Below are 115,343 nucleotides of genomic sequence, written 5' to 3'. Positions count from 1 at the left end.
CCGGCTACTTGGGGCAATGTATCGGCTAATGCCTTTTCCTTTGTACAGTGCTCGGCATTGAATTGGGAAGTCCGGGTAAAACCGTCAGCGTGTCCAGGTTCATTGTGGATCTGCGATTTTTCCCAGAATTTTTGGTGAAGCGGCGTCGCGGGCCGGGCCGGCGCCGGGCGGCGCGCAGCAGGTCAGACGCCTCGTCAGGGTGTGGGGGCGGCGTCCGGAAGAATGTGTGGGGCATCATGTTACCTGTGAGTAGCTAGGTTTCTACCCGCGTAGAAATTTTGTCCGGGTAGTCTGAAGGCGTTGCCTGCTCAGCCCCACACACCCGGGAGTGCCAGTGGCACGCGTCGTAGTCGACGTCATGCTCAAGCCCGAGATCCTCGACCCTCAGGGACAGGCCGTCCAGCGTGCGCTGCCGCGTCTCGGCTTCGAGGGCATCTCCGATGTCCGCCAGGGAAAGCGCTTCGAACTCGAAGTCGACGGCCCCGTCGACGACGCCGCGCTCGCCCGCATCCGGGAACTCGCGGAATCGTTCCTCGCCAACACCGTGATCGAGAACTTCGACGTCAAGGTCGAGGACGCGCCCGGCGCCGCCGCGAGCGCGGAGAGCGCACCGGCGGCCGCCGTGACCGCGGGGGCGGAGAAGTGACCGTGCGCCCGTCCGCCGCCGCCACCCCGGGCGACGGCCCCGGAGCCGCCCAGGACGAAGGCCTCGGCCGGAACGTCCGGATCGGCGTCGTCACCTTCCCCGGCAGCCTCGACGACCGGGACACCCAGCGCGCGGTCCGGCTCGCCGGTGCCGAGCCGGTGCCGCTCTGGCACAAGGACAGGAACCTGGGGCAGGTCGACGCGGTGGTCCTCCCGGGCGGCTTCTCCTACGGCGACTACCTCCGCGCCGGCTCGATCTCACGGTTCTCGCCGGTGATGGAGACGGTCGTCGAGCGGGCCAGGGAGGGCATGCCCGTCCTCGGCATCTGCAACGGCTTCCAGGTGCTCACCGAGGCCCACCTGCTGCCCGGCGCCATGCTCGGCAACGACCACCTGCACTTCATCTGCCGCGACCAGAAGCTGCGCGTGGAGAACGCCGGGACGGCCTGGACGACCGACTACGAGGCGGGCCAGGAGATCCACATCCCGCTGAAGAACATGGACGGGCGCTACGTCGCCGACGAGCGCACCCTCGACATGCTGGAGGCCGAGGGACGCGTCGTCTTCCGCTACGCCGGCCGTACCGGCGCCCCGAGCACCGGGCACACCGCCTACCCGCCCACCGCACAGGCCAGCCCGAACGGATCGCTGCGCCGCATCGCCGGCATCTGCAACGCCCAGGGCAACGTCGTCGGCCTGATGCCGCACCCGGAGCACGCCACGGACCCGCTCGTCGGCACCGGCCGCACCGACGGCCTCCCGTTCTTCACCTCGATCCTCAGGTCCGTCATGGAAGGCGCCCTCGCATGAGTCGCACCCCCTCAGGGGCGGGGTCCCCCGGCGCGGCCCCGTCGAAGCTGGACACCGTCGAGCACGCGGCGGCCACCCCCGACGTCGAGCAGCCCTGGGCCGAACTCGGCCTGAAGAAGGACGAGTACGAGCGCGTGCGCGAGGTGCTCGGCCGCCGGCCCACCGGCGCGGAGCTGGCCATGTACTCGGTGATGTGGTCCGAGCACTGCAGCTACAAGTCCTCCAAGAAGCACCTGCGCCAGTTCGGGGAGAAGGCCCCCCAGAGCGACGCCCTGCTGGTCGGCATAGGCGAGAACGCCGGTGTCGTCGACATCGGCCAGGGCTATGCCGTCACCTTCAAGGTGGAGTCCCACAACCACCCCTCCTATGTGGAGCCCTACCAGGGCGCGGCCACCGGTGTCGGCGGCATCGTCCGGGACATCATCGCGATGGGCGCCCGCCCGGTCGCCGTCGTCGACCCGCTGCGGTTCGGCGCCGCCGACCACCCCGACACCAAGCGGGTGCTGCCCGGCGTGGTCGCCGGCATCGGCGGGTACGGCAACTGCCTGGGCCTGCCCAACATCGGCGGCGAGACCGTCTTCGACGCCTGCTACCAGGGCAACCCGCTGGTGAACGCCGGGGCGATCGGCGTGATGCGGCACGAGGACATCCACCTCGCCAAGGCCTCCGGCGCCGGCAACAAGGTCATCCTCTACGGGGCCAGGACCGGCGGCGACGGCATCGGCGGCGCGTCGATCCTCGCCTCGGAGACGTTTGACGACGCAAAGCCCTCCAAGAGGCCCGCCGTCCAGGTCGGGGACCCCTTCCAGGAGAAGCTGCTCATCGAGTGCACCCTGGAGGCGTTCGCCGAGAAGCTGGTCGTCGGCATGCAGGACCTGGGGGCCGCGGGCCTGTCCTGCGCCACCAGCGAGCTCGCGTCCAACGGCTCCGGCGGCATGCGCGTCACCCTGGACGACGTTCCGCTGCGCGACTCCACGCTCTCGCCCGAGGAGATCCTCATGAGCGAGTCGCAGGAGCGGATGTGCGCGGTCGTGGAGCCCGACAAGGTGGACCGCTTCCTGGAGATCTGCGACAAGTGGGACGTGATCGCCACCGTCATCGGCGAGGTCACCGACGGTGACCGGCTGGAGATCTACTGGCACGGCGAGAAGATCGTCGACGTCGATGCCCGCACCGTCGCCCACGAGGGCCCGGTCTACGACCGCCCCTACCGCCGCCCCCAGTGGCAGGACGCCCTCCAGGCGGACGACGCGAACGCGCTCCCCAGGCCGGCCGACTCCGCGGAGCTGCGCGCCCAGGTCCTGAAGCTGGTCGGCTCGCCGAACCAGGCCTCCAAGGCGTGGATCACCTCCCAGTACGACCGTTTCGTGCAGGGCAACACCGTGCTGGCGCAGCCCGAGGACTCCGGGATGCTTCGGGTCGACGAGGAGACCGGTCTGGGCATCGCCCTCGCCACCGACGGGAACGGCCGGTACACCAAGCTCGACCCGTACACCGGTGCGCAGCTCGCGCTCGCCGAGGCGTACCGCAATGTGGCGACGACCGGTGCCCGGCCGCTGGCCGTCTCCGACTGCCTGAACTTCGGCTCGCCGGAGGACCCCGCTGTCATGTGGCAGTTCACGGAGGCGATCCGCGGCCTCGCGGACGGCTGCCAGGTGCTGGGCACGCCGGTCACCGGCGGCAATGTCTCGCTCTACAACCAGACGGGTGAGGCGGCCATCCACCCGACGCCCGTGATCGCCGTCCTCGGTGTCATCGACGACGTCGCGTGCAGGACGCCGTCCGCGTTCGCCACGGAGGGGCAGCAGCTGTACCTGCTCGGCGACACCGCCGAGGAGTTCGGCGGCTCCGCGTGGTCCCAGGTCGTCCACGACCACCTCGGCGGGCTGCCGCCGAAGGTGGACCTGGAGAGGGAGCGGCTGCTCGCCGAGGTCCTGATCGCCGCCTCCAGGGACGGCATGATCGACGCGGCGCACGACCTCTCCGACGGCGGCCTGATCCAGGCGGTCACCGAGTCCTGCCTGCGGGGTGGCCACGGGGCGCGCCTGGTGGTGCCGGACGGGCTCTCCGCGTTCACGTTCCTGTTCTCGGAGTCTGCGGGCCGTGCGGTGGTCGCCGTGCCGCGCTCCGAGGAGGTCAGGTTCACCGACATGTGCGGCGCGCGCGGGTTGCCCGCCACGCGGATCGGGGTCGTGGACGGGGACGCGGTCGAGGTGCAGGGCGAGTTCAGCGTGCCGCTCGGTGAGCTGCGGGACGTGTACGAGGGCACGATTCCGGCGCTCCTCGCCTAGGCCTGGGCGGGGGCTCTGCGGGCTCCCGCGGGGCTCTGCGGGCTCCCGCCCGGTTGTGCCGGGGCCGCGGTCCGGGGCGGTTTTCCGCTGGCCCCGGGCCCCGGGCCCCGGGCTCTGCGGGTGGTTTCCGCGCCCCTGTGGCGGAGCACGCATCGACACGGCCCCGCGCCCCTGTCGGAGGTCCTGCCCCTTGCTGTCGTGGATCGACTGCTGGTGCGTCGTGGTTGTTCGCGCAGTTCCCCGCGCCCCTTTTCGTCCTGCCCCTTGCCGTCGTGGATCGACCGCCGGCTCGTTGTGGTTGCGCGCGCAGTTCCCCGCGCCCCTGAGGGGGCATCCTGACCGCTCCGGCAGGGGTGGCCCCGGAAGGGGCGCGGGGAACTGCGCGACCGGCCCGGACGATGCCCGCACATCGCCACCGGCCCGGAGGGGCAGCCCCTGCCGTACCGGGGCCACCGAGCCGAAGAGGTGCGGGGCGCGGCCCCGAGAGGTGCGGGGCGCGGCCCCAAGATGCGCAGGACGGCGGCCCAGAGGCGCGGGCCGGCTGTCGCGTCGAGGGCACCGGGGCCGGTCTCGATATTCGGTGCCGGGCCCCACCCCGGCACCGTAAGCTCGGCGGCATGACGGCAACGGGGAAACGGCGGCGCCAGTACGATCCCGCGAAGGCGCGGGCGGCCGTGCGCGCCCAGTTCGGGCTGGTGCACGAGGCCGTGCGGGGCCTCACGGAGGAGCAGCTGGCGGGCCCGACGGCGCTCGGCGAGTGGACCGTACGTGATCTCGTCGCCCACCTGACCCTCGCGCCGAACGCGATCGTGCGCGGCCTGGACGCCCCGGAGCCCGCCAAGCAGGAGACGAACGTCACAGACTGGGCGCTCGGCACGTCGGCCAGGGCCGCCGCCGTCGACGAGGGCACCCGCGCCCACGCCGCCGCCCACCCCGACCTGCTCGCGCTCTACGAGGAGACGGCGGCCCGGTTCGCCGACCGGATGGAGGCCGCCGGAGCCGAGCGCCTCGTCACCACCAACGCCGGCGCCATGAACCTCACGGACTACCTGGTCACCAGGGCCGTCGAGCTGGTGGTGCACACCGACGACCTGAACCGCGCCGCCGGCCTCGGCATCCCGCTCGACCGCCGGGCACTGGCCGCCACCACCCGGCTGCTGGCCGACGCGCTCGCCGCCAAGGCCCCGGGCGGCGCCACGGAGGTGCGGATCCCGCCGTTCGCCGTCGTCCAGTGCGTCGCGGGACCCCGGCACACCCGTGGCACCCCGCCCAGCGTCGTCGAGACCGACCCGCTCACCTGGATACGCCTCGCCACCGGCCGCGCGCAGTGGCGCACGGAGCTCGCCGAGGCCAGGATCAGCGCCAGCGGCGAACGCTCCGACCTCGCGGATCTGCTTCCGGTGATGAGCTGAACGAGGCCCACGACCGGGAAACCGGACCCCGCCGAGACGGACGCCGGACCGGGGAGGTCACGACCCTCGCCGGGCCGGCCGGCGAGGCGGGCGCCGGACCAAGGCACCGCCGGGAGTGAGGCACCGCCGGGAGTGAGGCACGACCGGACCGTGGCCCTCGAGGCCCACGACGGCCCACGACGGCCCACGACGGCCCACGACGGCCCACGACGGCCCACGACGGCCCACGACGGCCCCCGCGTCACCCGCTCGTCACCCTCCGTATAGCATGGGGGCCCCTCCCGCATCCCCAATTCGGACCAGTGGTCGATCTCGCCTACACTCGGTTGCGTGCCACGTGGTGACGGACGACTCAGCCACGACCTGCTCCCCGGTGAGAAGGGCCCCCAGGACGCGTGTGGCGTCTTCGGTGTCTGGGCCCCGGGCGAAGAGGTCGCCAAGCTCACGTACTTCGGGCTCTACGCCCTCCAGCATCGGGGCCAGGAATCCGCGGGTATCGCGGTCAGCAACGGCTCCCAGATCCTCGTCTTCAAGGACATGGGCCTGGTCTCCCAGGTCTTCGACGAGACCTCCCTCAGCTCCCTTCAGGGCCATATCGCGGTCGGACACACCCGGTACTCCACCACCGGCGCCTCGGTGTGGGAGAACTCACAGCCGACGTTCCGGGCCACCGGCTACGGTTCCATCGCCCTCGGCCACAACGGCAACCTGGTCAACACGGCCGAGCTCGCCGGGATGGTCGCCGACCTCCCCAAGGAGAACGGCCACACCCCCCGGGTCTCCGCGACCAACGACACGGACCTGATCACCTCCCTGCTCGCCAACCAGGTGGACGACGAGGAGCAGCCGCTCACCGTCGAGGCCGCGGCCGTGAAGGTGCTGCCGGCGGTCAAGGGCGCCTTCTCCCTCGCCTTCATGGACGAGCACACGCTGTACGCGGCGCGGGACCCGCAGGGCATGCGCCCGCTCGTGCTCGGCCGCCTGGAGCGCGGCTGGGTGGTCGCCTCGGAGACCGCCGCGCTGGACATCTGCGGCGCCAGCTTCGTCCGCGAGATCGAGCCGGGCGAGTTCGTCGCCATCGACGAGAACGGCCTGCGCTCCACCCGCTTCGCGGAAGCGAAGCCCAAGGGCTGTGTCTTCGAGTACGTCTACCTGGCCCGCCCGGACACCGACATCGCCGGCCGGAACGTCTACCTCAGCCGGGTCGAGATGGGCCGCACGCTCGCCCGCGAGGCCCCGGCGGAGGCCGACCTCGTCATAGCCACCCCCGAGTCCGGCACCCCGGCCGCCATCGGGTACGCCGAGGAGTCCGGCATCCCGTTCGGCAGCGGTCTGGTGAAGAACGCCTACGTCGGCCGCACCTTCATCCAGCCGTCCCAGACCATCCGGCAGCTCGGCATCCGGCTGAAGCTGAACCCGCTGCGCGAGGTCATCAAGGGCAAGCGGCTGGTCGTCGTGGACGACTCCATCGTGCGCGGCAACACCCAGCGCGCGCTGGTGAAGATGCTGCGCGAGGCGGGCGCCGCCGAGGTGCACGTCAGGATCTCCTCGCCGCCGGTGAAGTGGCCGTGCTTCTTCGGCATCGACTTCGCCACCCGCGCCGAGCTGATCGCCAACGGCATGTCGATCGACGAGATCGGCAAGTCGCTGGGCGCCGACTCCCTCTCGTACATCTCCATCGACGGCATGATCGCGGCCACCACCATCCCCAAGGGGAACCTCTGCCGGGCCTGCTTCGACGGCGAGTACCCGATGGACCTGCCCGACCCGGAGCTGCTCGGCAAGCAGCTGCTGGAGACCGAGCTGGCCGCGGGCCCCGCGGCCACCGCGGCCACGGAGGCGCTGCGCCGCCCGTAGCGCCCCGCCCGCCGGCGGCCCCGCACGGCCCACCGTGCCACCTGGGCCATCCGCCGCCCCTGGCGGCCGCCCCGGCCTCCAGACGCCTCCCAGTCGCCCCCAGTCGCCCATTCAGCCGTCCAGAAACCGACCCGAAGGCCTTCCGTCATGTCCGAGTCACCAGCGACTCCCGGTGCCAGCTACGCACGTGCGGGCGTCGACATCGAAGCGGGCGACCGCGCCGTCGAGCTGATGAAGGAGTGGGTGAAGAAGACCCGCCGCCCCGAGGTGCTGGGCGGCCTCGGCGGCTTCGCGGGCCTCTTCGACGCCTCCGCGCTCACCCGCTACGAGCGGCCCCTGCTGGCCTCCGCCACCGACGGCGTCGGTACCAAGGTCGACCTGGCCCGCCGGCTCGGCGTGTACGACACCATCGGGCACGACCTGGTGGCGATGGTCATGGACGACATCGTGGTGTGCGGGGCCGAGCCGCTGTTCATGACGGACTACATCTGCGTGGGCAAGCTGCACCCGGAGCGGGTCGCCGCCATCGTCAAGGGCATCGCCGAGGGCTGTGTGCTCGCCGGGTGCGCCCTGGTCGGCGGGGAGACGGCCGAGCACCCGGGGCTGCTCGGGCCCGACGACTTCGATGTGGCCGGCGCCGGCACGGGCGTCGTCGAGGCCGCGGAGCTGCTGGGGCCCGACCGGGTCCGCGCCGGCGATGTGATCGTCGCCATGGCGTCCTCCGGTCTTCACTCGAACGGGTACTCGCTCGTTCGGCATGTGCTGCTCGACGGGGCCGGCATGCCGCTGGACGGGACGGTGGCGGAACTCGGCAGGACCCTCGGGGAGGAGCTGCTGGAGCCGACGAAGATCTACTCGCTGGACTGTCTGGCACTGGCCCGGGAGACCGGGGTACACGCCTTCAGCCATGTCACCGGCGGCGGCCTCGCGGCCAATCTGGCCCGCGTCGTCCCCGAGGGGCTGCACGCCGTGGTGGACCGCGCCACCTGGGCGCCCGCCCCCGTCTTCGAGCTGGTCGGCAGGGTGGGCCGGGTCGAGCAGCTGGAGCTGGAGCGGACCCTGAACATGGGCGTCGGCATGTTCGCCGTGCTCCCGGAGGCCGCCGCCAACCCCGCCCTGACCCTCCTCGCCGAGCGGGGCGTCACGGCCTGGGTCGCCGGCGAGGTCGTCCCGCGCGAGGCCGGCCACGCGACCGGCGCCGCGCTGACGGGCGACTACGCGAGCTGAGGCGGGGCGGGAGACGTGGTGGGCGACGCCTGGCCCGAGGCCCCGGTTGGCTTCCGCCGCCCGGGTTGGCGGCACCGACCGGTCGGGCCCGGATGGGCCGATGCCGATGCCGATGCCGTCGCCCCCGGCCCCCTGGCCGAGGCAGCACTAAACCCGGCCCGGCGCTGTGGCCCGGACCGGGAGAGGTGCGGTGGCTACGAGTCCCTGGCGGAGGGCCCGCGACCGGACGGTGACGTGCGCTGCCCGGCAGTCAAGCGCCGCGGCGGCCTGACGAGGGACCGGAGTCTTCTTCCTCGTCGTCGTCATTGTCGTTGTAGAGATCCGCGTACTGTGCGTACGGGTCGTCGTCCTCATCGTCCTCGAACGGCTCGCCGTTCGGCGGCTGGCTCGAAGTCGATGCGCCCAGCTCGCTAGCCAGGCGTGCGAGGTCGGTCCCACCGCTGTTGTACTTCAGCTGACGGGCGACCTTCGTCTGCTTGGCCTTGGCCCGGCCGCGCCCCATGGCTCGACCCCCTCGGTGACGGGGCTCGACGGCCCCAGAGTCTTGACACGCGTTCATGATCTGGAACGGGCTCTCCGCAGAGAGACCCGGTCCGTAGGGCTTCAACCGTACCTGCTTCCGCGCCCGTACGGTACGTCGCCCACAGGACGTGCCCCTGTACGAAACCCGCAAGGCGCCCTGTCCTTGCTGGTCAACTCCAATTTTAGCCTCTTATGGGGTACGACCCGCCGACGGGGGTGAGTCATCTCTCCCGTCCGTCGCGAATCCGTCTCCCCCTCGCCTGCGTGCGGAGGACATATCGGGTCCGCCCCGCGCCCCCGGGGCACGGGGCGGACCCGAGAGGGGCAACGGTCCCCGGGGCTCAGTGGCGAGTGGCGGTGCGGGACGCGGCGTCGGCGATGCGCTGCTCCGCGAGGCGGTCGGCCGCCGCGGCGGGCGGAATGCCGTCAGCCTTCGCACGAGCGAATATATCGAGCGTGGTGTCGTAGATCCGTGCGGCCTTCGCCCGGCACCGTTCGAAGTCGAAGCCGTTGAGCTCTTCGGCCACCTGGATGACGCCGCCGGCGTTCACGACGTAGTCGGGCGCGTACAGGATCCCCCGGTCGGCGAGGTCCTTCTCGACGCCCGGATGGGCGAGCTGGTTGTTGGCCGCGCCGCACACCGCGCGCGCGGTGAGCACCGGCACGGTGTCGTCGTTCAGGGCGCTGCCCAGTGCGCAGGGGGCGTAGACGTCGAGGCCCGGGGTGCGGATCAGCTCGTCGGTGTCCCGCACGACCGTGACCTCGGGGTGCGCACCCGTCACCCGGCGCACCGACTCCTCGCGGACGTCCGTGACGACGACCCGCGCGCCGTCCTGGAGCAGGTGCTCCACGAGGTGGTGCCCGACCTTGCCGACGCCCGCGACGCCGACCGTGCGCCCGCGCAGCGACGGCTCGCCCCACAGGTGCTGCGCCGAGGCCCGCATGCCCTGGAACACGCCGAAGGCGGTCAGCACGGATGAGTCGCCCGCGCCGCCGTGCTCGGGCGACCGGCCGGTCGTCCAGCGGCACTCGCGCGCCACCACGTCCATGTCCGCGACATAGGTGCCCACGTCACAGGCCGTGACGTACCGGCCGCCCAGGGAGGCCACGAACCGGCCGTAGGCGAGCAGCAGCTCCTCCGTCTTGATCTGCTCCGGATCCCCGATGATCACCGCTTTGCCGCCGCCGTGGTCGAGCCCGGCCATGGCGTTCTTGTACGACATGCCGCGCGCGAGGTTCAGCGCGTCGGTGAAGGCCTCGTCCTCGGTGGCGTACGGGTAGAACCGGGTGCCGCCGAGGGCGGGGCCCAGTGCGGTCGAGTGGATGGCGATGATGGCCTTGAGGCCACTGGCACGGTCCTGGCAGAGGACGACCTGCTCGTGTCCCCCTTGGTCCGGATGCTGGTCAGAGCCGAACAGGGTGTGCAGGACGCCGTCGGTCGCGTCGGTCACTGTGGTGACTCCCGGGTGGTTGCGGCGGAGTGGGGAGGAGCCCTGGGGGTCCCCCGCTTGTGGCAGGGGAAGCGCTGCGGACGCCTGTTGAGCACGAGACTAGAGCCTCGGCGCACCCGGCGATCGTCCAGTGCCGGGGATCACCCTCTCGCGGAGTACGGGCATGGGACGATTTGCTGGGTTGTCGCAGAGCTTTCCAGCTCCGCCCGGCGTTTTGCAGGCTTCGACAGGGGAGGCAGCAGGAGTGCCCAAGGTGTCCTCGCTGATCGTGCCGTACGCGTCCTACCTGCGCGTGTACGAGCCGCTGGCCGCCTTCCCCGAGCCGGAGCGGACCCACTGGGCGCGCTATGCCGAGCGCCGGGACCGCCCCTCGTACCAGGACGAGCTGCGCCGCTCGCTCACCGACCTGCTGCCCACCCCGCCGGTGCCCGTGCCGGTGCACGAGAGCGACGACGCGTTCGTCACGGAGGTCGACGGGGTGCTCTGCGTCTGCCCGTGGCGCACCCGGCTGCGCGGCTGGCAGGCGCTGGACGCGCTGGACGGCCAGCTCGCCCCGCCGGTGCTCGACGCCGTGCTGCCGCCGGTGGTGCGCCGCCAGACGGCCGCCGACTACGAGCGCTGGCGCGCCCTCAACCCGGACGCGCGCCCCTGGATCCGCACGGCGACGTGGCACGTCCCGCTGAACTGGTTCGTGCTGGTCTCGGACGAGGAGCGGGTCTACGAGAAGCGGTCCGGGCAGACACCCCCGATGCTGCGCTACCGCACCCCGATGGTGCAGGCCCGGCGGCGGGTGGCGCGCGGGCTGCGCGCGCTCAAGGAGACACTGGACGAAGGGCCGCTCATCGAGGGGCTCTTCGACGTCGGCCGCTGGCTGGAGGAGTTCCACCCGCGCTCGCTGGTCGAACTGGACTACGGCGGCCTGGTGCACGCGCTCCCCGAGGAGCACCTGGCCGCCGACCACTCGGCCGCGGACGTCGCGGAGGGCATCGACGCGCTGCGCAAGGGCGACGGGGAGACGGCGGGTGAGGCGTACGCCCGTCTGGTGGAGCGCTGGCGGACGGTGCGGGACCGGCAGTCGGCGAACTGACGGGGGCCGGCGGTCGGCGTACGACGCGACCGCCAGCGGGCGAACCGGCTCGGGAGTTGGCTGCCCGGCCGTCTCAAGCGGGCCTGTCAGGGGTCTGTCGGGACGGCTGTCCGGGCGCTGATGAGCGGGGGTGTGAGGGACAGACGTGAGTATCCGGGCCTTTGTGTCAAGCGTGACGGACCGCACTTTCAGGGCTCTTGCGTCCATCGCCCCTCCTCGTGCCAAAATAGGACAAGGAGTCCGGGGAAGGCTCCCTCCATCCATCTATGGGTGGGATGCCCAGCATTGCACGCTTTGGGGGGCGCTGCTGTCTCTGGTGATCGCTCAGTGACTGATCGTCACAGTGGCGTGACTGTCCGCTATGGCCCGGTCCATCGGCTTCCGTCGCTGATGAACACCTGGGAGGGCAATTCCATCGGTTTGGCCGACGCGGCTGGACAGATGGTGTAGTTGTAGTGCCGAGGACAAGCCGTTCGTCCTATAACCGACTCGACTCGCGTCCGCCATTTCGGGCAACGCGGGTCAAGGTGCAGAATTTAGAGGAAAGAACCGAGAAGGTTCGGTTCTCCCGAGGAGGCCGCTCATGACCGCTCGCACCCCTGATGCCGAGCCGCTGCTGACCCCCGCTGAGGTTGCCACCATGTTCCGCGTCGACCCGAAGACGGTGACGCGCTGGGCGAAGGCAGGCAAGCTCACGTCGATCCGCACGCTCGGCGGGCACCGCCGCTACCGCGAGGCGGAGGTCCGCGCACTGCTCGCGGGCATCCCGCAGCAGCGCAGCGAGGCCTGAAAACCGCATAACCCGGGCATCTCACGGGTTCCCCCAACCCGAGGCAGGCCCGGACCTCAGCTCCACACGACGAGGGTCCTGCCCCAACAGGGCCCGTACCCGGGTACATGACAGGGTGCGTCGTCGGTCGCGCTGGACTCCGCCGGGTCCAGCGCGATCTTTTTGTGTCCGGCCGCGGTGGGGCGCACGGGCCGGGGGCGTGCGCCGGGGGCGGACGGGAGTGCGGCGGGGCGCGTTCGAGGCCGCGCGATCACATCGTGAGACGTGCGGGCGCATGCGCCGGAGTGGGGGTCTTGCGGGACGAGCGAAGGTGCTCGGCGGGTAGTGCAATTGCACATATTAAATTGACCAGTTGTAGGGCACGGGTAAGTGAGGCGGGCTCCGAAAAACCTTGGGTGACACCCGTCACAGTGCAGGATGCTTGTTGTTCGGGTGGCTCCTGCGCTAATGGGGCGCGCTGGGACGTTGTTCGGCGCATCGGGGTGTGTCGGGTGTGCGGGGGGTGTGCGGACCGGGGCCCGTACCAAGGATCGGGGTCCGGGCGCCGTAATGCAGCACGGCGCGCCGTCCGGCGCGCGAGGAGTGCGTCCGGTGGGGCGTGCCGGCGCGCGCGGCGCGCCGTCCGGGGATTGTGGCCGACGGGCGCCTGGCTGACGGCGCCTCAGGCCTCCGGGAAGCTCTCCTCGCCCGGCTGGAGCGCCTGCAGGACGGGGGTGGGCTCTTGGGCGCCGGGGGCCGTCCCGGGGGCCTGAGAGGGCTCCATGGCGAGGCGCTGGAGCTGGTGGCATATGGGGCAGCGGCGGGTCAGGTGGCGGTAGCCGGTCGCGGCTGACAGGTGGGCGCGCAGAAGAGCGCGCGTCTCGTGCCTCGCGGATGCCGGCATTCCCCACCTCCATGGCCGCTGGCAACGGGCAGCGGTCCCACATGTCTGAGTACCGACGGAATGTGAGGCGGTCAAGACGCACCGCGATGATCCTGTGGGCCTTGGCCGGGAGAACATGTGCATCCGGACAGCCGGGGCGGCCCGTCTTCCCGTCGTTGTAGGGCGATGAAATCAGGGGGTATTATCCGGTTTGCCGCCCCTGAATTGGCCTGGCATATGCCTGATGCCGGGTGACATGGTGCTGAGCGGGGTGCACATGTAGTAGGCCGAAATACTTTGGTTGCGCGGGGAGCGGAGTGCGCCGGGGGCGGCGGCATGGGGAGCACGGGAAAGCCCGCGAGCCGGGGTAGCCGCGGGCCGGGGGCATGAGAAAGCCCGCAACCACCGGGGCTGCGGGCTTGGGTGAGGTTGTTCGACTGTGCGGTCCTGACGGGATGTGCTGTGTTGGTTTGCGGCTCCGCCGCGGGCGCGGCCTCTGGTGGGTCGCGCAGGGGCATGAGAAAGCCCGCAACCACCGGGGCTGCGGGCTCGGATGAGATTCTTCCACTCTGCGGTCCTGACGGGATTTGAACCCGCGGCCTCCACCTTGACAGGGTGGCGAGCACTCCTAACTGCTCCACAGGACCTTGCTTCGCAGCACCGAAGCTGCGTTGGGCTGCGGAAAGAGACTGTACAGCAGTGCGGGACCCCAGGTCGAACCGGATCCTTCGGGGGGTCGCTCGTCGTCGCACGTCATGTGAGCGCGGCGTCGATCGCCTTGATGATGCGCTTGTCGGAGACCGGGTACGCCGTGCCCAGCGCGTGGGCGAAGTAGCTGACCCGCAGTTCCTCGATCATCCACCGGATGTCCCGCACCTCCTGCGGCACCGGGCGTCCCTTCGGGAGCTGCTCCAGCAGCCAGGCGTACTCGTCCTGCATCTCGTGGATCTTCGCCATCCGTGAGGTGTCCCGCTGGGCGTTCGCCGGCATCTGCGTCAGGCGCCGGTCGGCGGCGACCAGATAGCGCATCAGGTCCGGCAGCCTGGCCAGGCCCGTCGCCGTGACGAAGCCGGGCCCGACGAGCGCCGCGAGCTGGTCGCGCACGTCCGCCAGGTTGGCCGTCAGCGCCGGGCTGCGCATCGACTTCAGACGCCGTTCGCAGGACTGCCAGGCGGCAAGAACCTGCTGCACCTGGCCGACCGTGCGCACGGTGGTGTCGACGATGTCGGCGCGCACCTTGTCGTAGAGCTTGCGGTATGACTCCTCGTCCCAGACGGGGCCGCCCGCGTCCGCGATGAGCCGGTCGGCGGCGGCCGTGGCGCAGTCCTCGAAGAGGGCCTGCACGGAGCCGTGCGGGTTCGCCGACAGGGCGAGCTTCTGGGCGTTGGTCAGCCGGTCCGCGGCGAACTTCGCCGGGTTCACCGGGATGTTCCGCACGATCAGGCGGCGGGTGCCGCGGCGCATCGCCTCCTGCTGCTCCGCCTCGGTGTCGAAGAGCCGTACGGAGACGGTGCCGGCGGCACCGTCGTCCACGAGTGCCGGGTACGCCTTGACGGGCTGGCCGGCGCGCCTGGTCTCGAAGACCCGCGGCAGGGAGCCGATCGTCCAGTCCGTCAGGCCGCTGCGCTCGATCGCCTCGCCGCCGGTGCGCTCGGCGGTGGCCGCGGCGGCTCGGGAGAGCGCCTTGCGGGCCTTGGGGCGCAGCCGTAGCCGCAGCGCCTCCAGGTCCTTGTCCTCGGTGGCCCCGTCGCGATCGTCCAGCTTCCGGCGGCGCTCGTCGGTGATGCGGAACGTGATGCGGAGGTGGTCCGGGACCTTCGACCAGTCGAAGTCGTCCGCGCTCAGCGGGACGCCCACCATCCGCTGCAACTCCCTGGCGAGGGTGACCGTCAGCGGCTCCTGGCGGGGCTCGGCGCGCTCCAGGAACTTCCTGGCGTAGTCCGGTGCCGGTACGTAGTGCCTGCGGATCTGCTTGGGCAGGGAGCGGATCAGCTCGGTGACGACCTCTTCGCGCAGGCCCGGGATCTGCCAGTCGAAGCCCTCGTGGGTGACCTGGTTGAGCACCTGGAGGGGGATGTGCACGGTGACCCCGTCCGCGTCCGCGCCCGGCTCGAACTGGTAGGTCACCCGGAACCTCAGGCGGCCCTGCTGCCAGACGTCCGGGTAGTCGTCCTTGGTGACCCGGCCGGCCTTCTCGTTGATGAGCATCGAGCGCTCGAAGTCCAGCAGCTCGGCGGCCTCGCCGCCCTTGCGGAGCTGCTGCTTCCACCAGGCGTCGAAGTGCGCGCCGGAGACGACGTCCTCGGGCACCCGCTGGTCGTAGAAGTCGAAGAGCGCCTCGTCGTCGACGAGGATGTCCCTGCGGCGGGCGCGGTGCTCCAGGTCCTCGACCTCGGTGAGGAGCCTGCGGTTGGCGGCGAAGAACTTGTGGTGGGTGCGCCAGTCGCCCTCCACCAGCGCGTGCCGGATGAACAGCTCCCTGGAGAGCTCCGGGTCGATCCGGCCGTAGTTCACCTTGCGGTGCGCCACGATGGGGACGCCGTACAGGGTGACCTTCTCGTACGCCATCACGGCCGCCTGGTCCTTCTCCCAGTGCGGCTCGGAGTACGTCCGTTTGACGAGGTGCTGGGCCAGTGGTTCGACCCACTCGGGCTCGATACGGGCGTTGACGCGGGCCCACAGCCGGGAGGTCTCGACCAGCTCCGCCGACATCACGAACCGGGGCGGCTTCCTGAACAGCGCGGAGCCCGGGAAGATGGCGAACTTGGCGTTCCGGGCGCCCAGGTACTCGTTCCGCTGGGAGCGCCTGGCGCCGTCGGACCCCCGCCTGGCGGCGTCCGCCGCCTTGCCGTCCTGGGTGTCCTTCATGCCGATGTGGGAGAGCAGGCCGGCCAGCAGCGAGACGTGGATCTGCTGGTCGGGGGCGTCGTCCTCGTTGACGTGGATGCCCATCTGCTTCGCGACCGTGCGCAGCTGCGTGTAGATGTCCTGCCACTCGCGCACCCGCAGGAAGTTCAGGTACTCGGCCTTGCACATCCTGCGGAACGAGGAGGAACCGCGCTCCTTCTGCTGCTCGCGCAGGTACCGCCAGAGATTGAGGTACGCCAGGAAGTCGCTGCTCTCGTCCTTGAAGCGGGCGTGCTGCTGGTCGGCCTGGGCCTGCTTGTCGGACGGGCGCTCGCGGGGGTCCTGGATCGACAGCGCGGCGGCGATCACCATGACCTCCCGGACGCAGCCGTTCCGCTCGGCCTCGACGACCATGCGGGCGAGCCGCGGGTCCACCGGGAGCTGGGCCAGCTTGCGGCCCATGGGGGTGAGGCGCTTACGGACGTCCTTCTGCTCGGGGTCGAGCGCGCCGAGCTCTTGGAGGAGCTGGATGCCGTCGCGGATGTTGCGGTGGTCCGGCGGGTCGATGAAGGGGAACTTCTCGATGTCGCCGAGGCCGGCCGCGGTCATCTGGAGGATCACGGAGGCCAGGTTGGTGCGGAGGATCTCCGCGTCCGTGAACTCGGGGCGGGAGAGGAAGTCGTCCTCGGAGTACAGGCGGATGCAGATGCCGTCCGAGGTGCGGCCGCAGCGGCCCTTGCGCTGGTTGGCGCTGGCCTGGCTGATCGCCTCGATGGGCAGCCGCTGCACCTTGGTGCGGTGGCTGTAGCGGGAGATGCGGGCCGTGCCGGGGTCGATGACGTACTTGATGCCGGGGACCGTCAGGGACGTTTCGGCGACGTTGGTGGCGAGGACGATCCGGCGGCCCGTGTGGCCCTGGAAGACGCGGTGCTGCTCGGTGTGTGACAGGCGCGCGTAGAGCGGCAGGATCTCCGTGAATCTGTACTTCTTCTTCTCCAGGGCCTCCGCGGTGTCGCGGATCTCACGTTCACCGGAGAGGAAGACCAGGATGTCCCCCTGGCCCTCGGCCATCAGCTCCTCGACGGCGTCGGTGATCGCGGTGATCTGGTCGCGGTCGGGATCCGCGGCGGTGCCTTCCGCGGCTTCTTCGAGGAGCGGCCTGTAGCGGACCTCCACCGGGTAGGTGCGGCCGCTGACCTCCACGATCGGGGCGTCGCCGAAGTGCCGGGAGAAGCGCTCCGGGTCGATCGTCGCCGAGGTGATCACCAGCTTGAGGTCCGGGCGCCTCGGCAGCAGCTGGGCCAGGTAGCCGAGCAGGAAGTCGATGTTCAGGGAACGCTCGTGGGCCTCGTCGATGATGATCGTGTCGTAGGCGCGCAGCTCGCGGTCGGTCTGGATCTCGGCGAGCAGGATGCCGTCGGTCATCAGCTTGACGAACGTGGCGTCCTGGTCGACCTGGTCGGTGAAGCGGACCTTCCAGCCGACGGCCTGGCCCAGGGGGGTGGACAGCTCCTCGGCCACGCGCTCGGCGACCGTGCGGGCCGCGATCCTGCGGGGCTGGGTGTGGCCGATCATGCCGCGTACGCCACGGCCCAGCTCCAGGCAGATCTTCGGGATCTGGGTGGTCTTTCCGGAGCCGGTCTCGCCCGCGACGATCACCACCTGGTGGTCGCGGATCGCCGCCAGGATCTCGTCCCTCTTCTGGCTGACCGGGAGCTGCTCGGGGTACGTGACGGCGGGCAGGCGGGCCGCGCGCGCGGCGAGGCGGGCCTCGGCCCGCTCGATCTCGGCCGCTATCTCGGCGAGTACGGCGGACCTGGCCTCGGGCTTACGGATCCTGCGTGCGCCTTCCAGCCTGCGGCCCAGGTGGTGGGCGTCGCGGAGGGAGAGCTGGGGGAGGCGGGGGGCGAGGGTGCCGAAGGCCGGGGGCTCGGGTGTGGGGCCAGGGTGCGTGGACATACGGGCTCCAGGATCTCACCTCCGGGAAATACGTGGCGAACGGTTTTGGGGGGTGGGGGTTCGGGGGGCTCGGGACTGGTGGGGCGGGCTGGGGATCGGGGGTGGGATGGGCGCCATGCGTGTGCGGGTTTCGTTGTGGCCGGGGCGCCTTCTGTTTCGTTGTGGGGCGGGGCCGCGGGGGGATCTCCTCCCCCACTGCCTTAAAGGCGTGGGAGGTGCCCCCACGGTCCGGCGCCCTCCGCCCACTGGAGGGTTCTCTGGTCGTGGCGCCGGCCTCCCCCACTGCCTTAAAGGCCTGGGAGGTACCCCCAGGGCAGACATCCCCCCACGTCCCCTCACGCTCGTACGCGACCGCGGCCCGGTGGGGCTCGGCCTCCTGCTTCCCACTACCGCTGTGGGCAGTCGTTCCGCAGGGCTGGGGGCACCTCCCAAGCCCTTGAGGCGTGGGCACAAGCCCACGGCGTACGGCGCCCGTACGGTGCCGGCCCGCACCGCCAGGGCAGGCGGGGAAGGGGGAGGAGCCGCCTCCGCCCCGGCCGGCGGCTTGCGGTGGCGTGCGCTCGGGCAGGCGCCGTTAGGTATAAGCGCCGTATAAAAGTTGAGTCCGCTCGACTCAGGTCTGTTGACTCACCCTTCTCGGTGAGGCATCCTTGAGTCCGATCCGCTCAATAAAGCTGGAGGAATCGAAATGGCACGTGCGGTCGGCATCGACCTGGGCACGACTAACTCCGTCGTCAGCGTTCTGGAGGGCGGTGAGCCCACCGTCATCACCAACGCCGAGGGCGCCAGGACCACGCCGTCCGTCGTCGCCTTCGCCAAGAACGGCGAGGTGCTCGTCGGCGAGGTCGCGAAGCGTCAGGCGGTCACCAACGTCGATAGGACGGTTCGGTCGGTCAAGCGCCACATGGGCACCGGCTGGAAGATCGACATCGACGACAAGGGCTTCAACCCCCAGCAGATCTCCGCCTTCATTCTGCAGAAGCTGAAGCGGGACGCGGAGGCCTACCTGGGCGAGAAGGTCACGGACGCCGTGATCACCGTCCCCGCGTACTTCAACGACTCCGAGCGCCAGGCCACCAAGGAGGCCGGCGAGATCGCGGGCCTGAACGTCCTGCGCATCGTCAACGAGCCCACGGCCGCCGCCCTGGCCTACGGCCTCGACAAGGACGACCAGACCATCCTGGTCTTCGACCTCGGTGGCGGTACCTTCGACGTCTCGCTGCTGGAGATCGGCGACGGCGTCGTCGAGGTGAAGGCCACCAACGGTGACAACCACCTGGGTGGTGACGACTGGGACCAGCGCATCGTCGACTACCTGGTCAAGCAGTTCTCGAACGGCCACGGCGTCGACCTGTCCAAGGACAAGATGGCGCTGCAGCGGCTCCGTGAGGCCGCGGAGAAGGCGAAGATCGAGCTGTCCTCGTCCACCGAGACGACCATCAACCTGCCGTACATCACGGCCTCCGCCGAGGGCCCGCTGCACCTGGACGAGCGCCTGACCCGCGCGCAGTTCCAGCAGCTCACGTCCGACCTCCTGGAGCGCTGCAAGACGCCGTTCCACAACGTCATCAAGGACGCGGGCATCCAGCTCGGCGAGATCGACCACGTCGTCCTGGTGGGTGGCTCCACCCGTATGCCGGCCGTCGCCGAGCTCGTCAAGGAGCTGACCGGCGGCAAGGAGGCCAACAAGGGCGTGAACCCGGACGAGGTCGTCGCCATCGGCGCCTCGCTCCAGGCCGGCGTCCTCAAGGGCGAGGTCAAGGACGTCCTGCTGCTCGACGTCACCCCGCTGTCCCTGGGTATCGAGACCAAGGGCGGCATCATGACGAAGCTGATCGAGCGGAACACCACGATCCCGACCAAGCGCTCGGAGATCTTCACCACCGCCGAGGACAACCAGCCGTCGGTGCAGATCCAGGTCTACCAGGGCGAGCGCGAGATCGCCGCGTACAACAAGAAGCTCGGCATGTTCGAGCTGACGGGCCTGCCGCCGGCGCCGCGCGGCGTGCCGCAGATCGAGGTCTCCTTCGACATCGACGCGAACGGCATCATGCACGTCACCGCGAAGGACCTCGGCACCGGCAAGGAGCAGAAGATGACCGTCACCGGCGGCTCCTCGCTGCCGAAGGACGAGGTCGACCGGATGCGCGAGGAGGCCGAGCGGTACGCGGAGGAGGACCACAAGCGCCGCGAGGCCGCCGAGACCCGTAACCAGGGCGAGCAGCTCGTGTACCAGACGGAGAAGTTCCTCAAGGACAACGAGGACAAGGTCCCCGGCGAGATCAAGACCGAGGTCGAGACCGCCGTCGGTGACCTCAAGGAGAAGCTGAAGGGCGACGACACGGCCGAGATCCGCACGGCCACCGAGAAGGTCGCCGCGGTCTCCCAGAAGCTGGGCCAGGCGATGTACGCCGACGCCCAGGCGGCCGGCGAGGGCGCGGGTGCCGCGGGTGGTGCCGGTGCCGGGCAGGCGAAGTCCGGTGATGGCGCTGACGCCGACGACGTCGTCGACGCCGAGATCGTCGACGAGGAGCGGAAGGACGGTGCCGCGTGACGGAGGAGACCCCGGGCTTCGACGAGCAGCACGAGCCCGCCGACGTCTCCTCCGGCGCCACCCCTGACGACGCCGAGCAGAAGGCCGCCGAGTCCTCCCAGGAGGGCGCGGCGGCCCCGGCCGGGGACGAGACGGCGGGGCTGCGGGCCCAGCTCGACCAGGTGCGCAGCGCGCTCGGCGAGCGCACCGGCGACCTCCAGAGGCTGCAGGCCGAGTTCCAGAACTACCGCCGCCGGGTCGAGCGGGACCGGGTGGCCGTCAAGGAGATCGCGATCGCGAACCTCCTGACGGAGCTGCTCCCGGTGCTGGACGACATCGGCCGCGCGCGGGAGCACGGCGAGCTGGTCGGCGGCTTCAAGTCGGTGGCCGAGTCGCTGGAGACGGTCGCCGCCAAGATGGGCCTCCAGCAGTTCGGCAAGGAGGGCGAGCCCTTCGACCCGACGGTCCACGAGGCCCTGATGCACAGTTACGCGCCGGACGTCACCGAGACCACGTGCGTGGCGATTCTGCAGCCTGGGTATCGGTTCGGCGAGCGCACCATCCGCCCCGCGCGGGTGGCGGTGGCCGAGCCCCAGCCCGGCGCGCAGAACGTCAAGCAGGAGAAGTCCGGCAAGCCGGGCAGGAGCGAGACGTCCGGTGAGCCGGGAGAGGCCTCGGCGGACGGCTCCACGGAAGGTTCGGAGGGGCAGAACGCCGACAGTAGGGACAGCGGTGGCCCGGACGAGGGCTGACATCGCCTACCGGCACACTGCTGCGCATCGGGCAGCAGACGAGAGGAAGGAGGGACGCCGGGGATGAGCACCAAGGACTTCATTGAGAAGGACTACTACAAGGTCCTCGGCGTCCCCAAGGACGCCACCGAAGCAGAGATCAAGAAGGCGTACCGCAAGCTCGCCCGGGAGAACCACCCGGACGCCAACAAGGGCAACGCCAGGGCGGAGGAGCGCTTCAAGGAGATCTCCGAGGCCAATGACGTGCTCGGCGACCCGAAGAAGCGCAAGGAGTACGACGAGGCCCGCACCCTGTTCGGGAACGGCGGCTTCCGCCCCGGCCCCGGCGGGACCGGCGGCAACTTCAACTTCGACCTGGGCGACCTCTTCGGCGGTGGCCCGGGCGGTGGCGCCGGCGGCTTCGGCGGCGGCCTGGGCGACGTCTTCGGCGGGCTCTTCAACCGCGGCGGCACCGGCACCGCGGGCGGCAGGGTGCAGCCCCGGCGCGGCCAGGACGTCGAGTCCGAGGTCACCCTGAGCTTCACGGAGGCCATCAACGGCGCGACGGTCCCGCTCAGGATGTCGTCCCAGGCCCCCTGCAAGGCCTGCTCCGGCACCGGCGACAAGAACGGCACACCGCGCGTCTGCCCGACCTGTGTCGGCACCGGCCAGGTCTCCCGCGGCGGCGGTGGCGGCTTCTCGCTCACCGACCCGTGCGTGGACTGCAAGGGCCGCGGCCTCATCGCCGAGGACCCCTGCGACGTCTGCAAGGGCTCGGGCCGCGCGAAGTCGTCGCGGACGATGCAGGTCCGCATCCCGGCGGGCGTCCTGGACGGGCAGCGGATCCGGCTGCGCGGCAAGGGCACGCCGGGCGAGCGGGGCGGCCCCGCCGGCGACCTGTACGTCGTGGTGCACGTCGACGCCCACCCGGTCTTCGGCCGCAGGGGCGACAACCTCACCGTCACCGTCCCGGTCACCTTCTCGGAGGCGGCGCTGGGCGGCGAGGTGAAGGTCCCCACCCTGGGCGGTCCCCCGGTCACCCTGAAGCTTCCCGAAGGCACCCCCAACGGGCGTACGATGCGCGCCCGCGGCAAGGGCGCGGTCCGCAAGGACGGCACCCGCGGCGACCTGCTCGTCACGGTGGAGGTCGTGGTACCGAAGGATGTGACAGGCAAGGCGCGGGACGCGCTGGAGGCGTATCGCAAGGCCACCGCGGGAGAGGATCCGCGGGCGGAGCTTTTCCAGGCCGCGAAGGGAGCTTGACGCATGGACGGCCGTCGCCGAAACCCGTACGAGCTGACCGAAGAGACGCCGGTGTACGTCATCTCGGTGGCGGCCCAGCTCAGTGGGCTGCACCCGCAGACCCTGCGGCAGTACGACCGCCTCGGGCTGGTGTCGCCGGACCGCACCGCGGGCCGCGGCCGCCGGTACTCGGCCCGTGACATCGAGTTGCTCCGCCAGGTGCAGCAGCTGTCGCAGGACGAGGGCATCAACCTCGCCGGCATCAAGCGGATCATCGAACTGGAGAACCAGGTCGCCGCTCTCCAGGCGCGCGTCGCGGAGCTTCAGGACGCGCTCGACGGTGCGGCGGCGGCCATGCGGCAGCGGGAGGCGGCGGTGCACGCCTCGTACCGGCGGGACCTCGTGCCGTACCAGGAGGTCCAGCAGACCAGTGCGCTGGTCGTGTGGCGGCCGAAGAAGTCCGAGTAGCGCCGGTGCCGGGGCGCGGTCGTCCGGATCACCACGCCGGTGGCCCGGGCGACCGGGCCGCCTCCTCCGGGGGCCGGGTGCGCCGTTCGCCGTGGCGGGTCGCGCCGTTCCCCGCGCCCCTCGGTGGGCGCCCTGGCCGTCGGGGTGCAGGGATGCGCCCCTCCGGGGGCGCGGGGAACGGCCTCAACCGTGCGGCGTGCCGCTCTTGATGTCCGCCAGGAGCGCGGCCAGTCCGTGCGGCGTGGCGATGAGCACAGTCCGCGGAGCGTCGCTTTCGCGAAGGCGTATCGTTCCGTCAGGGGCGACGGCGACATTCAGGCACTCGCCCTGGGGGCCACTGCTGAACGTCGACTTCTGCCAATGGAGTTCGGGCATCTGAGCCTTCCTACAACGTGTAGAGCAGGTGTTGGATAAGAGCGAGCGAATCCTTCACCGAATGCGCCTCGGGCGCGGACGATACGTTGATAGGAGCAAGGGCGTTCTCGGTTAGCAAGTCGAACAACGCGCTGTACCGTTCGAGATGGAAACTCTCGCCGAGGTACTGGTAGCCGATGGGCTGCTCCAGAGCCACGGTGCTCAGCCGGGGATTGCTGGGGATGATGTGCAGGAAATTCCCGCTGATGGCGGCGTACGCCTGGGCGCTGAACGGATAGACCTGGATCGTCACGTTGGGCAACTTGGAGAGCTCGACCAGCCGCAGCAGTTGCTCCCGCACCACTTGGGCGCCGCCGAAGCGTATCCGCAGCGCCGCCTCGTGGATGACGGCCCGTACCCGCGGCGGATTCTCGCCGGTGAGAATCCGCTGCCGTTCCATACGGAACCGCAAAGGCGCCTCGAAATTGTCGAAACCAAGGCCCGGGCTGTTGAAAATGGCCCGGGCGTACCCGGCGGTCTGGAAGAGTCCGGGAATGAAGAGCGACTGGTGCATTCGCACTTCCACAGCGTTCGCCTCCAGTTCGGCGAGGCTGAGGGCGTCCGTCACCATGGACCGCTTGTACGCGCTCCACCAGCCCTTACCCGAAGCTTCCGACATGGCCACCAGCGCATCCACGTAGGCCTTATCTGTGCATCCGTAAAGGTCGCAGAGGGCCCTGAGCCGCTCGGTCAGGATCGTCGTCTTCGCGGTTTCGATCTGGCTGAGCTGGGCGCGGCCCATCCCGATCCGTTCTGAGGCCTCGGCGGCGCTCAACCCGGCCTGTTCACGTAGATGTTTCAGCTCGAAACCAAGACGTCGCTGACGCTCGCTGATGGTGCTGCGCAATCCCACGGGGTACTCCTTGTCCGTCGATCAGAGTTTTCCCGGGGGTGGGGGAGTTCGTCCACCGATCCGTGTGAATGGCGTGCACAAAATAAACGCCGCCGGATGCGCGTCGGTGCGCCGAAGAAATCCGCCCCCGGGCGCGGGCGGCGGGACGGGCGCCGCTCCGTGCGGGGCGCCACCCTGCCACGTCGCCGTTTCCGCTTCAGCACGACGGGCCGGGGCACTGAAGGTGTGCACGGCAGTGGAGGCGTGCCCTCCCGCGGCGCACATCTCGTTGACTCCCGCGGCACAACCGGAACACCGCCCTCCCGCCTCCGCCGCATTGCCCGGGCACTTCGCCCGTTGCCACTGCATCCGGCGTCCCCGCGTCCGCGGCTCCGTGTCCCGTGTGCGTGCGTGCCCGTCTGTGTGTCCCGTGTCCCGTGTGCGTGCCCCGTACCCGTGCCCCGTGCCCGTGGCTAGACGTCCTGCTCCAGGATCCCCGACTGCCCGATGCGGTAGCCGAGCTGGGCGCGGCTGCTGGTGCCGAGGATGCCGGCGAGTTTGGCGATGTGCACGCGCACCGTGCGGACGTTCATCGCCAGGCGCAGGGCGATCTTGTCGTCCGTGAGGCCCTCGATCAGCAGTGCGGCGATGGCGCGCTGCCGGGCGGTGACGCCCCCCACGGCGGGTGTCCGCGGGGCGGTGCTCGGCCACATGGGGGTGGCGAGGTCCCATAACCGGTCGAAGGTGGTGGCCAGGTAGGTGACCAGCGCCGGGTGGCGGACCACCAGGGCGGCGCTGCGGTCGGAGTTGGCCGGCACGAAGGCCACCCGGCGGTCGAAGATCACCAGGCGCTCCGTGACCTCGTTCAGGGTGCGCACCTGCACGTCGCCGTGCAGTTGCTCGTAGTGGGCGAGGACTTCGGGCGAGTGCCGGGAGGTGTGCTGGTAGAGGGCGCGCATCCGGGCGCCGCGGTCCAGCAGCGCCTGCTCGCCGGGCCGCACCCGGCTCAGCAGGGTGGGCGGGCGCCGGCCACCGGGCTGCACGGTGAGGGCCTCCTCGGACGACTCGTACGTGGCCTGCCTGATGGCCGCGTTGATCGGCTGGAGGCCCCGCAGCACGGTGATCGCGGCCTGGTCCTGCACCAGGGCCTGCTCGGCGGCGATCGCCATGAGCGGCTGGAACGCCTCGGCGAGCGCCATCTCGCTGCGCCGCCGGCGCTCGATGTCGGCCTCGAAGGTGTGCAGCAGCCGGGGCAGCGCGAGTGAGGGGGCGGTGGGGCGCAGCCAGCGCATGCCCTCGCCGTCCGGGTAGAGCAGGCCCAGCTCGACGGCGCAGGGGGCGGTGCCGGCGTCCGCCAGGGGCACGCGGCCCTCCCGGAGGGCGCGTGTGTACAGGTCCATACCCGCCGCGCACACCGGCTCGCCGGGAGTGTGCGGATGGCTCTGCTCGGTCACGGACCGCTCTCCTGCCGGGACGTGCACGGGCCGGTCACCGGCCCGCGGAGGGCCGCCTCTCCGGTCCTCGTGGGCCGCTGGTCGTCATGGCCGGCCGTGGGCCACCGGCGGTCGTGAACGGCAGCGGGGCGCCCGCCGTCGCGGCCGGGCGGGGGTCACTGGTCGTTCTCCAGGATCCCCGATCGTGCGATGAGGTAGCCGAGCTGTGCTCTGCTGCCGCTGCCGAGGGCGGCGGCGAGCTTCGCTATGTGCGCCCGGCACGTGCGTACGTTCATGCCGAGACGCCGGGCGATGGCCTCGTCGACATGCCCCTCGACGAGGAGCTTGGCGATCGTCCGCTGGACGCCGGTGATGCCGTCCGGCGTGGGATCGTACGGCACTTCCTCCAGCAGGGGGACGCCGCGTCGCCACAGTTGCTCGAAGACCTTGATCAGGTAGCTGACGAGGCCGGGGTGGCGGAGCTCCAGCGCGAAGTCGGGCTGGTCGCCCGCGGGGATGAAGGCCACGGTGTCGTCGCAGATGATCAGGCGCTCTATGAGCTCCTCCAGGGTGCGTATCTGCACCCGGCCGTCGGCCATCTGGTCGACGTAGGCCAGCGTGCCCTGGCTGTGCCGGACGGTGTGCTGGTAGAGGGTGCGGATACGGACGCCGCGGGCCGTCAACGGGCGGTCGCGCTCCAAGGCCTGATTCAGTATGTGCTCACTGCGCCGGCCGCCCGGCTGGACCGTCAGCATCTCCGTTCTGCACTCGGCCGTGGCCAGGTTCAGAGCTGCGTTGATGCGGTCCAGGCCCTCCAGGACGGTGATCGAGTGGGTGGGCGCGGGGGTCTGGGCGCTCAGAGCCATGAAAGGCTCGAATGATTCGGTCAGTTCGATGGACAGCCGGCGCTTGTCCAGGATCTCCCGTTCCAGGGGGTGGAGCCGTTGGGCGAGGGCCACGGAGGGCGGCACGGGGCGCAGCCAGTTCGGATCGTCCGGATCCGGGTGCAGCAGGGCGAAGTCGAGGAGGCAGGGTGCCGCCTCCACCTCCGCCCGGGCGATGCGACCGGCGCTGAGTGCGCTCGCGTAGAGCTGCGCCCCCTCGTCGCACAGTTCGGCCAGCGAGTGGGGATGTGTCGGCTTTGTGGAAGTAATAGGCATTTCTCCACCCCCCAGGGTCCTGAACGTGCAAGAACATGATGCATCGCTCCTGTGGCATTGACGTGCCTGAATGAGCCATCGTCTTGTTGCACCGGGGGAGATGACTTCACCAAGTGAGGACGAAGCCGACTATGTACACGAGATTGCTTCGCGGGGTACTTGCGACCGCTTTCTCCACGGTCGTGGCTTTTGGGGCACTCAGTGTCGTGGGTGATTCCCAGGCCAAGGCTCCGGCGCGCCAGGTCGGCGCCGGTTCGGTACAGGCGGCTCCTGCTGACAGCGGCTGGGGTCTCCACGTTCTCCCCGCCGACAGCGGCTGGGGTGCCACGCCCGCGGACAGTGGGTGGGGCAACGTTGTCCGGGCGCTCCCCGCGGACAGCGGCTGGGGCATGCGCGTCGAGACGACCCCGGCCGACAGCGGCTGGGGTGTCGCACCCGCGGACAGCGGCTGGGGCAGCACGGACGCCGTGGCCTACGACAGCGGCTGGGGCAACTCCACCGGTTCGGTGAACGCATGACCACCCCTCCCGACGATCGTTCCTTCCGGCGCGAGATGGCCACCGCCTACCGCTCCGGGTGGCACTTCATCGACCTCGTCACGGCGATCCCGCATCCCGGCGACTCGCTGATGGTCACGCTGTTCGGTGAGCCGGTCGTCGTGGCCCGGGACGGGGACGACGACATCCGGGCCTACCGGTGCCTGCGCCGCCCGCGCGGCGCGCCCCGGCCCGTGCGGTGTGCCGTGCGGTACGGAATGATCTTCGTCAACCTCGACCAGCGCGACACCCATGGGGTGGAGCACGAAGTAACCGGAGCGACACAGACTATTTCCGCCACCCCCCGCAGTGCCTGACGCGATTCCCCCGTCGTTGTAGATCGCGCAGGCACTTCCCCCCCGCAGCGGCGTCACCGTGGACCTGAGACACGGTGGCGCCGCTGCAGTTTTCAGTACTCCCGGTGGCCCCGCCTCGCGGTGGGCGGCACACCGGAAGGGGCGCGGGGAACCGTGCGGGCAGCCCCCACCGGCCGGTGGTCCGGAGGCGACAGGAACTGCCCCTCCGGCACGGTGGCGACCTGGCGGTTCCGTCGTGGCCGGGCACGCGGTTCCCCGCGCCCCTGAGGTGGGCCGGGGCGCCGCCCCCGCCGCCAGGTCCGCCCGCCGGGTCGGCTAGCAGTTGCCGAGGGCCGCCGTGAGGGCGATCTCGATGACGACGCGCCGTGGGTTCGGGCGCGGCGCGCGCCCGTACCGCTCCTCGTACCGCCGCTCCGCGTCCGCGATCAGCCCCGGCTCCGTACGGACCACAGCCAGCCCCTCCAGCGTGGCCCACAGCCGCCCCTGGAACTGGCACACCGCGACCGGTGCGCCACCGCGCCCGCCGGCCCCGGAACCGTCGCCACCGCGCCCGCGGGGACCGGACCCGCCGGCACCGGGCCCGCCCGCACCGGCGGCGTCCCCACCGGAGGCGCCCCCACCGGCGGCGCCCGTACCGCCCCGCGCGCCGTCCACGCGCGCCGCCGCCGCGCGCACATGCCGCACCTTCGCGCTCGTCCCGGAGGCGATCACCCGGGCGAGCCCCGCCTCGGGGTCGTACGTCGCCCCGACCGGCACCACATGGGGCGTGCCGTCCGGGCGGAGGGTCGTCAGGGTGCACAGATGACGTTCGCGCCAGAAGGCGAGGTACGACGCGGAGGGGGCACACGGGTCGTGCCGGTGGGAGGCCATGGCCCGGAACCTATCCACAGATGTGCACGGTTCGGCGGCCGCCCCCTCCCGTCCCGTCCTTGAGTGGAATAGACTCAACTTTGTGTACGCTATGCGAGTCAGAATGATGGCCGGGGGTGGCCCGGACCCGGGGGCCCGCGGACGGCAGAGCGACAAGAGCGAGCCAGACGAGACAGCCGAGCCAGAAGCGAGGAAGGAACAGCAGACGTGGACGCCGAGCTGACGAACAGAAGCCGGGACGCGATCAGTGCGGCCACCCAGCGCGCCGTCACCGACGGGCACCCGGACCTGACTCCCGTACATCTGCTGCTGGCCCTCCTGGAGGGCCAGGACAACGAGAACGTCACCGATCTGCTCGCCGCCGTGGAGGCGGACCGGGCGGCGGTGCGGGCCGCCACCGAGCGCGCCCTCGCCACGCTGCCCAGCGTCACGGGCTCCACCGTCGCACCCCCGCAGCCGAACCGCGAGATGCTGGCCGTGCTCGCCGACGCCGCGGAGCGCGCGAAGGAACTGGGCGACGACTACCTGTCGACCGAGCACCTGCTGATCGGCATCGCCGCCAAGGGCGGCCAGGCGGGCGAGGTGCTGCGGCAGCACGGCGGCAGCGCGGAGAAGCTGCTGGACGCGTTCCAGAGGAACAGGGGAGGACGCCGGGTGACCACACCGGACCCGGAGGGCCAGTACAAGGCCCTGGAGAAGTTCGGCACCGACTTCACGGCCGCGGCCCGGGAGGGCAAGCTCGATCCGGTCATCGGCCGCGACCAGGAGATCCGCCGCGTGGTGCAGGTCCTGTCGCGCCGCACCAAGAACAACCCGGTGCTCATCGGCGAGCCCGGCGTCGGCAAGACCGCCGTCGTCGAGGGCCTCGCCCAGCGCATCGTCAAGGGCGACGTTCCGGAGTCGCTCAAGGACAAGCGGCTGGTCGCGCTGGACCTGGGCGCGATGGTCGCGGGCGCCAAGTACCGCGGTGAGTTCGAGGAGCGCCTGAAGGCGGTGCTCGCCGAGATCAAGGACAGTGACGGCCGTATCATCACCTTCATCGACGAGCTGCACACGGTCGTCGGCGCGGGAGCCGGCGGCGACTCCGCCATGGACGCGGGGAACATGCTCAAGCCGATGCTCGCCCGCGGCGAGCTGCGCATGGTCGGCGCCACCACCCTGGACGAGTACCGGGAGCGCATCGAGAAGGACGCCGCCCTGGAGCGCCGCTTCCAGCAGGTGCTGGTCGCCGAGCCGACCGTCGCCGACACCATCGCCATCCTGCGCGGCCTCAAGGGCCGCTACGAGGCGCACCACAAGGTGCAGATCGCGGACAGCGCCCTGGTCGCCTCCGCCACCCTCTCCGACCGGTACATCACCTCCCGTTTCCTGCCGGACAAGGCCATCGACCTGGTCGACGAGGCCGCGTCCCGGCTCCGTATGGAGATCGACTCCTCGCCCGTCGAGATCGACGAGCTGCAGCGCGGCGTGGACCGGCTGCGCATGGAGGAGATGGCCATCGGCAAGGACACGGACGAGGCCAGCAGGGAGCGCCTTGAGCGGCTGCGCCGCGACCTCGCCGACAAGGAGGAGGAGCTGCGGCACCTGACCGCCCGCTGGGAGAAGGAGAAGCAGTCCCTGAACCGCGTCGGTGAGCTCAAGGAGAAGCTCGACGAGCTGCGCGGCCAGGCGGAGCGCGCCCAGCGCGACGGCGACTTCGACACCGCGTCCAAGCTGCTGTACGGCGAGATCCCCGCCCTGGAGCGCGACCTGGAGGCCGCCTCGGAGGCCGAGGAGGAGGCGGCTTCTCTCGGGAAACACGACACCATGGTCAAGGAGGAGGTCGGCCCGGACGACATCGCGGACGTGGTCGCCTCCTGGACCGGTATCCCCGCGGGGCGCCTCCTGGAGGGCGAGACGCAGAAGCTGCTGCGCATGGAGGAGGAGATCGGCAAGCGGCTGATCGGCCAGAGCGAGGCCGTGCGGGCCGTCTCCGACGCGGTGCGCCGCACCCGCGCCGGCATCGCCGACCCCGACCGGCCCACCGGCTCGTTCCTCTTCCTGGGCCCCACCGGCGTCGGCAAGACCGAGCTGGCCAAGGCGCTCGCGGACTTCCTCTTCGACGACGAGCGGGCGATGGTCCGCATCGACATGAGCGAGTACAGCGAGAAGCACAGCGTCGCCCGCCTGGTCGGCGCGCCGCCCGGGTACGTCGGCTACGAGGAGGGCGGCCAGCTCACCGAGGCGGTGCGCAGGCGGCCGTACTCGGTCATCCTGCTGGATGAGGTCGAGAAGGCCCATGCGGAGGTCTTCGACATCCTCCTCCAGGTGCTGGACGACGGCCGGCTCACCGACGGCCAGGGCCGGACGGTCGACTTCCGCAACACCATCCTGGTGCTCACCTCCAACCTGGGCAGCCAGTTCCTGGTGGACCCGGTGCTCGGGGAGGAGGAGAAGAAGCAGCAGGTCCTTGAGGTGGTCCGGGCCTCGTTCAAGCCCGAGTTCATCAACCGGCTCGACGAGCTGGTGGTCTTCTCGGCGCTGGACAAGGACGAGCTGAGCAGGATCGCCCAGCTCCAGATCGACCGCCTCGCGGCGCGCCTCGCCGAGCGGCGGCTCACTCTGGAGGTCACCCCCCAGGCCCTGGTCTGGCTCGCCGACGAGGGCAACGACCCGGCGTACGGTGCGCGCCCGCTGCGCCGCCTGGTGCAGACCGCCATCGGCGATCGGCTCGCCAAGGCGATCCTGTCCGGTGAGGTGAAGGACGGGGACACGGTCCGGGTCGATGCGTTCGGGGACGGGCTCATCGTGGGGCCCGCATATGCGAAGGACGACGTGACGAGCCTGAAGAAGGAGCTGTAGGCGCCGGTGGTGCCGGGTGCCGGGTGCCGGGTGCCGGGTGCCGGTGTCGGTGTCGGTGTCGGGGCCGGGCCGCGTGGTGTCGGGCCGCCCCGGCCTGCCTCTCGGCTCCCCCGGCCTCTCGGCTCCCCCGGCCTCTCGGCTCCCCCGGCCTCCGGCCGGTTCGGTCGCCTTCGGCCACCCCGTCCTGGGGGTGCCTCTGCCGTTTCGGGACCACACTGTCGGCGGGTGGTTGCCCGCGCCGTTCCCCGCGCCCCTTTCCGGGCCGCCGTCCACCGGACGGCGGCCCGGGGGTGTGCTGAAAGCTGAAAGCGGAGCTGTTCCAGGGGCGGGGGTTGCGGGCACCCGGCGCGTATGGGGGAGGATGGCGGAACCTACGAAGGGAAAATCACGGTGAGCATCGACCCGTCCTCGATTCCGAACTTCGGGGACAAGCCCGAGCCTGAGCCCCAGGGACCGGCGGGCCCCGTCATCCCCGACCAGGACCTGGTGAAACAGCTGCTCGACCAGATGGAGCTGAAGTACGTCGTCGACGAGGAGGGTGACCTCGCGGCGCCGTGGGAGCAGTTCCGCACGTACTTCATGTTCCGCGGCGAGGGCGAGCAGCAGGTCTTCTCGGTCCGGACGTTCTATGACCGCCCGCACAAGATCGACGACAAGCCCCAGCTCCTGGAGGCCGTCGACGACTGGAACCGCCGCACCCTGTGGCCCAAGGTCTACAGCCACACCCACGACGACGGCACGGTCCGCTTCATCGGCGAGGCCCAGATGCTGATCGGCACGGGCGTCAGCCTGGAGCACTTCGTGTCGTCCACGGTGAGCTGGGTGCGGGCCGCGATCGAGTTCGACCGCTGGTTCGTCGAGGAGTTCGGCCTGGAGAAGGACATCGACTCCGCGTCGGGCGACGAGGAGTCGGAGTAGCGCCCCTGTGGGGCGCGGGGAGCCGGTGGGGTCGCGGCCGGCCGTCCGCCGGCCTGCGGCCGGGCTCGCTGCTTGGCCCCCGCCGGGCCTGGCCGTCGGTTCGCCCTGGCCGGGCTTGCCTGTCGGTTTGCCATCGCCGGGCTTGCTGTCGGTTTGCCCTGGCCGGGCCCGCCTGTCGGCCTCGCCCTCGCCGGGCTCGCAGGGCTTGTCCGTCAGCCCGTCCTCGCCGGGCTTGGTCGGCGGCCTGCGGCCGGCCTCTCGTTCGTCGGTCCTTGGCCGGATCCCTGTGTATCGGACCTGGCCGGATGCGGCAGAGGCTGCACCGTGGGGCCGGTGGCGGTCTGCGGGTTTCGTCGTGGCCGTTCGCGCAGTTCCCCGCGCCCCTGAGGGGTTTCCGGGGCGTTCTCCGCGCCCCGTGAGGGGTTCCGGGGTGTTCTCCGCGCCCCGTGAGGGGTTCCGGGGTGTTCTCCGTGCCCGTGAGGGTTTCCGGGGTGTTCCGCGTGCCGCTGAGGTTCCGGGCGTGCCCCGCGCCCCTGGAGGTCTCCGGGCTCTCCCCGCTCCGTCCCCGGGCTCCCGCCCCTTCCCGGGTGTCCTGGGCCGTGGCGGCGCCCGTGTGCCCTTGGTGCACCATGACCAAAAGCCCACCTAGGCACGGGCGGCGCTCTGTCACATGCTGAGAGCGCCGGAGAAGCGTGGGCCAGTGGTGTGATCTGAGGGTGGTGACTTGGTGGCCGGGTCCGACGGGGCAGAGACGGACTCCAGCTCGTCGGGAGGCCGCGACGGTGTCCTCCGCGCCGCGCGCTGGGGAGCCGTGGCCGCTGTTCTCGCCGCCGTGGTGACCGGGGTCTTCTCGCTCTGGGCGGCCACGATCGACGGGGGCCGGAACTCCCGGGGTCCCACCGCCGTGGGCTCGGCTCCCTCCGCCTCCGTGTCGCCCTCGTCGCCCTCGGCCTCGCCGGTCGCGACGGGGCTGCCCGCGACCGGCGGCAAGGACGACCCGGGGGTCCCGCTGGGCAAGCCGGTGCGCATCCATCCGGCCGGGGCCGCCGACCTGTGCCTCACGGAAGGCCACAGCGACAAGTACCAGAGCGTGGTCGCCGCACAGGTGCCCTGTGACCGGATGCCCCTGCCGCACGTCAGCATCGAGCCGGCAGGCGGCGACAGCTACCACATCGTGTGGCGGAACGCCGAAGGGCAGCCCGGCTGCCTCGACGTCATCCAGGGGGAACAGGCGGCCGACGGCCTCCTGCAACCGGTCGACGACTGCGACAGCGCCGTACGGTTCGCCGTCGACCGGGTCGCGTCGCCCGGCCACGGCTCCCGTTACCGCTTCGTCGCGGACGAGGACGGCCAGTGCCTCGGCATCGACGACGTGGCGTCCGAGGGCGCCGAGGCAGCGCTCCAGAGCTGCTCCGGAGAGGCCGGCCAGGCCTTCACCATCGATCCCGCCTGAGAGCGGTCCCGCCCGGCCGGTCCCGGGGTTCCCCGCGCCCCTTCGGGGCGCTCGGCGGAGCCGGGGCTCAAGCGAGGCGCTTCAGGCGGGTCACCGCCTCCGTGAGGACTTCCTGCCGTTTGCAGAATGCGAACCGCACAAAGGGGGCGCCCTCCTCGCGGTGGTCGTAGAAGACCGCGTTCGGGATGGCGACCACACCGATGCGTTCCGGCAGGGCGCGGCAGAAGGCGAAGCCGTCGTGCTCGCCGAGGGGGCGGATGTCGGTGGTGATGAAGTACGTGCCCGAGGGCCGGTAGACCTCGAAGCCGGCCTCCGCGAGGCCCGCGGCCAGCAGGTCGCGGCCGGCCTGGAGGTCCCGGCGCAGGCCGGCGAAGTAGCTGTCCGGCAGGGCGAGCGCCTCGGCGGCCGCGTACTGGAACGGTCCGGCCGACACGTACGTCAGGAACTGCTTCGCCGATCGCACCGCCGTCACCAGCTCCGCGGTCGCGGTTGCCCAGCCGACCTTCCAACCCGTGAAGGAGAACGTCTTCCCCGCCGATCCGATGGTGACCGTTCGCTCGCGCATACCGGGGAACGTGGCCAGCGGGACGTGCTCGACGTCGTCGTAGACCAGATGCTCGTAGACCTCGTCGGTGACCACCAGCAGGTCGCGCTCGACGGCGAGGCGGGCGATCTCCGCCAGCTCCGCGCGGGTGAGGACGGTGCCGGTCGGGTTGTGCGGGGTGTTCAGCAGGAGCAGCCGGGTGCGACTGGTGACCGCGTCCCGCAGCTCGTCCAGGTCGAGCCGGAACCCGCGGGGCGCGACGGCGCTGCCCGCGCCCGGCCCGGCGCTGCCCGCGCCCGTGCCCGCGCCGTCCGCGCCCGTGCCCGCGCCGTCCGCGCCCGGTGACGTCGCCGGGGCAGGTCCCGGACGGAGGGTGACCGGTACGCGGGTGCCGCCCGCCATGGCGATGCATGCCGCGTAGGAGTCGTAGTACGGCTCCAGGGCGATCACCTCGTCGCCCGGCTCGACGAGGGCCAGCAGGGCCGCCGCGATCGCCTCCGTGGCGCCCGCGGTGACCAGCACCTCCGTGTCGGGGTCGTACTCCAGGTCGTACCGGCGCCGCTGGTGGTCCGCGACCGCCGTGCGCAGCTCGGGGATGCCGGGGCCCGGCGGGTACTGGTTGCCGCGGCCGTCGCGCAGGGCGCGCACCGCGGCCTCGCGCACCTCTTCGGGGCCGTCGGTGTCGGGGAAGCCCTGGCCGAGGTTGATGGAGCCCGTACTCAGGGCCAGCGCGGACATCTCGGCGAAGATCGTGGTACCGAACTCGGCCAGCCTGCGGTTGAGCAGCGGACGGGGTCCGGGACCGGCGGCGGAGGCAGTGGATGTCATGGCCGCCATCCTGGGCCGAACCTCTGGACTTCCTCAACTCTGCTTTGCCCCCCGAGACCTACGGGCATCCCCCTGTCACGCTGATGGAGAGCGAGGAAGGACCGCCCGGTACGGGCCCCGAGGGGCCTGCGCAAGGCGGCTGAAGGCCGCGCCCGGACACCGTCGGGAGCGGTGGACGCACGACGTCGCACGAGCGCGAGGACGTACACGGGAACACGGAACAACGCACAGGCGCGCGCACGCGCGTACGAGAGCGGCCGGGGGAGCCGCTACGGGGGAGAACGGAAGGAGGAGGGCGATGAAGCAGATCGTCATCCTGGTGGTGCTGGTGGTGCTCGCGGCGGTCCTGATCGCGGCAGGCCGCGGAAGGAACCCACTGGCCCCGAACGTCAAGACGGTGAAGAGGCCCAGGCCCCAGCGCCGGCACAGCAGGAACGACAGCGGCTCCGGGAGCTGGTGGGCCGGCGGCGCGGGCGCGGCCGGCGGCACGGGCGGCGACGGGGGCTCGTCGCACGGGGGATCGCACGGCGGATCCCACGGCGGCCACTCCTGCGGCGGCGGTCACTCCTGCGGCGGCGGCTCGTCGTGCGGCGGCGGCGGCGGAGGCGGCGGCTGTGGGGGCGGGGGCGGCTGAGGCGGAACGGCTGACACGGGGCAGCTGATCCGCACGGACCGGGGCCGCTGGGGGAACGACTCCGGACCGTCCGTCCCGAAAAGAGGTGCCCGCCGGGAGACCGACCCGGCGGGCACTTCGCTGTCTTGGCGCTGTCTGGCGATGTCTGGCGATGTCAGCGCTATGTCCGGGCGATGTCCGACGGTGGTGTGCGGGGACGGCGGCCCTGGGCGGGGCGCCAAGCGGTGCTGCAGCATTGGACAGTTGAACACTGGGCCGCCCGAGCGAAGGAAACCCGGCCAAGTTGGGTAAAAACGCTGTGGTGGCACCGCTGTTCATGATTGCCTCTTATCCGTTAATGCGGCCCTCGGACATCCTCGTGGGCACGAGTCGGCATTCGGGGGTTCCCGGTGCGTGACCGGACGGATCTCTCTGCGATCACCGGTGCGGCCGGCCACTTCCCCGGCGTCCCGAGGACGCGCGTCGGCCTCACTTCCTTGCGTGCTAGCGGAGCGGACCCATGCTCAGGACCCTGACCACCTCCTATACCGACACGCGCGCGGCTGACCTCGCCTGGGCACTCGGGCGCGAGCCGTTGCCCGCCCTCGCCACCCTCGACCTCGAACTCACCGACGCCACCATCCAGTTGCGCCTCCTCGGCGCGTCCCACCAGGTGATCCTCCAGGAGGAGCGGGGCACCTGCTCGGAGACCGTCGCCTGCCTGCCGGGCACCAGCACCTCGCTCCCGCTCGGCGTCGCCAAGCGGCTCGGCGAGTGGGAGTACGAGTTCGCGGCGTGCGTGGAGACCCTGGCTCCGGGACAGTTCGCCGGCCGAGCGCGGGAGCTCATCGCGCTGGTCTCGGACCACCCGCACGGCCTCGTCGGCATCTTCCCCGGCAGCCCCTACGCGTTCACCGCCATGCTCGCGCAGCGCCACGACGGGCATGTGCACTGGCGCACCTGGCACGCCTACCCGCAGGACGGCGAGCTGGTGACCACCCGCACCCGCGTGGGGGTGCGGGTGCCCAGCCTGCTGCTGGCGGGCTGTTGACGTGCGTCACCCCAGTTCCACACGTGTGGGTGACGGAGCGAAGTGAACAGGTGACGTAGCGTTCGGAATGTGATCGAGCAGCCTGCGTCCGTCTCGCCGCCCGCGCCCGCGGTGTCCGGGCCCGGGCAGCAGGGCGTGCCGCGGCTGCCCGTCAGGCAGACGACGGGCCGCGTCCTGGTACTGGCCGGGGGGTTCGTCTGCGCCGCCTGCGGCCTCGTCTACGAGCTCGAACTCGTCGCGCTCGCCTCGTACTTGCTGGGCGACTCGGTCACCCAGACCTCCGTGGTGCTCTCCCTGATGGTCTTCGCGATGGGCGCGGGATCGCTGGCCGCCAAGCGCCTGCGGACGAACGCGGTGGCCGGCTTCGGCGCGGTCGAGGTGGCGCTCGCGCTGATCGGCGGGTGCAGCGGCATGGGCCTGTACGCGGCCTTCGCCTGGGGCGGCGACTGCGGCTGGGCGGGCGGCCCGCGCTGGCTGCTGCTGCTCTGCACGCTCGCCATCGGCCTGCTCATAGGCGCCGAGGTGCCGCTGCTGATGGTGCTCATCCAGCGGGTACGCCGCCAGGATGCGGGGATAGCGGTCGCGGACCTGTTCGCCGCGGACTATGTGGGCGCGCTGGTCGGCGGCCTCGCCTTCCCCTTCCTGCTGCTGCCGCTGCTCGGCCAGCTCACCGGCGCGCTGCTCACCGGCGCGGTGAACGCCCTGGCGGGCGGCGCGCTCGCGCTCGGCCTGTTCCGCCAGGACCTGGGCCGCCGCGGCCGCCGGCTGCTGCTGGTGGTGACCGTGCTCGTGCTGGTGCTGCTCGCCACCGCCGCCGCTCTCGCCGACGACTTCGAGCGCGCCGCGCACCGCGCCGTCTACGGCGACGACATACGCGTCACCCTGCACACGGACGTAGGCGAAGTAGTGCTCACCGGCGGACGGCATGGGCCGTTCAAGCTGTTTCTCGACGGCCGGTTGCACGTCCGCAGCCGTGACGAGCCCGCGTACCACCGCGCGCTGGTGGTGCCCGCGGCGCGCGGCCCCCGGGCCAGGGTGCTGATCCTCGGCGGCGAGGACGGGCTCGCGGCCGGCGCCGCGCTGCGGCTGCCCGGGGTGCACAGGGTGGACGTCGTCGCGCTCGACGCGGGCGTGGTGCGGCTGGCGCGCGGCGACCCCGCGCTCAGCGCGCTGAGCGGCCGGGCGTTCCACGACCCGCGGGCGCACGTCGTCACCGCGGACCCCTTCAGCCGCCTGCGCGGCCTGCACCGCCGCTACGACCTCGTCGTCTCCGACCTCCCGGCCCCCAGCAGGACCTCCAGCACGAAGTACTACTCGCAGGAGTTCTACGGCCTCGTGCGCCGGGCGCTGGCCCCCGGCGGGCGCTTCGCGGTGCACGCGGGGGGCTCGGGCGCGCCGGACGGGGAGTTCTGGACGGTGGACGCCACCCTGCGCGCGGCCGGCCTCCGGACGCTGCCGTACCGGGTGGGCCGGTGGGACTTCGTGCTCGCCGCGGGTGGCCCGCGCGGGCCCGGTGCGGCCCCGGCGGCGCGGGGGGACGGGCTCCCGGGTGCGGTCCCCGGGGTGCGGGTCCTGGCCGGGTCCCGGCCCGCGGGGGTGGCCCCCTCGACACTGGTGCATCCGCGGTACGGAGGCTGAGTTCCCGGGCCGTGCGTGGGTAGGCTCGGTACTCATGGAGCATGAGGTGTTCGTTCCCGTTGCGGTAGAGCCTCTGCGGCGTCTGCTGGCCGACCCCGGACGGGTCGCCGGCGCGGTGCCGGGGCTCCAGCAGGACGCCGGGGAGCCGCCCGTGTCCGGGCGGCTCAAGGTGCGGGTCGGCGGCACCTCCATCACCTACCGCGGGGCGCTGCGGGTCACCGAGCGCGACGACGGTGTCTACCTCCTGGAGGGCGAGGCCGCGGAGGCGCGCGGCAGCGGCACGGTCTCGGTGGCGCTGACGCTCCGGCTGGTGCCCGGCGACGGCGGGACGACCCTCGCGTTCTCCGGCGGCGCCACCGGGGACGGCCGCTTCGCCGAACTGGACGCCGGGGTCGCGCGGACGGCCGGCCGGCGCATGCTCAACAAGACGGCGGCGCTCCTGGAAGCGGGGGCGTCGGGTACGGCCGGCGACGCGGGTGCGGCCGGTGCGGGTGCGGGTGCCGGTGCGCCGGCCGGGGCGCAGGTGGGGGCGGGTGAGTCCCCGGACTCCCCGGAATCCCCGGACTCCCCGGACTCCCCTCCGTCCCCGGAGCCTCCGGAGTCCTTGGAGCCCGCGCAGAAGGGCGGGGACGAGGACGAGGTGCCGCTCGCGGACGCCGTCGACGCCGCCGTCGTGAGCGAGGGCGGGGCCGTCTTCGAGGTGGACAACGAGCCTCCGGCGGAGGCTGCGCACGCTCGGCGGACGATGATCGGGCGGAGCGCGGAGGAGGTCGACCACGCGCCCCCACGTGGCCGGTACGCCCCCGTTCCGGCGCCCGAGAGCACGACGGCCTCCGTCGCTCTGCGCTGGGCCGCCCCCGCCGCCGCGGTGGTACTGGCCTCGGCCATCGTCATCGGCCGCGCGTTGCGTCGGCGACGCTGAGCGCCCCGAAGGGGCGCGGGGAACCGTGTGATCGGTCCCGACGGCGGTTGGGTCGCCACCGTCCCGCGGGGGGTGTTTCTGTCGTCTCGGGCCTGCGGCCGGTGGGTGGTTGCGGGCGCAGTTCCCCGCGCCCCTGAGGTGGGCCGGGGCGTGGCCCCGTCTTGTGGGGCGTGGGGAACTGGGCGATCAGCCAGCGCGGGACGGTTGGTTCGTCGCCGTCCTGCGGGGGGTGTTTCTGTCGTCTCGGGCCTGCGGCCGGTGGGTGGTTGCGGGCGCAGTTCCTCGCGCCCCTGAGGTGGGCCGGGGTGGGGCCCCGTCGGTGGGGCGCCTGGTGGGGCGCGGGGGTCTCGGGGGGCCGGTAGGGTCGCCCCGTGGGTAGTGACGACATCACGCTGACCGCGGGCGACGCGGAGGCGACCGTGCGGCCGGCCAACGGCTGCCGGATCGCCAGTCTCAAGATCGGCGGCACCGAGCTGCTGCGGCAGGGCGACCGGTACGGCTGCTTCCCGATGGTGCCGTGGTGCGGCCGGATCAGGAACGGCCAGTTCCGGGATGGCGCCGCCGTCCACCAGATGCCGCTCAACTCTCCCCCGCACGCCATCCACGGCACCGGCCGCGACACCGCCTGGCGCACCGCCCGCGCCGCCGCGGACGAGGCGGTCTTCACCTACGACCTCACTGCCCCCTGGCCGTACACCGGCCGCGTCACCCAGCTGGTGCGGCTGACCGGGGACAGCCTGACGCTGACGATGTCCGTCGAGACGTACGAGTCGTCGTTCCCGGCGCAGGCGGGCTGGCACCCGTGGTTCCTGCGGCGGCTCGGCGACGGCGCGCCCGCCCCGGACGGCGCGGGCGCCGAGGCCCGCGACGGTGCCGAGGAGGTGCGGATCGACTTCGCGCCCGCCTGGCAGGAGCGCAAGGGCGACGACCTGCTGCCGGCCGGCGAGCGCATCGAGCCGGTGCCGGGCCCCTGGGACGACTGCTTCGGCATGCCCGGCGGCGTCGACGTCACGCTGACCTGGCCCGGGCGGCTCCGGATGAACGTCGCCTCACGCGAGGAGTGGGTCGTCGTCTACGACGAGCAGGAGGCCGCGGTCTGCGTGGAGCCCCAGACCGGCCCGCCCAACGGCCTGAACACCCACCCGCGGCTGGTCACCCCCATCGAGCCGCTGGAGACCACGGCCACGTTCACCTGGCAGCGGCTCTGAGGACGGCGCACCGGATACCGGCCCTTCACCGGAAGCCGACCTCCCCGGGCGCCCGCCTGACCTGACGCCGACCTCCTCGGACGCCCGCCTGACCTGACGCCGACCTCCCCGGGCGCCCGCCTCACCGGACGCCGCTGCCGGCCGGTCCGCCGTCCGTCGCGGCGTCGCCCGCCACGGAGTCGTCCCTCTCACCGCGCCCGGCACGGGCACCGCCCCCGGCATGGGCGCCCTCGCCCGGGCCCCCGGAACCCCCGGAACCCCCGGAACCGCCGGGACGACCGGCCTCGCCGGGCCCGTCCGGCCCGTCCGCCCCACCGAAGCCGCCCGGATCCCCGCGCCCGTCGCCCGGTGACGCCGGCCGCCGGGACGCCCGGCGGAGGATCTCGTCGGCCAGCACCCGCCGGTCGGTGCCGCGCCGCAGGCCGCCGTTCCGCTGCGCGTCGACCGCCCCAGCGAGCCGCCGCAGCGCCGCCGCGTCGAGGTCCTCGACCATCTTCGAGAGGAGGACCAGCGCGAGGTACTGCTCGAACGGGCTGCGCGGCCGGTCCACCGCGTCCAGCGCCCCGCCCAGGTCCCGCAGCTCGGGCCGGGTGTGCATCATCGCCAGCGCGACCACCCGCTCGCCGTCGGTGCCGCCGCGCAGCCAGTCGCGTACCGCTTCCGGCTCGAAGGACCGCTCGGCGGCGAGCCGCCGTACCCCGTCGACCAGGTCGGACATGGCGGCGGTGCGGTTCGTGCCGCCCCGCATCGAGCGGCGGATCGCGCCGTACTCCGCCGCGATCGGCCCCGCCACCTCCAGCAGCGAGCGTGCCTCGGCGCGCAGCGCGTCGGCGGTGTCCTGGTCGCCGGCCAGCTCGGAGGCGTCCGCCAGCTGGTACCGGTCGGCGGCGGCGGCACGCAGCCGGAGGCTGGCGCCGCCCACCTCGAAGCTCTCTATCCGGTTGCCGAGCAGTGCGAAGACCAGCAGGACGGCGCCGATGGCGAGCAGCACGCCGGTGCCGGTGCCGTTCTGCGTGACGAAGACCGCGTAGATGCCGGTGCCGAACGAGCCGCCGCCGAGCACCCCGAGAACGGTCCTGAGCAGCGGGGTCAGCAGCGGCGACGGCCGGCTCCCCGGGCGGTTCCGGCCGGGCATGTGGTCGTCCTCCATGATCGTCCCCCTCCTTGGCGCACCCGCGCGGTGTCCGACGCACCCGCGGTGTCCGGCGCGCCCCCGGTGGGACGCCCGCCCGCGCACGGATGTGCGGGAGGGAACCTACCGTCGCCCGGTCGCGGGCGTGCGGCTCATATGCTGGCAGACATGACGGACGACGTACGCGGCGCGCTGCTGCGGCAGATCAGGGACAAGGCCGTGGTGCACGGCAGGGTGACGCTCTCCTCGGGTCTGGAGGCCGACTACTACGTCGACCTGCGCCGGATCACCCTGGACGGCACCGCGGCACCGCTGGTCGGCCGGGTGCTGCTCGACCTGACCGCGGACCTGGAGTTCGACGCCGTCGGCGGGCTGACCATGGGGGCCGACCCGGTGGCGGCGGCGATGCTGCACGCGGCGGCGGAGCGGGGCCGGACCCTGGACGCGTTCGTGGTGCGCAAGGCGGCCAAGGCGCACGGGTTGCAGCGCCGGGTGGAGGGTCCGGACATCGCCGGCCGCAGGGTGCTCGTCGTGGAGGACACCTCGACGACGGGCGGCTCGCCGCTGACCGCGGTCGAGGCCGTCCGTGAGGCCGGTGCCGAGGTGGTGGCGGTGGCCACCATCGTGGACCGGGCCACGGGCGCGGCGGAGAAGATCGAGGCGGCCGGGGTGCCGTACCGGTTCGCCTATTCGAAGGACGACCTCGGCCTGGACTGACGCACCCGGACCGAGGCACCCGGACCAGAGGCACCTGGATCGGGCACCCGGACCAGAGGCAGCCGGATCGGGGCACCCGGACCGAGGCGTCCGGGGCGCCGCGCCCGGGTCGCCGCACCCGGACGACGGCCGCGGCCGGCCGCGTCGCACCCGGCCGGGAGGCGCCCGGCCGGGTGCGACGGGGTGCCGCCGGGCGCCCGGCGGCGCGGAGTCCGGCATCGCGGACGCCGTAGGCGGAGTCTGGAAAGATGGGGCGCCGACGACGAGGTCGACCCCGTGCACAGCACTCACCCGCACATCGACGAGGAGCGGACAGATGCCCATCGCGACCCCCGAGGTCTACAACGAGATGCTCGACCGGGCGAAGGCAGGCAAGTTCGCCTACCCGGCCATCAACGTCACCTCATCCCAGACGCTGCACGCCGCCCTGCGCGGCTTCGCCGAGGCGGAGAGCGACGGCATCATTCAGATCTCCACCGGCGGGGCGGAGTTCCTGGGCGGGCAGTACAAGAAGGACATGGTCACCGGCGCGGTCGCGCTCGCCGAGTTCGCCCACGTCGTCGCCGAGAAGTACCCCGTGACGGTGGCCCTGCACACCGACCACTGCCCGAAGGACAAGCTGGACGGCTATGTCCGCCCGCTGCTGGAGATCTCCGCCGAGCGGGTCCGCGGCGGCGGGAACCCGCTGTTCCAGTCCCACATGTGGGACGGCTCCGCCGAGACGCTCGCCCACAACCTGGAGATCGGGCAGGAGCTGCTGGCCAAGGCCGCCGCCGCCAAGATCATCCTGGAGGTGGAGATCACCCCGACCGGCGGTGAGGAGGACGGCGTCTCGCACGAGATCAACGACAAGCTGTACACGACCGTCGACGACGCGATCCGCACGGCGGAGGCGCTCGGCCTCGGCGAGAAGGGCCGCTACCTGCTGGCCGCGTCGTTCGGGAACGTGCACGGCGTGTACAAGCCGGGCAACGTGGTGCTCAGGCCCGAGCTGCTGAAGGACCTCCAGGAGGGCGTGGGCGCCAAGTTCGGCAAGCAGGCGCCGTTCGACTTCGTCTTCCACGGCGGCTCCGGCTCCACGCGGGAGGAGATCCTCACGGCGCTGGAGAACGGTGTCGTGAAGATGAACCTGGACACCGACACGCAGTACGCCTTCACGCGGCCCGTCGCGGACCACATGCTCAAGAACTACGACGGTGTGCTCAAGGTCGACGGCGAGGTCGGCAACAAGAAGGTGTACGACCCGCGGAGCTGGGGCAAGGCCGCGGAGGCGAGCATGGCCGCCCGGGTGGGCGAGGCGTGTGCGCACCTGCGGTCCGCGGGGACCCGTATCAAGTGATCCGCACCGGTGCCGGTGCGCCGGGTTCCGGTGCGCCGGTCCGGTGGTCCGGCGGTCCGGGGTGTCCCGGGGCGCCGGTGTCCCGGTGTGCCCGTGTTCACGGTCGGCGGGGCGTGCGGCTGCCGCCGCTTCCGCCGGCCTTCCGGCCGGGGCCGGGCCGGGCGGTCCGTTTCTCCCCCTTTGCCGGTGCCCGGGCCTTCCGTCCTTCTTTCGCCTGTTCTTCGTTCGCCTGCTCTTCCTTCGGCTGCGACTTTCGGCTGCGACTTTCGGCTGCGACTTTCGGCGGCGGCTGCTCGGCCGGGGCGGTGGAGGCTGCCCCTGCGGGGCGGTGGCGGTCTTCTGAGTTCGTTCTTGCCGGGGGCGCAGTTCCCCGCGCCCCTGATGGGGTGCCGGTACGGGTGGTGCACCCCAAAGGGGCGCGGGGAACTGCGCGCCCGGCCATGACGAGACCCGCAGGATGTCGCCGCCCACAAGGGGCACGGCATCCGGGGCCGGGGGGCGGAAGCCCCCGGGCTACTCCTTGAACAGGGCGTCGTAAGCCTCCGCGCTGCTGTCCTTGAGGAAGTCCCCGCACCGCTTCGCCTCTTCCGTCTCCTCGATCGCCGAGGCCGCACGGGCGAGGGCGGCGAGGCAGCGGAGGAAGCCGTGGTTCGGGCGGTGGTCGTAGGGAACCGGGCCGTGGCCCCGCCAGCCCGCGCGGCGCAGTGCGTCCAGGCCCCGGTGGTAGCCGGTACGGGCGTACGCGTACGACTCGACCGTGCGGCCCCCGGCGAACGCCTCCTCCGCGAGCACCGCCCACGCCAGCGAGAAGGCCGGGTACCGTGCGGCGACCTCGACGGCGGGCGTCCCCTCGTCGAGCAGGCGGGTGGCGGTGCCCGTCTCCGGGGTCTCGGGCAGCCGCGTCGGCTCGGGTCCGTCCAGCAGGTTCTTGTGGATGTCCATGACCGAAGTCTGTCACCGCACCGCGCACGCTCCGGTGCGGGTGCCCGCTGACCGGTGACGTGCGCCGTCCGCCTCTTGTTCCTTCTTGCCTGCGCCGGTGCTGGTGCGCAAGATGCGGGTGGGGACCGGGGCCCCCGTGCCGGCACGGCAGGGGCGGACCGCTACCCGGAGTAGTACCGAGGAGACAGCGATGTCCCACGAGGTGTCGCAGGGCGGGCAGGAACGGGCGGGGGCGCGGACGGAGGACGCCGGTCCGCATCTCGACTTCGCGGGTACGACCCCGTACGAGGACTACGTCAGGGCGGACGTCCTCACCCACCTCCAGCAGCCGCTCTCCGACGATCCCGGCGAGCTCGTCTTCCTGGTCACCACCCAGGTGATGGAGCTGTGGTTCACCGTGCTCGTCCACGAGTGGGAGACGGCGGCCCGGGCGCTGCGCGACGACGACCTGCCGACCGCGATGGCGGCGCTGAAGCGGAGCGTGCGCGAGCTCACCGCGCTGAACGCCTCCTGGACACCGCTGGCCGGCCTGACGCCCGCGCAGTTCAACTCCTACCGGGCGGCCCTCGGGGAGGGCTCGGGCTTCCAGTCGGCGATGTACCGGCGGCTGGAGTTCCTGCTCGGGGAGAAGTCCGAGTCGATGCTGGTGCCGCACCGCGGCGCCCCGCGCGTCCACGCCGAGCTGGCCGGGGCGCTGCACGAGCCGAGCCTCTACGACGAGGTGCTGCGGCTGCTGGCGCGCCGCGGCCACCCGGTGCCCGCGGCCGTCCTCAGGCGGGACCTGACCGAGCGCTACGAGCCGTCGCCGGAGGTGGAGGCCGTGTGGGCGGCGCTCTACGCGGGCGACCAGGACGCCGACCTCGTCCGCCTCGGCGAGCTGCTGACCGATGTCGCCGAGCTGGTCTGGCGCTGGCGCAACGACCATCTGGCGGCCACCCGCAGGGCCATGGGCGCCAAGCAGGGCACCGGCGGGTCCGCGGGCGTGGCGTGGCTGGAGAAGCGGGCCGCGAAGAGCGTCTTTCCCGAGTTGTGGACGGCGCGCAGTCATGTGTGAGGTGCGGCCCTCGCGGGGCGGTGCGCTGTGCGGTGTGCGGTGTGCGGTGTGCGGTGTGCGGTGTGCGGTGTGCGGTGTGCGGTGTGCGGTGTGCGCTGTGAGCGGTGGGCGGGTACGGGTGGGTTGGTGTGAGTGGGTCGGTGTGGGTCGGTCCGTATGCGGGAGGGCGAGCGCGTGGGTGTCGGTGCGGAGGACGGGGTGACCGGGGAGAGCACACGGCCGGGCGGCGGCCAGGGCGTGCCCGGGGCTTCCCCGGCCCCCGGGAGCCGGGTGGGCCGGGCCGGGCTCCGGGCGAGGGCCGCCGGGCTGGACGCCGCGGATCCGCTGGCCCACGTGCGGGAGCGTTTCGTTCTGGACGCGGGGGGCGAGTCCGCGGAAGAGGGGGCCGGCCCCGGGGACACGGCGGTGCCCGCGGACACGGCGGCCGGCCTCGGGGACACGGCGGCCACGCCCACCGTCGCGTATCTGGACGGCAACTCCCTCGGCGTCCTGCCGCGGGCCGTGCCGGACCGGCTGGCGGACGTCGTGCGGCGCGAGTGGGGTGAGCTGCGGATCCGGTCCTGGCGGGAGAGCGGCTGGTGGACGGCGCCGGAGCGGGTGGGGGACCGGCTGGCACCGCTGATCGGGGCGGGCCCCGGGCAGGTCGTGGTGGGCGACTCGACCAGCGTCAACGTCTTCAAGGCACTGGTCGCGGCGGTCCGGATGGCGGGCGACGGGCGTGACGAACTCCTCGTCGACGCCACCACCTTCCCCACCGACGGCTACATCGCACGCTCCGCGGCCCGGATGACCGGGCGGGTTCTGCGTCCGGTGGCGCCCGCGGAGGTGCCGGACGCGGTCGGGCCGCGCACCGCCGCGGTCCTCCTCAACCATGTCGACTACCGCTCGGGCCGGCTGCACGACCTGCCGGGGCTGACCGCGGCCGTGCACCGGGCGGGCGGGTACGCGGTGTGGGACCTGTGCCACAGTGCGGGCGCGCTGCCGGTGGGGCTCGACGCGCACGGTGTGGACCTGGCGGTCGGGTGCACGTACAAGTTCCTCAACGGCGGTCCCGGCTCGCCCGCGTTCCTGTACGTGCGCAGGGACCTCCAGGAGCGGTTCGACTCGCCGCTGCCCGGCTGGAACTCGCACGAGGCGCCGTTCGGGATGCGCGCCGAGTACGTGCCGGGGGAGGGGCCGGTGCGGGCGCGGGTGGGGACGCCCGACATCCTCTCCCTGCTGGCGCTGGAGGCGGCGCTCGACGTCTGGGACGGGGTGCGGGTCGCGGCGGTGCGGGCCAAGTCGCTGGCGTTGACGGACTTCTTCCTGGAGTGCGTGGCGGCGTATGTGCCGGCGGGGCGGGCGGAGGTGGTGACGCCGCTGCCGCACGCCGAGCGGGGGAGCCAGGTCGCGCTGCGGTGCGCGGATGCGGGGGCGGTCATGGAGCGTCTGATCGCCCGGGGTGTCGTCGGTGACTTCCGCGCGCCGGACGTGCTGCGCTTCGGGTTCACGCCGCTGTACCTGAGCTTCGCGGAGACGGAGGCCGCGGCGGCGGCGCTCGCGGAGGAACTCGCGCGTTAGGGGTCCCTGTCCGGTTCGACCGGGGCCGGTGCCGGTGCCGGGGGCCGGTGCCGCTGCCCGTGCCGGGTGCCGGGGGCGAGGCCGGTGGGGGTTGGGCGGGTCGGTCCGGTGCGGCGGCGTCGTGGTTGTTCGCGCGGTTGCCCGCGCCCCTTTTGGTGTGGGTGTGGGTTTGTTGGCCGGGTGCGGACCGGCCTACCCGGAGGCGCGGGGACCTGCGCGAACGGCCCCCCGCCGGCCGGTGGTCCTCGTGAGACCGTGAGGGGCTGGGCGCGTGGGGGGTTCAGGGGCGCGGGGGCCTGCGCGAACCGGGCCCGCCGGCGGCTGGGTCGTCGTGCGGCCCCGAGGGGCTGGGCCGGGGGGAGTCCCCGGGGCGCGGCCTCCGGGGTGACCCCCTGGTACCGTCCCGCTGACGCAGAACCGCGAACCACCCGTGCACACACCGTGGTTCGCCCCGCACTCCCCGCGGAAGAGCCGAGCCGCTCCCGGCGGGAGGAGCCCCCATCGCTGAGAGGTCTGAGGCATGCCGGACGACGCCGTCGCTCCCGACACCGGTGCCCCCGAGGGCACGTCCCGCCGCGCGGCCGAGGAAGAGTCGGCCTTCTCGCACGCCCCCGTGCCCCCGGACACCACCGCCGCGTACGGCGACCATCCCGATCAGCTCATCGACTTCTACGCGCCCCGCGAGGGCGCCCGCAGCGACGGCGCCCCCGCGCCGCTCGTCGTGGTGCTGCACGGCGGTTCCTGGCGGGGTCCGTACGACCGCGCGCACGTCTCACCGTTCGCCGCCTTCCTCACCCACCGCGGCTTCGCCGTGGCCAGCGTCGAGTACCGGCGTGGCCAGGACGGCCCCGACCGGGACGGACTGCCCCCGGCGGGCCGCTGGCCGGAGACGTTCGACGACGTCGCGGCGGCCCTCGACGCGCTGCCCGCGCTGGTCGCGGAGGCCCTGCCGGCCGCCGACCCGCGGCGCACCGTCGTCACCGGGCACTCCGCGGGCGGTCAGCTCGCGCTGTGGGCGGCGGCCCGGCACGTGCTGCCCAAGGACGCTCCGTGGCGCACCGACGAGCCGGCCGCGCTGCGCGGCGTGGTGGCGCTCGCGCCGATCGCCGACTTCACGCTGGCGCGCGACCTGGGCGTCTGCTCGGGGGCAGCGGAGCAGCTCCTCGGCGGCCCGGAGCACGCGGAGGAACGGCGGGCGTACGCCGACCCCGTCACGCTGCTGCCCACCGGGATCGCCACCACCCTGGTGCAGGGCCGCGCCGACGAGGTGGTGCCGCCGGCGGTCGCCGAGTCGTACGCCGCTGCCGCCGCCCAGGCCGGCGAACTGGTGGGGGTGACGCTCCTGGAGGACGTGGGCCACTACCCGCTGATCGACCCGGCGGCGGACGCGTGCGCGGTGGTGGCGGAGGAGATCGCACAGCTCGCGTGGTGAGCGGGCCGCTCGCGCACTGAACGGACCGGGCCCCCGGGCCGGCGGGCCCGCTTGCCCGCGCCCGGAGCGGCCCGGGGAGGCGGCCGCCCGGACGGGGCGTACGGACACGGCGCGCGCTGCCGATCGCACCCCCCTGCGTCAGCGGGTCCCTCTCGGGGCATCGTGCACGACAGGGGCCGGTCGCGGGCCGCACGGCCCGCTCAGCGCGGCCGGCCGGGCGCCGGGAACGGTGCCGGAGACGACGGGAGTTCAGCGATGACGGTGAAGATCCTGCTGGTGACCGGGGACGCGGCCGAGTCCCTGGAGGTGATGTACCCGTACCAGCGGCTCTCCGAGGAGGGCTACGAGGTGGTGATCGCCGCCCCGGCCCGCAAGAAACTGCGGTTCGTGGTGCACGACTTCGAGGACGGCTTCGACACCTACACGGAGAAGCCGGGCTACACCTGGCCCGCGGACGCGGCCTTCGAGGAGGTCGACCCGGAGCAGTACGCCGCGCTGGTCATCCCGGGCGGCCGGGCGCCCGAGTACCTGCGCAACAACGCCCACCTGAAGCGGATCGTCGAGCACTTCTTCACCGCGGGCAAGCCCGTCGCCCAGATCTGCCACGGCCCGCAGATCACCGCGGCGGCCGGGGTGCTCGCCGGCCGGCGGACCTCCGCCTACCCGGCGCTCGAACCGGACGTGCTGACCGCGGGCGCGCAGTTCCAGGACGGTGACGCCGTCGTGGACGGCACCCTGGTCTCCGCCCGCGCCTGGCCCGACCACCCGGGCTGGATGCGGGCCTTCATCGAGGTGCTGCGCAAGGAGGCGCCGGTTTCCTGAGCCGCACCGCCGAGTCGTGCCCGCCGCGTGCCGCCGGCCTCGGCCGCCCGCCGCGCCGGGCACGTCCGGCTCGCCGCCGGGCCCGACCACCCCGCACCCCACCCGCGACGAGCGGGCACCCCACCCGCGACCCGCGGGTACCCCACCCGCGACGAGCGGGCACCCCACCCGCGACCCGCGGGCCGGGCGCGCTCCCGCAGGCTTGTGGCCCGTACCCGCGGGCCGTGACCCGCACCCGCGGGCCGTGACCCGCCCCGGACCCGTAGTACCTGAGACGGATCCCCGGCAACCCTCCTGCGAGGGGACGACCGCGACCCGTGGCACCCCCTACCGTGCGGTGTATGAGCGACAGCCCTGCGCCGCACCCGGCAGACCCCGGGCGCCCCGACGCGCGCCGTGAGCCGCGCACCGTCCCGACCGGCCCGTACGCTGACCCGCACGCCGGCGCGCGGACCGGCCCGTACGCGGCGGCGGACGCGCCCGGCAGGGGACCGGCCGGGGCCTTCACGGAGCCGACCGCGCCCACCGACCAGGGGCAGGCCGGGCCGGGCCTGCCCCGGACCCCCGAGTACCGGTTCGCAGTGCACGCCCTGCGCGGCCTGCGTCACGACCTCTTCGAGGACGCCGCCGCGTACCGGCCGCTGCCGCCGGGCGGCACGGACGGTGCCGTCGTCCGGCGGCTGCCCGCGCAGCTGCGGCGGCTGGTGGCATGGGCGCCGCACACCACGGTGGTGTTCATGGCGCTGATCGTGCTGCTGCTCGGGTACAGCACCGGCTCCGGCCCGTACAGCGGCTCCGCCGCCGGCTTCGTGCTGGACGCCCTGATGCCGGCGGCGGCCGTGCTGCTCACCCTGATACGTCCCGTCGCCGCCTTCTGGGCCTCGCTCGCCGGGTCGCTGGTGAGCTGCGTGCTCGTCTCGGTCTGGGGCCGGCCGGACGACGTGCCCTGGCTGCCGGGCGCCTACCTGGCGCACCTCATCGTGCTGACGGTGGTGGCGCTGCGCACCAGGCCGCGGACCGCAGCCTGGATGTGGGGGCTGACCGCCGTGTACGGGGTGGTGGCCTCGTTCCTGCTGGACCAGGGCATGGGTACCGACACCGCCTCGATGCTGGTGGTCTCGGCGGTCGCGCTGCTCTGCGTGGCCGTGCGGCACATCCGCCGCGCGGCCCAGCGGGAGGTCACGGCGGAGCGCCACGCCAGCGCCGCGGAACGGTCCCGCCGCACGCTGCTGGAGGAGCGCACCACCATCGCCCGCGAGCTGCACGACGTGGTCGCCCACCACATGTCCGTCGTCGCGATCCAGGCGGAGGCCGCCCCGTACCGGGTGCAGAATCCGCCGCCGGAGCTGGAGAAGGCGTTCACGACGATCCGGGAGAACGCGGTGGCCGCGCTCGCCGAGCTGCGCCGCCTGCTCGGGGTGGTGCGCGCCGAGGACTACCAGGCGCCGGACGCCCCGCAGCCCACCCTCGCCGACCTCGACACCCTGCTGGGCAACGTCCGCGACGCGGGGCTCACCGTGGCGAAGACGGTGACCGGCGCGGTGCGCGAGCTGCCGCAGGGCGTGGAGCTCTCGGCGTACCGCATCGTCCAGGAGGCGCTCAGCAACGTGCTGCGGCATGCGCCGGGCGCGACCGCGACGGTGGAGGTCAGCCATGTGCTCGGCGGTCTCGGGCTGCGGATCGTGAACGGGCCGGCCACCGAGCCCGCCAAGCCGTCGCCCGGCGCCGGGCACGGCGTCACCGGGATGCGGGAGCGGGTCACGATGCTGAGCGGTGAGATGACCGCCGGGCCGACGGCCGACGGCGGGTACGAGGTGGCGGCCTTCCTGCCGGTGGCGGCCGAGCCGGTCCGCCGGGACGCCGCGCGGGGCGGGGGAGCCGGTGGCGCCGTGCAGGGCGGCGCTGTGAAGGGTGCCGGCGGGCCGGGCGGCGCCGTGACGGGTGCCGCCGGGCCGGGCGGCGCCGTGGACGGGGCCGGCGCGGCGGGCCCCGGCGGGAAGGGAGAGCCGGCGTGAGCATCAGGGTGCTGATCGCCGACGACCAGATGATGGTCCGCGAGGGCTTCTCGGTGCTGCTTAACGCGATGCCGGACATCGAGGTCGTCGGCGAGGCGGTGAACGGCCGGGAGGCCGTGGAGCGGGTACGCGCGCTGGCGCCGGACGTCGTCCTGATGGACATCCGGATGCCGGAGCTGAACGGCATCGAGGCCACCCGCGAGATCGTCGCGGCGGACGCCGAGGCCAAGGTGCTCGTCCTCACCACCTTCGACCTCGACGAGTACGTGTACCAGGCGCTGCGCGCGGGGGCGTCCGGGTTCCTGCTGAAGGACGCGTCGGCGCAGCAGCTCGCCGACGGGGTGCGGGTGGTGGCGTCGGGGGAGGCGCTGCTCGCGCCGAGCGTGACACGGCGGCTGATCACGGAGTTCTCCCGGCTCACGGAGGCACCCAGGCTGCCGGTGTCCGGGCAGGGGGCTTACGGGGAGCTGACCGATCGGGAGACCGAGGTGCTGGTGCTCATCGCCCAGGGACTGTCGAACGGGGAGATAGCGGAGCGGTTGGTGGTGGCCGAGTCCACCATCAAGACGCATGTGAGCCGGATCCTGGTGAAGCTGGGGCTCCGGGACCGTACGCAGGCTGCGGTGTTCGCCTATGAGGCGCGGTTGGTCGTGCCGGGGTGAGGGGCGGCGGGTGAGCTGACCGCGGGGCGGCGCCCGAAAGGGGCCGCGGGGAGGCGTGGGGACGCGGGAGCGCGGGAGCGCGGGAGCGCGGGGAACGGCGTGCACACGGTTGGCCGCCGCCTTCGGTGGCTGTGGTGCCGCGGATGTGCCGCGGTTGTTCCGCGGAAGAAACCGGTGCGGATTTTCTTCGGTGCGGGTGTCGATGTCGTGGGGGGTCGTCCGTCGTGAGGGTGTGCGGGCCGGGGAGGCCGGGCCGCCCGAGCGGAGAGTGGGTTGGGCCATGGCTGTGTGGCACGGTGTCCTGTCGAAGGGTGCGGGTGGCGTGATCCCTGCGCCGGATCCGGACGGGGTGACGGGGGCGCGGGTCGAGGCCGAGGTGGAGTTGGGCGTGGCCCCCGGCGCGCTGTGGGACGTGATCACGGATGTGACGCGGATCGGTGAGTTCAGCCCCGAGTGCGTCGGCGGAGTCTGGCTCGACGAGCGGGAACCCGGCCCGCGGGCCGGCGCGAGGTTCCTCGGCCGTAACCACTACGCGAACGGCTTCAAGGCCGATGTGCACTGCCTCGTGATGGAGGCCGAGCGGCCGGCCGTCTTCGCCTGGATGGTCCTCGACCCCTCCGGGGACCCCGAGACCCCGGCCTCGCTGTGGCGCTACGAACTGCGGCCGGGCGCGGCGCCCGGCACCACGCTGGTGCGGCACACCTTCGAGCACGGCCCCGGTACCAGCGGCGCACGCCTCCGGCCGGAGACGTTCCAGGAGCGCCTCGGGCAGCTCGGCGACCATATGGCACACACCCTGGCCGCGATGGCGACCGCGGCGGCCTGACGGAAGAGGACGGACACCATGAAGTACCTGTTGCTGATCTGCGAAGAGGCCGAGCCCGTGCAGGCCGCGCCGGAGGACTGCGACCCCCTGCCCTGGGTGACGGAGATGGAGGGCCGGGGCGTGCGCAAGTTCGGCAGCCGGGTGCGGCCCGCCGAGAACGCGACCACTGTACGGGTACGGGACGGCGAACTGCTCGTCACCGACGGCCCGTTCGCCGAGACCAAGGAGCAGATGGCGGGCTTCGACGTCATCGAGTGCGCCGACCTGGACGAGGCCCTTGAGGTCGCGGCCAAGCACCCCATGGCCCGGCTCGGCATGGTCGAGATCCGGCCCTTCTGGACGGAGTGAGGTGACATGACGGCACGGCACCGGCCCGGTTCCGGGCGGGAACCCGCCGGCGGCGGCGCCCGCGGTCAGGACCATGACCGGGGCGCCGGCCGCGGGGCAGGTACCGGTGTCGGCGGCGTCCCCGACCGGGCCGCCCGGCCCCGTGCCGAGGGTGCCGTGGCCGCCGCGGTCGCCGCCGCCTACGAGGCCGAGTGGGGGCGGATCGTGGCCGCCCTCATCCGGTTCGGCGGTGACTGGGACCTGGCGGAGGAGTGCGCGCAGGAGGCCTTCGCCAAGGCGCTGGAGCGCTGGCCGCGGCTGGGCGTGCCGCGCAACCCGGGCGCGTGGCTCACCACCACCGCCCGCAACGCCGCCCTGGACCGGCTGCGCCGCGCCGCCACCGAGACCCGCAGGCTCCGGGAACTGGCCGGCGAACTGCGCACCGCGACCGAGGGCGCCGCGGACACCACGGCGGACGAGGCGGCCGAGCGGGCGGAGGCGGCCGAGCGGGCGGAGGCGGCCGAGCGCGCGGTCGTCGCCCCCTCCGCCACCGGGGCGCCCCCGGTCGGCGGGCCCCCTGCGGTTCCCGGCACCTCCCGCACTCCCGGCACCGCCGTCCCCGGCACCGCCGCCCCCGGCGCCCTCGCCGCCGACGACCGCTTCCTCGACGACCGCCTCGAACTGATCTACACCTGCTGCCACCCCGCCTTGCCCCGGACAGCCCAGGTCGCGCTGACCCTGCGGTGCCTCGCGGGACTGAGCACGGCGGAGATCGCGCGGGCGTTCCTGGTGCCGGAGGCGACCATGGCGCAGCGTCTGGTGCGGGCCAAGAACAAGATCCGGCACGCCGCCATCCCGTTCCGGGTGCCCCCGGCCCACCGGCTCCCCGAGCACACCGCGGGCGTGCTCACCGTGCTCTACCTGATCTTCAACGAGGGGTATGTGGCCACCCGCGGTGACGCCCTGACCCGCCGGGAACCCGCCGAGGAGGCCATCCGGCTGGCCCGGCTGGTGGTGCGGCTGCTGCCGGAGCACGCCGCCGGCGCCCGGACGCGGGCCGAGGCGGAGGGCCTGCTCGCCCTGATGCTGCTGCACGACGCACGCCGTGCCGCGCGCACCGGGCCGGACGGCGCGCTCGTGCCGCTGGAGCAGCAGGACCGCACGGCGTGGGACCGGGACCGTATCGAGGAGGGTCTTGCGGTGCTCGACCGCGCCCTGCACCGGCGCCGCCCCGGCCCTTACCAGGTCCAGGCGGCCATCGCAGCCTGTCACGCCACCGCGGCCGAGCCCGCGGACACCGACTGGCCGCAGATCGCGCTGCTCTACGCGGAGTTGGCGAAGAAGGCGCCGAGCCCCGTGGTGGAGCTGAACCGCGCGGTGGCCGTCGCCATGGCCGAGGGCCCCGAGGCGGGCCTCGCGCTGGTCGACGCCCTCGCCAGGGAGGGCTCGCTCACCGGTTACCGCCAGCTTCCCGCCACCCGCGCCGACCTCCTGCGCCGCCTCGGCCGCCGGACGGAGGCCGCGGCGGCCTACCGCGAGGCACTCTCGCTGGGCGCCACCCAGGCGGAGCGCCGCTACCTGAAGCGCCGCCTCCGCGAGATGACGACCTCCGCACCCGCCGCCGCGCCGTGAGTTCGCGCCCGCCGTGACGCTCGCGCCCGCCGCCCTGACACCCGCGCCCGCCCGTTCAGCGCCCGCCCTGATGCCCGCGCGGCCCGATCAGCACCGCACACGGCGGGGCCTGTCGGCCCCGCGGGATCCACCGTCCAGCCCGGGTCTGCCTGTCCGCTCCGGATCGGCCGCCGGTGGCCGGCTGGGGTCGCGCAGTTCCCCGCGCCCCTTCCGGGGTGCGGCCACCACAAGGGGCGCGGGGAACTGCGCGACCAGCCAGGAGGAGAGCCGCGGACTCCCGAACAGAGGACCAGCCCGAAGGGGCGCGGGGAACTGCGCGGACAGCGCGAGGTTCGGGGCGTCCGGCGTCTTCGAGGTGCCGGCACCTGAACCACCGACGACGCCGACCGCCCCGTACCGTCGAACGCCGCACAGGGCGGGAGGCGACTCGCCCCCGCCCCGCCTCCCGGTTCGGCCCTCCGCGCTTGGCCTCCCCGTTCGGCCCTGCCCGCTCAGTCCTCCCCGAACAACTCTTCCCGGTGCTTGCGCCACCGCTCCATCACCGCGGTGAACTCGGCGGAGACGAACAGGAAGAACTCCAGGGTCTCCGCGATCCGGCGCCCCGGCCTGCTGTCGGGGCCCATCGTGGCGATGCCCTCCCGCAACGTCAGCTCCCAGCGCCGCAGCATCCCCTCGCGGTCGGTCAGCACCTCGTACCACTGGTCCCGGTGCATCCGGTACCGCTCACGGCGCGACCCGGGCTCCCGTTCACGCGAGACCATGGTGACCCCGTCGAGGTACCGGATCGCGCCGGAGACGGCGGCGGGGCTCACCTGAAGCTGTTCGCTCAGCTCGGCGGAGGTCATGACGCCGTCCTCCGAGGCGAGCAGCGCGGCGAACACCCGGGCCGGCATCCGCAGCATCCCCGCCGCGACCAGCTGGGACGCGAAGGCCTCCACGAACCGCGACACGGCCTCCGGGTCCGCCGCCGACGTCGTCCGGTCACCGGGGCCCGGCCCGGGTCGCTCCTCGCCGCCCGGCCCGGACCCACCACCCTGCGACGCCTGGTTCCGCTCCGTCATCCCACGATCATCTCCCACTCCCCCCTCCCCACGACACGGCTCCCACCGGCTCCGGCTGCTCCCGCGCACCCCACGTGCGGCCTCCCGGCCGGCCCGCGACGTGCCTAGTTTATACGCTTCCTTAACTTCACAAATTTCTGAAAGAAGCGTACGTTCGCCACCATGACGAAGGCAATCACCGCCTCGGGACTCCACAAGTCCTTCGGGCGGACACATGCGCTGGACGGCCTGGACCTGGAGGTCGTGAGCGGCGAGGTGCACGGCTTCCTGGGGCCCAACGGCGCCGGGAAGTCCACCGCCATCAGGGTGCTGCTCGGCCTGCTCCGCGCCGACGCGGGCGCCGCGCAGCTCCTCGGCCGGGACCCGTGGCGCGACGCCGTGGAGCTGCACCGCCGGGTCGCGTATGTGCCGGGGGACGTGACGCTGTGGCGCAACCTCAGCGGGGGCGAGGTCATCGACCTCTACGGACGGCTGCGCGGGGGGCTCGACAAGGCCAGGCGCGCGACGCTCATCGACCGCTTCGAGCTGGACCCGACGAAGAAGGGCCGCACCTATTCGAAGGGCAACCGCCAGAAGGTCGCCCTCGTCGCCGCGTTCGCCTCGGACGTCGACGTGCTGATCCTGGACGAGCCGACATCCGGTCTCGACCCGCTGATGGAGGAGGCGTTCCAGGTCTGCGTGGACGAGGAGCGCGAGCGCGGCCGCACCGTGCTGCTGTCGTCGCACATCCTCAGCGAGGTGGAGACCCTCTGCGACCGGGTCAGCATCATCCGCAAGGGGCAGACGGTGGAGACGGGATCGCTGGCCGACCTCAGACACCTCACCCGCACCAGCGTCACCGCGGAGCTGGCGGGCGAGCCGGGTGCCCTGGACCGGCTGCCGGGCGTCCACGACCTGGACGTGCAGGGCAGGCGGGTCAGGCTCCAGGTGGACAGCGACAAGCTGGACGCGGTGCTGCGCTCGCTCACCGACTCGGGCGTGCGCACCCTCACCTCCACCCCGCCCACCCTGGAGGAGCTGTTCCTCCGCCACTACCAGGGCGACGGCGCCGGCGCCTTTGGTGCGGGCGGCACCCGGCGGCCGCGGAACGGCGGCGACCGCGCGGAAGAGGCGATCACACGATGACCTCCGTCGCCCTGCCGGAGACCACCCGCCCCGGACGTCCCGCCCGCCCCGGCGGCTCCCGGCAGCTCGCCGGTACCGGCACCCTGCTCAGGCTGGCGCTGCGCCGCGACCGCGTGATGGCACCCGCCTGGGTGCTGATCGTCGGCGGCGTCATCGCCACCGGCTCCGGCGCCCTGCGGACCCTCTACGCCACCGCGGCCGAGCGCGCCGACCTGGCCCGGTCGATGAACGCGAACAGCTCGATGCGCTCGCTCTACGGCCCGGTGTTCTCGGACTCGGTCGGCGGCATCGTCGCCTGGCGGTACGGCGTCTTCGGGGCGGCGCTCGCGGGCGTGATGAGCCTGCTCATCGTGGTGCGGCACACCAGGGAAGAGGAGGAGACGGGCCGACAGGAGCTGCTGTCCTCCGCGATGGTGGGCCGCCGAGCCCCGCTCACCGCCGCACTGCTCACCGCGCTGATCGCCGACGCCGCGATGGCGCTTATCATCACGGCGGGCCTGGCCGGCGAGGGCGGGGCGGGCGCGCTCGCCCTCGGCCTGTCCATCGGCGGCTGCGGCATGCTCTTCGCGACGGCGGCGGCGATCGTCGCCCAGCTCACCGAGAGCGCCCGGCTCGCCAGGGGCCTTACGACGGCGGTGATCGGCCTCGCGTTCGTGCTGCACGCCGCGGGCGACGCCGCGACCGATGGGGGGTCCCCCCAGGCGTCCGGCTCCGGGGGAGCGTCGTCCGTCCTCACCTGGCTGTCGCCGATCGGCTGGACGGAGAACGTCCGGGCCTTCGCCTCGACCGGCACGGTCGTCGGCGGCTCCGGCGAACGCTGGTGGGTGCTGCTGCTGTTCGCCGCGGCGATCGGCGTCCAGGGCGTGGCCGCGTACACGCTGGCCGGGCGCCGGGACGTCGGGATGAGCTTCCTGCCGACCCGGCCGGGACCGGCCACCGGCCGGATGGGCACCGCGGGCGCCCTCGCGTGGCGGTTGCAGCGCGGCACCCTGCTCGGCTGGAGCCTCGGCTTCCTGATCAGCGGTGTGCTCTTCGGCGGGATGGCCAAGGGCGCGTCGGATCTGGTCGGGGAGAACGAGCAGGCCAAGGAGATCTTCCAGCGGATGGGCGGCCAGAGCGGCCTGACCGACGCGTTCCTCTCCGCGATGACCGGCATGCTCGGCATGGTCGCGGCGCTGTACGGGGTCTCGGCGGTGCTCCGGCTGCACGGGGAGGAGACCGCGGGGCGCGCCGAGCCGATCCTCGCGAACGCCGTCGGCCGGATCCGCTGGGCCGCGGGCCACCTCGTCATCGCCTACGGCGGCACGGCCCTGGTGATGCTGCTCGGCGGCGCGGGCCTCGCCCTCGGCTACGGGCACCGGGCCCCCGGCATCCTGGGCGCGGCCCTGGTGCAGCTCCCCGCCGTGTGGACGCTCACCGGCGTCGCGCTGCTGCTGTACGCGGCGGCCCCGAAGGCGGCCCCGGCCGGCTGGGCGGTGGCCGGCGTCTGCCTGGCCATCGGCTGGATCGGCCCCGCGCTCGACCTCCCGCAGCCGGTGATGGACGTTTCACCCTTCACCCACCTGCCCAAGCTGCCGGGCCCAGCCATGCACTGGCCCCCGGCGGTGACGCTCACGGTCCTCGCGGCGGCCCTGGTCGCGGCGTCGCTGGCGGCGCTGCGGCGGCGGGACGTGAGCGCGTGAGCGCGGCTCCTATGTGCCGGCTCCGGCCCGGTGGGGTTGTTGCGGTCGTGTCCGGACCACCGGCCGGTGGGTGGTTGCGCGCGCAGTTCCCCGCGCCCCTTGAGTAGTGACCCTCACGGTTGGGGTCTGCCCCGGCCTGCCCCAGGACGCGGGGCCGTGTCGATGTGCGGCTCCGCCGCGTGGGCGCGGCCGGCCACGACGAGACCGTCAGGTCGTCACCCGCCGGAGGGGCAGTCTCCGTCGTGGCCCGGCCTCCGGCCCCCGGCCCCCGGCCCCCGGCCCCCGGCCGGTGGCCGGGGGCCGGAGGGGGCACCGTCAGACCTCCACCAGCAGTTCCGTGAGCCCCCGGATCACGGAACCCGGCTTGCGGACGGGCTCCGCGGCGAGCCGCAGCGCCGGGGCCTTGCGGAGCAGCGCGGCGAAGGACGCGGTGAGCTCGATACGGGCGAGGGGCGCGCCCAGGCAGTAGTGGATGCCCGCACCGAAGCTGATGTGGGGGTTGTCGGTGCGGGCGAGGTCCAGCCGGTCGGGTGCGGCGAAGACGGCGGGGTCGCGGTTGGCGGAGCCGAAGAGACACGCCACCTCGCTGCCGCGCGGGATCCGCACGCCCGCCACCTCGATGTCCTGGAGCACCCACCGCTCGAAGAGCTGGAGCGGGGTGTCGTACCGCATCAGCTCCTCCACGGCGGTGGGCAGCAGCGCCGGGTCGGCGCGCAGGGCGGCGAGCTGTCCGGGGTTGCGGAAGAGGGTCCACCAGCCGCCGGAGGTGGTGTGCACGGTGGCCTCGTGGCCGGCGTTGAGCAGCAGCGCACAGGTGGAGATCATCTCCTGCTCGCTGAGCCTGCCGGCGTCGCCGTGATCGCCGTCGTGGCCGGTGGGACCGCGGCCGTCGCGGCCGTCGCGGCCGTCCTGATCGTCCTGATCGTCGTGGTCGTCGTGGGCCGCGATCAGCGCCGAGATCAGGTCGTCGCCGGGCCGTTCGCGCCGCTCGGCGATCAGCGCGGCGAGGTACGCGGAGAACTCGCCGGCGGCGCGCACCGCGCGGTCGCTCGCCTCCTTCGTCGGGTTCAGCTCGTACATCCCCACGATCGCCGCCGACCAGGGCCGCAGCAGCGGCCGGTCGCTCTCGGGCACCCCCAGCATCTCGGCGATCACGGCCACCGGCAGGGGCTCGGCGAGCCCGGTGACCAGGTCGCCGCCGCCGTCCGCGAGCAGGTCGTCGACCAGGTCCTCGGCCAGCGCGCGCACATACGGCCGCAACCGCTCGACGGTCCGCGGGGTGAACGCCTTCGACACCAGCCTGCGGATCCTGGTGTGTGCGGGCGGCTCCAGGTCGAGCAGCCCGAAGTCGTTGAGCGTGTGGAACGGCTCCTGCTCCGGGGGCGGTGCGGTGCGGCCGAACTCCTCGTGCGTGAAGCGGTGCCGGTAGGTGCGGCCGAGGCGGCGGTCGCGCAGCAGCGCGGAGACGTCGGCGTGGTGCGGGATCAGGTACTGGTCCGACGGCTCGAAGTAGTGCACCCGCCCCGCCGCGCGCAGCTCGGCGTAGGCCGGGTAGGGGTCGGCCTGGAACTGCGGTGACCACGGGTCGAAGCGAGCCATTTCCGGACGGTAACGTTCCGCGCCCGGGGCCGCCAGCCCCCTGTCCCCCTGGCGGGCCCGCCGCTCGGCGCGCGGACGGTGCCGGCCCGTACCGCTCGGGGCAGGCGTGGGAACGCTCACCGGGGCAGCGTCAGCGCCCACGCCCCCCGGCTCACCGTCCACGTCCGGGTCCGGACCGGGCCGCCGATCAGGGTGTCCGCGAGGTAGCGGAAGTCCGGCCCGGAGACGGTGACCGTGCGGGCCCGGGCGTGTACCCGGGCGGGGCCCGGACCGGGAGCGGCCGGGTGGATGTCGACACGGGCCAGGCCGCCCGCGTCCGGGGCCACGCACACCGCATCCACGGGCTGGTCGAAGTCGACCAGGGTCACCCCGTCGGCCTCCACCCGCAACCGCGCCGGCCCCGGCGCGGAACTCCCCAGGACCCCGCCCCAGCGCCGCGCCGACCGCGCGGGCGGGGCCACGCCCACCGGGCCGCGGCGCGCCGAGAGCGTCCGCACCAGCGACTGGCAGTGCCGCAGCCACCCCGGCCCGTCACCGCCCTCGCCGCCCGTACCGCCCGCGCCGTCCCGTCCGACCGCGTCCTCGGCGCGCTGCCACCCGCCACCGCCCCCGCCGTACCCCGCCCCGGGCCGCCCGTCCCCGGGCCGCCCGTCCCCGGGCCGCCCCTCCCCGGGGCGCGTGTCCCCGGGACGCCCGTCCGCCGGTCGTCCGTCCCCGTGCCGCCGCCCCGGTAATCCCCCGGGGCGGCGGGAGGGTATGTGCAGGTCACCGAGGACCATCCCGCCGCTGTCGTCGACGAGCAGGTCGAGCCGGCGCGCCGCACCGCCCAGCACGGCGCGCGACGCGGCCACCGCGCCGGTGGGCACCCCGAGCGAGCGGGCCAGCGAGACCGTCGTCCCCACCGGGACCAGGGAGAGCGCGCAGGAGTCCAGCTCACGGGCCCTGTGCAGAGTTGCGACCGTGCGCAGCAGCGCACGGTCGTCGCCCACCACCACCAGACGCCGCGTGCCCCGTCTGGACACCGCACGGGCGAATTCCTCCGCGTTCGCGGGCAGGCACACCTTGGTGGCCGCACGGGCGCTGAGCACGTCTTTCGCGATCCGCACCGACTCCCCGTCACTGCGCCGGGCAACCGGGTCGACGACCACCAGCAAGTGATCGGAAGCCGACACTTCTGTCCTGCCTCGCTTCCTCGGGTAGCATCTTTGTGCAAGAGCCCCTTGCGCTATTGCGCCAGGGGCTTCGTCTATTCCGGGGCACCGGTCCGACGGTTTGCGGCCGACGTGAGGTCGGCGGGGTGCGCGCACGCGTACGCCCCATCCCCCAGACTTAGGACACATGCCCCGCCCAGAAGGGGTGTACGCCTGTGCCCGCACTTGTGCTGCTCGGTGCTCAGTGGGGTGACGAAGGCAAGGGAAAGGCCACCGACCTGCTCGGCGGCTCCGTCGACTACGTGGTGCGCTACCAGGGCGGCAACAACGCCGGCCACACGGTGGTGGTGGGCGACCAGAAGTACGCCCTGCACCTGCTCCCTTCCGGAATCCTCACCCCCGGCTGTGTCCCGGTCATCGGCAACGGCGTCGTCGTCGACCCGTCGGTCCTGCTCTTTGAGCTGAGCGGCCTGAACGAACGCGGCGTCGACACGTCCAAGCTGCTGATCAGCGGAAACGCTCACATCATCACGCCGTACAACGTCACCGTGGACAAGGTCACGGAACGCTTCCTCGGCAGCCGCAAGATCGGCACCACGGGACGCGGCATCGGCCCCACCTACGCCGACAAGATCAACCGGGTCGGCATCCGCGTCCAGGACCTCTACGACGAGTCGATCCTGACGCAGAAGGTCGAGGCGGCCCTCGACGTCAAGAACCAGATCCTCACCAAGCTGTACAACCGCCGCGCCATCGCCGTCGACCAGGTGGTGGAGGAGCTGCTCGGCTACGCGGACCGGCTCCAGCCGTACGTCACGGACACCGCGCTGATCCTCAACGACGCCCTGGACCACGACAAGGTCGTCCTCCTGGAGGGCGGCCAGGGCACCCTCCTCGACATCGACCACGGCACGTACCCCTTCGTGACCTCCTCCAACCCGACCGCGGGCGGCGCCTGCACGGGCGCGGGCATCGGACCCACGAAGATCAGCCGGGTGATCGGCATCCTGAAGGCGTACACCACCCGGGTCGGCGCGGGCCCGTTCCCCACCGAGCTGCTGGACGCGGACGGCGAGGCGCTGCGCCGGATCGGCGGCGAGCGCGGTGTGACCACCGGGCGGGACCGGCGCTGCGGCTGGTTCGACGCGGTGATCGCCCGGTACGCCACCCGCGTCAACGGCCTGACCGACTTCTTCCTCACCAAGCTCGACGTCCTCACCGGCTGGGAGGAGATCCCGGTCTGCGTGGCGTACGAGATCGACGGCAAGCGCGTCGACGAACTGCCGTACTCCCAGACGGACTTCCACCACGCCAAGCCGGTCTACGAGACCCTGCCCGGCTGGTCGGAGGACATCACCGGCGCCCGCTCCTTCGCCGAGCTGCCGAAGAACGCACAGGGGTACGTCCGGGCCCTGGAGGAGATGTCCGGAGCGAGGATCTCCGCGATCGGCGTGGGCCCCGGCCGGGACGAGACGGTACAGATCCACTCGTTCCTGTGAGACCCGGCACGCAGTTCCCCGCACCTTCGAGGCCGGGCCGCGCCCCGGAAGGGGCGCGGGGCTGCTGCCGACGTGCGGCTCCGCCGCGTGGGAGCCACCAGCCGTGACGAGACGCGAAGGCGGCAAGCGGCCCGAAGGGGATGCCCCTGCCGCCCGGGCCACCGGAGCAACCTGACGGCCGGGACGGGCCACCTGACGGCCGGGACGGGCCACCGGAGCAACCTGCCGACCGGGGCCGGCCACCGCGCGATCCGGGACTCACGCATCCCGCAGCAGCCCCAGGCTGGTGAACATCCCCCGGCACCACTCCAACGCCGAATCCGCGGTGGCCCACTGCGGATCGTCGGGCGACAGGAACGGCAGCACATAAGGCTCCGTGATCCCCTCGGGAAGATCCGCCCGATGGCACCCGTTCGGCTCCGCCCCGTAGTGCGCGTCGTGCATACGACGCGCGATCCGCTCGGGCGCGCTGTCCCACACCGCGAACCACAGCCTGCGGAACATCGCCGGATGCGCCATCACGAACATCAGCCGCCCCATGTCCAGCGGCTCCGCCGCCGACACCACCCGCGCCACCGAGACGAACCGCTCCGTGGCGGTCACATAGGTGCAGAAGCCCGACCAGATCTCGACGCTGTGCCCCGCCGCGAGGATGGACGAGCAGAGCGCGGCCAGCGCCACCCCACGGTGGTGCACCGCCGAGTGCGGGGTGGTGTGGATGAACCCGGCCGGCACCAGGAACGTCACCACCCGGCCCCGCGCCGAGATCCGCTGCGGCACCGCGTCCACCATGCACTCCGGCTCACCGCTCAGGTAGGCGCCGATGTCCACCTCGCTGCCGGTCACGTCCCAGGCGGGCACCAGGGTCGTCGTCAGCACCTCGTCCGCGACCCGCGCACGCAGCTGGGCCACCTCGGCGTCCACCTCGGGGAGCACGGTGGTCCACCCGTCCTCGGCCAGCCGCAGTGCCTCCTCCCAGGAGGCGCCGGTCCACTCGTCGCCGCCGTGCCGCCCGGCTCCGTCGTCGATGCTGTCGGGCGCGCGGGCCCGGTCCACGAACTCCTGCCAGGACCACATGGGGGGCAGCGCGTGCACGGTGTCCCGGGGCCACCGGTTCTCCTCGCTCATCCTGCGCCGTTCCCGCCGTTCCCGCCGTCCGCGCCGTCCGCGGCGAGCCCCAGGGCCGAGCGGTGCGCCTGAGACATGCCCCGCACCACCCGCCACCGGACGGCCTGCTCGACGCTCGCCCCCGCCTGGAGCAGCTTGGCCGCGTCTATGCTCGCCCGGGGCGAGAACATCACCGGCAGCCGTTTCCCGGCGGCCGTGGCGCGCAGCCGTCGCACCTCCTGGATCACCTGCCGGGCGTCGTCCTGACGGGCGGGCGCGTGCGCGAGCGCGAGCCGTTCCTCCAGGTCCTCGTCCACGGGCACGTCGATGATGACGAACCGGTCCAGCGTCGCCGCGTCCAGCGCCTGGCGGCCCACGTAGTGCCGGTCGCCGCCGGTGCCGTAGGTGTTCGCGGTGGCCATCAGGCGGAAGTCCGGGTGCGCGGTGACCATGCCGTCGGCGAAGGCGCAGGTCCGGATGGACAGGGCCTGGTTCAGCTCGGCCAGCAGCCCCGGATGGCCGCTGTCCAGCTCGTCGAGGAGCATCAGACCGCCGTGCTCGAAGGCGCGGCGGAAGGGCGTTCCGTGGTAGTGGCCGTGGGCGTCGTAGTAGCCGAAGATCTTGCTCATGGGCGTCGTCGGCCCCAGCGAGAGGGCGTGGAACTCCTGCCCGAACGCCTCCGCCGCCTGCTGCGCCATCATCGACTTCCCGGTCCCGGCCGGGCCCACCAGCAGCACGTGGCAGCCGGCCCCGAGCGTGAGCAGCACATCGGGCAGCACGGCGTGGGTGTGTCCGGTGACGCGCCCCGCGTCGGCCGCGTCCCCGACCCTCACCTCGACGACGGGCGGCACGGTCTCCGCGACCGTCTCGGCGACCGCGCGCACCGCCTCGTCCCGCGCGAACTGTCCGACGGACCGCGTCAGCTCGGCCCGCGCGTCCGTCAGCTCAGCCCGCGTCCTCGCCACCGTCCCGCCGAGCTTCAGCCGCTCCTCGTCCAGCGTCTCGTGGAGCTCACGCCGTGCCTTCTCCAGGGTCCCGCCGAACTCCTCCCTGGCCCGCCCCAGCGTCTCGTCGCGCGCTCGCCGTTCCTCCTCGATCGCCTTCCCGACGGTCGCGCGCACCTCCTGGAGCACCGTGGCCGCGGCCTGGGCCCCGAGGTCCGTGGCCGTCTTCCCGGCGACGTCCCGCGCGGTCCGGGTGGCCGTGTCCTCGGCCCGGGACGCGGCGGTCCGCACGATCTCCTCCGCGTGCGCGACACGCTCACCGGCGATCTCACGTGCGACCTCGGTGGCCACCCGGCGCGCCGTCTCGTCCATGGTCTGCTGGGCGTAGGGCGATCTGGCCAGGGCGTCGGCGTACCGCATGATGGTGTCGCCCGCCACGGCGCTCGCGATCTGGTGGACCTCGGCCCGGAAGTTCTCACGCATGCGGCGATTGTGGGCGAGCGTCCCCGGGACCCCTCCCCGACGCGTGCGCGGGGCGGTCCCCGGTCCCGACCGCAGACGGCCAGGGCGGCGCGGCACGCGACGGACTCCACCCGCCACAGGCCCGGCACGCGACCGGCTCCGCCTGGCACGCTTCCGGCACTGTTCGGCGTGGGGACACCAGCCATTCGCGTCCGACGGCTATCGCATGGACGAGGAGCGGTCGGAGCGCCGGAAGCGGTCGGCGCCGCCGGCCGGCGCGGCGAGAGGCACGGAGGGCACGGCCCCATGGACACATCCCGTAAGCAGGCCGGAATCGTTCGCCGGGCGCTGTGCCGGGTCGGTATACACAAGGCGCGGCCCGTCGTGCGGGATCCCGAGCCGTGCCTGCGGGAGTGGCGGTGCGCGTTCTGCCACTGGCTGCTGTGGACCCGCGGGAGACACGACTACGGACCTGAGACCGGGACCGACGACCCGTGCGTGACGGTCGAGACCTGCGTCCGGTGCGGCGACCGGCGGGCCCACCCGCGGCACGAGTTCTACGACCGGGTCCGCGCGGACGACCTGCCGGTGGCGGAACAACCCCGCTACCGGGGCAGGTTCAGCGAGGCCACACCCTGCGACTACGCCGTGTTCTGCCGCCGCTGCGGCCGGATGGACCCGGACGTGGAAACCCACCACGACTGGGACTGGGACGCGGAGCGCGCGTGCCGACGCTGCGGCACACGCTGGGTCGACGACGGCGACGACTGACCACCCTCCCACCACGCGGCCCCTGCGCCAGCGGAGGAGCGGGGCTCTCCGCCGGTCGTTCGTCTTCGATGTTCTCTCTGAGTTTTCCCGCGGAATGCGGGCCGTGCGTGGCATGCGTGTTGTGCGTTATCGAGCGCACGACCCAGCCTGTGCCCCGGTGACCGAAAAAATGGCGCAGAGCTTTTCCAACCTGTACATCGATCACCAGTCGGAGTAGACGTTTCCCGGTGACTAGGACGATGTTCGGAACATCTCGCGTCTTACGGCGCTGTCTGCTCGTATCCGTGGCGGCAACCATGCCGTTCGTGCTGGCGGCGTGCGGAGGCGAAGCCGCCCACGCACGACACCACTCCGGGGCGTGCGGTGGCCGACGCGAGCGGTGGCGTGGGGCCGGCGACTCCGCGGGAGACCCCAGTGGGCGGTACAAGCGACGAGAAGGGCCAGAAGGTCCTGGAGGAACGAGCGCGGAGCGCACCGAGCGGAGACCCGGTCGTCAGGAACACCCACGTCCCGGCGCCTGAGGAGTACGGCTTCGGAACGGCCGCCGCAACCGCCCACCACGGTGAGGTCATCGCCTACGAACCCCGCCTGGAAAACGGAGAACTCCTCGTGCCCGTCACGATCCACAACGGCGCCGGCAAACAGGCCGCGTACACGGTGGTCATCACGGTCGAGGACGAGGACACCACCCGCTCCGTGACGGTGAAGGCCGACAACGTGTTCCCGGACACCACCTGGCCGACTCGGGCCGGCATCACCGCGGCCGGCTTCGACCGGCCGCAGGACGTCGAGACCACACTCAAGGTGACGGAGGACATCTACCCCTTCGGGGACGGCCGCTGACCGCGGTCCGGGCCCGTTCGCCGGCGTGGCTACCCGGCCTCCGCGTCGAAGTCGGGCAGGACCAGTGAGCCGTCCTTCGTGAGGGTGAAGCCGGGGTTGTAGGCGATCTCCCAGGAGTGGCCGTCGGGGTCGGTGAAGGCGCCGGCGTAGCCGCCGTAGAACGTGTTCGCCGGGGTGCGGGTGACCGTGGCGCCGGCTCGTTCGGCCGCCGCGACCAGCTCGTCCACCTCCGCCGCGGAGCGGAGGTTCTGCGCGAGGACGATGCCGCCGAAGCCGCCCGGCTCCGCGGTGTCGGCGCGGCCGGTGTCCTCGGCGAGCTTCGCCCGCGACCAGAGCACCAGGGCGAGGCCGCCGGCCTGGAAGAAGACCGTGCCGTCCACCTCCTGGCCCCGCCAGCCCAGGGTCTCGTAGAAGCGGCGGGCGCGGCCGATGTCGGCGACGCCCAGCGTGATCAGACTGACGCGCTGTTCCATGGGTCCGTGCTGCATGGCCCCAGTCTGGCGCGTGCGGGCCGGGACGGCACCGCACGGCGACCGGCGCGGCGGCATCGCGCGCCTCGGCAGTTCCCGGTGCCTCCGCAGCCCCCGGTGCCTCCGCAGCCCCCGGTTTCCTCGGTTTCCCCCCAGCCCCCGGTTCCTCGGTAGTCCCCGGTTCCTTGGTGGCCCTCCGCCCTCGGCAGCCCCCGCACCTCGGTGGTCACGGGTTCCTCAGTCCCCCTTCGTGTACGTCAGCTTCTCGCCGGTGTCGGCGGCGGTGCGCTGGAGCCTGCCGTCGGAGAGGAGGGTGATGGTGGTGGGGGCGCCGGGGGTGCAGGAGGTGGCCGGCTTGCCGACGGTGACGACGGAGGGGCCGATCCGCAGCGGGCCCTCGGCGGTGGGCGGGGACTGCAACGGGGCCTTGAAGACGCAGTGGTAGGTGCCGCCCTCGTCGGTGGGTCCGTCGGCGGTGAGCGAGAGCACCGTGTCGCCGACCTCGCCCTGCGTGATCACGAGTCGGCGGGTGCTGTGGCCGGCCGTGGTGTCGATGCTTCCGCGCCAGGTGCCGAGGTAGCGCGCCGGTACGAGCCCGGGGCCGGGCGCCGGCGACGACCGGCCGGCGTCCGGGGGCTGGGAGCGGTCGCCCTGCGGCGCGCCGGTGCCCCGGTCCGCGGGGTGCGACGGGCGGGCGGTGGGCGCGGTGTGGGCGCCGCCGTCGGTCCCGTTCAGCAACGCGTGGACGGAGGCGCCGGCGCCGGCGGCGACGATCAGCGCGGCGACGATCAGGGCGATGGTGGATCTACGGCTGTTGGGCGGGGCTGACGGCGCGCCGCCCGGCCCGTGGGTGGGCACGTGGGGCCCGGGAGCGGGCGCGCCGAAGGGGCCGGGCGCGGAGGGGCCCGGTGCGCCGAAGGGAGGCGGGGCGGCCGGGACGGGTGCGGTCGGGGCCGGCCCGGTGGGGCCGGGGGTGGTGGGGCCCGGCGCGGGGGGTGCGGGGGGCCGGTCGCCCCGCGGGGCGGGCGGACGGGTGCGCGGGTAGCCGTTGGCCCGGGTGCCGGGGGCTCGGACGGGACGGGGCGCGGGGGCGTCCGGGGTGGCCGGTGCGCCGGGGGCGCCCGGGTGGGCCGCGGGGCCCGGGGCTCCCGGGGCGGTCGGGGGCGGGCCGGGGTGGCCCGTTCGCGGGGTGGTGGAGCCGTGGGTGGTCGGCGGCCAGGCGGGGGTGCCGTTCGGTGTGCCGGAGGTGGTGGCGGGGGCGGGGCGGCCGGGGCCCGGCGGGGCGGCGGGTGCGGTGCGGCCCCGGGCCGTCGGGGGCCCGGATGGTGCGAACGGGCCCGTGGGGGAGGGGGTCGCGAACGGGCTGGACGGGGTCGCCGACGTGCCCTTGGAGAGCACGGTGGGCAGCGGACCGGAAGACGCCGGGCCCCGGGCCCCCGGCCCGTCCCCCGGCACGCGCCCGGCCTCGGCGGCCCGCTCCGTACGGCCCTGGTGGTCACCGCGGTCCCGCTGGACCGTGGGCGCGGACCGGCCGGCGGGGGTACCAGGGGTGCCGGTATGCGGGGTGTCGGTATGCGGAGCGTCCGCGGTCTGGACGTCCATGCGCTGGACGTCCGCGGGTTGGACGTCCGTGCGCTGGACGTCCGCGGGTTGGACGTCCGTGCGCTGGACGTCCGCGGGTTGGACGTCCGTGCGCTGGACGTCCGCGGGTTGGACGTCCGTGCGCTGGACATCCCTGCGCAGGGCCTCGGCGCGCAGCCGGTCCGTGCGCGGGCGGTCCGTCCGCAGGGCCTCGGTGAGCCGGGCGGCGAGGGCGCCGGGCAGCCAGGGGTCACGGAAGCGGCCGTCCGCGACGATGGCGTGGCCGCCGGTGCGCTCCAGCAGCTCCGGGACGCCGGGCCGGGCCGCCGGGTCCTTGCGCAGGCAGTCGGAGACCAGCTCCGACAGGCTCTCCGGCAGGCCCGCCAGGTCGGGCTCCTCCTGCGCGACCCGGAACATCAGCGCGTGCAGGCCGTTCCTCACCTCCCCGAACGGCATCCTGCCGGTCGCCGCGTACGCCAGCACCGAGCCCAGGGAGAACACGTCGCAGGCCGGGGTGAGCGGATCGCCGCGGACCTGCTCGGGGGCCATGAAGGCGGGGGAGCGGACCGGCCCGCCGGTGCGGGTGAGGCCGCCGTCGGCCTCCAGCGCGCCGGCGATGCAGGCGTCCACGACGCGGGGCCCCTCCAGGGTGAGCAGGATGTTGGACGGCTTCAGGTCGCGGTGGGCCAGGCCTGCGGCGCCCAGGTCCCGCAGGGCGTGCGCCAGGCCGGCGGCGAGGATGTGCACGGAGCGCTCGGGGAGGGCGCCGTACTCCCGGCCCACCACCTTGTGCAGCGTGGGGCCCGGCACGTGGGCGGTGGCCACCCAGGGCACGGGGGCGTCGGTGCCGGCGTCCAGCACCGGGGCGTGCCACGGGCCCCGGATCCGCCGCGCGGCCTCGACCTCCTGCTTGAACCTGGTCCGGAACCCCTCGTGCCCGGCGAGCTCGCGCCGGACCAGCTTGACGGCGGCGGTGCGGTCCGGGTCGGCGTGGGCGGCGAGGTAGACGCGGCCCAGGGTTCCGGTGCCCAGGTGGGCGAGGAGGTGGTAGGCGCCGATCTTTCGTGGGTCGCCCGGTCCCGGCTTCTCCATGTGGCGCCGCCTTCCCCCGCTCGGATGCCAACAGGCAACGGAACAAGGGTAGTCCGGGTGTTCCGGTGCGGGTTCCTCCCGGGGGGCGGCCCCTGGGGACGCGAGGCTGCGCCTCGCCGTCCTGCTCGCGGCTCGCGCTCGTGGCTTGCGGCTCGCGCTCGTGGCTTTGCGGCTTGCGGCTTGTGGCTCGTGACTCGTGAATCGTGGCTCGCGGATTGAGGCTTGCGGCTCGCGGCGTCGTCCGGCCTGGTGGCCTGGGAGCGGCAGAGGGAGTCCCTTGAGCGGGTGGCGACGCCCGGGTCTCGTCGTGGCCGGGCGCGCAGTTCCCCGCGCCCCTACGGGGTGCGGCCCAGCGAGGGCGCGCACCCCCCACGACACCCCCCACGACACCCCCCACGACACCCCCCACGACACCCCCCACGACACCCCCCACGACACCCCCCACGACACCGACCGGCGGCGCCGAACCGGCCGGAAGCGCCGGAGGCGTATGCCCCCTGACATGCAGGGGTGACGGCGGGGCTGAGGGCGGCGTCACAGTGTGTGTCGGGGTGGGGGGTGGGAGGCGCCGCGTAGGGTTACTACGTCGTAAGTCCGTCCGTGTTCACGCCCACCGGGAGGCACGCCCACGATGCGCGGCCCCGCCGTCACCCGCAGCACCCTGCGCCAGCAGATCGCCGACGCGCTCCGCGACGAGGTGCTGGCCGGGCGCTTGCGTCCGGGGCAGGAGTTCACGGTGAAGGAGATCGCCGAGCAGTACGGGGTCTCCGCCACCCCGGTCCGCGAGGCGCTCGTCGACCTCTCCGCGCAGGGCCTGCTGGACGCCGTCCAGCACCGCGGCTTCCGCGTCCACGAGTACTCGGTCGACGACTACCGGGGCATGATCGAGGCCCGCAACCTCGTCGCGGACGGCATCTTCAACGACCTCGCCCAGAACTGCTCCCCCTACGGACCGGACAGAACAGAACGAGAGGACAGAGCGGACGGCAGCGGCACCGGCACCGGCGACCGACCCGGAACCGGGGTGGCCCCCGACCGGCGGCCGCAGCTCGGGGTGGGCGCCGAGCGGGCCCTGCTGGCCGTCCGCCGCCGCGGCGAGGAGGCCGAGCGCGCCGCCTCCGCGGGCGACCTGAACGTCCTCATAGGCTACGACCTGCGCTTCTGGCGTGAACTCAACTCCCTCTTCGGCAACCCCTACCTCGCCGACTTCCTGCACCGGCTGCGCGTGCAGTGCTGGGCCTGCGCCGTGCCGCTGCTGCGCCGCGCCGGTGACCTGAAGGGCATGCTGTGGGCCGGGCACACGGAACTCGTCGACGCCCTGCTGCACCGCGACCCGCGCGCCGCCCGCGCCGTGATCGCCGCCTGCAACGCCCACTCGCTCGCCCTGGTGGAACGGCTGGCCGCTGGATGAGCGGTGTGGATCTGACGGTGGTCGTCCCGGCGTACGACGAGGAACGGCGACTGGGGCCGACCCTGGACCTGATCTGCGCCTACCTGCGCGGGGACCGGCACGGCGGCACGGAGCCGTCCGCGAGCGCCCACGACACGACCGGAGGAGCAGGAGCCACCCGCACCGGACCAGCGGGCTCGCCCCGCACCGGAACAGCGGACTTGCCCCACACCGCAACGGACGGAACGGCCGGACTTCCCCGCACCGGACCAGCGGAAGTCCCCCGCCCCCGCACAGCGGGGTCCCCCGGCCCCTGGGGCGAATGGGAGCTGATCGTCGTGGACGACGGCTCCCGCGACCGCACCCGTGAGATTGCCGCCGCTGCCGCCGCCCGCGAACCCCGCGTCCACCTGGTCAGCAGCGGCCGCAACCACGGCAAGGGCCACGCCCTGCGGCAGGGCGTGCTGGCCTCCTACGGCCGGCGGGTCCTAGTCACGGACGCCGACCTGGCCGCGCCCATCGAGGAACTGGAGGCGCTCGACAAGGCGCTCGCCGAGGGCCACGCCGCCGCCATAGGGTCGCGCGCCGCGCCCGGCGCCACCATAGAGACCCGCCAGCACCGGCTGCGCGAGCTGCTCGGCCGCACCGGCAACTACCTCATACGGGGCGTCGCGGTGCCGGGCATCCGGGACACGCAGTGCGGCTTCAAGCTCTTCGACGGGGACGTGGCCCGGGAGGCGTTCGCCGCGTCCCGGCTCACCGGCTGGGGGATCGACGTCGAGATACTGCGGTACCTGCGGCGCACCGGCCGCCCGGTGGCGGAGGTGCCGGTGCGCTGGGCGCACCAGGAGGGCTCCAAGGTACGGGCGCTCGACTACCCGAAGGTGCTCGCCGAGCTGACCCTGCTCAGGCTCCGCGGCGTCCGCGGGGCCGACCTCCTGGCCCTCACCCTCTTCCTCGCGCTCTCCGTGGCCCTGCACTGGGGCCGCTGGACGGGCGGCGGGCCGGCGCACCGCTACCTCCCGGACTCCCTCCAGGACCAGAACCAGTGGGAGTGGTTCTTCGCGGTCACCGCCCACCACGTGGCACGGTTGCAGGACCCGCTCTTCACCACCCTCCAGGGCTTCCCGGGCGGCGTGAACCTGATGGCGAACACCGCCATGCTCGGGCTCTCCGTCCCCCTCGCGCCGGTGACCTGGCTGCTCGGTCCCGCGGTCAGCCTCGCGCTCGTGATGACGGTGGGAATGGCCGCGACCGCGGCCGCCTGGTACCGGCTGATCGTCCGCAGGCTGACGCCGAGCCGCCCGGCCGCCGCCCTGGGCGCCGCGCTCGCCGCGTTCGCGCCGCCCATGGTCAGCCACGCCAACGCGCACCCGAACTTCGTCGTCCTCTTCATGGTCCCGCTGATCGTCGAACGGGTGCTGCGGCTGTGCACGGAGGGGCCTGGGCGCGCCGCCCGGCACGGCGCCGTCCTCGGCGCGTACACCGCGTACCAGGTCTTCCTGGGCGAGGAGCCGCTGCTGCTCACAGCGCTCGGCCTGGCGCTGTTTCTGGCGGCGTACGCGGTGGTGCGGCGGGATGCCGCACGCGCCGCCTGGCGACCTCTGCTGCGCGGCCTGCCGGTCGCCGCCGCGGTCTGCCTGCCCCTGGTCGGCTACCCGCTGTACTGGCAGTTCCTGGGGCCGGGCAGCTACGGCAGCGTGCTGCACGGCGACAACGCCGCGAACAGCCCCCTCGCGCTGTTCTCCTTCGCGGACCACTCCCTCGCGGGCAACGCGCGGGAGGCGGCCCGGCTCGCCGCCAACCCCACCGAGCAGAACGCGTTCTACGGCTGGCCGTTCACCGCCCTCGCGCTCGCGATCACGGTACGGCTCTGGGCGCGGCCGGCCGTCCGCGCGCTGGCCTGGACCGCGGTGGCTGCCGCGGTCCTCTCGCTCGGCCCCCGTGTCCCGGTGCCCTTCACCGCGCGCACGGTCCCGGGGCCCTGGGCCGCGCTGGCCCACCTTCCGCTCTTCGAGTCCGTCATCGAGTCCCGGGTGGCGATGGTCTGCGCACCGGCGCTCGGGATGCTGGTCGCGGCGGGTGTCGCGGCGCTGCTGCCGGTCCGCCGCCCCCGGCCCGCCCGTGGGTGGGTCCCGGATCCGGCCAGGACCGGCCGGGGAGTTGGGATCCTGGCCCTGATGGCGGTGGCCGCGGCACTGCTGCCGATCTTCCCCACCCCGCTGAAGGCGGTGGACCGGGCGCCGGTGCCGGCCTTCATCGCCGACGGCACCTGGTCCTCCTACCTGGACCCGCGCTCCGGCCGGACCCTGGTCCCGGTGCCGCTGCCGGACCCCGGCAACGCGGAGGCCCTGCACTGGCAGACCGTCGCCGGCCTGGGCTTCCGGCTGCCCGGCGGCTACTTCAACGGCCCCTGGGGCCCCGACCGGACCGGCATCTACGGCGCCCCGCCCCGCTGGACGTCCAACCTGCTGCGCGACGTCCGCTACACGGGCCGGCTGCCCCGGATCGGCGGCGCCTGGCGGGCGCAGGCACAGCGGGACCTCGCGTACTGGCGGGCGGGCCTGGTGGTGCTGGCGCCGCAGCCGAACGACGGGCCGCTGCGGCAGGTCCTGACGGAACTCCTCGGGCGGCCGGGCCGCTGGGTGGACGGCGTCTGGATCTGGCAGCCGCTCGCTGCGCACCGGGGGAGCTGAGCGGTCGATGACGCATTACGCTGCCCTGACCACGTACCGTGCCGGAGGCCGGCAGGGCGGTCCGTGCGCACTCATGTCCGTCCCCGTACGCATCCCTCCGCTCTGCCCGGGTACGGGAGCCCGGCGATCCGGAGCCGTGTGCCGTGCTATGCGAGGAGTCTTCCTTGGCCTGTGACCTGTGGCTGGTCCCGCTTGTCGACGTGCTGTGCCACAGCCCCGACAACCCGTTCGCCGAGGAGCTGGCGCTCTACGACAGGACCCTGAACGAGGCCGGGCTGCCGCCGGTGCCGGTCTACTCCTACATGCCGGGTCTCTCCGGTGACGTGGCGCCCGTGGCGGGCTTCGACTACGACGCGCTGCACTTCCTCCGCCGCGCCTACCTGCTCCAGGTGTGCGGGCTCGCGGTGACGCCGGTGGACGAGCTCGGCGGCGACTACGAGCAGCTGCTGGAGATGTTCGAGACGACCGCGCAGCAGTCCCATCTGGTGTGGCACTACGACCACGCGGGGGCGTACGTCCCGGTGGACTTCTCCGTGCCGCTCTCCAACGAGGAGTTGCTTGCCGGGGGCGGGCCGCTCGGGTCCTCCCACGCGCTGCTCCGTGAGCTGGAGTACGTGGCGCCGTCCATCGGCATCGATCCGGTGAGCCCGCCGCGGGCGCCCGCGGCGCCCACCGCCCCCACGGCGCTGGAGGAGCCCGCGGCTCCCCCGCCCCCCGACGACAGCCCCTTCGCCCGCGAGCGCCACGTCTGGCTCGGCCTCCACACCGCGGCCACCCGCAGCCTGGCCCAGGGCTCCATGCTCGTCTTCAGCTAGCCCCTTTCCGCGGGGCCACCCCGTCCGGCTGCCGCCGGGGGCCCGGGGTTCCCCCACCGACTCTCTCCCGCCCCGTGCGGGGCGACGGCTCGTTCCCGTTCCCCGTCCTGGGCGGTGGAGGGAACGACCCCTTCCCCCGTCTGCCCCTGGCGGTGCGGGCCGGTACGTTCAGGCGCCGTACGCCGTGGGCTGTGCCCACCCTCCTCCAGTGCCCCAAGGGCCTGGGAGGTACCCCAGCCCCAGCGGAACGACTGCCCACAGCGGTAGCAGGAGGCCGGGCGGGCAGGGGCCTGGTGGCTCGGCCCCCGCCGGGCCGCAGTCGCGTACGAGACGTGAGGGGACGTGGGGGGATGTCCGCCCTGGGGGTACCCCCCAGGCCTTTGAGGCACTGGGGGAGTCCGGCGCCACGCCCAGAGAACCCTCCGGTGTGCGGAGGGCGCCGGACCGTGGGGGCACCTCCCACGCCTTTAAGGCAGTGGGGGAGGAGATCCCCCCGCGGCCCCGCCCCACAACGAAACCCAAGGCGCACCGGCCATGACGAAACCCGCACACGCCGTAGCACCCCGCCCTCGGCGAACCCCAAGGCGCACCGGCCGTGGCGACAGCCGTTCGCGTGGTCGTCACTTTCGCTGGCAGTGCGGGCACCACACCGTCGCCCGCCCCGCAACCCGGGTCCGCCGCAGCGCCGTGCCGCACCGCGGACAGTGGGGATCCGGCTCATCCCGCCGCCCCGTGAGCCACGACCCACGATCCGGCACCCGCCCCACCCGGACCGCGGCCCGCACAGTCTTCCGCATCTCCTCGTACAACCGCCCCCGCCCCTCCCCCGAGATCCCCCGCACCGACACCGACGGATGCAACCGCGCCCGCCACAGGATCTCGTCCGCGAGCAGGTTCCCGAGCCCCGCCACCACGGACTGATCGGTCAGCGCCGCCTTCAGCCCCCCACGCCGCCCACCCAGCACCGCATCGAACTCCGCCCTCCCCACCTCCGCGGCATCCGGCCCCTGACCGGCCAGCATCCGCTCCGCCCCCGCCGCGTCCACCAGCCACAACCCCTTCAGCTTCCGCTGATCCCGATACCGCAGCTCACGCTCCCCACCGGACCCACCAGACCCACCGGAACCGTCAGAGCCACCGGACTCACCAGACCCACCAGACCCACGCCCCTCCACCGTGAACACCACCCGGTCGTGCGGATGAAGCTCCGCCCCTGCGTCCTCGCAGACCAGCCGCCCCGTCATCCCGAAGTGCAGCATCACCTCGGGTGCCCCGCCGTCCCCCCGGCCGGCCCCCTCGGTGGGCTCGGTGGGCGCCAGCAACCACTTCCCGTGCCGCTCCGGCGCCGCGAACGCCCGCCCCGACAGCGCCGCCCCGAGCCGCCGCGCACTCACCCCGTGCAGCACCCCGCTGTCGTACACGTCGACCCGCCGTATCGGCGCCCCCTGCGCACAGGAAGCCAGCACCTTCCGGAACCCCTCGACGTCGGGCAGCTCGGGCATGACCTCTCCAGACTCTCCACGTGCCGTTCTCCCCCGCTTCCCCGCGCCCGTGCCGGGTGCCCAGCGCCGAGACGGGGATGCATGGCGCGGGTGGCCGCGGGACCACGTAGGCTCGGGACAGACGGGTCACACGGACGACCCCGGACAGTCGACGACAGGAGCCGATCGTGATTCCCGGTGGTGGGCAGCCCAACATGCAGGAGCTGCTCCAGCAGGCGCAGAAGATGCAGCAGGACCTCGCGCGTGCACAGGAGGAGCTGGCCGAGACCGAGGTCGAGGGGCAGGCGGGCGGTGGTCTGGTCCGGGCGACCGTGACCGGCACGGGCGACCTGCGCGGCCTGGAGATCGACCCCAAGGCGGTGGACCCGGAGGACACCGAGACCCTCGCCGACCTGATCGTCGCCGCGGTCCAGGCGGCGAACGAGAACGCCCAGAAGCTCCAGCAGCAGAAACTCGGCCCGCTGGCCCAGGGCCTGGGCGGCGGCAACATCCCCGGCATGCCGTTCTGACCCGATCCTTACGGAACGGCTGCAAGGCTCGGAGAGGCTGCAAAGAAGCCGCCCCGGCGAACTACGGTTACCGCCGGGACCACCACCGACACGCACCGGAACCGACCGACACACCCGGAACCACCCGGAACCGACGCGAAACACACCGGCAGGGCCCCGCACCACCCGCACCGACCCCACCCCACCCCCACCTCCAACCGAACCCCCCACGGCCCCGCGGCCTGCAAGGCCTGCGAGACCGCACCACATGCGAAACCACATGCGAACCACATGTGAGACCGCATGCGAAAGCCACATGTGAGACACACAGAACACAGAGGCACCCGGCGAGTGCCACCCGCACGAAGGGCAGTCCGTTGTACGAAGGCGTGGTCCAGGACCTCATCGACGAACTGGGCAGGCTGCCCGGCGTCGGTCCCAAGAGCGCGCAGCGGATCGCCTTCCACATCCTGCAGACCGAGCCGACCGACGTCCGGCGCCTCGCCCAGGCGCTGCTCGAGGTGAAGGCGAAGGTCAGGTTCTGCTCGGTGTGCGGCAATGTCGCCCAGGAGGAGCAGTGCGGCATCTGCCGTGACGCCCGGCGCGACCCGGCCGTGATCTGCGTGGTCGAGGAGCCCAAGGACGTGGTGGCGATCGAGCGGACCCGCGAGTTCCGCGGCCGGTACCACGTGCTCGGCGGGGCGATCAGCCCCATCGAGGGCGTCGGCCCCGACGACCTGCGCATCCGGGAACTCCTGGCCCGTCTGGCGGACGGCACCGTCACCGAGCTGATCCTGGCCACCGACCCCAATCTGGAGGGCGAGGCCACGGCCACCTACCTCGCTCGCATGATCAAACCCATGGGCCTCAAGGTCACCCGCCTGGCCAGCGGCCTCCCGGTGGGAGGGGACCTGGAGTACGCGGACGAGGTCACGCTGGGCCGCGCCTTCGAGGGGAGACGACTCCTAGATGTCTGACACCACGCTGCACGCCACCGACCGACAGGACCCCCAGGACCCGCAGGACCGACGGGAACGGACCGGCGGGGAGGGCCGGGGCGCGGTGAACGCCACCTCGGGCGACCCGGACGACTTCGCCGTGCAGATCTCCGACCAGGTCGAGAGCTTCATCCTCGCGGTCGAGGAGGTGGCCAAGGGCGACGAGCCCGACTCCGCGGTGCCCTTCCTGCTCCTGGAGGTCTCCCAGCTGCTGCTCGCCGGCGGCCGCCTCGGCGCCCACGAGGACATCGTCCCCGACGAGCGCTACGAGCCCGACCTCGGCCCGGAGCGGGACGCCGAGGACGGGGCAGAACTGCGCGAGCGCCTCGCGGTGCTGCTCGACCCGGTCGACGTCTACTCCGAGGTCTTCGACCCGTACGAGCCTCGTAAGGCGCCGGTGGCCTGCCGGATCTCCGACGACCTGGCCGACGTCGTCACCGATCTGCGGCACGGCATGGCGCACTACCGTGCGGGCCGGACGGTCGAGGCCCTGTGGTGGTGGCAGTTCTCGTACTTCTCCAACTGGGGCGCCACCGCCTCGGCCGCCCTGCGGGCCCTGCAGTCGCTCGTCGCGCACGTTCGGCTGAACCAGCCGCTTCAGGAGCTGGACGGTCTCGACACCGACGAGGATCTCGGCGAGGAGTCGCTCGCCGAGGAGGCCGGCAAGGTGATGGCCGAGGAGATCGCGGGCCCCCTCGGCCTCCGCAAGACCCGCTAGGCCCCACCACCTCTCGGGGCTGCGCCCCGGCCTGCCTCGGGGGCGCGGGGCTGTGTTCATATGCGGCTCCGCCACGTGGGCGTGCTCAGCTCCGACGAGGCCGTCGGATCGCCACCGCCCGAAAGGGGCAGTCTCTGCGGTCTCCGGACCACCGGCTGGTGGGTGGTTGCTCGCGCGGTTCCCCGCGTCCCTTTTCGAAGCCGGGGCTGCGCCCCGGCCCGCCTCGGGGGCGCGGGGCTGTGTTCATATGCGGCTCCGCCGCGTGGGCGCGCTCAGCCCCGACGAGACGCGTCGGGTCGTCACCGGCGTGAGGGGCCCCGGGGCGAGCCCCGGAGTCGGGGGACTGTGAGCCGAGCCACTTTTCCGAGTGGTCTTCGTGGATGTGGGGCAGATGCGCACGTGGGCCGCCGCCCGATCGCCGTCCGACAGGTCGGATTCCGGAGGCTCGGTAAAATGACGGAGCCGCACTTGTGCAAAGTGCGCGAAGGCACTGATGGAGCGAGGAGCGCACGTGAGCCTTGTCGTGCAGAAGTACGGAGGCTCCTCCGTAGCCGATGCCGAAGGCATCAAGCGCGTCGCCAAGAGAATCGTGGAAGCCAAGAAGAACGGCAACCAGGTGGTTGTCGTGGTCTCCGCGATGGGCGACACGACGGACGAGCTGATCGATCTCGCCGCGCAGGTATCCCCGATGCCGGCCGGCCGTGAGTTCGACATGCTGCTGACCGCCGGAGAGCGGATCTCCATGGCGCTGCTGGCCATGGCGATCAAGAACCTGGGCCATGCGGCCCAGTCGTTCACCGGCAGCCAGGCGGGCGTCATCACCGACTCCGTGCACACCAAAGCCCGGATCATCGACGTCACACCGGGCCGCATCCGCACGTCGATCAACGAGGGCAACATCGCCATCGTGGCCGGCTTCCAGGGCGTGTCGCAGGACAAGAAGGACATCACCACCCTGGGGCGCGGCGGCTCCGACACCACCGCCGTGGCGCTCGCCGCAGCCCTCGACGCCGACGTGTGTGAGATCTACACCGATGTGGACGGTGTGTTCACCGCGGACCCGCGGGTGGTGAAGAAGGCCCGGAAGATCGACCGGATCTCCTTCGAGGACATGCTGGAGCTGGCCAGCTCCGGCTCCAAGGTGCTGCTGCACCGCTGTGTGGAGTACGCCCGCCGGTACGACATCCCGATCCACGTCCGGTCCTCGTTCTCGGGACTGCCGGGCACCTGGGTGACCAATGAGCGCCCGGACACAGGAGCACAAGGACAGCAGGGAGAACAGAAGGTGGAGCAGGCCATCATCTCGGGTGTCGCCCACGACACCTCCGAGGCCAAGGTCACGGTCGTCGGCGTACCGGACAAGCCGGGCGAGGCCGCCAAGATCTTCCGCGCCATCGCCGACGCCCAGATCAACATCGACATGATCGTGCAGAACGTCTCGGCGGCGGCCACCGGCCTGACCGACATCTCCTTCACCCTGCCGAAGACCGACGGCCGCAAGGTCGTCGACGCGCTGGAGCGGATCAAGCCCACGGTCGGCTTCGAGTCGCTCCGCTACGACGACCAGATCGCGAAGATCTCCCTGGTCGGGGCCGGTATGAAGACCAACCCCGGGGTCACGGCCGCGTTCTTCGAGGCGCTCAGCGACGCCGGCGTCAACATCGAGCTCATCTCGACGTCCGAGATCCGCATCTCGGTCGTCACCCGCGCCGACGACGTCAACGAGGCCGTGCGCGCCGTGCACACCGCCTTCGGGCTCGACTCCGACTCGGACGAGGCCGTGGTGTACGGAGGCACCGGCCGCTGATGGAGCGGTCCGCGCGCCCGACGCTCGCGGTCGTGGGGGCGACCGGGGCCGTCGGCACGGTCATGCTCGAAATCCTGTCCCAGCATGCGGACATCTGGGGCGAGATCCGTCTTGTCGCCTCACCGCGCTCGGCCGGCCGCAAGCTGACCGTGCGCGGTGAGGAGGTCGAGGTCGTCGCGCTCGACGAGGCGGTCTTCGAGGGGGTCGACGTCGCCATGTTCGACGTCCCCGACGAGGTCGCCGCGCACTGGGCGCCGGTCGCCGCCGCGCGGGGCGCCGTCGTCGTCGACAACTCGGCGGCCTTCCGGATGGACCCGGAGGTGCCGCTCGTCGTCCCCGAGGTCAATCCGCACGCCGCCCGGGTCCGCCCGCGCGGCATCATCGCCAACCCGAACTGCACCACCCTCTGCATGATCGTGGCGATCGGCGCCCTGCACGCCGAGTTCGGGCTCCGTGAGCTGATCGTCTCCTCGTACCAGGCGGTGAGCGGCGCGGGCCGGGCCGGGGTGGAGACCCTGCGCCGGCAGCTCTCCCTGGTCGCGGGCACCGAGCTGGGCACCAGCCCCGGCGACGTGCGGCGCGCCCTCGGCGACAGTACCGGGCCCTTCCCCGAGCCGGTCGCGCTGAACGTCGTCCCGTGGGCCGGGTCGCTGCGGGACGAGGGGTGGACGTCGGAGGAGATGAAGGTACGGGACGAGTCCCGGAAGATCCTCGGGCTGCCCGGTCTCAAAGTCGCCGCGACGTGCGTCCGGGTGCCCGTCGTCACCACCCACGCCCTGACGGTGCACGCGTGCTTCGAGGGCGAGGTGACGGTCGACCGGGCCCGGGAGATCCTCGCCACCGCGCCCGGTGTGGTGCTCTTCGACGATCCGGAGGCCGGGGAGTTCCCGACACCCGCCGACGCGGTGGGGACCGACCCGACGTGGGTCGGCAGGGTACGCCGCGCCCTCGACGATCCCACCGCGCTGGAGCTGTTCGTGTGCGGCGACAACCTCCGCAAGGGCGCTGCGCTGAACACGGCCCAGGTGGCGGAGCTGGTGGCCGCCGACCTGACGGCTTCCTGAGCCCCGGCCAACCTCAGGGCCCCGACGAGACGCGTCGGTCGTCACCGTCCGGAGGGGGCTGTTCGCTGTCGTGTCCCGGCCACCGGTGGGTGGGCGGTTGCGCGCGGTTCCCCGCGCCCCTTAGAAGCCGGGGCTCCGCCCCGGCCCGCCTTGCGTCACAGGCTTCGACCGGATGCGTCGGGTGGGGGAGCCGCACCGTGACCGGACGACCGGCGAAGCCGGGTATTTTTGCTCGGGTCGTGGAACCGTGCGGCACCCGCGTGGCGTCTCTGCGATCACGCCGGGGGTGCTGCCCCGGGGGCGGGACGAACACAGGGGACGTACACAGGGGAGGGGCTGGGGCGATGGGAGAAGGTGACGCACCGCCGGCCACGGAGCCCGCGAGAGCGGTGCCCGATCGACGTGAGATGCCCGGTGCGTACGGCGTGTGCGGCAAGACCGGTGCGTATGGCGTGTGCGGCAAGTACGGCGCGTATGGCGGGTGTGACGCGTACGACTCTGCGGGCGCGTACAACCCTGACGGGGGGAAGAGTGTCCAACTTGCGTGGCAGAGGTCGTCAAATACCCAGCGTTCTCGGTGGCAGCCTCAGGCGCCGCCGTTCTCCGGCCGCCCAGACGGCCGCGTGTGCCCGGCGGCATGCCGGTGATCGCCCCGATGCCCGCGGCACGTCCCGTCCCCGCGCAGTCCCACCGCGAGGGCGCTGACGACACGATGGCCGCCGGCACCACAGTCGATCATCTCACCGAGACCTATCGCGCGCATTACCGGTCGCTCCTCGGCCTCGCCGCGCTGCTCCTGGACGACACCGCGTCCTGCGAGGACGTCGTCCAGGAGGCGTTCATCCGGGTGCACTCCGCCCGCCGGCGGGTGCGCGACCCGGAGAAGACCCTGGCGTACCTGCGCCAGACGGTCGTCAATCTGTCCCGTTCCGCGCTGCGCCGCCGCATCCTCGGGCTGAAGCTGCTGACCAAGCCGATGCCCGACATGGCCAGCGCCGAGGAGGGCGCGTACGACCAACTGGAGCGGGACGCCCTGATCAAGGCCATGCGGGGGTTGCAGCGCCGCCAGCGCGAGGTGCTGGTGCTGCGCTACTTCGCCGACATGACCGAGGCCCAGGTCGCCGAGACGCTCGGCATATCCCTGGGCTCCGTGAAGGCCTACGGCTCCCGCGGCATAGCCGCCCTGCGCACGGCCATGGGGGCACCGGCATGAACACCGCCGGACGCGGGCACGGCAGGTACGGGCGCACCGGCGGCCCCGGGGCCCGCCCTGCGTCATCCCGCCCCGGCACCGTCCGCAGCCCCGGCCGGTACGATCCGCACGACCGTCATGGCCCGTCCGCCCCGGGCGGCCACCCCACAGACAGACACCACGCTGGGAACGCAACAGTGAACGACGCCCCCTCCGACAGCTTCCCCGAAGGGAACGCTCACGGCGACGGGACCGCTCGCGGCACTGCGGGCCCCGGCGCGCCGGGCCCGTGCGGAAACGTGCGTGAGACGGCCACCACCGCCCACCCGACGGACTCCGACCGGTCGTCCGACTCCGGCCACCCGTCAGATTCCGGTCACCCGTCCGGCTACGGCCGCTCGGCGGACTCCGGCCACCCGTCCGGCTCCGGGCACCCGGCGGACTCCCGCGGCCCGGCCGACTCCGGTGAGTCCGGTGCCGGCGCGGGCCGCCGTGGCACCGGCGGCGGAGGCCGCGGCGGCGACGGCCCCGGTGACCCCGGCGGGCCCGGCGCGTGGCGGCCGGACCCCGGCGACGATGACGACCGCGACGGCGACCACGGCGACGTCGGCGCCGACGAGGAGGCGCTGCGCAGGCTGCTGCGGCAGGCGGTCGCGGACGTAGAGCCCGGCGAGGGCAGCCTGGAACGGCTGCGCCACGCGGTGCCCGCCCGGCGCGCCCGGAAGCGGCAGGCCCTCGTCGGCGCCGCCGCCGCGGTCGTGCTGCTCGGCGCCGCCGTCCCCGCGCTCATCCACGTCTCGCACGCGCGCGGCTCGAACGGCGACCGCACCGCCGTCGCCGGTCACGGCGAGGCCGTGCACGGCGGCACCAGCGGCGGCAAGGACGCCGACGGCGGCCGGCAGGGCGCCGGCGAGCCGTCCGGGTCCGGACACGCCAAGGACGACGGCCGCGGAGACGGCCACGACGGCCGGGGCAAGGGCAGCGCGAGCTCAGGCACCAGCCCCGACCCGGAGGACACCCTCGCCGCCCGCTCCCCGGGCTGTGTGGCGAGCGCGCTCGGCAACGTCCAGGCGAGCGTCGGCGCGCCGGACGCCGAGGGCAGGGTCTACGGCAGCTTCCGGGTCTCCAACACCTCCGGCAGCGACTGCACCGTCGACGGTGCGGGCACCGTGACGGCGACGGCGCAGGGCGCGGCGGACCCCGCGAAGATCACGGTCGTCGACCACACGGACGGCGATCCGGCGGCGGGCCTGCCCGCGCCCTCGACCCAGCCCGCCCACCTCATCCTCGCGCCCGGACAGTCGTACCAGGTGGACTTCGCCTGGGTGCCGTCCGGGAGCTGTCCGGCCGACCCCGGCTCCTCGCCCGACCCCACGTCCTCGGACACGCCTCCCGGCGGTGACGGGACGTCCGGCGCCACCACCCAGTTGTACCGGGAGGACGGGGTGCCCGAGGACGGCAGCGTGGCCGTGTCGCACACCGCGGAGCCGGGGGCGCCGACTGCCGCGGCCACCATTCCGCACGCGTGCGCGGGCACGTTGTACCGGACGGGGTTGCTGCCCGCGTCGTGAGCGTCGCGCCTCTCGCGAACGGGTCGTCTCTCGTGAGCGGTTCGCTTCTCGTGAGCGGTTCGCTTCTGTACGCGGCCGGCGACGACCGCGGCATCGTCCGGGGTGCCGTGCCTCTGGCCCGTACCGGGCCGCCCTGCCCCAGGGCCGCCCTAGCGGGGCGCGTGGTCGAGGTGGGCCTCGGAAAGGGTGGGGTCCTCGGGCTCGGTGGGCAGGAGACCCAGGCGGGCGTCGCGGGCCAGTTCGGCCTCGCGGCGGGCCAGCCGGAACCACATGAAGACGACGAAGCCCGCGAAGACGAACCACTCTCCGGTGTAGCCGAGGTTCTGGAACGCCTTCAGGTCCAGGCCGCCGCCCTGCGGAGCCACGGCGGGCACCGCCTTCAGGCCCGGGGACGCCGTGTCGAGCGTGATCCAGGCGTCGTAGACCCGGTACGGGACGAGGTTCACCAGCGAGGCCGCACTGACCATGCCGACCTGTCCGGACGGCAGGCCGCCCGGGTCGGAGACGCCGTTGGTGCCGGGGCTCTCGGAGGCCTGGAGCGCGCCGGTCACCGTGACCCGGCCGGTGGGCGGCGCGGGCGCGGCACCGGGGCGGGCGGGGCCGGGCAGCCAGCCGCGCACCACCGGCAGCGCCCTGCCGTTCGCGGTGCGCAGCATGGTGAGGACGTAGCAGCCGTCCCTGCCGTCCAGCGAGCGGTGCGGGACGAGGAACTGGGTGGCGTAGCGGCCGGTGGCGGTGGCACGCTCGCCGGCCGTCCGCTGGCTGACCGGGAGCAGGGAGTCCAGCGGCCGGGGCGCGGCCCGGTGCGCGGCGCCGGCCGCACGGTCCGCCTCGTGCTGGTCCCGCACATGGTCCTCGAACCGGCTGAGCTGCCAGGTGCCCATGAAGACGCAGAGCGGGATCGCCAGCAGCGCGAAGACATTGATCCCCCACCAGCGGGGGGTCAGCAGGAACCGGTACACACCACCACGGTACGGGGCGCCGCGGCACCGCTGCCCCGGGGGTTCGCCGCGCCGGCGCGCCCGCCGCCCGGGAAACGCGGGTAGGACCCGGTCAGGGGCAGGCCAGGGCCGTACCGGAGACCGGGGCCGGGCCCTCGCCGGTGCGGTGGGGGCCGGAGCCGGGGGCGCGGCCGGTCAGCGGCCGGTCGGTGCGGAGACGGGCGAAGAGGGCCGCGGCCCCCGGCCGGTCCCCACGGGCCACGGCGCCGTCGCCGGGGGCCGTCGGCCGGCCCGGGGGCGCCGGGGCGACGGCGAACTCCGTGCCACCCGGGCCCACGAGGCGCAGCGCCCCGGCGAGCGTGACGAGCTCCGGCACGGTGAGCCGCCCATCGGCGCGGGCCGTCCCCAGCAGGACGCGACCGAGGCGGGCCACGCGGGCCGGGGCGTCGAGGGTGTGCCCGGCGGCGAGCCGGCTGAGCACAGCCACCAGGAACCCCTGCTGCCGCCGGATCCGGCCCGCCTCCCCGGCGGCGCCGGGCTCCCCGGCGCGGACGTACCGAAGGGCCTGGGCGCCGCCCAGCAGGTGCCGCCCCGGGGCGAGGTCGAGCCCGGCGCCGGGATCCCGCAGCGGGCGTGCGGTGCACACCTCCACGCCGTGCAGGGCGTCGACGACTGCGGTGAGGCGGCGGGCGTCCACCGGGACGTGGCGGTCGACCCGGACGTGCGTCAGGTCCTCCACCGCCCGGGCGGCCGGCGCCCCGCCGGTGTCCGGGCCGCGGCGGGCGGGGACGCGCGCATAGAGGCCGCCGGGCAGCCCGACGACGCTCACGCGGTCGTGCGCCTCGGAGACGTGCACCAGCATCAGGTCGGAGGGGCCGCGGCCGTCCGCGGTGGCCCCGGGGCCGCCCCGGGAGGGCCCGCGGCCGTCCGTGCCGATCAGCAGGATATTGGTACCGGGTCCGCCATTCGGACGGTCCCGCATACCGGCGAGGCCGTCCGCGCGTTGGTCACCCCGAGGCAGTGCGAGTGAGGCGCCGCCGATTCCGGCGGCCAGGGCAATGAGTGCGGTGGCGGTGAGCACGGCGGGCGACCGTCGGTTCCCGCGATATGTGGGCGGTGATTTCTTATGATTTTCCATCATGTGTTTCACCATGCACTCCACTATGCGGTCGGCCGGGTTCCCCTTAAGCCCAACAATCGTATGACCGATATCCCGATGGTGTGGGCGCACAGCCGTTGCGGCGCGCCTTGAGGACTCGTTTGTGTCAATGCCGGGAGAAGAGGCGCCATGACCCGTTCCCAGGGCCACGGGAAACATCGGAGATGGATTCCGGAGAGTCGGCGAACCCCCGAGAACCGGGTGCCGGAGCCGGTCTATGACGCGCTGTTCGAGGCCTGGCGCCGCCAGGGCAGGACGCTGCCGGGGCGGCCGGACCCGGAATGGAACGCGATTGTGTCCCGGGATTTCTGGCCGCGCGGCGGCGGTTTGTGAACACCGACCGGGTGAGCACCCGAAACCATTTGGATGCGGCACAGTTGAACAGGCGCCAGTGCCTACGTGCGCGTGCGTTGTCCCGAAAAGCAGAAAAGAAAACGGGAATCGCCCAGGGCGCCCTGCCGTTTCCACGGCCGGCCGTGCTCGCGCGGTACGTGGCAGCTGTGACAGCCAGCCAGGCTGTGTCAGTGCCGGACTTGGACGGTCAGCCGAACAGGCCGGCTCCCAATTGCGAGCAGGAAGACGATTAGATTGCGACAGGTCCTCAGTAAGGGAATGCTCACGGCCGCGGCCGTGACGGGAATCCTGTCCGTGCCCGGCGGCTATGCGTTCGCCGACGCGGACGTGGACACGATCGTGTCGGACACGCCCGGTGTGCTGGCCGACAGCCTGCCGACGGCCGTGCGCGGCCCGGTGAACGTCTGCGACGACGGCGTGACCATCGGCGACACCGGCAGAGCGTCCCGGGACGACTGCATCACCGTCGGCGACGTCGCGGGCAACAGCTCCGCGGCGGACCCGGAAGACTGCGAGGAGCCCGGCGAGGAGCCGGCCACCCCCGGATCGCCGGACCCCGAGGCCCCGCGGCCCGAGTCCCCCCGGCCGCAGGCGCCCGCGCCGGAGCGGCCGGCGGCCCACCAGGCCCGCACCCTGCCGGCCGCGGCCCCGCAGCTCGCCGAGACCGGTGGTGACCCGACCACGCTGGTGGCCGGCGGCCTCGGCGCGGCCCTGCTGGCCGGCGGCGGCATCCTGTACCGCCGCGGCCGCGCGGCGGCCCGCGGGTAACCGGCCCGCCCCCGCCAGGGGCGCCCTGGCAGGGGCGCCGGGAACTGCGGGGCGCGGGGAACTGCGTGCCCGGCCACGCCGAGGCCTCCGCTTCCGGGGGCACCTCCCACGTCCCTCGGGCCGTGGGGGACGGCCTGAAGGGGCTGTCTCCGTCGTCTTCCGGCCGAAAGCTGGTGGCCGGTGGCGGGTTGCGCGCGCAGTTCCCCGTGCCCCTTCACCGGCCGGAGACCGCGGACGGCCGCGCACGCAGCAGTTCCCTGGCCCGGCCCCGGGCCGTCGCCGCGCAGGCCGCCACCGTCAGCAGGACGGCGCCCCGCCCGCCGGCGGCGAGCAGGAGCCGCCGGTTGACGACCCGTTCCGGCCGCCAGTGGTGCTTGTACGGCTCGTCGCCGCGCAGCAGGCTCAGCACACCGGGGCCCTCTGGCGGCGCGCCCCGCGCCGCCAGATGCAGCGTCCCCGAGTGCATCAGCATCGTCGCCACGTCCACCTTCCGCTCCCGCAGCCGCGGATCCGCGCCGTACAGGTAGCCCCCGGCCAGCCGGGGCGCCAGCAGCGTCAGGTCGACCGCGGCCACCGACCCGTCGAGCCGGAACTCCGTCACCGCCGCCGCCCCCCGCGCCGCCATGGCCCCCACCGCCTCCTCCAGGTGCGCCGCGAACCGCGGCCGCAGGTGTTCCCGCGTCACCTTCCGCCCCCGGCCCTGCCACTGCGCCCGGTGCAGGTCGAGCAGGACCCGCAGCGCGCCGGGCACCTCCTCGGGCGGCACCACACGGCGCTCGACGCCCAGCGCGGCCAGCTTGCGCAGGTTCGAGCGGACGCGCTGCCCCCGGGACGACGGCAGCCGCGCCACAAGACCGTCCATCGGCACGGCGGGCAACTCCAGGCAGAGCGAGCCGGGCAGCGTCCGGCGCGGGCCCGGCCAGCACGCGTACACCCGCTCCACCGCCGCGCCCGGCCGCACCTCACGGAAGTCGATCGGCGCGCCGCCCGCGACCGCGCCGAGCGCCTCGGCCAGCACCGGCGCGGCCTGCTCGGCGCAGGCGTCGTCCAGCAGCACGTCGGAGAAGTCGGAGATCGCGCCGCCCAGCGGCACCAGGGCGGGCACCGGCCACCGGGCCCGCAGCATCGCGGCGGCCCCGACGAGCAGTCCGCCGCCCCCGCCCGCGCCCGCCGCGCGCACCAGGACCACCCGCAGGCCGCGACCGTGCCGCGGCGCTCCGTACGCACGCCACCAGGCGTGCAGCCAGGCGTGCGTCTGGAACGGGGTGGCCGGTGTGCAGCGGGCGTGCAGACGGTCCCACTCCGGTCCGAGCGCGGCGAACTCCTCGGCGGACGTGCACAGATGAGCGGCGACGACACCGGCACGCGCCCCGGTGCCGGCGGGGTGGTCGGTGGGGTCGTCGGGGGTGTGGGTCGGGTGGTCAGCGGGACCGTCCGGGTCGTGGGCCGGGGTGCCGGTCTGGGCGTGGGGGTGGGGCGGGAGGGCGTGGGAAGTGGTCTTCGGGCCCGTCATCGACGGCTCCCCTCCAGGTCGCCCGAGACGTCCGTGCGGGCGGGGGCCCCGGTGGCGGCCACCCCCGCGGCGGTGGTGAGGTCCGTGGTGCCGGCGGGATCCGTGGCGGGGATGGGGTCCGTAGTGGAGATGGGGTCCGTGGTGGGGGTGAGGTCCGTGGTGGGGGTGGGGCCGGGCAGCGCGGGTGGTACCTGGTCCGGGTGGCGCCGGGGGCGGGCCAGCAGGGCCAGGCCACCCAGCAGCCCGCCCGCGCAGCCGCCCACCAGCGCCGTGGCGGGCGCGGACGCGGACGAGGGCTCGACGGGGTCGACCGCGCGGGAGAACTGGACGAGCCGCACGTCCGTGTCGCCCCGCGTCCGGTTGGCGTGCGCGATCAGCGTCCGGGAGACCGCGTTGGCCATGTCGGCGGTCCTGCCGAGGTGGGACGAGGTGGCGGTGATGGCGATCATCGGCGCGTCCGGGGAGGTCTCCGCACGCACGCTCCTGCGCAGGGTGGGCACCGGCACCCCGGCCCACACCGGGGCGTCCCCGAGGACCGCCACCTGGGTGGCGACCCGGCCGTACGCCTGCGCGAAGCCCAGCGCGCGGGCCGAGTCCGCCTTGTTGACGGGCACCGCGAGCACATAGCTGGTGGCCGTGTACTGCGGGGGCTTCACCACGCCGTAGAGGCCCCCGGCGAGGGCGCCGAGCGCGGCACAGGCGGGCAGCGGCCACCACGCCGGCCGGCGGTGGTTCCGGCGCGCGTGCCGTGCCCCGCCGGCCGGCAGCCACCGTGCCCGGCGCAGCCGGGTGGGGATGCGCACGGGCTGGTCGGCCGGCTGTGCGGGGGCGCCCGGCGCGGGCTGCCCGGGTGTGGTGCGCTCCGGCGGGTCCGGCTGCTTCGGCGGGGCGGGCTGTCTCGCCGGTACGGGCTGCTTCGCCGGTACGGGCTGCTTCGCCCGGACCGGCTGCGCCGCGGGCTGCTCAGCAGGAGCGCGCCGTCTGCCACGGGTTCGGGTCATGGGGAACTCACTCCCAACGAGGTGGAGTCGGCACCCGAGTCGGTGCCGGGGCCGGCACCCGGGCCGCCCCCGTCGGCTTCGGGTGTGCCGGGGGCGGTGGGGGGCGCGGCGGAGGGCGGACCGGGCGGGGGCTCTGCCTCCGCCCCGGTTCCGGGCTGCTCCCCGGTTCCGGCCTCCGGCCCGGCCTGTGCCACGGGGGCGGACGCGGCGCCGGGCTCGGCGTCAGATGCGGCGTGGGCGTGGGCGTGGGCGTGGGCGTTGGTGCCGGTGCCGGTGCCGGTGCCGGTGCTGGGGCTCGGGTCGGGCTTGGGTGCGGGTGCGGGTGCGGGTGCGGTTGTGGTGCTGGACGTCGGGGTGGTGTCTGGCGCGTCCGCGGTTGGCGGTGCGGCGGCCGCGTCCGGGCCCGGGTCGGGGTGCGGGACGGGGGCGGGAGGCGGGAGGCTGCCGGCCTCCGGGGCGGTGGGCGGTGCCCCGGGGGGTGCCGCGGCCGGGGCCTCGACGGGTTCGGGGGCGACGGCGGGCGGCTTGCCCGGTTCCGGGGAGGTGGCCGGGGGCTTGCCCGGTTCCGGAGTGGTGGCGGCGGTGCGCTGCCGGCGGAGCTGCGGGATGCGGAGCAGCCGGAGTCGTTTCTGGTCCTGGTCCTGGTTCTGGCCCTGGCCCTTGCCCCGGCCCTCGTTCTGGCCCTGGCCCTGGCCCTGGTTCTGGTTCTGGTCCTGGCCTTGGTCCTGTTTCTGCTTCCGGCTCTGGTTCTTGTTCTGGTCGGTGGCGGGTGTCTGTGGGGTGTTGGCCGCAGTCGGGTCCGGGCTCGTTCCGGGGGTGGTCTCCTTGCTGGTGTGCTGTCGGCGGAGCTGCGGGATGCGGGGCAGTCGGCGTCGTTTCTGCTTCTGCTCCTGGTCCTGGTCCTGGTCCTGGCTCTGCTTCTGGTCCTGGCCTTGGTCCTGGCCTTGGTCGTGTTGCTGGTTCTTGTTCTGGTCGGTGGCGGGTGGCTGTGTGGCCTCGGTGGCGGCAGTGTCCGGGCTCGTTTCGGGGGTGGTCTCCTTGCTGGTGTGCTGTTGGCGGAGCTGCGGGATGCGGGGCAGTCGGCGTCGCTTCTGTTTCGGCTTCTGCTCCTGACGCTGCTTCGGGTTCTCGTTCTCTTGAGCGGTGGGGGCGGTGCCCGTGCCGGGCTCCGGTGTGGAGGATCCATCGGTGCCGGGCTCCGGGGCGGTGGCCGTCGCGTCGCTTGGGGCGTCGGGGCCGGTGGGCTCGGTGGACTTGGGTTCCTCGACGGGCTCCGGGGCGGGCCGCGGGCGTCTTCGGGCGCGCTCGGCCGGGTCGTGGAGGGCGGCCGAGTAGACCCGCATCAGCAGTTGTGCGCTCTGCTCGATGCCGTAGTAGTGCACGGCGTCCGGGACCGGGAAGCGGATGGTGCCGGCGGTGCTCAGCTCGTACAGCGCCCGGGCGTAGGCCTGCGGGGTGCTGGCCACCTGGCGTGCGCCGGGGGCCGCCGCCGGGGGGAGGTCGTCGAGTGCGGGGCAGGCCGTGTAGAGCACCGGCAGCCCCGCCGCGAGCCCCTCCACCACCGCCAGTCCGAACGTCTCCTCCTCGCACGGCGAGGCCAGCACATCCATGGCGGCGAGCAGCGCGGGCAGCGTGCGTGCCGTGGCGAGGTCGGCCATGGCCGACTGCTCACCGCGCCCGCCTGAGCCGCCCTGGCCGCCCTGCCCGGAACCTCCGCGCGCCCCGCGCGCACGTCCCGCGGGGCCGTCGTGCTCAGGAAGCGAGCCGGAACCCCACAGGTCCCCGGGACCCGCGAGGGGATCCCCGGCGAAGGGATCGTGCCCAGCAGGCTCGCCGTGCAGGGGCCGGGAACTGCGCCCGGAACGGGGGTCGTACCCGGAACGGCGGACCTCGCCCGCGCGGTGAGCGTCGAGCCCCGCGCGGTAGTCGTCCGGAGCCCGGTATGCGGGTTCCCCCGCACGGGCACCACCCGTGCGCGGGTCGTTTCCCTGGCGCGGGTCGTATCCCAGCCGGGAGTCGTAGCCCTGACGGGAGTCATGGCCCATACGGGAGTCGTGCTCCGTCCGGGGAGCATGGCCCCCATAACCGTCGGCTCCCGGGCGGCGGTCGTCACCCGTTCGGTGATCAGGCACCGGACGGCCGTCCTCCCCCACGCGGCGGACGTGCCCCGTCGGATGGCCGTCGCCCGCCCGGTGGTCGTACTCCGTGCGGCGGTCGTCGCCGTGGTTGCCGTACCACGGCCGGGCGGCGTCGTCCGCTCGGCGGCCACCCGAGAAGAGGCGGCCTCCGGCGAAGGGGGTGTTCCCGAAGTACGGACGGTTCCCCGGACCGCTTCCCGCGTAGGGACCACTTCCCGCGTAAGGCCCGTCCCCCGGGGAGGGCCGCCGACCTCCCGGGTGGGGTCCGTTCCCCGCGCTTCCCGGGTGGGGCCCGTTCCCCCTGTAGGGCCCGCCTCCCGGGGAGGGCCTGTTCCCCGCGGCGGGGCCGCCCGGGGCCGGACCGTCTCCCGCGGAGGGCCCGCTCGCCGCGCCCGGCCCTTCCGAGAACGGCTCGCGGCTCGTCCGGAACCCGGCCTCCGCGACCGGATCCGGTCCCGCCGGCCGCCCACTCCGCCCCCCGCGCCCGTCGAACCCCTTGTATCCCTCGTATCCCTCGTATCCCTCGTATCCCTCGTACCTCTCGTACCCTCCGGGACCGCCCGAGCGTCCGTGCCCTCCGCGGCCGTCGGGGCCACCGTGCGCCCAGGGACCGTCGGAACCCCCGCGGCCGCCGTGACCGCCCGCACCGTCGCCCCCGCCCCGTTCCCCGAACGGGGCCGCCGGCCGATGCCCGGGCGCACGTCCCGCCGGACCCCCGGACCCCGCGCGCGAACCCGCCTCCGGGGCCCGGCCCGTGGGGCGGGCCCCCGCACGGGAGCGCCCCTCTCCCGGGGCGGCCCCCGTCCCTCCGAGGCGTTCGGCGCCCGCCAGGAACTCCGGCGGCTCGGGCGGCGGATATGGTCGCTCACCGGCGAAGACGACCCGCTCGCTGATGCCCAGCAACGAGGCGGTGCGCCGCAGCGTCACCTCCTCGGGACCCCCGCCGACCAGCAGCAGCACGCACTCGTCCGGCAGCGCGGTCAGCGCGTGCAGCAGGATGTCGAAGCGCTTCCCGGGCGCCAGCCGCCCCACCGCCCCGATGACGTACACGTCGTCCGGCAGGCCGAGCAGCCGCCGCGCCCGGTACCGCACCTCGGGGTCGAAGCGGAAACGGGCCGCGTCGATGCCGTTCGGCACGAGGTGCACGCGCTCGGGCGGCACGCCCCAGCGGCATAGCCGTTCGGCGACCGTCGGCGAGACGGCGACCGTGGCGCGCCCCAGCCGTTCGGTGCCGAGGTACAGCGTCCGTACCCCTGCCGTGAGGCGCCGGCCCTCCATCAGCGTGTCACCGAGGGAGTGCTCGGTGGCGACCACCGCCCGCACCCCGGCGAGCCGGGCCGCCACCCGCCCGTAGACGCAGGCCCGGTACAGGTGGGTGTGCACCAGGTCGTAGTGGCCATCCCTGATCAGCTTGACCAGACGGGGCAGGACCCTCAGGTCGAGGTTGCCCGTCATCCGCAGGTGGGTGACGCGCACCCCGTCCGCGGCAAGGCCCTCGGCGACCGTGCCCGGATCGGTGAGGGTGACGACGTCGCCGGTGACGGGCAGCTGCTGGAGCATCAGCCGCAACTGCTGCTCCGCACCGCCCACGCCGAGACCGGTGATGACATGCAGCACCTTCATGGCGCCTCCACGGGGTGAACGGAGCGCACGGGGAACGCGGGGAACGCGGGGAACGCGGGGAACGCGGGGAACGCGGGGAACGCGGGGAACGCGGGGGACACGGGGGACACGGGGGACACAGAGCCCGTGGGGCTTGTGTGGTTCGTGGGGCCCCGGCCTCCGCCTCCGGGGTGGGTCTCCGAGGCGGTTGCGCGCGCGGGGAGCGCCGGGGACGACGAGGACGACGGGCTGAGCGACGGGGACGACGGGAGGCGCGGGAGGGGGCGGCGCAGCGGTGCCAGCAGCCGTTTCACGGTGAGCCGCACACCGGTGTCGTGCTGGCCGACGTACACCCGCGGCAGCGCGAAGACGCCCGCCAGCGGTCCGGGCGCGATGGCGCACGCGTACGCGTAGCCCGCGCGCCGCACGGCGTCCGCGGTGTCCGGGTCGACGGCGCCGTACGGGTAGCAGAAGCCGCGCACCTCACGCCCGGTCAGCTCGCCGAGCAACGTGCGGCTGTGCACGAGTTCCGCGTGCCGCAGCGCCTCGTCGGCGCGGGTGAGGTCGATGTGGGTCAGGCCGTGCGAGGCGATCTCCATGCCGGCGTCGGCGGCCTGCCGGACGCCGTCCGCGTCGAGCAGCGGCTTGCGCGGGCCGCGCGCGTCCCAGGCGTTGACGCCGCCGAGCCGTCCGGGCAGGACGAAGACGGTGGCGGTGCAGCCGTGCCTGCGCAGCAGCGGGAGGGCCTGTTCGGTGAAGTCCCGGTAGCCGTCGTCGAAGGTGAGCCCGACCAGGTCGCGGTCCCGGCCCGCGGCCCGTGCCGCCAGCAGTTCCGCCACGCCCACGCCGCGCAGCCCGCGCCGGCGCAGCAGTCCCAGCTGGGCGTCCAGGCGGGCGGGGGTGACGGTGATCCGGTACGGGTCCTCGGTGCGGTCGGCCACGGAGTGGTACATCGCCACCCAAGGCGGCGCCCCGGACGGCCACCACATGGCACGGGGCGCGCGCCTCGGGCCTGCGGACGCTGGGGACGGGGCCGACGCTGCGGACGCTGCGGACGGTTTCCTGGGCGGCGAGGGGACGGATCGCGTGTCAGCGGACATGGGGGTGCTTTCCAGTGAGGAACGGGGACGGGGGCGAGGAGGGCGAACGTGACGGGTCCGGGGCGCGCACATGAGGTGGGGAGGGCGAGGGGGAGGGCGAGGGGGAGGGGGTTGGCGACGGGGCGGCGGGGGCGGCGGACGTGGCCCGGGAGGCGGCCGGAGACGGGAGCGCGGTCGGCCGGGGGCCCGCGGGGGTGCGGGTGTGGGTGCGGGCGAGGCCGGGGACGCGGGGGCGGGGGCCGGCCGGGCGGCGCGGCCTGTGGCGGGCCGCCCGCAGGATCCGGGCGGCGGCGCGGGGGTGGAGCGCCGCGAGCACCATCCCGTAGACGGCGGTGACGGCCGTGCCGGACACCGCCACCGCGGCAAGCGGTCCGTACGCGTCCGCCCAGCGCGCACCGCCGAGCCCCGCACCGGCCGCGACGGCCGCCGCCGGCACCTGCCCGGCGAGTCCGGTCAGCACGCGCCGGGCCCGGACCGGCGCGGTGGGTTCGGTGGCGGTGGCGGTGGCGGGCTCGCGAGGCTCGGGGGCGGTGGCGGACGCGGCGGGCAGGGCCGCAGCGGTGGGCACGGTGGCGGTGGCGGGGACGGCGGGCACGGTGGCGGTGGCGGGCACGGAGGGCACGGTGGCGGTGGGGGGCACCGCCGGTCCGGAGCCGTCTGGGCCGGGGAGGCCCACGTCGGCCGGGCCGCCCGTTCCGGCGGGAGTGCGGGCGTCGGCGGCCTCGCCCGCGTCGGTCGTGCCCCGCCCGGGTCTGCCCCGCCCGGGCCAGCCCCGCCCGGGTCTGCCGCGCTTGGGTCCGCCCCGCCGCCCGGGTCTGCCCCGCCCGGGCCAGCTTCGTCGGCCGGCCCCGGCCAGCAGGAGCAGCGCGGTGAGGGTGATGCCGGCCGCGTTGGCGGCGGCGATGCCCCGGACGCCCCAGGGGCCCACGGCCCAGGCCCCGAGCAGCGCGGTCGCGAGCGCGCCCGCCACCATCGCCGCCAGGGGGCGCCAGGTGCGGCGGCCCGCGGAGAAGTGGCAGCGGACGAGGGCGCCGACGAGCGTGTGACCGAGCAGTCCGAGCGCGTACACCCGCAGGACGTCCGCGGTGGCCGCGGTGTCCCGGGCCGTGAAGGCGCCCTGCTGGAAGAGGAGTTCCAGCAGGGCGGGGCCGCAGGAGACGAGGGCGGCGGCGCCCAGCAGCACCACGCAGCCGGCCAGCAGCAGGTCGCGTTCCATGCGTTCCCTGGCCCGCGTGGTGTCGCCCTCGGCGAGCGCCCGCGCCACCACCGGGAAGGTGACGGTGCAGAGCATGAGCGACAGGGCCATCGGGATCTGGGCCACCTTCTGGGCGTAGTTCAGGTGGGAGATGGCGCCGGGCGGAAGCGCGGAGGCCAGGTACCGCTCGACGAGCACCTGCGACTGCCGGCACAGCGCGAAGAGCAGGACGCAGGCGACCAGTCCGGTTTCGATGCCGGTTGCCCGGGGGCGGGCGGCGGGCGTGGTGGGTCGGGTGGGTGTGGCGGAGGCGGCGGGTGCGGCGGGTGCGTCACTGCTGGTGCTGCTGCCGGTGCCGGTGCCGTTGCCGTTGCCGGTGCCGGCGTCGGCGTCGGGGGTCGTCCGTGGGCGTCCCTGCCGGGGGGCCTCGGCCTCCGTGGGATCCTTCTCCGTGGGACGGGCCGCTTCCGCGGGACCCGCCTGGGCGGGACTCGTTCGTGGGGGACGGGCCGCATCCGCGGGACCGGCCTCCGGGGTGCGGGCCCCCGCGCCGTTCCTCCGCCGCAGTGCGTGCCACAGTGCCGGGATCTGGACGGCGACCATCAGGAAGCCGCCGCAGGCCACTCCGAGGGCGGCGGCGCGGACGCCGAGGCGGTCGCCGAAGGCGGCCATGGCGGCGATGATCCCGAGGTTGTACACCACGTAGATGGCCGCGGGCGCGACGAAGCTGCGGTGCGCGCGCAGGGCCGCGCTGCAGTACCCGGCGAGGCCGAACGACACCGCGCAGGTGCCGGTGAGCCGGGTGCAGTCCACGGCGAGGCCGGGTTCGGGCAGGCCCGGCGCCAGCGCGTGCACGAGCAGCGGCGCCCCGGCGACCAGCAGCGCGCCCGCCGCGCCGAGGGCCAGCAGGAGGCGGGGCAGGGAGGCGGCCACCAGCGCACGGACCGGGTCCCGGCGGTCGGCACGGGCCGGGGCGGCTCCGGCTCCGCGGCGGGCCAGCGCCATGCTGAACGCGGGCACCAGGACGAAGGCCATGCCGTCCTCGATGAGGAGTGTCGCGGCGAGTTCGGGCATGGTCCAGGCGACCAGGAAGGCGTCCGTGTCGCCGCCGGCCCCGAAGAAGTGGGCGAGCGCGCGGTCGCGGCCGAGGCCCAGGAGCGCGCCGGTCACCGTCAGGCCGGCGGTGACCAGGGCGGCCCGTGCGAGGGACCACCGTGCTGCGCCCGTACGGGCGCCCGCCGCCGCTCGGTCCGCGGTCACCGCCTTTTCCACGGTCACCGCCTTTTCCACGGTCACCGCCTTCTCCAAGGGCACCGCCCTGTCCACGGTCACCGCCCCGCTCCCGCGCACCCGGCCTCCGCTTCCCCGGATCCCTGGCCGCGTCGGCCCTCCGCTCCCGGGCCACCCGGGCCTTTGGCTCCCGGGCCACGCGCCGCGCCCTCGGCTTCGGGCACACTCGCTGCTCCGGAGCCCTTGCAGGTCCCGGGCGGTGACCCGGCCCGAGCCCTGGCCCCGGGGCCGGGCCCGGCCCCGGAAACGGTCCCGGTTCGGGAAACGGTCCCGGGTCCTGTGGACCCGGCGCCCGACCCGGATGCTCCGGTCTCTCCGGTCTCCCTGGCCTCTCCGGTCACCCCGATCTCTCCGGTCACCTCGGTCTCTCGGGTCTTCCTGGTCTCTCCGGTCTCTCCGGCGGCTTCGCGCTGGGGCGTCGCCGTCCCCGAGGGGTGGTTTCTGCTGTGTTCGGGGTGCGGGTGGGTGGGGGTTGGTCGCGCAGTTCCCCGCGCCCCTGTCCGGGGCTGGGGTGGTGTTGGGGGGACTGGGGCCTGGTCAGGGGGCCTGGATGCGCCGGTTTCCGCGGCGGCTTCGCGCTGGTGTGTCGCCACCCTCGTCGGGTGGTTTCTGCCGTGTTCGGGGTGCGGGTGGGTGGGGGCTGGTCGCGCAGTTGCTCGCGCCCCTGTCCGGGGCTGCGGCGGCGTCGGGGGCACCCCGGCAGGCCTGGACGAACCGGAGGCCCCGGCACCTCTCGCGGCGTCGCCTGCCGCCACCGCCTCCCCCGGCCCCCTTGCCCCCGGCTCCCCCGTTCCCACGGCCCACCACGCCGCCACGCCGAGGACGACCGAGGTGAGGACGGTCGACGGGCCGCCGATGTCGGCGTAGCCGAAGTCCACGAGCTGCCAGACGAGCAGTCCGCAGGCGATGAGCGCGCAGTCCATGCCCCGTCCGGCCCGGGACGCCCCCCGCGCCCGGCTCGGCGACCGCCCGACCGCCGCGGCCCTGCGCAGCCCGCATACCAGCAGCGCCGCCCAGCACCCTGCCAGCCCGGCGAGCCCCAGGAGGCCCTGCTCGCCGAGCACCAGGAGGTACATGTTGTGCGGGGAGAGCAGTGGCTGACGCCGGAAGGCGGCGCCCGCGCCCTCCGTGTCGCTGCCCGAGGACAGCGCGAGGGAGGCATGGCTGTCGCGGTACGCAGGGAAGCCCTTCAGCCCCACGCCGGTGAACGGGTGCTCGCGCCACATGCCGAGCGCCGCGGACCACATCGTGTACCGGTCGACGACCGACTGGTCCGGCGCGTCCGCGACGTGCGTGATGCTGCTCAGCCGCTGCTCCAGCATCGAGCTGCCCACGCCCACCCCGCCGACCAGCACCACCAGCGCGGCGGCCAGCGCGGCGCCCACCGCCACGGCCCTGCGCAGCCCGGTGAGCGTGAGCTGCACCCCGCACGCCACGGCGGTGGCGATCCATGCCCCCCGGCTGAACGACACCGCCAGCGGCACCACCAGCAGCACCGCACACACCAGTGCCGCCGCCCGCTCCCGCCCGCCGAAGACCGGGAGCGCGCCGAACCCCGCGACCGTCCCCCGACCCCGACCGACCCCGAGCCCGAGCCCCGCCCCCACCCCCGGCCCCGCCTTCGCGTGCGACTCCGGCCGCGGCTCCGGCTCCGGCTCCGGGCCCGGGACGCCCGCGGGTCCTCCCGCCTCTCCGGGCCCCCGGCCCGCCCCTGTGCCCGTTCCCGTCCCTGTCCCCGTTCCCCTGCCCGTCCCCCTGCCCGTCCCCGTTCCTCGGCCCGTTGCCGTCCGTGCCCCCGTCTCCCCGCCCGTCCCCAGGGCCACCCCCACCGCACACACCAGGCCGTAGGCCACCGTGGTCGCCATCCCCATCACGTCGCCGGCGCCGAAGGTGCCCACGGCGCGGACGTCGGAGCCCATGTACGAGGCGCCCGTGCCGGTGGCGTACTGGAGCACGCCGAGGCCCCCCTCCCACAGGGCGAGCGCGATGAACGCCCAGGCCACCAGGCGCAACTGGGCCCGGTCGCGGATCAGGAGCAGCACCGCGGCGGGCACCAGCACGAAGACCTGGAGGTAGCGGGCGAGCCCGGCGAGGCCGGTGGCGGTGTCGGGCGCGCCGGTCGCCGCCACCGCGAAGCCGAGCACGGGCAGGCCGAGGACCACGGCCGCGGTCCTGGTCAGCGGCCGGCGCGCCAGCCGGACCGCGCGCAGCGCGGCGCAGAGCACAACGAGCGCCGACACGGCGTCGGCCGCCGTGCCGCCCTGGCCGCCCGAGGCGCCGAGCGCACCGGCGGAACCGGGACCGGGCAGCGCGGAACCGGGCCCATGACCGCCGGCGCCCGGCAGCGCGGGCAGTCCGAGCGCCGCGACCAGTGCCACCACGGGCAGGGCGGACCCCCATCGCACGAGCGCATTCCGCACCCGCACGGAAGGCCACCCGCCGAGCGCCGCCCGTCCCCGAGCGGGAGCCCACCGCACCAGCCCCGCCGGCCCCGCCAACCCGGCCGGCCCCGCCGGCCCCGCCGACCCCCGCGCGGACACCGTACGGACAACCCCCGCGCCCCCCGGCACGGTCCCCCACCGGACAACCCCCGCCCGCCCCGCCTGCTCCGAACGCCCCGCCCGCTCGACCTCGTCCGCAGGTGCCACCTCTTCCGCCCGCGCGACCTCGCCCGCAGACGCCACCTCGTCCGCCCGCGTCCCCTCGCCCGCAGGCGCCACCTCGCCCGCAGGCGCCACCTCGCCCGCAGACGCCACCTCGTCCGCCCGCGTCCCCCCGTCCGCCCGCGCTACCTCGCCCTTACGGAGTGCCCAGCCCTTGCGGACCACCCAGATCCTCCAGGCCCTCCCGCCCTTGCGGACCATACGGGCGCATCCCGCCGAGGTTCGTCGCACGGTGCCTCAGCTCCCCGTGGGCCGGACGAGGATGACGGCGGTGCGCACGAGGATGCAGATGTCCTGCCAGAACGACCAGCCGTCGATGTACGCGTTGTCGAAGCGGCACCGGTCCTCGATGGAGGTGTCGCCGCGCAGGCCGTGGATCTGGGCGAGTCCGGTGATCCCGGTCCGCATGCGGTGCCGGGCGGCGTAGCCGGGGTGCATCCGGCTGAACTTGGCCACGAAGTGCGGCCGCTCGGGCCGGGGCCCCACCAGGCTCATGTCGCCGCGGAAGACGTTCCACAGCTGTGGCAGCTCGTCGAGGGAGGTGCGCCGCAGGAACCGGCAGAAGGGACTCATGCCCACCTCGCCCGCGATGCTCCAGCGGGTGCTGGCCTCCCGCGCGTCGGCGGGCGGGTAGGTGCGGAACTTCAGCAGCGTGAACGGCCGTCCGTCCTTGCCGACGCGCTCCTGCCGGAAGACCACGCCGGGCCCGTCGATCAGCCGCAGCACGGCCGCGCAGCCCAGCAGCAGCGGTCCCGCGAGCATCAGCAGCAGCCCCGAGACCGTCACGTCCAGCGCCCGCTTGGCCCAGGAGGGGCGGGCGGACCGCAGCGGCGACAGCGGGGTGCAGGGGAAGCCCGCGAGGTGCCCGGGGCCCGGCGGACACGGGCGCCGGGCCGGGACCGCCGGGCGGTACGGGACGCCACCGACGGCACCACCGACACCACCACCGGCCCCGTCAACGCCACCGACACCGACACCACCAGCCCCGCCACCGCTCCCGTCAACGCAACCGCCTCCGCCCACACCACCGACGGCGCCGGTCCGCGCCGCCAACGGATCGGTCGCCGGGTGCGGCACGGCCGCGGGGTGCGCCGGTACGGCCATGGGCTGCGCGGGCACGGCCGTGGGATGGTCCGGCTCACTCGTTGTGGGGTGCCCGGGGACGGCCGGGGGGTGCCCGGACACGGCCGCCGGGTGCTCGGACACGGCCGCGGGGTGCCCCGACGCGGCCGTGGGATGGCCGGCTGCGGACGTGGGGTGCTCAGGTCGGGACGTGCCACGGTCCGGTACGGATACGGGGTGGTCCGGTACGGATACGGGGTGGTCCGGTACGGACGTGAGACGGTCCGGTACGGGCACGGAGTGGCTCGGTACGGCCGCGGGGTGGCGCGCGGCGGCCGGATGCGGCACCGCGGCCGGCGGCTCCGGGTCCAGCCGCCACACCATGCACTGGTACTCCGTCAGCACCCCCAGCAGCGGCCCGTACTCTCTGTCGTCCGCCGCCACGAACAGCGCGGCCCGCACGGAGTTCTGCACCAGAGCGCGCCGCACGTCCGGGAGCGCGGACAGCACCGGCAGATCCGTTTCTTCTGAAGCCGTGGCCCCGTACGCGGCCGCGCCCGACACTCCCGCGCCCGACTCTCCCGCGCCGGAGGCCGCCGCCCGGTCCGGTGCGGGCGTCCCGTCGCCGCCCGCCCCCGCCAGCGGAACCGTCTCCGCGGCGCGGGACCCGGGGTGCCCTTGGTGTGCCTGCTGTCCTTGGAGTCCCTGGTGTCCAGGGTGCCCTTGATGTCCAGAGTGTCCGGGGTATCCGAGGTGTCCGTGGTGTCCGAGGTATCCAGGGTGTCCTTGGTGACTGAGGTGGCCCGAGTGGCCCTGGTGGCCGGGCCCCATGTCGAGGGTCGCCACCCCCACCGGACGCAGCCCGCAGGCGGGGTGACGCAGCAGGGCCGCCGCGACCCGCTGGGCGGTGGCCGCGGGGCCGACGACGAGGGCGGGGTGCGGGTGCCGGACGGCCCTGCGGCGGCGCCGTCCGTGCACCGCGGCCCGTCCCGCGCAGCTCGCCGCGGCGTGCACCGCGCAGCCGGCGAGGAGCGCGGGCAGCGGCATGGCCCGGTCCGGTGAGAGCCCCGCGAGCAGCGCGGCGAGCAGCACCCAGCCGGCCGTGATCCGGCCGCAGAGCGCGGGGAGTTCGTCGAGTACGTGGGGCGCGCGGGGCGGCGGCGGCACGGCACGCGTCCCGTACAGGCCGGCGCGCGCATGCAGCACCGCCACCGTCAGCAGCAGCGCCACCACGGGCCAGACGGCCGCCACCGCCGGCAAGGCGGGCCAGGCCGCCGGCCAGCCGTGCGCGGCCGCCGTCCACCCGTGTCCGGCGGCCGGCCAGGCGTGCGCCGTCGCGGGCCAGACGTGTGCGGTGGCGGGCCAGGCGTGTGTGACGGCGGGCCAGGCGTGCGCGGCGGCGGGGGCGCCGGGCGCCGTGGCACGCCAGCCGAGCGCCCCGGCACGCGCCGCGGCCGCCACCGCCGCGATGCCGAGCAGCGCCGCCGCGGCGTCCACGGCGAGCAGCGGCAGCGGCGAGGCGTGCCGCACCGCGCGGCGCGGCCCGGATGGCGGGCGGAGCCCGCGCAGGGGAACGCGCGGCCGGACGACCGCGACGGGCGCGGCGGCGCCTGCCGCCCGGGGCCGGCCGGCAGGGGAGGGAACGGTGCTTTCCGCAGTCACGACGCCAGGGACTCCCTGCGATCGGTGGACGCCGCGTGCGCCGCGTCCCTGGTGGGCCCGGTCCGCCCGGTGCCGGGCAGCGCCCGGTACACGGCCGCGACCGCGGCGGCGGTGCGCCGCACGTCGTGGGTGGCGAGGACGTGCCGCCGGCCCGCCAGGCCCAGCTCGGCGCGGAGCGGGGCGTTGCGCAGCAGGGCGACGGCGGCGCCGGCCAGCGCGGCGGGGTCCTGCGGCGGGACCAGGCAGTACGGCTCCTGACCGGCCGGCAGCGCCTCGCGGGCCCCCGCCACATCGGTGACGAGGACGGGGGTGCCGCACGCCAGCGCCTCCAGCGGTGCCAGCGCCATGCCCTCCCAGCGGGACGGCAGCACGAGCAGGTCTGCGGCCCGGTACCAGGCGGCGGGGTCGCGGGTCGGCCCGGCGAACGTGACGGACGGCGGCGCGGCGCGGCGCAGTGCCGCCGCCGCGGGCCCGTCGCCGACCAGCACGAGACGGGCGCCCGGGACCTGACCGGCCACCAGGGGCCAGGCCTGGAGCAGCACGTCCTGGCCCTTCTGCCGGCACAGCCGGGCCACGCACACGACCAGCGGCGCGCCGGGCGGCACGTCCGGGTGCAGGGGCAGGGCGGCGCGCCGGTCCGCGGCCGGGGCGGGGGAGGGGCGAAAGCGCCCGGTGTCCACGCCGTTGGGGATCACGGCCCAGTCGGCGTCGATCCCGGCGGCCTGCCCGGTGCGCATCTCGGCGGCGCTGACGCAGACGATCCGGGCCGTCCACCGCGCCCCGTACCGTTCCCAGCGCCGGGCGAGGCGCCCGGTCGTGCCGCCCACCGCCTCGAAGGACCAGGCGTGCGGCTGGAAGACGGTCGGCACCCGGCCGCGCAGGGCGAGCCGGGCGGCGAGCCCCGCCTTGGCGCTGTGCGCGTGCACCACGTCCGGGCGCACCTCGGCCACCAGCCGCGCCAGCCGCGCCACCTCGCCGGGCAGCCCGGGTCCCGGCGCCCTGCCCGCCGCCCAGTGCCGCACCGCGCCGCCGGCCCCGCGTACCGCGCCCGCCAGGGCGCCGTCCGCGGGGCAGGCCACGGTGGTGTGCAGGTCCTCGGCCGGCCCGGCCGCCACCAGGTCCACGACCACGCGCGCCACCCCGCCGTCGACCGGCTGGACGACGTGCAGGACCTTCAGGGCGCGGCGCGGGGCCGGGGCGGGATCGGTGCGGGCAGGCGGCGTCCGTGGGCTACCGGAGGGCATCGGCGGCGACGGCGCGGGCACCGGTTCCGTACGGCGGGAGCGGGCCCCGCGGGCCCGGGCCCGCGTGGTGACCGCGGGAGGTCCGTGCGCACGAGCGGCCGTGGGGACGACAAGACGGGGAAAGACCAGGAGAATGACGCATGGCCGACTCTGCCCTTTCGGGATGCGGGGGTCCTGAAACCCGCGGGGCGTAAAAATCACACGATCAGCCGCGCCCGCGCCGGTGCCGTCAGGACGGTTTCAGGAAGCGCAACTGTAGCTGATTTGTGAACGTATCCGATAATTTCCCAGGATTCTGTGTGTCGTATCGGGTTGCATTACTTCTGGATGATGTGGCGATCCGAATTGTGGGTGCGGCCGGCGGGGGGTGTGCGCTGTCTCGCGGGCGGTGTGCCCAGGTCACAGCCCCGTGCCCGGGTCGGGCGCGACCGGAGGCCGGAGGTCGAAATCCCTCTCGCCGCACCGGAATTCGGCGCGCCGAGCGTCGAATTACCCGTCGCGCGGGGGGAATTCACCGCCCCCGTTCCGGCATGTGATCGTACGAGCATCGGCGTGCCGCTGCCTACGATCGGGTGGGACCCGCGGAATTTACCGTGGACAGAGTTTCCGCACCGCTCAGGGCTCGTTGTGCACGTCGAAGCAAGGGCATCGGACACGCGCCGGTGTCCGGACGCGAACGTCCGCCGGCGATGTGCGTCGCCGGAGAAAGGAACACCATGAAGCCCCTGAAGGCTGCCGCGGTCCTCGCCGGTGCCCTGGCGGCCGCCGGTGCCGCGGCACCGTCGTACGCCGCCTCCGGTGCCGCACCCGTGTCGGTGGGCGGCGTACTGGACACGGTCGCGAAGAAGAAGGCGGTGGACCCCCACCTCGTCGGCGCCCGCCAGTTCGCGCCCGAGCAGGAGACCTCCCCGGTCTCCGCGGTGCAGGGCCTGACGAACCAGGTCAAGCAGAACAGCGTCACCCGCAAGCTGCTCGGCGGCCTGCCCGTCGGCTGACCGGTGCCCCTCCTCACCGGTCGGCCGGCCGGGCGCCCGGCGGCCGGGGCGCGCCATCGCGCCGCCCGGCCGCCGGCCCCGGCACACGCCGGCAGAAGCCGCGGCAGCCACGCCGCTGTGCTCAGGAGCGGCGCGGCCCGCCCCTTCGCGCTCCTGCTGACGCTCACCGGGGTGGCCGGTCTGCTGCCGTCCTGGGTGATCACGCTCGACGAGTTCGCCCTGCTCAAGGACCCCGACTTCACCCCCGGGTGCAGCCTCAACCCGGTGGTGGCCTGCGGCAGTGTGATGAAGAGCGCCCAGGCGTCGGTGTTCGGCTTCCCCAATCCGATGCTGGGCCTCGTGACGTACGCGGTGGTGGTCTGCGTGGGCGTGAGCCTGCTCGCCGGGGCCCGCTTCCCCCGCTGGTTCTGGCTGGGCCTGAACACCGGGGCGCTGCTCGGCGCCGGGTTCTGCGGCTGGCTCCAGTTCCAGTCGCTGTACCGGATCCACGCGCTCTGCCTGTGGTGCTGCCTGGCCTGGGCCGCCACCGTCGTCATGTTCTGGTGCGTGACGTCCTTCACCGCGCGCTGCGGCTTCCTCCCGGCGCCCGCGGGACTGCGGGCGTTCCTCGCGGACTTCGCCTGGGCGCCGCCCGTCGTGCACCTCGGCGTGATCGGGGCGATGGTGCTCACCCGCTGGTGGTCCTTCTGGACGGGGACCGGTACCGGCACCGGCTGAGACCGGTCCTTCGGGACCCGGCCGGGGGGCGGGACGAGCCGGGGCCGGGGCCGGGCGTGTCCCGGGACGGGCTGAGCTGCCTGCGGCTGTCCGGGAACACCGGCTGTCCGGGAACGGCGGTCGTCCGGGAACGGCGGCTGTCCGGGAACGGCGGCTGTCCGGGAACGGTGGTCGTCCGGGAACACCGGTCGTTCGGGAACACCGGTCGTTCGGGAACACCGGCCGTCCGGGAACGGCGGCTGGCCCGGAACACCGACCGTGTCGCCGGAACGCGGTGCTGACGCCGCGTCACCTGTAAGGCGGTCCGCACTGCTGCGCCCGGGCGAATTCCGCCGTGAATCGGCCCCGTACCCGATGCCCTCCGGGGTGGTGTGCCGTTGCGCGTGGCAGAACGGAGCGCCGGAGCGCCACCCGCCCCGCGCCCGACCAGAACGCACCCGTGCGCACCGCACCCCGTGGGCGCCACCGGCGCACGGCACCCCGTGCGCACCCGTGCACGGCACCGTGCGCACCACCGCGTGCACGGCACCGTGCGCACCGCACCGCCCGCGCACCCGCGTGCACCGCACCGTGCGGACCGTGCCGTGTGCGCGGTACCGCGTGCGCACCACCGCGTGCACGCGCCGTGTGCACCGCACCGCTACCGCGAAGGGACCGATCACAGATGACACTGCCCGCACACGACGGCCGCGCCGCCCGCCCGGCACCGGTGCCGCGGTCATGACCGCCCGCAGCCGCCGCGCCCTGCTGCGGGCCCTGTTCGCCTCCGGCGCCTCCGCCGCCGCGGCGGCCGCCATCGTGCCCGTCGTCGCCGACGCCCGGGAGCCCGGCGCGCCGGCCCAGGGCGGCACGACCGACGGGCGCGCCCCGGGGCCCGCCCACGAGGTGCTCTTCGACGAGGTGTACCGCGGCCGGCACATCCACGCCCGCCAGCGGGCCCTGCTCGACCACGTCACCGGCCGCACCGGCCGCACCGGCGGGGCCGGCGGCCACACCGCCATGGCCTCCCACGATCAGGCGGACCGGCCGATCGAGGTCCTGATCGACGGGCGGCCGCTGCACCTGATGCGCCGCGCGGACGGCAGCTACCTGAGCATGGTCGACCACTACGGCTCCCACCCGACGGTGCTGGCCGCCGCCCGCGGCGCCGTCGAGGCACTCGGCACCTCCAGGCTGGCCCGCGAGCACGTCCACTGACGGCGCGTTCAGGGCGCCCCCGCGCCCGCGGCGCCGGGCGCCGTCGTACGGTCCCGGCCCGCCCCGCCGCCCTCGGCCGAAGGAAAGCCGTCACCAGGAAGCCGTTCACAAGGAAGCCGTCATGGTGTACATCCGCAAGAACCAGAACGCGCTGACGCGCAGCGAGAAGAAGCGATTCGTCGATGCGGTGCTCGAACTCAAGAGGACGGGCGTCTACGACGAGTTCGTGCGCATCCACATCCAGTACTACGTCTCCGACGGGGAGCCCGGTCTCCGGGTCGCCCATATGACGCCCTCGTTCCTGCCCTGGCACCGGCAGTTCCTGCTGGAGTTCGAGCGGGAGTTGCAGCGGGTGGACCCCTCGGTCACCGTGCCGTACTGGGACTGGACCGTGGACCGCAGTCCGTCGTCGTCCCTGTGGGCGGCCGACTTCCTGGGCGGCAACGGCCGCGACGGGGACCGGCGGGTGACCACGGGCCCGTTCGCCTACCGGCAGGGGCACTGGAAGATCACGGAGAGCGTCAGCGACGACCCCTTCCTGATGCGCGACCTAGGCCACCCGGAGCAGCCCATCTCGCTGCCCACCAAGGCGCAGCTCGCGGTGGCCACCCGCCAGAAGGTCTTCGACGTCTCGCCGTGGAACTCCGTCTCGGCCTCGGGCTTCCGCAACAAGCTGGAGGGCTGGGGCAGCGGATCCGGCAACGCCCAGTACCAGAACCACAACCGCGTGCACCGCTGGGTCGGCGGGCACATGCTCGGCGCCGGCTCCAACAACGACCCCGTCTTCTGGCTGCACCACGCCATGATCGACCGCGTCTGGTCGCAGTGGCAGAAGGCCCACCCGGGCGCGGCCTACCAGCCCGCGAGGCCGCCGGGGGCGAATCACTCGCAGTACCGCAGGATCGTCGCCCGCGACGAGCCGATGCCGCCGTGGGGCGTCAGGCCGTCCCAGCTGGAGAGCCACAGCAGGATCTACCGCTACTCCTGAGCCTCTGCGCCCCGAAGGGGCGCGGGGAACCGCGCGAGCACCCTGCGGCCCTCGGGGGCCTACGGCCCCCACGGCCCCCGTGGCCCCGGCGGCCCCGCGGCCCCCACGGCCCTGCGGCCGGGAGGCGGCAGCATCTGCCCCTGGTGGCCGGTGGTGGTCTGTGGGTTTCGTGTGGGTTGGTCGCGCAGTTCCTCGCGCCCCTGTGGGGGTTGTGGTCTCGTGGTTGCCTGCGGCCCCGTGGTCGGGAGGCGGCAGCATCTGCCCCTGGCGGGCGGTGGCGGTCTGCGGGTTTCGTGGGTGCTGGTCGCGCAGTTCCCCGCGCCCCTGTGGGGGCCCTGGTCCTGTAGGTGGGCGTCGGGCGGAGGGTCGCTCGCGTTTTCGGTCGTACTCGGTGCCGACGAGACGGTCCCGCCGCGCACGGTGGCCTGGGCCTGCGGTGCGTCGCCGCCTGCCGCCAGCCGCCTGTCCCCAGCCGTCGGCCGTCGGCCGTACGCCGTCGGCCGTACGCCGCCGGTCGCCGACCGTCGGCCTCAGTGGCGCGGCCAGGCTTCCCGCATCGCAGATACCAAGCCATGGGAAACTATTCCTTGCAGATAAGAGGAATCGCCGCATACATTGACGCGCATGCAGTCCTACACCATTGGTCAGGCCGCGCGTCTGTTGGGCGTCAGTCCCGATACGGCGCGGCGCTGGGCGGACGCCGGGCGGGTCGCGACGCATCGGGACGAGGGCGGGCGGCGGCTCATCGGCGGGCGGGATCTCGCCGCGTTCTCCGTGGAGATCGGCCAGCAGGGCGGTGACGACGAGGAGGTGTCGTACACCTCCGCGCGCAACGCGTTCCCCGGCATCGTCACCGGCGTCAAGCTCGGCGACGTCGCCGCCCAGGTGGAGATCCAGGCCGGCCCGCACCGGCTGGTGTCGCTGCTCACCAGGGAGGCCGTCGAGGAGCTGGGCCTGGAGGTCGGGATGGAGGCCACGGCCCGGGTGAAGGCCACCAACGTGCACATCGACCGCGGTTGAACCGCCGCTGACGCCGGCGCGCACCCCGGCGCCCCACCGGCGCCCCGGCCGTCGTTCCCCCCGCCGGCCCCGTTCCCCCGCCGGTCCGCCCGTGTCCGGTCCGACCGCCCTCGTCCGGCCCGCCCTCTACCGCCCTCTACCGTCCTCGTCCGCCCAAGGAGGCCGCCCATGCCGATCCACCTCACCCGCCGAGGCACCACCGCGGCCGTGCTCGTGGCCGCCCTGCTCGCCACGCTCGCCGCCTGCGGCGGGGACGGCGGCGGTGCGGCCGAGAGCGGCACCAAGGGCGGCGCGTCCGCGGGCGGGCCGCCGGCGGCGGACCTCACCGTGCTCGCCGCCTCCTCGCTCACGGACGTCTTCCAGAAGGCCGGTGCCGCGTACGAGAAGGAGCACCCCGGCACCCGTGTGACGTTCTCCTTCGCCGGGTCCCAGGAACTCGCCGCCCAGGTCAAGCAGGGGGCGCCCGCGGACGTCCTGGTCACCGCGGACCAGAAGACCATGGACGGGGTGCGCTCCGACACCGGCACCCCCACGGTGATCGCCAGGAACCGCCTGGTCATCGCCACCGGCAAGGGCAACCCCGACAAGATCAGGAGCCTCAGGGACCTCTCCGATCCGAAACTGAAGGTGGTGCTCGCCGCGCCCGAGGTACCGGTCGGCAACTACAGCCACCAGGTGCTCCGGGCCCAGAAGATCACCGTTCACCCGGTCTCCGAGGAGGCCGACGTCCGGGCGGTGCTCAGCAAGGTCGAACTGGGCGAGGCCGACGCGGGCATCGTCTACAAGACCGACGCCGCCACCGCGCCCGGCAAGGTCGACGCGGTCACCATCCCCGACGCCCAGAACGCCCTCGCCTCCTACCCCGCCGCCACCCTCAAGCAGTCCGCGCACGGCGCGGCGGCCACCGCGTTCGTCCACTGGCTCTCGTCCCCCGAGGCGCAGAAACTCCTGCGTGCCGCGGGGTTCCAGCGGCCGTAGCGACGGTGGCGTGGGATGCCGGAGGAGGCGACGGAGAACGGACCGCGCGGCACGGCCGCGGAGGGCGCGCCGCGCGGGCCGGAACGCGGTGCGGAGGGTGCCGGGTCCCCCGGTCCGGGGGCCGGGGCGGAGGGTGTGCCGCGTGATCCCGGATCCGGGTCGGGCACCGGCCTTGAGGGCGCCGTGCGGGCGGGGCGGCGGGTGCGGACACGGGCGCCCGTGACGCTGGCCCTGCCCGCGCTGCTCGCCGTCGCGTTCCTGCTCCTGCCGCTGCTCGGCGTCCTCGCCCGCACTTCCTGGGGCGAGTTCGGCCACGACCTCACCGGCCACGACTCCGTGCAGGCGATCCGCCTGTCGCTGCTGGTCTCCTGCTGGGCCCTCGGCCTCTCCCTGCTGCTCGGCGTGCCGCTGGCGTGGCTGCTGGCCCGGGCCGACTTCCCCGGCAAGCCGTTCGTACGGTCCCTGGTCCTGCTGCCGATGGTGCTGCCGCCGACGGTCGGCGGTGTCGCCCTGCTGCTCGGTTTCGGACGGCGCGGACTCATCGGTCCCTGGCTGGAGGACTGGTTCGGGATCACGCTGCCGTTCCACACCTCGGGCGCGGTGGTCGCGGCGACGTTCGTCTCGATGCCGTTCCTCGTCATCAGCCTGGAGGGCGCGCTGGCCGGGCTGCGCCCCCGGTACGAGGAGACGGCCGCGTCGCTGGGCGCCTCGCCGCTGCGGGTCTTCGGCACCGTCACCCTGCCGATGGTCGCCCCGGGACTCGCCGCGGGCGCGGCGCTCACCTGGGCCCGGGCGCTCGGTGAGTTCGGCGCCACGATCACGTTCGCGGGCAACCTCCCCGGCACCACGCAGACCCTCCCCCTGCGGGTCTACCTCCTCCTCCAGGACGACCCGGAGGCGGCGACGTCGGTGTCCCTGCTGCTGCTCGCCATCGCGATGGCGGTGCTGGTGGCGCTGCGGGGCCGCTGGACGACGGCACCGGCGGGCACGGGCGGGGCGACGGGGGGCGGGGAACGGCGGTTCGCCCGGTCCCTCGGCCGGTTGCTCCGCCCGGCGGGCGGTGCCGGGGCCTCATCCGGACGGTCCCGGCCCGCCCCGGACGGCACCACCGAGACCGGCGACACCCCCGTCCCCGCATCCCTCACGCCCGCCACACCCGCACGCGTGTCGCCAGCCGGAACCGAAGCAGGAGCCGAAGCCGGAGCAGGAGCAGGAGCCGCACCCACACCCCCGGCACCCGCCCTCCCGGCCGCACCGGCCGCACCGGCCGACCGCCACGCCCTGCACGCCCTGCACGCCCTGCATGCCGTGCACGCCCTGCACGCCACCGTCACCGGCTACGACGAACTCACCCTCGACGCCCCGCCCGGCACCACCATCGCCGTGGTGGGCCCCAACGGCGCCGGCAAGACCACCCTCCTGCGCGCCCTGCTCGGCCTCACCCCGCGCGCCACCGCACGGTTGCGCCTCGGCGACACCGACGTCACCCCGCTGCCCCCGCACCGCAGGGGGGTCGCCTGGGTGCCGCAGGACGGCGCGCTCTTCCCCCATCTGACGGCGCTCGGCAACACCGCGTACGGCCTGCGCGCCCAGGGCGTGCCGCGTGGCGAGGCCCGCCGCACCGCCCAGCAGTGGCTGGACCGGCTCGGCGTGGGCCACCTCGCGCACCGCAGGCCCGCGCAGCTCTCCGGCGGGCAGGCCGGCCGGGTCGCGCTGGCCAGGGCGCTGGCGCCGCGCCCACGGCTGCTCCTCCTCGACGAGCCGCTCGCCGCGCTCGACCAGACCACCCGCGCCCGGGTACGGCACACGCTGCGCACCCACCTCGCCGGCTTCGGCGGCGTCTGCCTGATCGTCACGCACGACCCGGTGGAGGCCGTGTCGCTGGCCGACCGGGTGCTGGTGCTCGACCACGGCCGCGCGGTGCAGGACGCCCCGCCCGCGGAGGTCGCCCGGCACCCCCGCTCGCCCTGGGTGGCCGGGATGCTCGGCCGCAACGCCTGGCCCGGCACCACCACGCCCGACGGCCTCGCCCTCACCACGGGCGGCCACGTCGTCATCGCCCCGCCCACGACGCCGCCCACCGTGGACCCGTCCGAACCGGGACCGCCCCCCGCGGGCGCCCCGGCGCTGGCGATCATCGCCCCGGAGACGGTCGCCGTGCACCGCGAACGCCCCGGCGGCAGCCCGCGCAACGTCTGGCCCGGCACGGTCCGCGAGATCACCGCGCTCGGCAGCCGCCTGCGCGTCCTCATCAGCTCCGACGTCACCCCGGACCTGATCGCCGAGATCACCCCCCAGGCCGCCGCCGACCTGGGCCTCGCGGAGGGCACCCCCGTACACACCACGGTGAAGGCCACGGACATCACCCTGGTCCCGACCTGAGCCGGTGCGGAGCCCTCCGTCCGGACGCGGTGGAGGGACCGGCGGAGCTGTCAGCGCAGAGCGCCGAGCCCGAGCGCGAGGAGCGCGATCGCCGGGGCGACGAGCTGGACCAGGGCGGAGCGGAGCTTGGTGCGGTCGCCGAGAACGAGGACCAGGCCGGCGAGCACCATGCAGGAGGTTCCCGCCATGACGAGGGTCCTGCCCACGGTGCCGTCGCCGGCGAGGGCCACCGCCGCGCCGAGCGCGACCATCACGGCCAGGAAGAGGTTGTAGAAGCCCTGGTTGAACGCCAACTGCCGGGTCGCCAGGGCCTCGTCCTCGGAGGTGCCGAAGATCGCCCTGGTCTTCGGAGCGGTCCACCGCAAGGACTCCAGGACGAAGATGTAGATATGGATCAGCGCGGCGAGCACCGCGAAGACAAGCCCGACGACCAGCACGTTCACTCCTGACGACCCGACACCCTGTTGCCAGGGCACTATCGCCTGCCCCGCCCCGGGCCGGTGCGCCGGGGGTACCGACGAGGCCCCGGCACCAGGCCGCCCGCGTCAGGTGTCGGGGCGACCCCTACCAGGTGAGGCGCTGCCCGCTCGGCCCGACGTGCAGGCGCAGGCGCTCGGCGGCCGGCTGCCCGGCGTCGCGCCACCGCCGGATCCCGTCCGCGATCGCATCCCACAGCCGGACGGGCCCACCCTGCCGAACCAACCAACGGCCCCGGTCGTGGTACGCGACCGCCCACGCCCCGGCCGCCACGTCGATGACGACGAACTCGTCCCGCCCGTTCCGCACCAGTGGGAGCGCTGGGCTCCCGGTGCCGCGAACTGCGCGACGAAGCGTGCCGTCCAGTCGTCCAGCACGTCACCACCCACGTCCGTGGGAAGGGCCTCCCCGGCGTCGAGATCCGGCAGCATGCCCAGCGCCGGGGGAGTGTGGGACCGCGAGCATGAACGACACGTGCCCGCCCAGCACGTGCCCGCTCGCCGTTGGCTCACACTGTGGTCGATCTCGCCGGGAGCGACCGGGGCAGCCCAGATACCAGCAGGCTCGCCGTCAACCTGGTATGCGCCGGCATGCAACGGCTTGTAAATGGTGGGCTGTTCGGTGGCGAATGACGTCGCTTCCGCCTTATTGCTGGTGATCAGTGTGGCGGGTACGCTGAGCCCTTCGCGGATCGCTGCCGCAAGCTGTGCGGGTTTGTACTCGGCGCGGGCAATAGCTTGGGGGTGGCTCACATAGAAGCACCCTGAAAGAGCCGCTAACACTCCTCCGAGGCCACGCCGGTTTTCCTGCGCGATGAACCGGGACGCCTGATCACCACCATTCGGCGTGTAACCACTGGGGGCGACGGTGATACGGAGCACGCACGCTCGCCAGGTCCGCCGCCCGTTTGCCCACCGTCAGCCGCCCACCCCAACCGCCCGGCCCGACGCGGGCAGAGAGGACCAAGGGATCAGGGAAGTCCCGCCCCGGATCAAAACGAAGAACGGGCACCCGGCGCCGGTTCAACTCCGCAATGACCAGATCAGCGGTCGGGTCCTCGAACTCGGTGACGACCAGCACCGGACGCCCCTTCACTTCATTTCCTCTCAATCCTGCGTCGCGTCGTGTCCGCTGTCCGCGTCCATCTTGCCGTCTTTCCCGATCTGGGCAGGCGGGTAGGTGTTGACGGAAGTGCCGTGCTTACCGAGCTCCGCGGGAGTCGGCACACCGTCATTTCCCACCCATCGGCCGGTTTGCGTCTCCGGGTCGATTCCCGCGTACTGCCAGGGAGACAGCTCCCCGTTCCGAAGTGGGGCCATGCGGCCCATTCCCCACGGAACCGGCGCTGCCGACTCCATGCTGACGGAGTTACCGCTCATTTTCCCTCCGATTTCGTCGATGCCGGGATGGTCCGCGGCCTGGGCGCCCGCCCATGCCCCGGGTACGGGCACTGCTTGTGTGAGTGGTTGGTCGTGCCCGCGAGGCTGGCCCCGTGGTGGATGTGGGTCTCGTAGGGCTCGCCCTGGCGGATGGGCTGGTCGCAGCGGACGCAGTACATGAGGGTCACGGGGGGCTGGTCTCCCTCTCCTGTTCGTACAGTGTTGGTGCCACTCATGCCGGCTCCCCCGCACGGGCGCCGGTCAGCACCACGTAGTGGTCGCACAGCCAGGCCAGCTCACGGGCGAGGCTGCGGGCGTGCTGCGTGGCGGACACAAGTCCCGGCCCCGGGGAGGCGGCCAGGCGGACCCGGGCGTTCTCCACGGCGGCCAGTGCGGCGACCTGGTCGGCACGGTCAGTCCGCTCGGCGTCCGGCGTTTTCGCCGCGCTCTCCACCAGCGGGATCAGCCGCAGGAGGTGCGCGGACAGCCGTTGCGTCACCTCGCCGAGTTCATCGAACCGCCGGAGCGGCACATCCTGCGCCAGTGCCTCGGCCGCGGCCGCACGCATCGTCTCGATGTCCGGACGGACGGTGCCGCCGGAGATTGCTGAGGGACCGCTGTCGTTGCGCACGTCGTCTCCTTGCCGTCGGCCACGCCCCGTGTCGCGGTCGCCGGGGCGGGTTATGACGGTAGGAGCCGGTGTGCGGAAGAGGGGACACAGAATGTGCCCCCATGGGTCACGCGGTGAGCAGGCCCATCTTGACGGCCAGTTGCGAAGCACGGCGGCGGCGGGCCGGCACCTTGGATTCGGTCTCTCCGAGGACGATCGACTTCGCGTAGCCGTTGTACTTGATGGTCTCCGGGGCCGCCTCATGAGCCTTGTCCAGCGTGGCCAGCGCGACGTCCGGTTGTCCGTCGAGCTGGTATCCCCGGGCCTCCTCGATGCGGTGCCGGGCCCTGCGCGGTCGGGACGGGATCGTGACCGTGTCGGCAGCCGCAGCCTGCCGAACGGACTCGCCACCTGCGCGCAGCTCGACGGCGATCGTGACCGCGTGAGCGCCCATGATGGCCCGGGAGAAGGACGTGATGGGATCGTAGTAGTCCTCGGGCAGGCGGTC

Annotated in this window: 88 protein-coding genes, 1 tRNA gene and 6 pseudogenes (1 of these 95 only partly in view); 57 read left to right on the top strand and 38 right to left on the bottom strand. The window is 73.8% G+C overall.

Going from position 1 to position 115,343, the window contains the following annotated elements; translation table 11 throughout:
* Positions 1 to 334: 334 nt before the first annotated feature.
* From purS to purM, 6 genes are all read left to right on the top strand, one after another.
* Positions 335 to 646 carry a phosphoribosylformylglycinamidine synthase subunit PurS gene (gene purS, locus ACSMXW_RS16415; RefSeq protein WP_485807267.1) on the top strand — a complete coding sequence of 104 codons (312 nt, stop codon included), beginning with the start codon at positions 335 to 337 and terminating at the stop codon, positions 644 to 646.
* Positions 647 to 726: 80 nt separating this feature from the next.
* Positions 727 to 1,455 (top strand): phosphoribosylformylglycinamidine synthase subunit PurQ, encoded by a 729-nt coding sequence (gene purQ / locus ACSMXW_RS16410; RefSeq protein ID WP_485808090.1) that lies wholly within the window; start codon positions 727 to 729, stop codon positions 1,453 to 1,455.
* Positions 1,452 to 3,746: a phosphoribosylformylglycinamidine synthase subunit PurL gene (gene purL, locus ACSMXW_RS16405; protein WP_485807266.1), complete on the top strand. Its 2,295-nt coding sequence runs from the start codon at positions 1,452 to 1,454 to the stop codon at positions 3,744 to 3,746. The genes purQ and purL overlap by 4 nt, the downstream gene beginning before the upstream one ends.
* A 617-nt stretch (positions 3,747 to 4,363) precedes the next feature.
* Positions 4,364 to 5,158 carry a maleylpyruvate isomerase family mycothiol-dependent enzyme gene (locus ACSMXW_RS16400; protein ID WP_485807264.1) on the top strand — a complete coding sequence of 265 codons (795 nt, stop codon included), beginning with the start codon at positions 4,364 to 4,366 and terminating at the stop codon, positions 5,156 to 5,158.
* A gap of 330 nt (positions 5,159 to 5,488) precedes the next feature.
* Entirely contained in the window at positions 5,489 to 7,015 is a 1,527-nt protein-coding gene (gene purF / locus ACSMXW_RS16395; RefSeq protein WP_485807263.1) for an amidophosphoribosyltransferase, read from the top strand.
* A 147-nt stretch (positions 7,016 to 7,162) separates the two neighbouring features.
* Entirely contained in the window at positions 7,163 to 8,242 is a 1,080-nt protein-coding gene (gene purM, locus ACSMXW_RS16390) for a phosphoribosylformylglycinamidine cyclo-ligase (protein WP_485807261.1), read from the top strand.
* A 250-nt stretch (positions 8,243 to 8,492) separates the two neighbouring features.
* Here purM and ACSMXW_RS16385 read toward each other — a convergent pair whose 3' ends face one another.
* Complete coding sequence (locus ACSMXW_RS16385; RefSeq protein ID WP_485807260.1) at positions 8,493 to 8,744, bottom strand: DUF3073 domain-containing protein; 252 nt, start codon at positions 8,742 to 8,744, stop codon at positions 8,493 to 8,495.
* 361 nt (positions 8,745 to 9,105) lie between these two features.
* Complete coding sequence (locus ACSMXW_RS16380) at positions 9,106 to 10,215, bottom strand: Leu/Phe/Val dehydrogenase (RefSeq protein ID WP_485807258.1); 1,110 nt, start codon at positions 10,213 to 10,215, stop codon at positions 9,106 to 9,108.
* Positions 10,216 to 10,459: 244 nt separating this feature from the next.
* Here ACSMXW_RS16380 and ACSMXW_RS16375 point away from each other — a divergent pair, with 244 nt between their 5' ends.
* On the top strand, positions 10,460 to 11,302 hold the full coding sequence (locus ACSMXW_RS16375; protein ID WP_485807256.1) for a DUF8083 family protein: 843 nt from the start codon (positions 10,460 to 10,462) through the stop codon (positions 11,300 to 11,302).
* 583 nt (positions 11,303 to 11,885) lie between these two features.
* Entirely contained in the window at positions 11,886 to 12,092 is a 207-nt protein-coding gene (bldC, locus tag ACSMXW_RS16370; protein WP_003949541.1) for a developmental transcriptional regulator BldC, read from the top strand.
* A 661-nt stretch (positions 12,093 to 12,753) separates the two neighbouring features.
* Here bldC and ACSMXW_RS16365 read toward each other — a convergent pair.
* The 3 genes from ACSMXW_RS16365 to hrpA all read right to left on the bottom strand — a co-directional run bounded on the left by ACSMXW_RS16365 (position 12,754) and on the right by hrpA (position 17,760).
* A complete protein-coding gene (locus ACSMXW_RS16365; protein ID WP_485807254.1) occupies positions 12,754 to 12,975 on the bottom strand; it encodes a DUF6274 family protein in 222 nt (73 codons plus the stop codon).
* A gap of 551 nt (positions 12,976 to 13,526) precedes the next feature.
* Positions 13,527 to 13,601 (bottom strand) — tRNA-Asp (locus ACSMXW_RS16360).
* Between the two features lie 106 nt (positions 13,602 to 13,707).
* Positions 13,708 to 17,760 carry an ATP-dependent RNA helicase HrpA gene (gene hrpA / locus ACSMXW_RS16355; protein WP_485807252.1) on the bottom strand — a complete coding sequence of 1,351 codons (4,053 nt, stop codon included), beginning with the start codon at positions 17,758 to 17,760 and terminating at the stop codon, positions 13,708 to 13,710.
* Between the two features lie 688 nt (positions 17,761 to 18,448).
* Here hrpA and dnaK point away from each other — a divergent pair.
* From dnaK to ACSMXW_RS16335, 4 genes are all read left to right on the top strand, one after another.
* Complete coding sequence (dnaK, locus tag ACSMXW_RS16350) at positions 18,449 to 20,314, top strand: molecular chaperone DnaK (RefSeq protein WP_485807250.1); 1,866 nt, start codon at positions 18,449 to 18,451, stop codon at positions 20,312 to 20,314.
* Positions 20,311 to 21,045 (top strand): nucleotide exchange factor GrpE, encoded by a 735-nt coding sequence (gene grpE, locus ACSMXW_RS16345; protein ID WP_485807249.1) that lies wholly within the window; start codon positions 20,311 to 20,313, stop codon positions 21,043 to 21,045. Before dnaK ends, grpE begins: the two co-directional genes overlap by 4 nt.
* Positions 21,046 to 21,108: 63 nt before the next feature.
* The gene (gene dnaJ, locus ACSMXW_RS16340; protein WP_485807247.1) at positions 21,109 to 22,287 is read left to right on the top strand and encodes a molecular chaperone DnaJ; all 1,179 of its coding nucleotides are present in this window, start codon (positions 21,109 to 21,111) and stop codon (positions 22,285 to 22,287) included.
* A gap of 3 nt (positions 22,288 to 22,290) precedes the next feature.
* A complete protein-coding gene (locus ACSMXW_RS16335) occupies positions 22,291 to 22,734 on the top strand; it encodes a heat shock protein transcriptional repressor HspR (protein WP_485807245.1) in 444 nt (147 codons plus the stop codon).
* A 183-nt stretch (positions 22,735 to 22,917) separates the two neighbouring features.
* On the opposite strand, the gene ACSMXW_RS16330 is transcribed toward ACSMXW_RS16335, so the two are convergent.
* The 4 genes from ACSMXW_RS16330 to ACSMXW_RS16315 all read right to left on the bottom strand — a co-directional run bounded on the left by ACSMXW_RS16330 (position 22,918) and on the right by ACSMXW_RS16315 (position 26,573).
* The gene (locus ACSMXW_RS16330; RefSeq protein WP_485807243.1) at positions 22,918 to 23,109 is read right to left on the bottom strand and encodes a DUF397 domain-containing protein; all 192 of its coding nucleotides are present in this window, start codon (positions 23,107 to 23,109) and stop codon (positions 22,918 to 22,920) included.
* Positions 23,110 to 23,119: 10 nt separating this feature from the next.
* Positions 23,120 to 24,001, bottom strand: a complete 882-nt coding sequence (locus ACSMXW_RS16325; RefSeq protein ID WP_485807241.1) for a helix-turn-helix domain-containing protein — start codon at positions 23,999 to 24,001, stop codon at positions 23,120 to 23,122.
* Positions 24,002 to 24,453: 452 nt separating this feature from the next.
* On the bottom strand, positions 24,454 to 25,434 hold the full coding sequence (locus tag ACSMXW_RS16320; RefSeq protein ID WP_485807240.1) for a helix-turn-helix transcriptional regulator: 981 nt from the start codon (positions 25,432 to 25,434) through the stop codon (positions 24,454 to 24,456).
* Between the two features lie 155 nt (positions 25,435 to 25,589).
* Complete coding sequence (locus tag ACSMXW_RS16315) at positions 25,590 to 26,573, bottom strand: helix-turn-helix transcriptional regulator (RefSeq protein WP_485807238.1); 984 nt, start codon at positions 26,571 to 26,573, stop codon at positions 25,590 to 25,592.
* 206 nt (positions 26,574 to 26,779) lie between these two features.
* Here ACSMXW_RS16315 and ACSMXW_RS16310 point away from each other — a divergent pair, with 206 nt between their 5' ends.
* Together ACSMXW_RS16310 and ACSMXW_RS16305 are read left to right on the top strand one after the other, a co-directional pair.
* Positions 26,780 to 27,091 (top strand): hypothetical protein, encoded by a 312-nt coding sequence (locus tag ACSMXW_RS16310; protein ID WP_485807237.1) that lies wholly within the window; start codon positions 26,780 to 26,782, stop codon positions 27,089 to 27,091.
* On the top strand, positions 27,088 to 27,426 hold the full coding sequence (locus ACSMXW_RS16305; RefSeq protein WP_485807235.1) for a hypothetical protein: 339 nt from the start codon (positions 27,088 to 27,090) through the stop codon (positions 27,424 to 27,426). The genes ACSMXW_RS16310 and ACSMXW_RS16305 overlap by 4 nt, the downstream gene beginning before the upstream one ends.
* Positions 27,427 to 27,741: 315 nt before the next feature.
* Here ACSMXW_RS16305 and ACSMXW_RS16300 read toward each other — a convergent pair whose 3' ends face one another.
* Positions 27,742 to 28,296, bottom strand: coding sequence for a pyridoxamine 5'-phosphate oxidase family protein (locus ACSMXW_RS16300; RefSeq protein ID WP_485807233.1), 555 nt, complete (start codon positions 28,294 to 28,296; stop codon positions 27,742 to 27,744).
* Positions 28,297 to 28,503: 207 nt separating this feature from the next.
* Here ACSMXW_RS16300 and clpB point away from each other — a divergent pair, with 207 nt between their 5' ends.
* The 3 genes from clpB to ACSMXW_RS16285 all read left to right on the top strand — a co-directional run bounded on the left by clpB (position 28,504) and on the right by ACSMXW_RS16285 (position 33,508).
* Entirely contained in the window at positions 28,504 to 31,137 is a 2,634-nt protein-coding gene (clpB, locus tag ACSMXW_RS16295; protein WP_485807231.1) for an ATP-dependent chaperone ClpB, read from the top strand.
* Positions 31,138 to 31,527: 390 nt separating this feature from the next.
* Complete coding sequence (locus ACSMXW_RS16290; protein WP_485807229.1) at positions 31,528 to 32,055, top strand: type III secretion system chaperone family protein; 528 nt, start codon at positions 31,528 to 31,530, stop codon at positions 32,053 to 32,055.
* Between the two features lie 811 nt (positions 32,056 to 32,866).
* Positions 32,867 to 33,508, top strand: coding sequence for an RICIN domain-containing protein (locus tag ACSMXW_RS16285; RefSeq protein WP_485807228.1), 642 nt, complete (start codon positions 32,867 to 32,869; stop codon positions 33,506 to 33,508).
* 67 nt (positions 33,509 to 33,575) lie between these two features.
* On the opposite strand, the gene ACSMXW_RS16280 is transcribed toward ACSMXW_RS16285, so the two are convergent.
* A complete protein-coding gene (locus tag ACSMXW_RS16280) occupies positions 33,576 to 34,889 on the bottom strand; it encodes a pyridoxal phosphate-dependent aminotransferase (protein ID WP_485807226.1) in 1,314 nt (437 codons plus the stop codon).
* A 289-nt stretch (positions 34,890 to 35,178) separates the two neighbouring features.
* On the opposite strand from ACSMXW_RS16280, the gene ACSMXW_RS16275 reads away from it, so the two are divergent.
* The 5 genes from ACSMXW_RS16275 to ACSMXW_RS16255 all read left to right on the top strand — a co-directional run bounded on the left by ACSMXW_RS16275 (position 35,179) and on the right by ACSMXW_RS16255 (position 40,312).
* Entirely contained in the window at positions 35,179 to 35,514 is a 336-nt protein-coding gene (locus ACSMXW_RS16275; protein ID WP_485807224.1) for a hypothetical protein, read from the top strand.
* A gap of 499 nt (positions 35,515 to 36,013) precedes the next feature.
* On the top strand, positions 36,014 to 36,544 hold the full coding sequence (locus ACSMXW_RS16270; protein ID WP_485807222.1) for a DUF2617 family protein: 531 nt from the start codon (positions 36,014 to 36,016) through the stop codon (positions 36,542 to 36,544).
* A gap of 72 nt (positions 36,545 to 36,616) precedes the next feature.
* A complete protein-coding gene (locus tag ACSMXW_RS16265; protein ID WP_485808088.1) occupies positions 36,617 to 38,182 on the top strand; it encodes a polyamine aminopropyltransferase in 1,566 nt (521 codons plus the stop codon).
* 34 nt (positions 38,183 to 38,216) lie between these two features.
* Positions 38,217 to 39,104 carry an SRPBCC family protein gene (locus tag ACSMXW_RS16260; protein WP_485807220.1) on the top strand — a complete coding sequence of 296 codons (888 nt, stop codon included), beginning with the start codon at positions 38,217 to 38,219 and terminating at the stop codon, positions 39,102 to 39,104.
* A 371-nt stretch (positions 39,105 to 39,475) separates the two neighbouring features.
* Positions 39,476 to 40,312, top strand: a complete 837-nt coding sequence (locus ACSMXW_RS16255) for an aldose epimerase family protein (protein WP_485807218.1) — start codon at positions 39,476 to 39,478, stop codon at positions 40,310 to 40,312.
* A gap of 121 nt (positions 40,313 to 40,433) precedes the next feature.
* Here ACSMXW_RS16255 and ACSMXW_RS16250 read toward each other — a convergent pair whose 3' ends face one another.
* Positions 40,434 to 41,462: a hypothetical protein gene (locus ACSMXW_RS16250; RefSeq protein WP_485807216.1), complete on the bottom strand. Its 1,029-nt coding sequence runs from the start codon at positions 41,460 to 41,462 to the stop codon at positions 40,434 to 40,436.
* A 150-nt stretch (positions 41,463 to 41,612) separates the two neighbouring features.
* Between ACSMXW_RS16250 and pyrE the strand changes: the two genes are divergently transcribed.
* Both pyrE and fbaA read left to right on the top strand, forming a co-directional pair.
* Positions 41,613 to 42,161 (top strand): orotate phosphoribosyltransferase, encoded by a 549-nt coding sequence (pyrE, locus tag ACSMXW_RS16245; RefSeq protein ID WP_485807215.1) that lies wholly within the window; start codon positions 41,613 to 41,615, stop codon positions 42,159 to 42,161.
* 316 nt (positions 42,162 to 42,477) lie between these two features.
* Complete coding sequence (fbaA, locus tag ACSMXW_RS16240) at positions 42,478 to 43,500, top strand: class II fructose-bisphosphate aldolase (RefSeq protein WP_485807213.1); 1,023 nt, start codon at positions 42,478 to 42,480, stop codon at positions 43,498 to 43,500.
* Positions 43,501 to 44,013: 513 nt separating this feature from the next.
* On the opposite strand, the gene ACSMXW_RS16235 is transcribed toward fbaA, so the two are convergent.
* Positions 44,014 to 44,442 carry a DUF3151 domain-containing protein gene (locus ACSMXW_RS16235; RefSeq protein WP_485807211.1) on the bottom strand — a complete coding sequence of 143 codons (429 nt, stop codon included), beginning with the start codon at positions 44,440 to 44,442 and terminating at the stop codon, positions 44,014 to 44,016.
* A gap of 190 nt (positions 44,443 to 44,632) precedes the next feature.
* Here ACSMXW_RS16235 and ACSMXW_RS16230 point away from each other — a divergent pair, with 190 nt between their 5' ends.
* The 9 genes from ACSMXW_RS16230 (at position 44,633) to ACSMXW_RS16190 (ending at position 54,772) form a co-directional block, all read left to right on the top strand.
* The gene (locus tag ACSMXW_RS16230; protein WP_485807209.1) at positions 44,633 to 45,496 is read left to right on the top strand and encodes a tryptophan 2,3-dioxygenase family protein; all 864 of its coding nucleotides are present in this window, start codon (positions 44,633 to 44,635) and stop codon (positions 45,494 to 45,496) included.
* 270 nt (positions 45,497 to 45,766) lie between these two features.
* Positions 45,767 to 47,056 carry a kynureninase gene (gene kynU, locus ACSMXW_RS16225; protein WP_485808086.1) on the top strand — a complete coding sequence of 430 codons (1,290 nt, stop codon included), beginning with the start codon at positions 45,767 to 45,769 and terminating at the stop codon, positions 47,054 to 47,056.
* Between the two features lie 520 nt (positions 47,057 to 47,576).
* Positions 47,577 to 48,488 carry an alpha/beta hydrolase family protein gene (locus ACSMXW_RS16220; protein ID WP_485807208.1) on the top strand — a complete coding sequence of 304 codons (912 nt, stop codon included), beginning with the start codon at positions 47,577 to 47,579 and terminating at the stop codon, positions 48,486 to 48,488.
* 255 nt (positions 48,489 to 48,743) lie between these two features.
* Complete coding sequence (locus tag ACSMXW_RS16215; protein WP_485807206.1) at positions 48,744 to 49,310, top strand: DJ-1/PfpI family protein; 567 nt, start codon at positions 48,744 to 48,746, stop codon at positions 49,308 to 49,310.
* A 341-nt stretch (positions 49,311 to 49,651) separates the two neighbouring features.
* Positions 49,652 to 51,325 (top strand): sensor histidine kinase, encoded by a 1,674-nt coding sequence (locus tag ACSMXW_RS16210; RefSeq protein ID WP_485807204.1) that lies wholly within the window; start codon positions 49,652 to 49,654, stop codon positions 51,323 to 51,325.
* On the top strand, positions 51,322 to 51,987 hold the full coding sequence (locus tag ACSMXW_RS16205; RefSeq protein WP_485807203.1) for a response regulator: 666 nt from the start codon (positions 51,322 to 51,324) through the stop codon (positions 51,985 to 51,987). The genes ACSMXW_RS16210 and ACSMXW_RS16205 overlap by 4 nt, the downstream gene beginning before the upstream one ends.
* Before the next feature lie 322 nt (positions 51,988 to 52,309).
* Entirely contained in the window at positions 52,310 to 52,813 is a 504-nt protein-coding gene (locus ACSMXW_RS16200) for an SRPBCC family protein (RefSeq protein ID WP_485807201.1), read from the top strand.
* Positions 52,814 to 52,831: 18 nt separating this feature from the next.
* Complete coding sequence (locus ACSMXW_RS16195; RefSeq protein WP_485807199.1) at positions 52,832 to 53,161, top strand: YciI family protein; 330 nt, start codon at positions 52,832 to 52,834, stop codon at positions 53,159 to 53,161.
* A 6-nt stretch (positions 53,162 to 53,167) separates the two neighbouring features.
* Positions 53,168 to 54,772, top strand: a complete 1,605-nt coding sequence (locus ACSMXW_RS16190; protein WP_485807198.1) for an RNA polymerase sigma factor — start codon at positions 53,168 to 53,170, stop codon at positions 54,770 to 54,772.
* Positions 54,773 to 55,263: 491 nt separating this feature from the next.
* On the opposite strand, the gene ACSMXW_RS16185 is transcribed toward ACSMXW_RS16190, so the two are convergent.
* Positions 55,264 to 55,833 (bottom strand): GbsR/MarR family transcriptional regulator, encoded by a 570-nt coding sequence (locus ACSMXW_RS16185; RefSeq protein ID WP_485807196.1) that lies wholly within the window; start codon positions 55,831 to 55,833, stop codon positions 55,264 to 55,266.
* Positions 55,834 to 55,995: 162 nt separating this feature from the next.
* Here ACSMXW_RS16185 and ACSMXW_RS16180 point away from each other — a divergent pair, with 162 nt between their 5' ends.
* Both ACSMXW_RS16180 and ACSMXW_RS16175 read left to right on the top strand, forming a co-directional pair.
* The gene (locus ACSMXW_RS16180; RefSeq protein ID WP_485807195.1) at positions 55,996 to 56,958 is read left to right on the top strand and encodes an ABC transporter ATP-binding protein; all 963 of its coding nucleotides are present in this window, start codon (positions 55,996 to 55,998) and stop codon (positions 56,956 to 56,958) included.
* Positions 56,955 to 58,640 (top strand): ABC transporter permease, encoded by a 1,686-nt coding sequence (locus ACSMXW_RS16175; protein WP_485807193.1) that lies wholly within the window; start codon positions 56,955 to 56,957, stop codon positions 58,638 to 58,640. The genes ACSMXW_RS16180 and ACSMXW_RS16175 overlap by 4 nt, the downstream gene beginning before the upstream one ends.
* A gap of 315 nt (positions 58,641 to 58,955) precedes the next feature.
* Here the strand turns inward: ACSMXW_RS16175 and ACSMXW_RS16170 are convergent, their stop codons facing one another.
* Complete coding sequence (locus ACSMXW_RS16170; protein WP_485807191.1) at positions 58,956 to 60,239, bottom strand: cytochrome P450; 1,284 nt, start codon at positions 60,237 to 60,239, stop codon at positions 58,956 to 58,958.
* A 116-nt stretch (positions 60,240 to 60,355) separates the two neighbouring features.
* Positions 60,356 to 61,411, bottom strand: coding sequence for a diacylglycerol kinase family protein (locus tag ACSMXW_RS16165; RefSeq protein WP_485807189.1), 1,056 nt, complete (start codon positions 61,409 to 61,411; stop codon positions 60,356 to 60,358).
* A 194-nt stretch (positions 61,412 to 61,605) separates the two neighbouring features.
* On the opposite strand from ACSMXW_RS16165, the gene ACSMXW_RS16160 reads away from it, so the two are divergent.
* The gene (locus ACSMXW_RS16160; RefSeq protein ID WP_485807188.1) at positions 61,606 to 62,889 is read left to right on the top strand and encodes an adenylosuccinate synthase; all 1,284 of its coding nucleotides are present in this window, start codon (positions 61,606 to 61,608) and stop codon (positions 62,887 to 62,889) included.
* Between the two features lie 258 nt (positions 62,890 to 63,147).
* On the opposite strand, the gene ACSMXW_RS16155 is transcribed toward ACSMXW_RS16160, so the two are convergent.
* Positions 63,148 to 64,017, bottom strand: coding sequence for a DUF7192 family protein (locus ACSMXW_RS16155; protein WP_485807186.1), 870 nt, complete (start codon positions 64,015 to 64,017; stop codon positions 63,148 to 63,150).
* Positions 64,014 to 65,423 carry an AAA family ATPase gene (locus ACSMXW_RS16150; protein ID WP_485807184.1) on the bottom strand — a complete coding sequence of 470 codons (1,410 nt, stop codon included), beginning with the start codon at positions 65,421 to 65,423 and terminating at the stop codon, positions 64,014 to 64,016. The genes ACSMXW_RS16155 and ACSMXW_RS16150 overlap by 4 nt, the downstream gene beginning before the upstream one ends.
* Before the next feature lie 285 nt (positions 65,424 to 65,708).
* Here ACSMXW_RS16150 and ACSMXW_RS16145 point away from each other — a divergent pair, with 285 nt between their 5' ends.
* The gene (locus ACSMXW_RS16145) at positions 65,709 to 66,173 is read left to right on the top strand and encodes a hypothetical protein (RefSeq protein WP_485807183.1); all 465 of its coding nucleotides are present in this window, start codon (positions 65,709 to 65,711) and stop codon (positions 66,171 to 66,173) included.
* A 414-nt stretch (positions 66,174 to 66,587) separates the two neighbouring features.
* Entirely contained in the window at positions 66,588 to 67,016 is a 429-nt protein-coding gene (locus tag ACSMXW_RS16140) for a hypothetical protein (protein WP_485807181.1), read from the top strand.
* Positions 67,017 to 67,045: 29 nt separating this feature from the next.
* Here ACSMXW_RS16140 and ACSMXW_RS16135 read toward each other — a convergent pair whose 3' ends face one another.
* Complete coding sequence (locus ACSMXW_RS16135) at positions 67,046 to 67,489, bottom strand: VOC family protein (RefSeq protein ID WP_485808084.1); 444 nt, start codon at positions 67,487 to 67,489, stop codon at positions 67,046 to 67,048.
* 234 nt (positions 67,490 to 67,723) lie between these two features.
* On the bottom strand, positions 67,724 to 70,159 hold the full coding sequence (locus tag ACSMXW_RS16130) for a serine/threonine-protein kinase (RefSeq protein ID WP_485807179.1): 2,436 nt from the start codon (positions 70,157 to 70,159) through the stop codon (positions 67,724 to 67,726).
* Between the two features lie 631 nt (positions 70,160 to 70,790).
* On the opposite strand from ACSMXW_RS16130, the gene ACSMXW_RS16125 reads away from it, so the two are divergent.
* The 3 genes from ACSMXW_RS16125 to ACSMXW_RS16115 all read left to right on the top strand — a co-directional run bounded on the left by ACSMXW_RS16125 (position 70,791) and on the right by ACSMXW_RS16115 (position 75,060).
* Positions 70,791 to 71,570: a GntR family transcriptional regulator gene (locus ACSMXW_RS16125; protein ID WP_485807177.1), complete on the top strand. Its 780-nt coding sequence runs from the start codon at positions 70,791 to 70,793 to the stop codon at positions 71,568 to 71,570.
* On the top strand, positions 71,567 to 74,245 hold the full coding sequence (locus tag ACSMXW_RS16120) for a glycosyltransferase (RefSeq protein ID WP_485807176.1): 2,679 nt from the start codon (positions 71,567 to 71,569) through the stop codon (positions 74,243 to 74,245). The genes ACSMXW_RS16125 and ACSMXW_RS16120 overlap by 4 nt, the downstream gene beginning before the upstream one ends.
* A 164-nt stretch (positions 74,246 to 74,409) precedes the next feature.
* Positions 74,410 to 75,060 carry a hypothetical protein gene (locus ACSMXW_RS16115; protein WP_485807174.1) on the top strand — a complete coding sequence of 217 codons (651 nt, stop codon included), beginning with the start codon at positions 74,410 to 74,412 and terminating at the stop codon, positions 75,058 to 75,060.
* A 620-nt stretch (positions 75,061 to 75,680) separates the two neighbouring features.
* Here the strand turns inward: ACSMXW_RS16115 and ACSMXW_RS16110 are convergent.
* Positions 75,681 to 76,562, bottom strand: coding sequence for an Fpg/Nei family DNA glycosylase (locus ACSMXW_RS16110; protein WP_485807173.1), 882 nt, complete (start codon positions 76,560 to 76,562; stop codon positions 75,681 to 75,683).
* A 167-nt stretch (positions 76,563 to 76,729) separates the two neighbouring features.
* Between ACSMXW_RS16110 and ACSMXW_RS16105 the strand changes: the two genes are divergently transcribed.
* The 7 genes from ACSMXW_RS16105 to ACSMXW_RS16075 all read left to right on the top strand — a co-directional run bounded on the left by ACSMXW_RS16105 (position 76,730) and on the right by ACSMXW_RS16075 (position 84,400).
* Complete coding sequence (locus ACSMXW_RS16105) at positions 76,730 to 77,071, top strand: YbaB/EbfC family nucleoid-associated protein (RefSeq protein ID WP_485807172.1); 342 nt, start codon at positions 76,730 to 76,732, stop codon at positions 77,069 to 77,071.
* Positions 77,072 to 77,427: 356 nt separating this feature from the next.
* Positions 77,428 to 78,027, top strand: a complete 600-nt coding sequence (recR, locus tag ACSMXW_RS16100) for a recombination mediator RecR (RefSeq protein WP_485807170.1) — start codon at positions 77,428 to 77,430, stop codon at positions 78,025 to 78,027.
* A complete protein-coding gene (locus ACSMXW_RS16095) occupies positions 78,020 to 78,766 on the top strand; it encodes a DUF5063 domain-containing protein (protein WP_485807168.1) in 747 nt (248 codons plus the stop codon). Before recR ends, ACSMXW_RS16095 begins: the two co-directional genes overlap by 8 nt.
* A gap of 511 nt (positions 78,767 to 79,277) precedes the next feature.
* Positions 79,278 to 80,573, top strand: coding sequence for an aspartate kinase (locus tag ACSMXW_RS16090; RefSeq protein ID WP_485807167.1), 1,296 nt, complete (start codon positions 79,278 to 79,280; stop codon positions 80,571 to 80,573).
* A complete protein-coding gene (locus tag ACSMXW_RS16085; protein ID WP_485807165.1) occupies positions 80,573 to 81,637 on the top strand; it encodes an aspartate-semialdehyde dehydrogenase in 1,065 nt (354 codons plus the stop codon). The genes ACSMXW_RS16090 and ACSMXW_RS16085 overlap by 1 nt, the downstream gene beginning before the upstream one ends.
* A gap of 637 nt (positions 81,638 to 82,274) precedes the next feature.
* Entirely contained in the window at positions 82,275 to 82,850 is a 576-nt protein-coding gene (locus ACSMXW_RS16080) for a SigE family RNA polymerase sigma factor (RefSeq protein WP_485807164.1), read from the top strand.
* A 278-nt stretch (positions 82,851 to 83,128) separates the two neighbouring features.
* Positions 83,129 to 84,400 (top strand): hypothetical protein, encoded by a 1,272-nt coding sequence (locus tag ACSMXW_RS16075; protein WP_485807162.1) that lies wholly within the window; start codon positions 83,129 to 83,131, stop codon positions 84,398 to 84,400.
* A gap of 149 nt (positions 84,401 to 84,549) precedes the next feature.
* Here ACSMXW_RS16075 and ACSMXW_RS16070 read toward each other — a convergent pair whose 3' ends face one another.
* Both ACSMXW_RS16070 and ACSMXW_RS16065 read right to left on the bottom strand, forming a co-directional pair.
* Positions 84,550 to 85,362 (bottom strand): SURF1 family protein, encoded by an 813-nt coding sequence (locus ACSMXW_RS16070; protein ID WP_485807161.1) that lies wholly within the window; start codon positions 85,360 to 85,362, stop codon positions 84,550 to 84,552.
* A 91-nt stretch (positions 85,363 to 85,453) separates the two neighbouring features.
* The gene (locus ACSMXW_RS16065; protein ID WP_485807159.1) at positions 85,454 to 86,422 is read right to left on the bottom strand and encodes an LCP family protein; all 969 of its coding nucleotides are present in this window, start codon (positions 86,420 to 86,422) and stop codon (positions 85,454 to 85,456) included.
* A 207-nt stretch (positions 86,423 to 86,629) separates the two neighbouring features.
* Between ACSMXW_RS16065 and ACSMXW_RS16060 the strand changes: the two genes are divergently transcribed.
* Both ACSMXW_RS16060 and ACSMXW_RS16055 read left to right on the top strand, forming a co-directional pair.
* Positions 86,630 to 86,833 carry a hypothetical protein gene (locus tag ACSMXW_RS16060; RefSeq protein ID WP_485807158.1) on the top strand — a complete coding sequence of 68 codons (204 nt, stop codon included), beginning with the start codon at positions 86,630 to 86,632 and terminating at the stop codon, positions 86,831 to 86,833.
* 279 nt (positions 86,834 to 87,112) lie between these two features.
* Positions 87,113 to 87,622: an LPXTG cell wall anchor domain-containing protein gene (locus ACSMXW_RS16055; protein ID WP_485807157.1), complete on the top strand. Its 510-nt coding sequence runs from the start codon at positions 87,113 to 87,115 to the stop codon at positions 87,620 to 87,622.
* 214 nt (positions 87,623 to 87,836) lie between these two features.
* On the opposite strand, the gene ACSMXW_RS16050 is transcribed toward ACSMXW_RS16055, so the two are convergent.
* The 9 genes and pseudogenes from ACSMXW_RS16050 to ACSMXW_RS16010 all read right to left on the bottom strand — a co-directional run bounded on the left by ACSMXW_RS16050 (position 87,837) and on the right by ACSMXW_RS16010 (position 104,092).
* The gene (locus tag ACSMXW_RS16050) at positions 87,837 to 89,135 is read right to left on the bottom strand and encodes a GNAT family N-acetyltransferase (protein ID WP_485807156.1); all 1,299 of its coding nucleotides are present in this window, start codon (positions 89,133 to 89,135) and stop codon (positions 87,837 to 87,839) included.
* 152 nt (positions 89,136 to 89,287) lie between these two features.
* Positions 89,288 to 89,902, bottom strand: a pseudogene (locus tag ACSMXW_RS16045) (YveK family protein); the annotation flags it as partial.
* A gap of 230 nt (positions 89,903 to 90,132) precedes the next feature.
* A complete protein-coding gene (locus tag ACSMXW_RS16040) occupies positions 90,133 to 91,746 on the bottom strand; it encodes a glycosyltransferase (RefSeq protein WP_485808082.1) in 1,614 nt (537 codons plus the stop codon).
* Between the two features lie 1,386 nt (positions 91,747 to 93,132).
* Positions 93,133 to 93,897, bottom strand: a pseudogene (locus ACSMXW_RS16035) (glycosyltransferase); the annotation flags it as partial.
* A 263-nt stretch (positions 93,898 to 94,160) separates the two neighbouring features.
* Positions 94,161 to 94,829, bottom strand: a pseudogene (locus ACSMXW_RS16030) (polysaccharide deacetylase family protein); the annotation flags it as partial.
* A 136-nt stretch (positions 94,830 to 94,965) separates the two neighbouring features.
* The gene (locus ACSMXW_RS16025; RefSeq protein ID WP_485808081.1) at positions 94,966 to 97,431 is read right to left on the bottom strand and encodes a lipid II flippase MurJ; all 2,466 of its coding nucleotides are present in this window, start codon (positions 97,429 to 97,431) and stop codon (positions 94,966 to 94,968) included.
* 824 nt (positions 97,432 to 98,255) lie between these two features.
* Positions 98,256 to 99,887 (bottom strand): annotated as a pseudogene (locus tag ACSMXW_RS16020) (O-antigen ligase family protein); the annotation flags it as partial.
* 474 nt (positions 99,888 to 100,361) lie between these two features.
* A pseudogene (locus ACSMXW_RS16015) lies at positions 100,362 to 100,988 on the bottom strand (sugar transferase); the annotation flags it as partial.
* 1,856 nt (positions 100,989 to 102,844) lie between these two features.
* A complete protein-coding gene (locus ACSMXW_RS16010; RefSeq protein ID WP_485807155.1) occupies positions 102,845 to 104,092 on the bottom strand; it encodes a glycosyltransferase in 1,248 nt (415 codons plus the stop codon).
* Between the two features lie 716 nt (positions 104,093 to 104,808).
* On the opposite strand from ACSMXW_RS16010, the gene ACSMXW_RS16005 reads away from it, so the two are divergent.
* From ACSMXW_RS16005 to ACSMXW_RS15975, 7 genes are all read left to right on the top strand, one after another.
* The gene (locus ACSMXW_RS16005) at positions 104,809 to 105,087 is read left to right on the top strand and encodes a hypothetical protein (protein ID WP_485807154.1); all 279 of its coding nucleotides are present in this window, start codon (positions 104,809 to 104,811) and stop codon (positions 105,085 to 105,087) included.
* Between the two features lie 117 nt (positions 105,088 to 105,204).
* On the top strand, positions 105,205 to 105,804 hold the full coding sequence (locus tag ACSMXW_RS16000; RefSeq protein WP_485807152.1) for a vitamin K epoxide reductase family protein: 600 nt from the start codon (positions 105,205 to 105,207) through the stop codon (positions 105,802 to 105,804).
* 720 nt (positions 105,805 to 106,524) lie between these two features.
* Positions 106,525 to 107,001: a tyrosinase family oxidase copper chaperone gene (locus tag ACSMXW_RS15995; RefSeq protein WP_485807151.1), complete on the top strand. Its 477-nt coding sequence runs from the start codon at positions 106,525 to 106,527 to the stop codon at positions 106,999 to 107,001.
* Positions 107,002 to 107,122: 121 nt separating this feature from the next.
* On the top strand, positions 107,123 to 107,989 hold the full coding sequence (locus tag ACSMXW_RS15990) for a tyrosinase family protein (protein ID WP_485807150.1): 867 nt from the start codon (positions 107,123 to 107,125) through the stop codon (positions 107,987 to 107,989).
* Positions 107,990 to 108,613: 624 nt separating this feature from the next.
* Entirely contained in the window at positions 108,614 to 109,009 is a 396-nt protein-coding gene (locus ACSMXW_RS15985) for a TOBE domain-containing protein (RefSeq protein ID WP_485807149.1), read from the top strand.
* A 168-nt stretch (positions 109,010 to 109,177) separates the two neighbouring features.
* The gene (gene modA, locus ACSMXW_RS15980; RefSeq protein ID WP_485807147.1) at positions 109,178 to 109,987 is read left to right on the top strand and encodes a molybdate ABC transporter substrate-binding protein; all 810 of its coding nucleotides are present in this window, start codon (positions 109,178 to 109,180) and stop codon (positions 109,985 to 109,987) included.
* A 183-nt stretch (positions 109,988 to 110,170) separates the two neighbouring features.
* Positions 110,171 to 112,369: an ABC transporter permease gene (locus tag ACSMXW_RS15975; protein ID WP_485808079.1), complete on the top strand. Its 2,199-nt coding sequence runs from the start codon at positions 110,171 to 110,173 to the stop codon at positions 112,367 to 112,369.
* Between the two features lie 50 nt (positions 112,370 to 112,419).
* Here ACSMXW_RS15975 and ACSMXW_RS15970 read toward each other — a convergent pair whose 3' ends face one another.
* The 6 genes and pseudogenes from ACSMXW_RS15970 to ACSMXW_RS15945 all read right to left on the bottom strand — a co-directional run.
* Positions 112,420 to 112,806 carry a DUF1304 domain-containing protein gene (locus ACSMXW_RS15970; RefSeq protein WP_485807145.1) on the bottom strand — a complete coding sequence of 129 codons (387 nt, stop codon included), beginning with the start codon at positions 112,804 to 112,806 and terminating at the stop codon, positions 112,420 to 112,422.
* A 127-nt stretch (positions 112,807 to 112,933) separates the two neighbouring features.
* The gene (locus ACSMXW_RS15965) at positions 112,934 to 113,155 is read right to left on the bottom strand and encodes a hypothetical protein (RefSeq protein WP_485807144.1); all 222 of its coding nucleotides are present in this window, start codon (positions 113,153 to 113,155) and stop codon (positions 112,934 to 112,936) included.
* A gap of 522 nt (positions 113,156 to 113,677) precedes the next feature.
* The gene (locus tag ACSMXW_RS15960; RefSeq protein ID WP_485807142.1) at positions 113,678 to 113,926 is read right to left on the bottom strand and encodes a hypothetical protein; all 249 of its coding nucleotides are present in this window, start codon (positions 113,924 to 113,926) and stop codon (positions 113,678 to 113,680) included.
* A 26-nt stretch (positions 113,927 to 113,952) separates the two neighbouring features.
* A complete protein-coding gene (gene tgmA / locus ACSMXW_RS15955) occupies positions 113,953 to 114,174 on the bottom strand; it encodes a putative ATP-grasp-modified RiPP (protein ID WP_485808077.1) in 222 nt (73 codons plus the stop codon).
* Between the two features lie 283 nt (positions 114,175 to 114,457).
* Complete coding sequence (locus ACSMXW_RS15950; protein WP_485807141.1) at positions 114,458 to 114,856, bottom strand: DUF6415 family natural product biosynthesis protein; 399 nt, start codon at positions 114,854 to 114,856, stop codon at positions 114,458 to 114,460.
* 106 nt (positions 114,857 to 114,962) lie between these two features.
* A pseudogene (locus ACSMXW_RS15945) lies at positions 114,963 to 115,343 on the bottom strand (helix-turn-helix domain-containing protein) (it continues 827 nt past the right edge of the window).

The organism is Streptomyces sp. DSM 116793 (assembly GCF_057320905.1).
This window is presented reverse-complemented; position numbering and strand designations above follow the sequence as displayed.

Bases quoted from the DNA above. Each gene is read 5' to 3' on its own strand.
- purL (WP_485807266.1), top strand. From the start codon at position 1,452: ATGAGTCGCACCCCCTCAGGGGCGGGGTCCCCCGGCGCGGCCCCGTCG.
- ACSMXW_RS16400 (WP_485807264.1), top strand. From the start codon at position 4,364: ATGACGGCAACGGGGAAACGGCGGCGCCAGTACGATCCCGCGAAGGCG.
- purM (WP_485807261.1), top strand. From the start codon at position 7,163: ATGTCCGAGTCACCAGCGACTCCCGGTGCCAGCTACGCACGTGCGGGC.
- ACSMXW_RS16385 (WP_485807260.1), bottom strand. From the start codon at position 8,744: ATGGGGCGCGGCCGGGCCAAGGCCAAGCAGACGAAGGTCGCCCGTCAG.
- bldC (WP_003949541.1), top strand. From the start codon at position 11,886: ATGACCGCTCGCACCCCTGATGCCGAGCCGCTGCTGACCCCCGCTGAG.
- ACSMXW_RS16365 (WP_485807254.1), bottom strand. From the start codon at position 12,975: ATGCCGGCATCCGCGAGGCACGAGACGCGCGCTCTTCTGCGCGCCCAC.
- hrpA (WP_485807252.1), bottom strand. From the start codon at position 17,760: ATGTCCACGCACCCTGGCCCCACACCCGAGCCCCCGGCCTTCGGCACC.
- dnaK (WP_485807250.1), top strand. From the start codon at position 18,449: ATGGCACGTGCGGTCGGCATCGACCTGGGCACGACTAACTCCGTCGTC.
- dnaJ (WP_485807247.1), top strand. From the start codon at position 21,109: ATGAGCACCAAGGACTTCATTGAGAAGGACTACTACAAGGTCCTCGGC.
- ACSMXW_RS16335 (WP_485807245.1), top strand. From the start codon at position 22,291: ATGGACGGCCGTCGCCGAAACCCGTACGAGCTGACCGAAGAGACGCCG.
- ACSMXW_RS16330 (WP_485807243.1), bottom strand. From the start codon at position 23,109: ATGCCCGAACTCCATTGGCAGAAGTCGACGTTCAGCAGTGGCCCCCAG.
- ACSMXW_RS16315 (WP_485807238.1), bottom strand. From the start codon at position 26,573: ATGCCTATTACTTCCACAAAGCCGACACATCCCCACTCGCTGGCCGAA.
- ACSMXW_RS16305 (WP_485807235.1), top strand. From the start codon at position 27,088: ATGACCACCCCTCCCGACGATCGTTCCTTCCGGCGCGAGATGGCCACC.
- ACSMXW_RS16300 (WP_485807233.1), bottom strand. From the start codon at position 28,296: ATGGCCTCCCACCGGCACGACCCGTGTGCCCCCTCCGCGTCGTACCTC.
- ACSMXW_RS16280 (WP_485807226.1), bottom strand. From the start codon at position 34,889: ATGGCGGCCATGACATCCACTGCCTCCGCCGCCGGTCCCGGACCCCGT.
- ACSMXW_RS16275 (WP_485807224.1), top strand. From the start codon at position 35,179: ATGAAGCAGATCGTCATCCTGGTGGTGCTGGTGGTGCTCGCGGCGGTC.
- ACSMXW_RS16270 (WP_485807222.1), top strand. From the start codon at position 36,014: ATGCTCAGGACCCTGACCACCTCCTATACCGACACGCGCGCGGCTGAC.
- ACSMXW_RS16260 (WP_485807220.1), top strand. From the start codon at position 38,217: ATGGAGCATGAGGTGTTCGTTCCCGTTGCGGTAGAGCCTCTGCGGCGT.
- ACSMXW_RS16250 (WP_485807216.1), bottom strand. From the start codon at position 41,462: ATGGAGGACGACCACATGCCCGGCCGGAACCGCCCGGGGAGCCGGCCG.
- pyrE (WP_485807215.1), top strand. From the start codon at position 41,613: ATGACGGACGACGTACGCGGCGCGCTGCTGCGGCAGATCAGGGACAAG.
- fbaA (WP_485807213.1), top strand. From the start codon at position 42,478: ATGCCCATCGCGACCCCCGAGGTCTACAACGAGATGCTCGACCGGGCG.
- ACSMXW_RS16235 (WP_485807211.1), bottom strand. From the start codon at position 44,442: ATGGACATCCACAAGAACCTGCTGGACGGACCCGAGCCGACGCGGCTG.
- ACSMXW_RS16230 (WP_485807209.1), top strand. From the start codon at position 44,633: ATGTCCCACGAGGTGTCGCAGGGCGGGCAGGAACGGGCGGGGGCGCGG.
- ACSMXW_RS16220 (WP_485807208.1), top strand. From the start codon at position 47,577: ATGCCGGACGACGCCGTCGCTCCCGACACCGGTGCCCCCGAGGGCACG.
- ACSMXW_RS16215 (WP_485807206.1), top strand. From the start codon at position 48,744: ATGACGGTGAAGATCCTGCTGGTGACCGGGGACGCGGCCGAGTCCCTG.
- ACSMXW_RS16210 (WP_485807204.1), top strand. From the start codon at position 49,652: ATGAGCGACAGCCCTGCGCCGCACCCGGCAGACCCCGGGCGCCCCGAC.
- ACSMXW_RS16195 (WP_485807199.1), top strand. From the start codon at position 52,832: ATGAAGTACCTGTTGCTGATCTGCGAAGAGGCCGAGCCCGTGCAGGCC.
- ACSMXW_RS16190 (WP_485807198.1), top strand. From the start codon at position 53,168: ATGACGGCACGGCACCGGCCCGGTTCCGGGCGGGAACCCGCCGGCGGC.
- ACSMXW_RS16185 (WP_485807196.1), bottom strand. From the start codon at position 55,833: ATGACGGAGCGGAACCAGGCGTCGCAGGGTGGTGGGTCCGGGCCGGGC.
- ACSMXW_RS16180 (WP_485807195.1), top strand. From the start codon at position 55,996: ATGACGAAGGCAATCACCGCCTCGGGACTCCACAAGTCCTTCGGGCGG.
- ACSMXW_RS16175 (WP_485807193.1), top strand. From the start codon at position 56,955: ATGACCTCCGTCGCCCTGCCGGAGACCACCCGCCCCGGACGTCCCGCC.
- ACSMXW_RS16170 (WP_485807191.1), bottom strand. From the start codon at position 60,239: ATGGCTCGCTTCGACCCGTGGTCACCGCAGTTCCAGGCCGACCCCTAC.
- ACSMXW_RS16155 (WP_485807186.1), bottom strand. From the start codon at position 64,017: ATGAGCGAGGAGAACCGGTGGCCCCGGGACACCGTGCACGCGCTGCCC.
- ACSMXW_RS16150 (WP_485807184.1), bottom strand. From the start codon at position 65,423: ATGCGTGAGAACTTCCGGGCCGAGGTCCACCAGATCGCGAGCGCCGTG.
- ACSMXW_RS16145 (WP_485807183.1), top strand. From the start codon at position 65,709: ATGGACACATCCCGTAAGCAGGCCGGAATCGTTCGCCGGGCGCTGTGC.
- ACSMXW_RS16135 (WP_485808084.1), bottom strand. From the start codon at position 67,489: ATGGAACAGCGCGTCAGTCTGATCACGCTGGGCGTCGCCGACATCGGC.
- ACSMXW_RS16130 (WP_485807179.1), bottom strand. From the start codon at position 70,159: ATGGAGAAGCCGGGACCGGGCGACCCACGAAAGATCGGCGCCTACCAC.
- ACSMXW_RS16125 (WP_485807177.1), top strand. From the start codon at position 70,791: ATGCGCGGCCCCGCCGTCACCCGCAGCACCCTGCGCCAGCAGATCGCC.
- ACSMXW_RS16120 (WP_485807176.1), top strand. From the start codon at position 71,567: ATGAGCGGTGTGGATCTGACGGTGGTCGTCCCGGCGTACGACGAGGAA.
- ACSMXW_RS16110 (WP_485807173.1), bottom strand. From the start codon at position 76,562: ATGCCCGAGCTGCCCGACGTCGAGGGGTTCCGGAAGGTGCTGGCTTCC.
- ACSMXW_RS16095 (WP_485807168.1), top strand. From the start codon at position 78,020: ATGTCTGACACCACGCTGCACGCCACCGACCGACAGGACCCCCAGGAC.
- ACSMXW_RS16085 (WP_485807165.1), top strand. From the start codon at position 80,573: ATGGAGCGGTCCGCGCGCCCGACGCTCGCGGTCGTGGGGGCGACCGGG.
- ACSMXW_RS16080 (WP_485807164.1), top strand. From the start codon at position 82,275: ATGCCGGTGATCGCCCCGATGCCCGCGGCACGTCCCGTCCCCGCGCAG.
- ACSMXW_RS16060 (WP_485807158.1), top strand. From the start codon at position 86,630: ATGACCCGTTCCCAGGGCCACGGGAAACATCGGAGATGGATTCCGGAG.
- ACSMXW_RS16055 (WP_485807157.1), top strand. From the start codon at position 87,113: ATGCTCACGGCCGCGGCCGTGACGGGAATCCTGTCCGTGCCCGGCGGC.
- ACSMXW_RS16050 (WP_485807156.1), bottom strand. From the start codon at position 89,135: ATGACGGGCCCGAAGACCACTTCCCACGCCCTCCCGCCCCACCCCCAC.
- ACSMXW_RS16040 (WP_485808082.1), bottom strand. From the start codon at position 91,746: ATGGATGTGCTGGCCTCGCCGTGCGAGGAGGAGACGTTCGGACTGGCG.
- ACSMXW_RS16010 (WP_485807155.1), bottom strand. From the start codon at position 104,092: ATGCCCTCCGGTAGCCCACGGACGCCGCCTGCCCGCACCGATCCCGCC.
- ACSMXW_RS16005 (WP_485807154.1), top strand. From the start codon at position 104,809: ATGAAGCCCCTGAAGGCTGCCGCGGTCCTCGCCGGTGCCCTGGCGGCC.
- ACSMXW_RS15995 (WP_485807151.1), top strand. From the start codon at position 106,525: ATGACCGCCCGCAGCCGCCGCGCCCTGCTGCGGGCCCTGTTCGCCTCC.
- ACSMXW_RS15990 (WP_485807150.1), top strand. From the start codon at position 107,123: ATGGTGTACATCCGCAAGAACCAGAACGCGCTGACGCGCAGCGAGAAG.
- ACSMXW_RS15985 (WP_485807149.1), top strand. From the start codon at position 108,614: ATGCAGTCCTACACCATTGGTCAGGCCGCGCGTCTGTTGGGCGTCAGT.
- modA (WP_485807147.1), top strand. From the start codon at position 109,178: ATGCCGATCCACCTCACCCGCCGAGGCACCACCGCGGCCGTGCTCGTG.
- tgmA (WP_485808077.1), bottom strand. From the start codon at position 114,174: ATGGGCCGCATGGCCCCACTTCGGAACGGGGAGCTGTCTCCCTGGCAG.